Annotated in this window: 114 protein-coding genes and 7 tRNA genes (2 of these 121 cut by a window edge); 53 read left to right on the forward strand and 68 right to left on the reverse strand. The window is 66.4% G+C overall.

What is annotated here, in order from left to right:
• The 8 genes from urtD to hemN form a co-directional block, all read right to left on the reverse strand.
• A protein-coding gene (gene urtD, locus LGN19_RS22370) for an urea ABC transporter ATP-binding protein UrtD (protein ID WP_175222827.1) crosses the window boundary here: on the reverse strand, positions 1-736 show its 5' portion. The gene continues 122 nt to the left of window position 1, outside the view; the window shows 736 of its 858 coding nt (coding positions 1-736); the start codon lies at positions 734-736; the stop codon falls past the left edge of the window.
• Positions 733-1920, reverse strand: coding sequence for an urea ABC transporter permease subunit UrtC (urtC, locus tag LGN19_RS22375; RefSeq protein WP_226217156.1), 1188 nt, complete (start codon positions 1918-1920; stop codon positions 733-735). Before urtC ends, urtD begins: the two co-directional genes overlap by 4 nt.
• A gap of 1 nt (position 1921) precedes the next feature.
• A complete protein-coding gene (urtB, locus tag LGN19_RS22380; RefSeq protein ID WP_226217158.1) occupies positions 1922-3541 on the reverse strand; it encodes an urea ABC transporter permease subunit UrtB in 1620 nt (539 codons plus the stop codon).
• 149 nt (positions 3542-3690) lie between these two features.
• Complete coding sequence (gene urtA / locus LGN19_RS22385; RefSeq protein WP_226217160.1) at positions 3691-4998, reverse strand: urea ABC transporter substrate-binding protein; 1308 nt, start codon at positions 4996-4998, stop codon at positions 3691-3693.
• 455 nt (positions 4999-5453) lie between these two features.
• Positions 5454-5777: a rhodanese-like domain-containing protein gene (locus LGN19_RS22390; protein ID WP_011351193.1), complete on the reverse strand. Its 324-nt coding sequence runs from the start codon at positions 5775-5777 to the stop codon at positions 5454-5456.
• 14 nt (positions 5778-5791) lie between these two features.
• The gene (locus LGN19_RS22395) at positions 5792-6448 is read right to left on the reverse strand and encodes a protein-L-isoaspartate O-methyltransferase family protein (RefSeq protein ID WP_011351194.1); all 657 of its coding nucleotides are present in this window, start codon (positions 6446-6448) and stop codon (positions 5792-5794) included.
• 104 nt (positions 6449-6552) lie between these two features.
• Positions 6553-6810: a hypothetical protein gene (locus LGN19_RS22400; RefSeq protein WP_226217162.1), complete on the reverse strand. Its 258-nt coding sequence runs from the start codon at positions 6808-6810 to the stop codon at positions 6553-6555.
• Positions 6811-6889: 79 nt separating this feature from the next.
• Positions 6890-8281, reverse strand: a complete 1392-nt coding sequence (hemN, locus tag LGN19_RS22405) for an oxygen-independent coproporphyrinogen III oxidase (RefSeq protein WP_226217163.1) — start codon at positions 8279-8281, stop codon at positions 6890-6892.
• A gap of 160 nt (positions 8282-8441) precedes the next feature.
• On the opposite strand from hemN, the gene LGN19_RS22410 reads away from it, so the two are divergent.
• The 3 genes from LGN19_RS22410 to LGN19_RS22420 all read left to right on the forward strand — a co-directional run bounded on the left by LGN19_RS22410 (position 8442) and on the right by LGN19_RS22420 (position 10258).
• The gene (locus LGN19_RS22410; RefSeq protein WP_226217165.1) at positions 8442-8768 is read left to right on the forward strand and encodes a YkgJ family cysteine cluster protein; all 327 of its coding nucleotides are present in this window, start codon (positions 8442-8444) and stop codon (positions 8766-8768) included.
• The gene (locus tag LGN19_RS22415) at positions 8765-9346 is read left to right on the forward strand and encodes a DUF1439 domain-containing protein (RefSeq protein WP_122944662.1); all 582 of its coding nucleotides are present in this window, start codon (positions 8765-8767) and stop codon (positions 9344-9346) included. The genes LGN19_RS22410 and LGN19_RS22415 overlap by 4 nt, the downstream gene beginning before the upstream one ends.
• A gap of 81 nt (positions 9347-9427) precedes the next feature.
• A complete protein-coding gene (locus LGN19_RS22420; protein WP_175222824.1) occupies positions 9428-10258 on the forward strand; it encodes an undecaprenyl-diphosphate phosphatase in 831 nt (276 codons plus the stop codon).
• A gap of 129 nt (positions 10259-10387) precedes the next feature.
• On the opposite strand, the gene trmB is transcribed toward LGN19_RS22420, so the two are convergent.
• Entirely contained in the window at positions 10388-11155 is a 768-nt protein-coding gene (gene trmB, locus LGN19_RS22425) for a tRNA (guanosine(46)-N7)-methyltransferase TrmB (RefSeq protein WP_174957076.1), read from the reverse strand.
• Positions 11156-11503: 348 nt separating this feature from the next.
• Complete coding sequence (locus LGN19_RS22430; protein ID WP_226217167.1) at positions 11504-11977, reverse strand: 2-oxo-4-hydroxy-4-carboxy-5-ureidoimidazoline decarboxylase; 474 nt, start codon at positions 11975-11977, stop codon at positions 11504-11506.
• Positions 11978-12063: 86 nt separating this feature from the next.
• Between LGN19_RS22430 and LGN19_RS22435 the strand changes: the two genes are divergently transcribed.
• Positions 12064-12402 carry a hypothetical protein gene (locus tag LGN19_RS22435; protein ID WP_122944665.1) on the forward strand — a complete coding sequence of 113 codons (339 nt, stop codon included), beginning with the start codon at positions 12064-12066 and terminating at the stop codon, positions 12400-12402.
• A 232-nt stretch (positions 12403-12634) separates the two neighbouring features.
• Here LGN19_RS22435 and LGN19_RS22440 read toward each other — a convergent pair.
• Positions 12635-12709: transfer RNA gene (locus LGN19_RS22440), tRNA-Gly, on the reverse strand.
• A 333-nt stretch (positions 12710-13042) separates the two neighbouring features.
• Between LGN19_RS22440 and LGN19_RS22445 the strand changes: the two genes are divergently transcribed.
• The 3 genes from LGN19_RS22445 to LGN19_RS22455 all read left to right on the forward strand — a co-directional run bounded on the left by LGN19_RS22445 (position 13043) and on the right by LGN19_RS22455 (position 15566).
• Positions 13043-14011 (forward strand): Imm71 family immunity protein, encoded by a 969-nt coding sequence (locus LGN19_RS22445; protein ID WP_226217169.1) that lies wholly within the window; start codon positions 13043-13045, stop codon positions 14009-14011.
• Positions 14011-14913 (forward strand): Imm72 family immunity protein, encoded by a 903-nt coding sequence (locus tag LGN19_RS22450; protein ID WP_226217171.1) that lies wholly within the window; start codon positions 14011-14013, stop codon positions 14911-14913. The genes LGN19_RS22445 and LGN19_RS22450 overlap by 1 nt, the downstream gene beginning before the upstream one ends.
• Before the next feature lie 308 nt (positions 14914-15221).
• Complete coding sequence (locus LGN19_RS22455) at positions 15222-15566, forward strand: cupin domain-containing protein (RefSeq protein WP_089439410.1); 345 nt, start codon at positions 15222-15224, stop codon at positions 15564-15566.
• 121 nt (positions 15567-15687) lie between these two features.
• On the opposite strand, the gene LGN19_RS22460 is transcribed toward LGN19_RS22455, so the two are convergent.
• The gene (locus LGN19_RS22460; protein ID WP_226217173.1) at positions 15688-16785 is read right to left on the reverse strand and encodes a GlxA family transcriptional regulator; all 1098 of its coding nucleotides are present in this window, start codon (positions 16783-16785) and stop codon (positions 15688-15690) included.
• 295 nt (positions 16786-17080) lie between these two features.
• Positions 17081-18475: a GABA permease gene (gene gabP / locus LGN19_RS22465; protein WP_226217174.1), complete on the reverse strand. Its 1395-nt coding sequence runs from the start codon at positions 18473-18475 to the stop codon at positions 17081-17083.
• A gap of 509 nt (positions 18476-18984) precedes the next feature.
• Here gabP and LGN19_RS22470 point away from each other — a divergent pair.
• Positions 18985-20145 carry an enolase C-terminal domain-like protein gene (locus LGN19_RS22470; RefSeq protein WP_226217176.1) on the forward strand — a complete coding sequence of 387 codons (1161 nt, stop codon included), beginning with the start codon at positions 18985-18987 and terminating at the stop codon, positions 20143-20145.
• Here LGN19_RS22470 and LGN19_RS22475 read toward each other — a convergent pair.
• From LGN19_RS22475 to LGN19_RS22485, 3 genes are all read right to left on the reverse strand, one after another.
• Entirely contained in the window at positions 20131-20775 is a 645-nt protein-coding gene (locus LGN19_RS22475; RefSeq protein WP_174976991.1) for a LysE/ArgO family amino acid transporter, read from the reverse strand. The two genes, LGN19_RS22470 and LGN19_RS22475, sit on opposite strands and share 15 nt — an antisense overlap.
• A gap of 126 nt (positions 20776-20901) precedes the next feature.
• Complete coding sequence (locus tag LGN19_RS22480; protein ID WP_122944670.1) at positions 20902-21243, reverse strand: DMT family transporter; 342 nt, start codon at positions 21241-21243, stop codon at positions 20902-20904.
• A gap of 123 nt (positions 21244-21366) precedes the next feature.
• A complete protein-coding gene (locus LGN19_RS22485; protein ID WP_174957082.1) occupies positions 21367-22296 on the reverse strand; it encodes a LysR substrate-binding domain-containing protein in 930 nt (309 codons plus the stop codon).
• 170 nt (positions 22297-22466) lie between these two features.
• Here LGN19_RS22485 and LGN19_RS22490 point away from each other — a divergent pair, with 170 nt between their 5' ends.
• The 3 genes from LGN19_RS22490 to scpB all read left to right on the forward strand — a co-directional run bounded on the left by LGN19_RS22490 (position 22467) and on the right by scpB (position 25880).
• Complete coding sequence (locus tag LGN19_RS22490; protein ID WP_226217178.1) at positions 22467-23789, forward strand: MFS transporter; 1323 nt, start codon at positions 22467-22469, stop codon at positions 23787-23789.
• 61 nt (positions 23790-23850) lie between these two features.
• Positions 23851-25074, forward strand: a complete 1224-nt coding sequence (locus LGN19_RS22495) for a CaiB/BaiF CoA transferase family protein (protein ID WP_226217180.1) — start codon at positions 23851-23853, stop codon at positions 25072-25074.
• Entirely contained in the window at positions 25071-25880 is an 810-nt protein-coding gene (gene scpB, locus LGN19_RS22500; RefSeq protein WP_226217182.1) for a methylmalonyl-CoA decarboxylase, read from the forward strand. The genes LGN19_RS22495 and scpB overlap by 4 nt, the downstream gene beginning before the upstream one ends.
• 118 nt (positions 25881-25998) lie before the next feature.
• On the opposite strand, the gene LGN19_RS22505 is transcribed toward scpB, so the two are convergent.
• From LGN19_RS22505 to LGN19_RS22520, 4 genes are all read right to left on the reverse strand, one after another.
• Positions 25999-26538, reverse strand: coding sequence for a chromate transporter (locus LGN19_RS22505; RefSeq protein ID WP_226217184.1), 540 nt, complete (start codon positions 26536-26538; stop codon positions 25999-26001).
• Positions 26535-27146 (reverse strand): chromate transporter, encoded by a 612-nt coding sequence (locus LGN19_RS22510; RefSeq protein ID WP_226217186.1) that lies wholly within the window; start codon positions 27144-27146, stop codon positions 26535-26537. The genes LGN19_RS22505 and LGN19_RS22510 overlap by 4 nt, the downstream gene beginning before the upstream one ends.
• A 38-nt stretch (positions 27147-27184) precedes the next feature.
• Positions 27185-27523 (reverse strand): hypothetical protein, encoded by a 339-nt coding sequence (locus LGN19_RS22515; RefSeq protein WP_226217188.1) that lies wholly within the window; start codon positions 27521-27523, stop codon positions 27185-27187.
• Between the two features lie 176 nt (positions 27524-27699).
• The gene (locus LGN19_RS22520) at positions 27700-28455 is read right to left on the reverse strand and encodes a DeoR/GlpR family DNA-binding transcription regulator (protein ID WP_226217189.1); all 756 of its coding nucleotides are present in this window, start codon (positions 28453-28455) and stop codon (positions 27700-27702) included.
• A gap of 81 nt (positions 28456-28536) precedes the next feature.
• Here LGN19_RS22520 and LGN19_RS22525 point away from each other — a divergent pair, with 81 nt between their 5' ends.
• The 5 genes from LGN19_RS22525 to LGN19_RS22545 all read left to right on the forward strand — a co-directional run bounded on the left by LGN19_RS22525 (position 28537) and on the right by LGN19_RS22545 (position 31569).
• Positions 28537-29136 carry an NUDIX domain-containing protein gene (locus tag LGN19_RS22525; protein WP_089450075.1) on the forward strand — a complete coding sequence of 200 codons (600 nt, stop codon included), beginning with the start codon at positions 28537-28539 and terminating at the stop codon, positions 29134-29136.
• Entirely contained in the window at positions 29133-29513 is a 381-nt protein-coding gene (locus tag LGN19_RS22530) for a DUF4406 domain-containing protein (protein WP_174957088.1), read from the forward strand. Before LGN19_RS22525 ends, LGN19_RS22530 begins: the two co-directional genes overlap by 4 nt.
• A 175-nt stretch (positions 29514-29688) precedes the next feature.
• Positions 29689-30561 (forward strand): SIR2 family NAD-dependent protein deacylase, encoded by an 873-nt coding sequence (locus LGN19_RS22535; RefSeq protein WP_226217191.1) that lies wholly within the window; start codon positions 29689-29691, stop codon positions 30559-30561.
• Between the two features lie 247 nt (positions 30562-30808).
• Complete coding sequence (gene crcB, locus LGN19_RS22540; protein WP_011351225.1) at positions 30809-31195, forward strand: fluoride efflux transporter CrcB; 387 nt, start codon at positions 30809-30811, stop codon at positions 31193-31195.
• 23 nt (positions 31196-31218) lie between these two features.
• Positions 31219-31569 (forward strand): DUF190 domain-containing protein, encoded by a 351-nt coding sequence (locus LGN19_RS22545; protein WP_043183075.1) that lies wholly within the window; start codon positions 31219-31221, stop codon positions 31567-31569.
• Positions 31570-31581: 12 nt separating this feature from the next.
• Here the strand turns inward: LGN19_RS22545 and LGN19_RS22550 are convergent, their stop codons facing one another.
• Both LGN19_RS22550 and LGN19_RS22555 read right to left on the reverse strand, forming a co-directional pair.
• A complete protein-coding gene (locus LGN19_RS22550) occupies positions 31582-32145 on the reverse strand; it encodes a YggT family protein (RefSeq protein ID WP_226217193.1) in 564 nt (187 codons plus the stop codon).
• Positions 32146-32220: 75 nt separating this feature from the next.
• A complete protein-coding gene (locus LGN19_RS22555; RefSeq protein WP_226217195.1) occupies positions 32221-33150 on the reverse strand; it encodes a Rossmann-like and DUF2520 domain-containing protein in 930 nt (309 codons plus the stop codon).
• A 515-nt stretch (positions 33151-33665) separates the two neighbouring features.
• Here LGN19_RS22555 and LGN19_RS22560 point away from each other — a divergent pair.
• Complete coding sequence (locus LGN19_RS22560; RefSeq protein WP_122944684.1) at positions 33666-33968, forward strand: hypothetical protein; 303 nt, start codon at positions 33666-33668, stop codon at positions 33966-33968.
• Positions 33969-34092: 124 nt separating this feature from the next.
• Here the strand turns inward: LGN19_RS22560 and LGN19_RS22565 are convergent, their stop codons facing one another.
• On the reverse strand, positions 34093-34761 hold the full coding sequence (locus LGN19_RS22565; protein ID WP_089445105.1) for a LysE family translocator: 669 nt from the start codon (positions 34759-34761) through the stop codon (positions 34093-34095).
• Between the two features lie 58 nt (positions 34762-34819).
• The gene (locus LGN19_RS22570; RefSeq protein ID WP_011351231.1) at positions 34820-36376 is read right to left on the reverse strand and encodes a UbiD family decarboxylase; all 1557 of its coding nucleotides are present in this window, start codon (positions 36374-36376) and stop codon (positions 34820-34822) included.
• Between LGN19_RS22570 and LGN19_RS22575 the strand changes: the two genes are divergently transcribed.
• Complete coding sequence (locus tag LGN19_RS22575; RefSeq protein ID WP_174976944.1) at positions 36348-36542, forward strand: hypothetical protein; 195 nt, start codon at positions 36348-36350, stop codon at positions 36540-36542. The genes LGN19_RS22570 and LGN19_RS22575 overlap by 29 nt on opposite strands.
• A gap of 431 nt (positions 36543-36973) precedes the next feature.
• The gene (locus tag LGN19_RS22580; protein WP_122944685.1) at positions 36974-38080 is read left to right on the forward strand and encodes a transglycosylase SLT domain-containing protein; all 1107 of its coding nucleotides are present in this window, start codon (positions 36974-36976) and stop codon (positions 38078-38080) included.
• 113 nt (positions 38081-38193) lie between these two features.
• Here LGN19_RS22580 and LGN19_RS22585 read toward each other — a convergent pair whose 3' ends face one another.
• The 5 genes from LGN19_RS22585 to LGN19_RS22605 all read right to left on the reverse strand — a co-directional run bounded on the left by LGN19_RS22585 (position 38194) and on the right by LGN19_RS22605 (position 42319).
• Entirely contained in the window at positions 38194-39390 is a 1197-nt protein-coding gene (locus LGN19_RS22585) for a pyridoxal phosphate-dependent aminotransferase (RefSeq protein WP_174957092.1), read from the reverse strand.
• A gap of 73 nt (positions 39391-39463) precedes the next feature.
• A complete protein-coding gene (nusB, locus tag LGN19_RS22590) occupies positions 39464-39901 on the reverse strand; it encodes a transcription antitermination factor NusB (RefSeq protein WP_043181698.1) in 438 nt (145 codons plus the stop codon).
• Positions 39898-40413 carry a 6,7-dimethyl-8-ribityllumazine synthase gene (gene ribH, locus LGN19_RS22595; protein WP_089450082.1) on the reverse strand — a complete coding sequence of 172 codons (516 nt, stop codon included), beginning with the start codon at positions 40411-40413 and terminating at the stop codon, positions 39898-39900. The genes nusB and ribH overlap by 4 nt, the downstream gene beginning before the upstream one ends.
• Positions 40414-40466: 53 nt before the next feature.
• Positions 40467-41609 carry a bifunctional 3,4-dihydroxy-2-butanone-4-phosphate synthase/GTP cyclohydrolase II gene (gene ribBA / locus LGN19_RS22600; protein WP_122944687.1) on the reverse strand — a complete coding sequence of 381 codons (1143 nt, stop codon included), beginning with the start codon at positions 41607-41609 and terminating at the stop codon, positions 40467-40469.
• Between the two features lie 191 nt (positions 41610-41800).
• Complete coding sequence (locus LGN19_RS22605) at positions 41801-42319, reverse strand: DUF1993 family protein (RefSeq protein ID WP_122944688.1); 519 nt, start codon at positions 42317-42319, stop codon at positions 41801-41803.
• A gap of 271 nt (positions 42320-42590) precedes the next feature.
• On the opposite strand from LGN19_RS22605, the gene LGN19_RS22610 reads away from it, so the two are divergent.
• Positions 42591-43193, forward strand: coding sequence for an O-methyltransferase (locus tag LGN19_RS22610; RefSeq protein ID WP_226217197.1), 603 nt, complete (start codon positions 42591-42593; stop codon positions 43191-43193).
• Positions 43190-43873 (forward strand): GntR family transcriptional regulator, encoded by a 684-nt coding sequence (locus tag LGN19_RS22615; protein ID WP_226217199.1) that lies wholly within the window; start codon positions 43190-43192, stop codon positions 43871-43873. Before LGN19_RS22610 ends, LGN19_RS22615 begins: the two co-directional genes overlap by 4 nt.
• Positions 43874-43999: 126 nt before the next feature.
• On the opposite strand, the gene LGN19_RS22620 is transcribed toward LGN19_RS22615, so the two are convergent.
• From LGN19_RS22620 to LGN19_RS22650, 7 genes are all read right to left on the reverse strand, one after another.
• Complete coding sequence (locus tag LGN19_RS22620) at positions 44000-45139, reverse strand: hypothetical protein (RefSeq protein ID WP_226217200.1); 1140 nt, start codon at positions 45137-45139, stop codon at positions 44000-44002.
• Between the two features lie 9 nt (positions 45140-45148).
• On the reverse strand, positions 45149-46255 hold the full coding sequence (locus LGN19_RS22625; RefSeq protein WP_226217202.1) for a hypothetical protein: 1107 nt from the start codon (positions 46253-46255) through the stop codon (positions 45149-45151).
• A gap of 470 nt (positions 46256-46725) precedes the next feature.
• The gene (locus LGN19_RS22630) at positions 46726-47361 is read right to left on the reverse strand and encodes a riboflavin synthase (RefSeq protein ID WP_226217204.1); all 636 of its coding nucleotides are present in this window, start codon (positions 47359-47361) and stop codon (positions 46726-46728) included.
• Positions 47362-47375: 14 nt separating this feature from the next.
• Positions 47376-48497: a bifunctional diaminohydroxyphosphoribosylaminopyrimidine deaminase/5-amino-6-(5-phosphoribosylamino)uracil reductase RibD gene (gene ribD, locus LGN19_RS22635; protein ID WP_043181709.1), complete on the reverse strand. Its 1122-nt coding sequence runs from the start codon at positions 48495-48497 to the stop codon at positions 47376-47378.
• 15 nt (positions 48498-48512) lie between these two features.
• Complete coding sequence (gene hemL / locus LGN19_RS22640) at positions 48513-49796, reverse strand: glutamate-1-semialdehyde 2,1-aminomutase (protein ID WP_122944695.1); 1284 nt, start codon at positions 49794-49796, stop codon at positions 48513-48515.
• Between the two features lie 176 nt (positions 49797-49972).
• Positions 49973-50437 carry a hypothetical protein gene (locus tag LGN19_RS22645; RefSeq protein ID WP_011351244.1) on the reverse strand — a complete coding sequence of 155 codons (465 nt, stop codon included), beginning with the start codon at positions 50435-50437 and terminating at the stop codon, positions 49973-49975.
• 62 nt (positions 50438-50499) lie between these two features.
• The gene (locus LGN19_RS22650) at positions 50500-51021 is read right to left on the reverse strand and encodes a hypothetical protein (RefSeq protein WP_226217205.1); all 522 of its coding nucleotides are present in this window, start codon (positions 51019-51021) and stop codon (positions 50500-50502) included.
• A gap of 177 nt (positions 51022-51198) precedes the next feature.
• On the opposite strand from LGN19_RS22650, the gene LGN19_RS22655 reads away from it, so the two are divergent.
• Positions 51199-52416 carry a Bcr/CflA family multidrug efflux MFS transporter gene (locus tag LGN19_RS22655; RefSeq protein WP_226217207.1) on the forward strand — a complete coding sequence of 406 codons (1218 nt, stop codon included), beginning with the start codon at positions 51199-51201 and terminating at the stop codon, positions 52414-52416.
• Positions 52417-52512: 96 nt separating this feature from the next.
• Here LGN19_RS22655 and LGN19_RS22660 read toward each other — a convergent pair whose 3' ends face one another.
• The 3 genes from LGN19_RS22660 to zwf all read right to left on the reverse strand — a co-directional run bounded on the left by LGN19_RS22660 (position 52513) and on the right by zwf (position 56657).
• Positions 52513-54441 (reverse strand): bifunctional transcriptional regulator/glucokinase, encoded by a 1929-nt coding sequence (locus LGN19_RS22660; RefSeq protein WP_174976951.1) that lies wholly within the window; start codon positions 54439-54441, stop codon positions 52513-52515.
• A complete protein-coding gene (pgl, locus tag LGN19_RS22665) occupies positions 54419-55099 on the reverse strand; it encodes a 6-phosphogluconolactonase (protein ID WP_226217209.1) in 681 nt (226 codons plus the stop codon). The genes LGN19_RS22660 and pgl overlap by 23 nt, the downstream gene beginning before the upstream one ends.
• Positions 55100-55187: 88 nt before the next feature.
• Positions 55188-56657 (reverse strand): glucose-6-phosphate dehydrogenase, encoded by a 1470-nt coding sequence (gene zwf / locus LGN19_RS22670; protein WP_122944700.1) that lies wholly within the window; start codon positions 56655-56657, stop codon positions 55188-55190.
• A 430-nt stretch (positions 56658-57087) separates the two neighbouring features.
• Between zwf and LGN19_RS22675 the strand changes: the two genes are divergently transcribed.
• The 4 genes from LGN19_RS22675 (at position 57088) to LGN19_RS22690 (ending at position 61490) form a co-directional block, all read left to right on the forward strand.
• A complete protein-coding gene (locus LGN19_RS22675; RefSeq protein WP_226217211.1) occupies positions 57088-58335 on the forward strand; it encodes an ABC transporter substrate-binding protein in 1248 nt (415 codons plus the stop codon).
• Positions 58336-58473: 138 nt separating this feature from the next.
• Positions 58474-59412 carry a carbohydrate ABC transporter permease gene (locus LGN19_RS22680; RefSeq protein WP_174976953.1) on the forward strand — a complete coding sequence of 313 codons (939 nt, stop codon included), beginning with the start codon at positions 58474-58476 and terminating at the stop codon, positions 59410-59412.
• Positions 59402-60259 carry a carbohydrate ABC transporter permease gene (locus tag LGN19_RS22685; protein WP_226217212.1) on the forward strand — a complete coding sequence of 286 codons (858 nt, stop codon included), beginning with the start codon at positions 59402-59404 and terminating at the stop codon, positions 60257-60259. The genes LGN19_RS22680 and LGN19_RS22685 overlap by 11 nt, the downstream gene beginning before the upstream one ends.
• A 112-nt stretch (positions 60260-60371) precedes the next feature.
• Complete coding sequence (locus tag LGN19_RS22690; protein WP_174976954.1) at positions 60372-61490, forward strand: ABC transporter ATP-binding protein; 1119 nt, start codon at positions 60372-60374, stop codon at positions 61488-61490.
• Between the two features lie 84 nt (positions 61491-61574).
• On the opposite strand, the gene LGN19_RS22695 is transcribed toward LGN19_RS22690, so the two are convergent.
• The 3 genes from LGN19_RS22695 to trxB all read right to left on the reverse strand — a co-directional run bounded on the left by LGN19_RS22695 (position 61575) and on the right by trxB (position 64064).
• Complete coding sequence (locus LGN19_RS22695; RefSeq protein WP_043183085.1) at positions 61575-62198, reverse strand: trimeric intracellular cation channel family protein; 624 nt, start codon at positions 62196-62198, stop codon at positions 61575-61577.
• Positions 62185-62964 carry a Smr/MutS family protein gene (locus LGN19_RS22700; protein ID WP_226217214.1) on the reverse strand — a complete coding sequence of 260 codons (780 nt, stop codon included), beginning with the start codon at positions 62962-62964 and terminating at the stop codon, positions 62185-62187. Before LGN19_RS22700 ends, LGN19_RS22695 begins: the two co-directional genes overlap by 14 nt.
• 137 nt (positions 62965-63101) lie before the next feature.
• Positions 63102-64064 carry a thioredoxin-disulfide reductase gene (gene trxB, locus LGN19_RS22705; RefSeq protein WP_226217215.1) on the reverse strand — a complete coding sequence of 321 codons (963 nt, stop codon included), beginning with the start codon at positions 64062-64064 and terminating at the stop codon, positions 63102-63104.
• A gap of 439 nt (positions 64065-64503) precedes the next feature.
• On the opposite strand from trxB, the gene LGN19_RS22710 reads away from it, so the two are divergent.
• The 3 genes from LGN19_RS22710 (at position 64504) to LGN19_RS22720 (ending at position 69049) form a co-directional block, all read left to right on the forward strand.
• Positions 64504-66813, forward strand: coding sequence for a DNA translocase FtsK (locus LGN19_RS22710; protein WP_226217217.1), 2310 nt, complete (start codon positions 64504-64506; stop codon positions 66811-66813).
• Positions 66814-66859: 46 nt separating this feature from the next.
• On the forward strand, positions 66860-67549 hold the full coding sequence (gene lolA, locus LGN19_RS22715; RefSeq protein WP_011351257.1) for an outer membrane lipoprotein chaperone LolA: 690 nt from the start codon (positions 66860-66862) through the stop codon (positions 67547-67549).
• A gap of 189 nt (positions 67550-67738) precedes the next feature.
• Positions 67739-69049: a replication-associated recombination protein A gene (locus LGN19_RS22720; protein ID WP_175033527.1), complete on the forward strand. Its 1311-nt coding sequence runs from the start codon at positions 67739-67741 to the stop codon at positions 69047-69049.
• Between the two features lie 43 nt (positions 69050-69092).
• Here the strand turns inward: LGN19_RS22720 and LGN19_RS22725 are convergent, their stop codons facing one another.
• Positions 69093-69359, reverse strand: a complete 267-nt coding sequence (locus tag LGN19_RS22725) for a DUF2164 domain-containing protein (protein WP_011351259.1) — start codon at positions 69357-69359, stop codon at positions 69093-69095.
• Between the two features lie 263 nt (positions 69360-69622).
• Here LGN19_RS22725 and serS point away from each other — a divergent pair, with 263 nt between their 5' ends.
• From serS to LGN19_RS22740, 3 genes are all read left to right on the forward strand, one after another.
• Complete coding sequence (gene serS, locus LGN19_RS22730) at positions 69623-70924, forward strand: serine--tRNA ligase (protein WP_174941410.1); 1302 nt, start codon at positions 69623-69625, stop codon at positions 70922-70924.
• 136 nt (positions 70925-71060) lie between these two features.
• Positions 71061-71151, forward strand: a tRNA-Ser gene (locus LGN19_RS22735).
• A gap of 218 nt (positions 71152-71369) precedes the next feature.
• Positions 71370-71834, forward strand: coding sequence for a phosphatase PAP2 family protein (locus LGN19_RS22740; protein ID WP_226217218.1), 465 nt, complete (start codon positions 71370-71372; stop codon positions 71832-71834).
• A 314-nt stretch (positions 71835-72148) separates the two neighbouring features.
• On the opposite strand, the gene LGN19_RS22745 is transcribed toward LGN19_RS22740, so the two are convergent.
• A complete protein-coding gene (locus tag LGN19_RS22745; protein WP_122944713.1) occupies positions 72149-72487 on the reverse strand; it encodes a hypothetical protein in 339 nt (112 codons plus the stop codon).
• Between the two features lie 867 nt (positions 72488-73354).
• On the opposite strand from LGN19_RS22745, the gene LGN19_RS22750 reads away from it, so the two are divergent.
• On the forward strand, positions 73355-74890 hold the full coding sequence (locus LGN19_RS22750; RefSeq protein ID WP_226217220.1) for a methyl-accepting chemotaxis protein: 1536 nt from the start codon (positions 73355-73357) through the stop codon (positions 74888-74890).
• Between the two features lie 102 nt (positions 74891-74992).
• Here LGN19_RS22750 and LGN19_RS22755 read toward each other — a convergent pair whose 3' ends face one another.
• Complete coding sequence (locus LGN19_RS22755) at positions 74993-76153, reverse strand: alkane 1-monooxygenase (RefSeq protein WP_226217222.1); 1161 nt, start codon at positions 76151-76153, stop codon at positions 74993-74995.
• A 669-nt stretch (positions 76154-76822) separates the two neighbouring features.
• On the opposite strand from LGN19_RS22755, the gene LGN19_RS22760 reads away from it, so the two are divergent.
• The 5 genes from LGN19_RS22760 (at position 76823) to LGN19_RS22780 (ending at position 79982) form a co-directional block, all read left to right on the forward strand.
• A complete protein-coding gene (locus tag LGN19_RS22760) occupies positions 76823-77335 on the forward strand; it encodes a GNAT family N-acetyltransferase (protein ID WP_164462545.1) in 513 nt (170 codons plus the stop codon).
• A gap of 169 nt (positions 77336-77504) precedes the next feature.
• Entirely contained in the window at positions 77505-78278 is a 774-nt protein-coding gene (gene minC / locus LGN19_RS22765; protein WP_226217224.1) for a septum site-determining protein MinC, read from the forward strand.
• A gap of 59 nt (positions 78279-78337) precedes the next feature.
• On the forward strand, positions 78338-79153 hold the full coding sequence (minD, locus tag LGN19_RS22770; RefSeq protein ID WP_122944718.1) for a septum site-determining protein MinD: 816 nt from the start codon (positions 78338-78340) through the stop codon (positions 79151-79153).
• Between the two features lie 12 nt (positions 79154-79165).
• Positions 79166-79420, forward strand: a complete 255-nt coding sequence (gene minE / locus LGN19_RS22775; RefSeq protein ID WP_006486661.1) for a cell division topological specificity factor MinE — start codon at positions 79166-79168, stop codon at positions 79418-79420.
• A gap of 160 nt (positions 79421-79580) precedes the next feature.
• Complete coding sequence (locus LGN19_RS22780; RefSeq protein WP_122944719.1) at positions 79581-79982, forward strand: YXWGXW repeat-containing protein; 402 nt, start codon at positions 79581-79583, stop codon at positions 79980-79982.
• A 116-nt stretch (positions 79983-80098) separates the two neighbouring features.
• Here the strand turns inward: LGN19_RS22780 and LGN19_RS22785 are convergent, their stop codons facing one another.
• The gene (locus LGN19_RS22785) at positions 80099-81658 is read right to left on the reverse strand and encodes a chloride channel protein (RefSeq protein ID WP_226217226.1); all 1560 of its coding nucleotides are present in this window, start codon (positions 81656-81658) and stop codon (positions 80099-80101) included.
• A 178-nt stretch (positions 81659-81836) separates the two neighbouring features.
• Between LGN19_RS22785 and waaC the strand changes: the two genes are divergently transcribed.
• A complete protein-coding gene (gene waaC / locus LGN19_RS22790; protein ID WP_226217255.1) occupies positions 81837-82832 on the forward strand; it encodes a lipopolysaccharide heptosyltransferase I in 996 nt (331 codons plus the stop codon).
• A 15-nt stretch (positions 82833-82847) separates the two neighbouring features.
• On the opposite strand, the gene LGN19_RS22795 is transcribed toward waaC, so the two are convergent.
• The 5 genes from LGN19_RS22795 to LGN19_RS22815 all read right to left on the reverse strand — a co-directional run bounded on the left by LGN19_RS22795 (position 82848) and on the right by LGN19_RS22815 (position 86484).
• On the reverse strand, positions 82848-83027 hold the full coding sequence (locus tag LGN19_RS22795) for a hypothetical protein (protein WP_122944721.1): 180 nt from the start codon (positions 83025-83027) through the stop codon (positions 82848-82850).
• Between the two features lie 104 nt (positions 83028-83131).
• On the reverse strand, positions 83132-84442 hold the full coding sequence (locus LGN19_RS22800; protein ID WP_226217227.1) for an MFS transporter: 1311 nt from the start codon (positions 84440-84442) through the stop codon (positions 83132-83134).
• Between the two features lie 293 nt (positions 84443-84735).
• Positions 84736-85227 carry an energy transducer TonB gene (locus tag LGN19_RS22805; protein ID WP_174957108.1) on the reverse strand — a complete coding sequence of 164 codons (492 nt, stop codon included), beginning with the start codon at positions 85225-85227 and terminating at the stop codon, positions 84736-84738.
• A gap of 335 nt (positions 85228-85562) precedes the next feature.
• A complete protein-coding gene (locus LGN19_RS22810) occupies positions 85563-85856 on the reverse strand; it encodes a hypothetical protein (protein WP_089450101.1) in 294 nt (97 codons plus the stop codon).
• A 232-nt stretch (positions 85857-86088) separates the two neighbouring features.
• The gene (locus LGN19_RS22815) at positions 86089-86484 is read right to left on the reverse strand and encodes a hypothetical protein (protein ID WP_043181759.1); all 396 of its coding nucleotides are present in this window, start codon (positions 86482-86484) and stop codon (positions 86089-86091) included.
• A gap of 184 nt (positions 86485-86668) precedes the next feature.
• Between LGN19_RS22815 and LGN19_RS22820 the strand changes: the two genes are divergently transcribed.
• The 3 genes from LGN19_RS22820 (at position 86669) to LGN19_RS22830 (ending at position 88186) form a co-directional block, all read left to right on the forward strand.
• On the forward strand, positions 86669-86896 hold the full coding sequence (locus LGN19_RS22820) for a hypothetical protein (protein WP_413227238.1): 228 nt from the start codon (positions 86669-86671) through the stop codon (positions 86894-86896).
• Positions 86897-86972: 76 nt separating this feature from the next.
• Positions 86973-87857, forward strand: a complete 885-nt coding sequence (locus LGN19_RS22825) for a hypothetical protein (protein ID WP_226217257.1) — start codon at positions 86973-86975, stop codon at positions 87855-87857.
• Positions 87858-87883: 26 nt separating this feature from the next.
• The gene (locus LGN19_RS22830) at positions 87884-88186 is read left to right on the forward strand and encodes a PAAR domain-containing protein (protein ID WP_226217229.1); all 303 of its coding nucleotides are present in this window, start codon (positions 87884-87886) and stop codon (positions 88184-88186) included.
• 140 nt (positions 88187-88326) lie between these two features.
• Here LGN19_RS22830 and LGN19_RS22835 read toward each other — a convergent pair.
• From LGN19_RS22835 to rph, 4 genes are all read right to left on the reverse strand, one after another.
• Positions 88327-88414 (reverse strand) — tRNA-Ser (locus LGN19_RS22835).
• 44 nt (positions 88415-88458) lie between these two features.
• Positions 88459-89673 carry a radical SAM family heme chaperone HemW gene (gene hemW / locus LGN19_RS22840; RefSeq protein WP_226217231.1) on the reverse strand — a complete coding sequence of 405 codons (1215 nt, stop codon included), beginning with the start codon at positions 89671-89673 and terminating at the stop codon, positions 88459-88461.
• 34 nt (positions 89674-89707) lie between these two features.
• Complete coding sequence (gene rdgB, locus LGN19_RS22845) at positions 89708-90334, reverse strand: RdgB/HAM1 family non-canonical purine NTP pyrophosphatase (protein ID WP_021164128.1); 627 nt, start codon at positions 90332-90334, stop codon at positions 89708-89710.
• Position 90335: 1 nt separating this feature from the next.
• Complete coding sequence (gene rph, locus LGN19_RS22850; protein WP_122944747.1) at positions 90336-91067, reverse strand: ribonuclease PH; 732 nt, start codon at positions 91065-91067, stop codon at positions 90336-90338.
• 173 nt (positions 91068-91240) lie between these two features.
• On the opposite strand from rph, the gene LGN19_RS22855 reads away from it, so the two are divergent.
• The 4 genes from LGN19_RS22855 (at position 91241) to LGN19_RS22870 (ending at position 95546) form a co-directional block, all read left to right on the forward strand.
• Positions 91241-92164, forward strand: coding sequence for a YicC/YloC family endoribonuclease (locus LGN19_RS22855; RefSeq protein ID WP_122944748.1), 924 nt, complete (start codon positions 91241-91243; stop codon positions 92162-92164).
• 6 nt (positions 92165-92170) lie between these two features.
• Positions 92171-92854, forward strand: a complete 684-nt coding sequence (gene gmk, locus LGN19_RS22860; RefSeq protein WP_174968530.1) for a guanylate kinase — start codon at positions 92171-92173, stop codon at positions 92852-92854.
• A 58-nt stretch (positions 92855-92912) separates the two neighbouring features.
• The gene (rpoZ, locus tag LGN19_RS22865) at positions 92913-93116 is read left to right on the forward strand and encodes a DNA-directed RNA polymerase subunit omega (protein WP_006025620.1); all 204 of its coding nucleotides are present in this window, start codon (positions 92913-92915) and stop codon (positions 93114-93116) included.
• 63 nt (positions 93117-93179) lie between these two features.
• Positions 93180-95546, forward strand: a complete 2367-nt coding sequence (locus tag LGN19_RS22870) for a RelA/SpoT family protein (RefSeq protein WP_174918282.1) — start codon at positions 93180-93182, stop codon at positions 95544-95546.
• 191 nt (positions 95547-95737) lie between these two features.
• Here LGN19_RS22870 and LGN19_RS22875 read toward each other — a convergent pair.
• The 3 genes from LGN19_RS22875 to LGN19_RS22885 form a co-directional block, all read right to left on the reverse strand.
• Positions 95738-95814: transfer RNA gene (locus tag LGN19_RS22875), tRNA-Arg, on the reverse strand.
• Positions 95815-95875: 61 nt separating this feature from the next.
• Positions 95876-95952, reverse strand: a tRNA-Arg gene (locus LGN19_RS22880).
• Positions 95953-96019: 67 nt separating this feature from the next.
• A tRNA-Arg gene (locus LGN19_RS22885) sits at positions 96020-96096 on the reverse strand.
• Positions 96097-96225: 129 nt separating this feature from the next.
• Between LGN19_RS22885 and greB the strand changes: the two genes are divergently transcribed.
• On the forward strand, positions 96226-96789 hold the full coding sequence (greB, locus tag LGN19_RS22890; RefSeq protein WP_226217233.1) for a transcription elongation factor GreB: 564 nt from the start codon (positions 96226-96228) through the stop codon (positions 96787-96789).
• An 84-nt stretch (positions 96790-96873) separates the two neighbouring features.
• Here the strand turns inward: greB and LGN19_RS22895 are convergent, their stop codons facing one another.
• Both LGN19_RS22895 and LGN19_RS22900 read right to left on the reverse strand, forming a co-directional pair.
• The gene (locus LGN19_RS22895; protein ID WP_122944752.1) at positions 96874-98025 is read right to left on the reverse strand and encodes a porin; all 1152 of its coding nucleotides are present in this window, start codon (positions 98023-98025) and stop codon (positions 96874-96876) included.
• A gap of 501 nt (positions 98026-98526) precedes the next feature.
• On the reverse strand, positions 98527-98793 hold the full coding sequence (locus LGN19_RS22900) for a hypothetical protein (protein ID WP_122944753.1): 267 nt from the start codon (positions 98791-98793) through the stop codon (positions 98527-98529).
• 393 nt (positions 98794-99186) lie between these two features.
• Between LGN19_RS22900 and LGN19_RS22905 the strand changes: the two genes are divergently transcribed.
• Complete coding sequence (locus LGN19_RS22905; RefSeq protein WP_011351289.1) at positions 99187-99390, forward strand: cold-shock protein; 204 nt, start codon at positions 99187-99189, stop codon at positions 99388-99390.
• Positions 99391-99531: 141 nt separating this feature from the next.
• A complete protein-coding gene (locus tag LGN19_RS22910) occupies positions 99532-100671 on the forward strand; it encodes an exonuclease domain-containing protein (RefSeq protein ID WP_226217235.1) in 1140 nt (379 codons plus the stop codon).
• Between the two features lie 34 nt (positions 100672-100705).
• Here LGN19_RS22910 and LGN19_RS22915 read toward each other — a convergent pair whose 3' ends face one another.
• Entirely contained in the window at positions 100706-101299 is a 594-nt protein-coding gene (locus LGN19_RS22915) for a chorismate mutase (protein ID WP_175223464.1), read from the reverse strand.
• Between the two features lie 223 nt (positions 101300-101522).
• A complete protein-coding gene (locus LGN19_RS22920; protein ID WP_006756195.1) occupies positions 101523-101669 on the reverse strand; it encodes a hypothetical protein in 147 nt (48 codons plus the stop codon).
• Positions 101670-101867: 198 nt separating this feature from the next.
• On the opposite strand from LGN19_RS22920, the gene LGN19_RS22925 reads away from it, so the two are divergent.
• The 4 genes from LGN19_RS22925 (at position 101868) to LGN19_RS22940 (ending at position 106483) form a co-directional block, all read left to right on the forward strand.
• Positions 101868-102257: a DUF2946 domain-containing protein gene (locus LGN19_RS22925; protein WP_175223463.1), complete on the forward strand. Its 390-nt coding sequence runs from the start codon at positions 101868-101870 to the stop codon at positions 102255-102257.
• 127 nt (positions 102258-102384) lie between these two features.
• Positions 102385-104748: a TonB-dependent receptor gene (locus tag LGN19_RS22930; protein WP_226217237.1), complete on the forward strand. Its 2364-nt coding sequence runs from the start codon at positions 102385-102387 to the stop codon at positions 104746-104748.
• Entirely contained in the window at positions 104736-106004 is a 1269-nt protein-coding gene (locus LGN19_RS22935; RefSeq protein ID WP_226217239.1) for an exo-alpha-sialidase, read from the forward strand. Before LGN19_RS22930 ends, LGN19_RS22935 begins: the two co-directional genes overlap by 13 nt.
• Complete coding sequence (locus LGN19_RS22940) at positions 106001-106483, forward strand: TlpA family protein disulfide reductase (RefSeq protein WP_226217241.1); 483 nt, start codon at positions 106001-106003, stop codon at positions 106481-106483. Before LGN19_RS22935 ends, LGN19_RS22940 begins: the two co-directional genes overlap by 4 nt.
• 79 nt (positions 106484-106562) lie before the next feature.
• Here LGN19_RS22940 and LGN19_RS22945 read toward each other — a convergent pair whose 3' ends face one another.
• From LGN19_RS22945 to LGN19_RS22970, 6 genes are all read right to left on the reverse strand, one after another.
• Complete coding sequence (locus LGN19_RS22945; RefSeq protein WP_043181796.1) at positions 106563-106817, reverse strand: GlsB/YeaQ/YmgE family stress response membrane protein; 255 nt, start codon at positions 106815-106817, stop codon at positions 106563-106565.
• A gap of 262 nt (positions 106818-107079) precedes the next feature.
• The gene (locus LGN19_RS22950; protein ID WP_175223460.1) at positions 107080-107292 is read right to left on the reverse strand and encodes a hypothetical protein; all 213 of its coding nucleotides are present in this window, start codon (positions 107290-107292) and stop codon (positions 107080-107082) included.
• Positions 107289-109022, reverse strand: coding sequence for an FAD-dependent oxidoreductase (locus LGN19_RS22955; RefSeq protein ID WP_226217243.1), 1734 nt, complete (start codon positions 109020-109022; stop codon positions 107289-107291). Before LGN19_RS22955 ends, LGN19_RS22950 begins: the two co-directional genes overlap by 4 nt.
• 164 nt (positions 109023-109186) lie before the next feature.
• Positions 109187-109996 carry a helix-turn-helix transcriptional regulator gene (locus LGN19_RS22960; RefSeq protein WP_122944762.1) on the reverse strand — a complete coding sequence of 270 codons (810 nt, stop codon included), beginning with the start codon at positions 109994-109996 and terminating at the stop codon, positions 109187-109189.
• 171 nt (positions 109997-110167) lie between these two features.
• A tRNA-Thr gene (locus tag LGN19_RS22965) sits at positions 110168-110243 on the reverse strand.
• A gap of 207 nt (positions 110244-110450) precedes the next feature.
• Positions 110451-110640, reverse strand: partial view of a class 1 fructose-bisphosphatase gene (locus LGN19_RS22970; RefSeq protein ID WP_122944763.1) — the end only. The gene runs 824 nt beyond the window's last position; only the last 190 of its 1014 coding nucleotides appear in the window; its start codon lies beyond the right edge, outside the window; the stop codon is at positions 110451-110453.

Genomic DNA, 110640 nt, shown 5'->3' on the forward strand with positions numbered 1-110640 from the left:
CGACGAATTCCATGTCGTGTTCGACGACCATCATCGAGCAGGTACCGCGCAGCGTGTTCAGCAGTTCGGCGAGTTCCATCGTCTCGTGATCGGTCATCCCGGCCGCCGGCTCGTCGAGCAGCAGCAGCGCGGGGCGCTGCATCAGCAGCATGCCGATCTCGAGCCGCTGCTTCTGCCCGTGCGACAGCTCGCCGGCCGCGCGGAAGGCGTGGCTTTCGAGGCCGATCAGCGCGAGCGTCTCCTCGATCTTCGCCTGCGCGGCACGGTCGAGCCGCGTGCGCAGCGACGCGAGCCAGCCCTTGTCGGTCTGCATCGCGAGCTCGAGGTTCTCCCACACCGGATGCTGTTCGAACACGGTCGGCTTCTGGAACTTGCGGCCGATGCCCGCGCGTGCGATCTCGGGCTCGGTCATTCGCGCGAGGTCGAGCGTCTGGCCGAGAAACACCTTGCCCGCATCGGGGCGCGTCTTGCCGGTGATCACGTCCATCATCGTGGTCTTGCCCGCACCGTTCGGTCCGATCACGCAGCGCAGCTCGCCCGCGTCGATCGCGAGCGACAGTTTCTTCAGCGCGCGGAAGCCGTCGAAGCTCACTTCGATGTCTTCGAGATAGAGGATCGTGCCGTGCGACGTGTCGATGCCGGGCTGCACCACGCGCCCCATCGATGCGGTGCCGCTGACGGCCAGCCCTTCGTCCTCGGGCGGCGGCGTGAATTGGTAGAGGGCCGTTCCGTTCATGCGCGTTTCCCCTTCGCGAGCACGGTTTCGACGAGGCCCATGATCCCGCGCGGCAGCAGCAGCGGCACGAGCACGAAGATCAGGCCGAGGAAGAACAGCCAGTATTCGGCGAAGTACGCGGTAAAGAAGCTCTTCGCGCCGTTCACCGCGAACGCGCCGACGATCGGCCCGATCAGCGTGCCGCGCCCGCCCACCGCGACCCAGATCGCCATCTCGATCGAGTTGCCGGGCGACATCTCGCCGGGGTTGATGATGCCGACCTGCGGCACGTACAGCGCGCCCGCGATGCCGCACAGCACGGCCGACACGGTCCACACGAACAGCTTGCACGCGAGCGGGCTGTAGCCGAGGAACATCAGCCGCGTCTCGCCGTCGCGCACCGCGGTGACGACACGCCCGAGCTTGCTCGTGACGATCGCACGCGCGGCGATGAACGCGAGCACGAGCGTCGCGAACGTCAGCAGCAACAGCACCGTGCGCGTGCCGGGCGACGTGATCGCGAAGCCCGCGATGCGCTTGAAGTCGGTGAAGCCGTTGTTGCCGCCGAAGCCCGTCTCGTTGCGATAGAACAGCAGCATCGCGGCGAACGTCATGGCCTGCGTGATGATCGACAGGTACACGCCCTTCACGCGCGAGCGGAACGTGAAGAAGCCGAACACCCACGCGAGCACGGCCGGCACGAGCACGACGAGCGCGAGCGCCCACGCGAGATGCTGCGTGCCGCTCCAGTACCACGGCAACTGGTGCCAGTCGAGGAACACCATGAAGTCGGGCAGGTCGCTGCCGTACTTGCCGTCGCGGCCGATCTCGCGCATCAGGTACATGCCGATCGCATAGCCGCCGAGCGCGAAGAACAGCCCGTGGCCGAGGCTCAGGATCCCGCAGTAGCCCCACACGAGATCGAGCGCGAGCGCGGCGATTGCGTAGCACATCAGCTTGCCGGTGAGCGTCATCGCGTACGCGGACAGATGGAACGCGCTCGACTCGGGCGCGACGAGTGCGGCGAGCGGCACGCCGATGCCGATCGCGATACATAGCGCGATCAGCGCGAGCCACGCGCGCCGCGACAGCAGCGCCGGGCGGGGCGGCAGGCCGAGTGCGAAGCGCTCTTCCGCTCGGGCGGCGGCAGCCGGCTTCGGCGCATCGGCGGCCGGGTTCGACAGGGAATGGGTGAATGAAGTCACGTCAAGCCTCCGCACTGCGGCCCTTCGGGGCAAACATGCCCTGCGGACGTTTCTGGATGAACAGCACGATCATCACGAGCACCGCGATCTTCGCGAGCACCGCGCCCCAGAACGGCTCGATCGCCTTGCTCGCGAGGCCGAGCCCGAAGCCGCCGAGCACGGTGCCGGCGATTTGCCCGACTCCGCCGAGCACGACCGCCATGAACGAATCGATGATGTAGTTCTGGCCGAGGTCGGGGCCCACGTTGCCGATCTGCGACAGCGCGCAGCCGCCGAGGCCCGCGATGCCCGCGCCGAACGCGAACGCATACGCATCGACGCGCGCGGTCTTCACGCCGACGCACGCGGCCATCCTGCGGTTCTGCGTGACGGCGCGCACGAACAGGCCGAGCCGCGTCTTCGTCAGCACGGCCCACGCGATGAAGACCACCGCGAGCGCGAACGCGAGGATCGCGAGCCGGTTGTACGGCAGGATCAGGTTCTGCATCACGGTCACGCCGCCGCTCATCCACGACGGGTTCACGACCTGTACGTTCTGCGCGCCGAACAGCATCCGCGTCGCCTGGATCAGGATCAGGCTCACGCCGAACGTCGCCAGCAGCGTTTCGAGCGGGCGGCCGTACAGGTGCCGCAGCACGAGCCGTTCGAGCACGATGCCGACGAGCGCGGCGGTCATGAACGACACCGGCACGGCGACGAGCGGATACCAGTCGAACGCGCCGGGCGCATAGCGCTGGATCAGCGTTTGCACGACATAGGTTGCGTACGCACCGATCATCAGGAATTCGCCATGCGCCATGTTGATCACGCCGATCAGCCCGTACGTGATCGCGAGGCCGAGCGCGGCGAGCAGCAGCACGCTGCCCAGCGACAGGCCGGCGAACAGCGTGCCGGCAATCTCGCCGCGGCGCTGCAGCGAATGTAGTGCGTCGAGACCTTGCTGCGCGGCGTCGCGCACGCGCGCATCGGGCTCCGCATAGCTGCCGTCGGCGTTCTTCGCGACGAGCGGGCGTAACTGCTCGATCATGTCGAGGTCCTGGCGCGCGGCGACCACCTGCACGGCTTCGAGGCGCTTCGCCGGATCGGCATCGTGCAGCGCGGCGATCGCCCACAGTGCGTCGAGTCGGCGCTTCAGCGCGGGATCGGTTTCCTTTGCACGCGCGCGGTCGATCATCGGCTTGAGTGCCGGGTCGGGCGATTTCAGCAATGCATCGATCGCGTCGCGGCGCGCGGCGACGTCGGGCGACGCGAGCGCGAGGCCAGACAGCGCGCCCGCGATCTTCGTGCGCAGCAGGTTGTTCAGCATCACGGGCTGCGCGTCGCCGGCCGGTGTCGCGGCCTGCGTGAGCGCGTCGTGTGCGGTGTCGCCGGTCTGGATCAGCAGGCGGCCGTCGCCGGTCGCGAGCGCTTCGCCGGTCGACAGCGCGTTAAGCACCGCGACGGCGCGCGGATCGGAATCGGCGGCGAGCCGTTCGACCGCGGCCGTCTTCGCGTCGAAGTCGTCGCCGGCGAGCGCGGCGGTATCGGTCGCCGTCAACGCGAACGCGGCGCGTGGCAGCCCGCCCGCGAGGGCGGCGCACGCGACGATCGCGATGGCGGCTCGGCGAAAGCGTGTAGGCATCGGGAAATCCTGTCGGGCGTGGGGAAGCGGATGCGTGAGGCGATGCGCGCTCGCGTGCGGTTCATCTCGGCAAGCGCGGTCGGTGCATCGGGTTCGGCATCGGCGTGCGAGTGGCACGTCGCGCGTGAAGCGCGACGTGCCACACTGCGTCAGGCGAGCGCCGCGCGCTGCCGGCGCAGGAAGGCCGGGATCGACGTGACGATGTCCGGCTTGCCCTGGTTGCCCGCGATGAACGGGCTCCACGGTTGCGCACGCACCGCGGTCTTGGTCTTCCACACGACGTTGAATTGCCCGTCGCTGCGGATCTCGCCGATCATCACCGGCTTGTGCAGGTGATGGTTGCCGTCCATCGCGAGCGTGAAGCCCGACGGCGCGGCGACGGTCTGGCCGATCATCGCGACGCGCACCTTGTCGACGTCGGTGCTCTTCGCCTTCTCGACGGCCTGCTTCCACATGTGGATGCCGACGTAGGTCGCTTCCATCGGGTCGTTGGTCACGCGCTTCGCACCGCCCGGCAGGTTGTTTGCCTTCACCCACGCGGCGAACTGGTCCTTGAACTTCGTGTTGGTCGGGTTCTTCACCGACATGAAGTAATTCCACGCGGCGAGGTGGCCGACGAGCGGCTTCGTGTCGATCCCGCGCAGTTCTTCCTCGCCGACCGAGAACGCGACGACCGGCACGTCGGTCGCCTTGATCCCCTGGTTGCCGAGCTCCTTGTAGAACGGCACGTTCGAGTCGCCGTTGATCGTCGAGATCACGGTCGTCTTGCCGCCTTGCGAGAAGTTCTTGATGTTCGCGACGATGGTCTGGTAGTCGCTGTGGCCGAACGGCGTGTAGACCTCCTGAATGTCGGCGTCCTTCACGCCCTTCGATTTCAGGAACGCGCGCAGGATCTTGTTGGTCGTGCGCGGGTACACGTAGTCGGTGCCGAGCAGGAAGAAGCGCTTCGCGCCGCCGCCTTCCGCGCTCATCAGGTACTCGACGGCCGGGATCGCCTGCTGGTTCGGTGCGGCGCCCGTATAGAACACGTTGCGCGACATTTCCTCGCCTTCGTACTGCACCGGGTAGTAGAGGAGGCCGTTCAGTTCCTCGAACACCGGCAGCACGGATTTGCGCGACACCGACGTCCAGCAGCCGAATACGCAGGCGACCTTGTCCTGCGTGAGCAACTGGCGCGCCTTCTCGGCGAACAGCGGCCAGTTCGACGCGGGATCGACCACCACCGGCTCGAGCTTGCGGCCCATCACGCCGCCGCTCTTGTTGATGTCGGCGATCGTCATCAGCGCGGTGTCCTTCAGCGACGTCTCCGAGATCGCCATCGTGCCCGACAGCGAGTGCAGGATGCCGACCTTGATCGGGCCGGTGCCCGCATCGGCCGCGTGCGCGAACGGGCTCTTGCCCGCGAGCGCGAGTGCGCCGGCCATCGAACCGAACTTCAACAGACTGCGACGTTTCATCGGGATCCCCTTGTCGTGTTGGATATGCGTGCGCCGTGAAGGCGTCGGCCAAGGGGGTAACGCAAGGCATGTGCCAGTCGTGCGGATGCACGTCCGGCGTGCCTGCGCGGGGCAGGGCGGGGCGTCGGGACGGTGCGCATGACGCGTCGTGCAGCATGCGCGGTCCGTCGCGGTGCAGGGGCACGGGCGCAAATGGTGCACGGTCGGGGTTCCCCGTTCCGATGCCTGCACCTGCACGCGTTGCGGGAACTGTCGTACACCGTGACTTCGCGCCACGCGGGCAGGGCAGGTCACGGACGCAACGGTGCCGCTGTCGGTCATCGAGACGACGCTGAAGTGATTAACCGGAGCGGAAAAGAGAAACGGGCACGCGATGCGTGCCCGTTCGGGGGATCAGTGTGACCGGCGGCAAGGTGCCGGCCGGTGCAATGGCACGCGATGCGCCACCGGCAGGATCAGTAACGCGGTACGGACGGATCGACGTCGCGCGACCACGCGTCGATCCCGCCTTGCAGGTTGTACAGCTTCGTGAAGCCGCGCGATTCGAGGAACATCGCGACCTGCGCGCTGCGCATTCCGTGATGGCACACGCAGACGATTTCCGCTTCGTCGTCGAGTTCTTCGCTGCGCGCGGGAATCTGCTGCATCGGGATCGACACGCTGCCGGCGATGTGCGCGGTCGCGATTTCCCACGGTTCGCGCACGTCGAGCACGACCGGCGCGGGGCGCGCCTTGTCGCCCAGCCATTCCGCGAGCATCGCGGCCGTCAGGATCTGCATGGTGGCTCCGCCGTTCAGAACTTGAAGCGCGACGGCTCGATCGCGTTGACGAGGTGGTCGATGTAGGTTTCGAACACGTCGGCGACGCGGTACTGCTTGTCGTCGATGCGCGTGATGATCTGCGCCTTCATCACCGGACGGCCGCCGACGAATGCCGCGAGGCGGCCGCCGACCTTCAGCTGTTCGAGCATTTCCTGCGGCACGACGGGCAGGCCGCCCGCGACGCAGATCACGTCATACGGTGCCTTGCCGGCCCAGCCGCGCGAACCGTCGCCGAGCACGACTTCCGCGTTGGTCACGCCATCGTTGCGCAGGTTGTCTTCCGCGAACTTCGCGTTGGTCGGATCGATCTCGACGGCCGTCACGTGCTGCGCACGGTGCGCGAACAGCGCAGCCAGGTAGCCCGAGCCGGCGCCGATGATGAGCACGTTCTCGTGCTTCTTGACCGTCAGCTCCTGCAGCACGCGCGCTTCGACGCGCGGGAACAGCATCTTGCTGTTGCCGCCGGGCAGCGGCAGTTCGAGGTCGGCGAACGCGAGATCGCGGTATTCGGCCGGAACGTAGTTTTCACGCTTGACGATCGACAGCAGGCCCAGGACGTCGAGATCCAGCACGTCCCACGGCCGGATCTGTTGTTCGATCATGTTGAAACGCGCGTTTTCGATATTCATGGTGTGGTCACGCAGCCTGGTCGGCCATCAGCGGGGATAGAGAAACTTCGTGATTGTACCAAACGGGGCGGCCGCGAAGCCTTCAGGCGGCCTGCAACAGACCTTTACCCCTTGCTCTTCTTGATCTGCGCCTCGAACGCGAGATCGAGCTTGCTCGCCTTGCGCGGTTTTTTGGGGCCGAATTCGTCGACGAACTTGACGAACTCGTCGAGCGGCAGCGGCTCGCAGCGCTTTTCGGCGGTGCTGCCGGAGCGGTCGACGAGATAGAACAGGCCGCCCGCCATCGCGACGGCCGCGAATTGCGGGTTGCCGGAGCGGGTCTTCAGGCGTTCGACCGCGTGGGTCGCTTTGGTGGTGCGCATCGTGCGGATTCTGGCGGGGCGTAAGCCCCACACTGTATCAAACCGGCCGCCCGCGTGCGGCCGGCCGGGCCCGCCGGGCTCAGACGGTGCGCGAGTAGCGCTGCTGCTGCGTTTGGCCGAGATACGCGTCGAACGCCATCGCGATGTTGCGCACGACCATCCGGCCGGCCGGATGGATCGTCAGGCGGTCGGCCGCGATCGACAGCAGCCCGTCACGCTCGAACGGGCGCAGCCCGTCGAGTTCGCGCGCGAAATGATCGGCGAAGCGGATGCCGTGGGCGGCCTCGACATGCGAGAACGGCAGCTCGAGGTTGCACATCAGTTGCGTGATCACGTCGCGGCGCAGCCGGTCGTCGGGCGTGAGCCGTACGCCGCGTACGATCGGCAGCCGGCCCGCGTCGAGCGCGGCGCCGTAGGCGGGCAGGTCCTTCGCATTCTGCGCGTACACGTCGCCGACCTTGCCGATCGACGACACGCCGAACCCGACGAGGTCGGTATCCGCGCGCGTGCTGTAGCCCTGGAAATTGCGTTGCAGCGTGCCGTTCTTCTGCGCGCGCACGAGCTCGTCGGACGGCCGCGCGAAGTGGTCCATCCCGATGTACACGTAGCCGGCCGACGTCAGCATGTCGATCGCGAGGCCGAGCAGCGCGACACGCGTTTCCGGCGGCGGCAGCGTCGCGTCGTCGATCTGCCGCTGCATCTTGAACAGGTGCGGCATGTGCGCGTAGCCGAACACCGACAGCCGGTCGGGCGCGAGTTCGATGATCGTTTCCAGCGTGCGCGCGAAGACGGAGACGGTCTGGTGCGGCAGCCCGTAGATCAGGTCGACGCTCACCGAATGAAAGCCCGTCGTGCGCGCGGCGGAGAGCAGGTCGGCCGTCATCGCGAGCGGCTGGATGCGGTTGATCGCCTGCTGCACGACCGGGTCGAAATCCTGCACGCCGAGGCTCAGCCGGTTGAAACCGATGGTGCGCAGGTGGACGAGCGTCGCGGGCGTGACCGTGCGCGGGTCGATCTCGATCGAGAACTCGGCGTCGGCATCCGGCGCGAGCGCGAAGTGCTCGCGCGTGGCCGCCATCAGCTCGGCCGTTTCGTCGTTGGACAGGAAGGTGGGCGTGCCGCCGCCCCAGTGCAGCTGCGTGACCGGGCGCGCGGGATCGAACAGCGTGGCCTGCAGCGTCATCTCGCGCTTGAGCTGGTCGAGATACGGGCGCGCGCGGCGGTGGTTGTTGGTCGCGATCTTGTTGCAGCCGCAGTAGAAGCACGCGGTGTTGCAGAACGGGATGTGGAAGTACAGCGACAGCTCGCTCGACGACGCGCCAGGGTCGGTTGCCGCGCGCACATAGTCGGCCGGGTCGAAATCGTCGCGGAACTGCAGCGCGGTGGGGTACGACGTATAGCGCGGCCCGTTCGCGCCGTACTTCGCGAGCAAATCGGGACGGAACAATGAGTCGGCAGAACCGGAACGCATGATGGTCTCGCGCTTTTTAGATGCTTTCGAGTATATAAACGCGCGATTCGGCTGCATTGTGTAATAACGTCGCAGCCGGCGATGGCACAATGCGGGGTGGGGCTGCCGGCACCGCGTCCGGTTGCCGCACCGTTTTTTGTTGTTCGTTCGAGAGAGCCGAGTGTCCGTCGAATTGCCTGTCCGCCCGGCGTCAGCCGTCCCGCCGCCGCATGCGTGCCGCGAGGGCTGCGGCGCGTGCTGCATCGCGCCGTCGATTTCCAGCCCGATTCCGGGCATGCCCGACGGCAAGCCGGCCGGCGTGCGCTGCGTGCAGCTCGGCGACGACCTGCGCTGCCGGATCTTCGGCCGCCCCGAGCGGCCCGCGTGCTGTTCCGGGTTGCAGCCGGCCGCGGACATGTGCGGCGCGTCGCGCGACGACGCGCTCGCGTGGCTCACGCGTCTCGAGGCCGCGACGCGGCCGTCGCCACCAGGAGAGTGTTCAGCATGACCGCACCTTGCGCGCCCGGCCGGCGCCGTTTTCTTGCCGCAACCGTCGGCGCCATCGGCGTGACGCTCTCGCTCGCCGCGTGCGCGTCGACGTTCCCGTTCATCCCCGATCACTACACGTTCTCGCGCGGTGACGTGCAGAAAGCCGTCGCGCGCAAGTTTCCGTACCAGAAGACGGTCGCGCAGGTCGTCGACGTGTCGCTCGCGAACCCGGCCGTCAACCTGCTGCCCGACCAGAACCGCGTCGCCGTGCAGCTCGACGCGCATTTCACGAGCCCGTTCCTGCGCGCGCCCGTGAGCGGCAAGTTCACCGTGTCGGGCCAGCTGGCTTACGACGCGCCGAGCCGCTCGGTCGTGCTGAAGTCGCCGGCCGTCGACAGCCTCGCGCTCGACGGCGACGCGCAGATGTACGCGCAGCAGGTCGGCGCGGCCGCCGGCCTGCTTGCGACGCAGTTGCTGACCAACTATCCGATCTACACGTTCAAGCCCGAACAACTGCAATTTGCCGGGGTGAACTACGAACCCGGTACAATTACGATTCTTACAAACGGCATACGCGTGGCGATCGTCGAGAAATGACGACGAACCGCGCTCGGCCGGAGGGGGGCCGCGCGTGGAAGAGTGGCCCATTCATTCGACCATTTCGGAGTTGGGCCACGGATGGACTGGATCCTGATCTGCAAGGCTTTGATCCTCGGCGTCGTCGAGGGGCTGACGGAATTCCTGCCGGTGTCGAGTACCGGTCACCTGATCGTCGCGGGCAGCTTCCTCAATTTCAATGATGCGCACGCGAAGACATTCGACGTCGTGATCCAGTTCGGTGCGATCCTCGCGGTCTGCTGGGAATACCGGCAACGGATCGCGTCCATCGTGTCCGGGCTGCCGAGCCGGCCCGACGCGCGGCGCTTCACGCTGAACGTCGTGATCGCGACGATTCCCGCCATCGCGCTTGGCCTGCTGTTCGAGAAGAAGATCAAGGCCGTGCTGTTCTCGCCGGTGCCCGTCGCGTTCGCGCTCGTCGTAGGCGGCGCGATCATCCTGTGGGCCGAGGCGCGGCAGCGCGAGCGTCGCGAGCCGCCGCGCGTGGTGTCGGTCGATGCGCTGACGCCGCTCGATGCGCTCAAGGTCGGCATCGCGCAGTGTTTCGCGCTGATTCCCGGCATGTCGCGCTCGGGCTCGACGATCATCGGCGGGATGCTGTTCGGCCTCGACCGGCGCGTCGCTACCGAATTCTCGTTCTTCCTCGCGATTCCGATCATCTTCGGCGCGACGCTCTACGAAACCGTCAAGGACTGGCAGGCGTTCACCGTCGATTCGCTCGGCCTGTTCGCGCTCGGGCTCGTCGCGGCGTTCGTCAGCGCGTTCGTATGCGTGCGCTGGCTGCTGCGCTACGTCGCGACGCACGATTTCACGGTGTTCGCGTGGTACCGGATTGCGTTCGGGCTGTTCGTGCTGCTGGTCGGGTACAGCGGCTGGCTGAACTGGGCGTGACGCGATGAACTGGGCGTAACGCGAATGCGGAGGCGGGTGCGCCTCCGATGAAAAAAGCCCGATCGGCATCTGCCGGTCGGGCTTTTTTTATCTGGAGCGGGGCGGCGTGCGCCGCCGCAGCGGGAGGACTCAGCCTGCGCGCTTGCGGAACACCAGGTCCCACACGCCGTGGCCGAGCCGCAGCCCGCGACGTTCGAACTTCGTCACCGGGCGGTAGTCGGGACGCGGTGCGTAGTCGGCGGCCGTGTTTTCGAGCGTCGGCTCCGCGCCGAGTACTTCGAGCATCTGTTCCGCGTAGTTCTGCCAGTCGGTCGCGCAGTGAATGTACGCGCCGGGCTTCAGGCGCGACGCGAGATGCGCGACGAGCGGCGGCTGGATCAGCCGGCGCTTGTGGTGGCGCGCCTTGTGCCACGGGTCGGGGAAGAAGATGTGCACGCCGTCGAGGCTTGCCGGCGCGAGCATGTGCTCGAGCACCTCGACCGCGTCGTGCTGGATGATGCGGATGTTCGGCAGATCCTGCTCGCCGATCAGCTTCAGCAGCGCGCCGACGCCCGGCTCGTGCACCTCGACGCCGAGGAAGTCGTCGCCGGGGCGGTTTGCGGCGATTTCCGCGGTCGATGCGCCCATGCCGAAGCCGATTTCGAGGATGCGCGGCGCGCTGCGGCCGAATACGGCATCCCAGTCGGGCATCTCCGGCGAATACGGGACGACGAAGCGCGGGCCGAGGTCGTCAAGCGCGCGGCGCTGGCCGGTCGACACGCGGCCGGCGCGCGTCACGAAGCTGCGGATGCGGCGGTGGTGCAGCGGGTTGACTTCGTCGGCGCCTTCGGCGGCTTCGTCGGGAATGGCGTCGTCGTGCGGCGGCAGGCCGGCTTCGTTCGGTTCGTCGTGCATCATCGGTGACAGAGAAAGGCTCGGTTGCGGGCGAGGGCATCGGGCGCGCGGGACGCGCCAGCGCGGTACAAAAAAGCCGCCTTCGACGAGGCGGCTGGGCGCGCGGTTGCGGAACGTGGCGACGGGAGCGGCGATACGCCGTCAAGCCGTTGATCCTTAAGGATTTCCCGTTCAGCCAACCGGAAAGAGCCGGATTATGGACTGGTTTGATCCGACTGGCAAGGTTGCGGGGGCTGAGGCCGTGCTGCCGTCGGCCCGGCGGCGGCGTGCTCGGGGGTGAGGGGCATAGGGGGACGGGGCCGAAGCGCATGCCGCATCGGCCCTCGTTTCAGCGAACGGATGCGTTGCGCGTCACGCGACGCGCTGGTCGAGCCGGCGGCGCGTGATCGCCTTGAGCTGGTTCATCGCGGAGTCGAGTTCGAATGCGTTCTCGCGCGACACGCGGCTTTCCAGTTCGAAGAAGATGCCGGCCTTCGTGTAGTGACGCACGCAGATGATGAACGGGAAGCCATGCTGCTCGCGATACGCGCGGTTCATCCGCTGCAGGCGGATTTCCTCGTCGTCGGTCAGTGCGTCGAGGCCGGCGCTCGTCTGTTCGCTGACCGATTTTCCCGATGAGGGAGGGTGTGTCTTTTTTCTTTGGGGGGCGGGATGGTTCGGACGATGTGCTGTCGTCGGGCGATTGAGTAGAATCGCGTACGCAGCCGGCATGACCGGGTGCGTGAGACGCGTGCGCAACGTGATGAAAATGAACAGTGCGCGTTTCGTTTCGACGGCCTGCGGCCAGAACGACAAGAAGCGATGACGGCTGCCGCGACGATTCATGTTTCGCCGATGGTTGCGCTTGCAACAACCATGCGAGAGGGTGAGTCGGCATGATCCGCCATCACTGGCCTTTGGGGAGAAAAGCCATGAGTGAAACAACTTCCGTGCGTCGCAAGATCGGTAGCAGCCCGGCCATCCTTGCACTCGCCGAGTGTGCGATTGCCGGCATCGTCGGTATATCGATCCTGAATAATCCGGAGGCCTTTGCGGGGGCGTCGGGATTTGGTGCGATCGGTACGGCGCTGGTTGTCGTGGTTCTGTGCGGCATCGTTTCGCTGGGCGGTCTCGTCTGGGCGATCGGTGCGTTGCTGCATGCGAAAGATGATGCCGGAGTGGACTTGGTGCCGGCATATTGCGCGATCGTGCTTCATGGCCTGCTGTGCTTGCCCATCCTCATCGTGATGTTTGTCGGAGGCATGAGGTAGGCGCCGCGTGCTTCGACCGGCCTTCGCATGTCGTTGGGCGAGGGCGGCTGGAGATATGTGGCGGATGGGCCAGACGCCGGGCTCTATGTCACGGGTGAGCTATCGGGCGATCCTGAGCAGGCGCGCGACGGAAATGCACCGTGGCACACATTTGAGACGGATATCGCGGGAAGAGGGGCAGTGACTGCCGGAGAACCCTGCAAGCCTGGCGCGGCAGGGGTTTGAGATGTACTGGAGCGGGCGATGGGAATCGAACCCACGTCATCAGCTTGGGAAGCTGAGGTAATGGCCATTATACGACGCCCGCAGAACGCGTAATTCTACAGGGGGTTCGGTGGGGATGGCAAGCGGGAGGTTTTGGGCGGTGGCAGCGAAACCGGCATGGCTCGATGCTGGGGCGGTGGCGTCGCGGGCCGTGTCGGGCGAGCCCCTCGCTATTCACCGGTTCACCCATCCAGGCTGAAGGCACATCCCTTCTGCGCGCTGTAGCATCGGAGCCGAATTTCAACGGCCCAACGGATAGGTCGAATACAGTCGGCGATACCGTCTCGGCGCCGTCACGGGGGCGTTCTCGCAAAGGCCATGCGCGGCGAGCCCTCACCGATGTCGGAAAACAATCCACGGAAGAACAGAACCCACGATGCTGAATACCCTGACCATGACTCCCGAGCAGGAACTGGATGCGCGCGCCAAAGCGTTTTACCTGCTCAAGAAATGGACAAGCGTGACCTTCCTGGATCATGCAGTGAGTCTGTTCAGGGATTTCCTTCACGCGTACGCCAGGCAGTTGGACACGCCGAGCCCGAATCAGGCGGAACTGGCGGCAGCGTATGCCAGCGATTTCCTGAATGCGCTGGTGAGGATGGAGCAAGGCATCGAGACCTTGCGACAAGGTGTCGACAAGCGATCGGCTTACGGTGCGCTCATAGCGGGTAGCGAGAAGGGCGGCGAGCTGTTGTTCGGGCGGAGCGCGCACGAGGTCGGTCGAACCTATGACCCGTTTTTCCACGCGCTTGGCGTGAGGGATACGAGATTGTCGGATTTCGAATATGCAACGGGGTATGCGGAAGGGGCGTGGATTGAAGAGTTGAGCTGTCAGGCGCTCAAGTGCACGGTCGGGCTCGATTTTTCCGAATACCTTACCTATGGCAAGCGTGCCGACGGCGGCACGCGTGTGTTCAAGCACTGGACCTATGAATCGTTGTTCCAGGATCCGTTTTTTCCTGCATGGCGATATTGGCCGCCTGGTCGCAGCTATCCCGCAGAACTTCCTCCTTGTCCGCCCAGGAACGAATCCCCGGCCGGTGAGGTCGACAGCGATCAGGCGATTCCAGTCGAGGGTATCTGGGAGCCCTGGCTTCCGGCCGGCAAGGTCGGCTGTCCGAGTTACTTCCTCAAAGGCAGCATTGCCCACAAGTACCTGCTGGAAGGGACCAACGACGAACAGGTGGTGCGCTGGCGGCTGCTGTGGGAAGACACGCGTTACCGGGATGGCAGCATTCCGGCGGAGGAGGAAACTTACTCCTCCACGCCTGTCGCGTTGTCGCCGCTCGATCAGGCAGCGGTAGCCGATGCCGGCAAACAATCGACGGACGAACAGGTTCCGTGATGTTGAATACGTTGACCATGACCCCCGAGCAGGAACAGGGCGCGCGAGCACAGGCGTTTTATCTGCTCAAGAAATGGACGAGTTTCACGTTCCTGGAATACGCCGTTGGACTATATCGGGACTTTCTCGGCGCATACGCAAAACAACTGGACACACCGAGCCCGAATCAGGTGGAGCTTGAGGAAGCCTACAGACATGATTTCCTGGGGGCACTGGTGCGAATGGATCTGGGCATCGATGCATTGCGCCAAGGTCATGACAAACGAGCGGCATACGACGCGCTGATTATTGGAAGCCAGCAAGGTGGCGACCTGTTGTTTGGACGGAGCGCGCTTGAAATCGGTCGTAAATACGATCCGTTTTTTCATTCACTGGGACTGAAGGACACCAACTTTGCGGACCCGGTGTATGCCACCGGGTTCGCGGAGGGCGTGTGGATCGAGAGATTGATTGGCTACGCGCTCAAGTGCACGGTCGGATTCGGTTTTACCGGGATGCTGGCATACGGAACACGTGCGGATGGCGGGACCCGCGTTTTTGAGCACTGGACCTATGAATCCATGTTCGAAGATGCGCCCCTTCCGGCCTGGCGGTATTGGCCACCCGGTCGTACCTATCCCGCATCGCTTCCTCCCTGTCCGCCCAGGAACGAATCCGGCAGCGGCGAGATTGATAGCGATCAGGCGATTCCAGTCGAGGGTATCTGGGAGCCCTGGTTTCCGGCCGGCAAGGTGGGCTGTCCGAGTTACTTCCTCAAGGGCAGTGTTGCCCACAAGTACCTGCTGGAAGGGACCAACGACGAACAGGTGGTGCGCTGGCGGCTGCTTTGGGAGGACACGCGTTACCGGGATGGCAGCATTCCGGCGGAGGAGGGCGCTTACTTCCCGAAGCCTGTCGCGTAACCGAGGCTACGGATCCTGCCCGGAGAGCCTTTTCCGCGCACCGGTTGCTGGCATAGCCCGGCCGTGAAAGATCCGGTTTGTGTCGAGGCTGGAGCTTCCATGCCGGGGTCGCCCGGCACCGCGTGGGGGATGGTCATTCGGCATTGTGGCGATCCTCAACCGGACAATTGAATAGCGGCTGAGGCGGAGTGCCCGCACGCAGGCCCGTGTCGAAATTAGACGAGTCCGCGTCGGAAGCATACAAGTCCCCGCCACGCTTTCGAACTAACGTGACAGGCCTCTTATACGATCGTTAGTCTGGAGCCGACATGTCCGATTTCATCACCGTTTTGCGCGAAACCTGCCCGACCCCCGTCCTTGACGCGACCAAGTGGAAGCGCATCGGCGGCGATCCGCACACCGTGAACCTGAACGCTTACCTCTCGAAGGACGGCAGCAAGATCATGGGCACCTGGATCTGCACGCCGGGCAAGTTCGAGGTGAACTACGAGAAATGGGAGTACTGCCACTTCCTCGACGGCTACTGCATCATCACGCCGGAAGGCGAGAAGGCGGTGCACCTGAAAGCCGGCGACGTGTTCGTGATCGAACCCGGCATGAAAGGGACGTGGGAAGTGGTGGAAACGGTGCGCAAGTACTTCGTGTTCGCCTGAGCGAGTCGATCGGTTCGGCCTGCGCAAATAGCGCCGGTCGTTCCGACACGTTGAGCCGCACCCTTCAGCCGATACCATCGAACGGGGATAGCTGCCGGGATGACCCGCGAGGGATTCCGGCTCAATAAAACTCGTTCCGGTTCGGAAACAGTTCGCCGAGCGTGGTCGCGTGCCCGGCCGGTTCCGCTATCCCGCCGATCGCGCCGGGTGCCTGACGCTCGCGATACGCGCTCGGCGACATCCCGTACGCGCGCCGGAACTCGCGCCCGAGATGCGACGCATCGGCAAAACCGCAGGCGGCCGCGATTTCGGAAATGTTCTTGTCCAGATGCGTCAGCATCCATGCGGCCGTGCGAATCCGGATCGCCCGGTAGCAGGCGGCCGGCCCGCTGCCGGTCGCTTCCCTGAACAGCCGTTCCAGCTGTCTCGACGAGACGTCCAGCCGTCGCGCCAGCTCGTCGATCGTAATCGAGTGGCTGATGTGTTGCTCCATCAGCAGGATCGCGCGCTTCACCTTCGGATGCGCGTTGGGCGCAACGCCGGGCGGATGCGGTTGCGGCGCGCTGACCGTTTCGCGCCCGTCGACCAGCAGGATCCGGAGCGCCTTGTAGACGATCGACGGCTCGATGTGCCGCACCAGGATCGCGGCCGCGACGTCAATCGACGCGCGCCCGCCGGAGCAGGTCACGCGCCGGCCGTCCACCACGTAGAGGCGATCGGACACCACCAGCTTCGCATCGACCGACGGAAACCGCTCGATGAAGTCCCAGTAGTGAAACCAGCTGATGCAGATCCGGTGTCCGGCCATCACGCCCGCCCGTGTCAGCGCGAACGCACCCGTGCAGATGCCGACCAGCATCGCACCGGTCGATGCGGCCGCGCGAATGAATTCCAGCGTGGCCGTGTCGAGTTCCGGGCGGGCATGCAGGAGCCCGCCCACGACGACCACGTAGTCGTATGCCTGACGCGCATTCAACGACTCCCACGCCGGGATCTGGATTCCGCAGCTGGCGCGCACGGGGGCCGCCAAGTCGCCGAGGATCGTCCACGACAGTCTGACCGGCCGGCTGTTGTCGCCCTCGTCGGCCGCGAGCCGCAATACGTCGACCATGCCCGAGAACGCCGTCAGCGTGAAATTCGGCAACAGGATGAAGCCGAACCGGATACGTGCCGGCGTGTCGGGTTCCGGCGGGCTTGCGACAGGCGCTGCATGACTCATGATGATGCGCGGATAAGGCAGCTGCTCGCGCAGATGCGAAACAAGGAGGGCCGGCGCGATGCTCGGCGAATCGCACCGGCGGCCAGCGTGAGCCGCAGCCCCGGGTTGCCGTGCGGATGGACGTCGTGAACGACGCGGCCGGCCGGGAGATCGCCGGCCGGGCCGAGCCGGAAACATCGTTGTGGCATGACAGTCGTTGGCGAAGGGCACCAGGCAACCGAAACACGCGAAACCCGATGCGACCGACTCGCCGGCAGCGGCAACCGCGCGCCTGTCTGCGCGCGCCGAGTCGTCCTCAGGCCGACGACACGCCGCGGCGGCTGAGGCTCGACTGCGCATCGCGGCCGCGCTGGTTGAGCCACGCGGCGACCAGCACGAGCCCGGCGAGCACGCCGGTTGCCGCGACTTCCATCCGGTGGCCGTCGAGGAACAGCATCGTGACGAGCGTCCCGCAGATGAACACGATGACTGCCCACGTGAGCCACGGGAACAGCCACATCCGCAGCGTCAGCGCCGAACCGCTCACGTCGAGCATGCGGCGCATCCGCAGTTGCGACACCGCGATCACCAGATACACGAGCAGCGCGATCGCGCCGGACGTCGCGATCAGCACGTTGAACACCTGTTCCGGGACCACGTAGTTCGCGATCACGGTCAGGAAGCCGAACGCGGTCGACGCGAGCACTGCCGCGCGCGGCGTGCCGGTCGAATCGGTGCGGTGCAGGAATGCCGGTGCATCCTTGCGCTTCGACAACGAGAACAGCATCCGCGACGCGGTGTACAGCGCCGAGTTCAGGCAGCTCGCGACCGACACGAGCACGATCACGTCGATGATCGCTTTCGCATGCGGGACGCCGAGCAGTTCCATCACACGCTGGTACGAGCCGTGTACCGGCAGCAGCGGGTCGTTCCACGGCACGATCGCGGTGACGAACAGGATCGAGCCGAGATAGAACAGCGTGATGCGCCAGATCACCGAATTCGTCGCGCGCACGATCTGCTGCTCCGGATGCGCGGATTCGGCCGCGGCGATCGTCACGATCTCGGTGCCGACGAACGAGAACATCGTCATCAGCATGCCGGCGAACACCGCGCCGATCCCGTTCGGCATGAACCCGCCGTGCGTGACCAGGTTCGAGAAGCCCGATGCGTGACCGCCCGGCAGCAGCCCGAACACGGCCGCACCGCCGATCGCGATGAACACGACGATCGCGACGACCTTGATCAGCGCGAACCAGAATTCGAATTCGCCGTAGTTCTTGACGGAGAAGAGGTTGGTTACCGTCAGCAGCAGCGTGACGCCGAGCGCGAAAATCCAGGTCGCGATGCCGGGGAACCACGCGTTGAGGATGGTGGCTGCCGCCGTCGCCTCGATCGGGATCACGAGCACCCAGAACCACCAGTACAGCCAGCCGATCGTGAAGCCGGCCCAATGGCCGATCGCGCGATCGGCATAGGTGGAGAACGAGCCGCTGTCCGGATGGGCGACGGCCATTTCCCCGAGCATGCGCATCACGAGGACGACGAGCGCACCTGTCAACGCATACGCGATCAATGCCGCCGGTCCCGCCGCCGCGATCGCGTGGCCGGAGCCGACGAACAGGCCCGCGCCGATCACGCCCCCGATCGACAGCATCGTGACGTGGCGTGGCTTCAGGCCTGTTGCCAGGCCCGTATGACTACCATTCATGTCGTCCTCCAATCCCTGTTTCCAGTATCTGGTTTGTTGTTCAATGCGCTGCACGTTGCAGGGAGCCATCGTGGCGTTTCCGCATGCGTTGGCCTGCCTGACGACATGTATCTTCTCGGCACAAAACCACGCGATCTAGAAAATATCCGACCGCAACCCATAACAAATGCGACGCGCTGTTGACCGGCGGCGACACTTTTCGCGTGTGATGCCGACGGAAGCGGCGATGCCTCGGGGCAAACGCGGATTGCGGGATGCGACCGGATATCGGCAGGCGCCGCCGATATCGGGCGTGGATGACAGGGCGGTACACGTGTAACGCGTGACGGAGAACGCGTCCGTCCGCCGATGTGGCGCGGCGCGAATCGGACGCAGCCGTTCGGGTCGCATGACGGTCGCGAGCCTGCAAGGCATCGCGCAAGCACCTATGATGCAGCGATCCGCCCGTCGCGCCGGCCGCCACGCGAGCATGACCCTCGAACACCGAACGTTTTCCCGGAACCCCGACCATGCGCATCACCGCGATCCACGAACAAGCGATTCCCGTGTCCCGCTATGCCGATCCGGCGATCGCGTCCGGTGGCCTGACGACGAGTGTGGTCGCGGTCGTCACCGACGTCGTGCGTGACGGCCGCGCCGTGACGGGCTACGGCTACGCATCGGTCGGCCGTTTCGCGCAGGGCGGCCTGATTCGCGAACGGTTCGCGCCGCGCCTGCTGGCCGCGGCCGACACGCTTGCGGACGAAGCGGGTACGAACCTCGACCCGTTCCGCGCATGGCGCGCGATGATGGCCGGCGAAAAACCCGGTGGGCACGGCGAACGATGCGTCGCAATCGGCACGCTCGACATGGCGATCTGGGATGCCGCCGCGAAGATTGCCGGCCTGCCGCTTCATCGCTTTCTCGCTGACCGACTCGAACGCACGGCGGCACCACGCGTGCGCGTGTACGCAGGCGGCGGCTACCGCTATCCGCAGGACGATCTCGCGCGTCTGTCGGACGAGATGCGCCGCATCGCCGATCTCGGCTACACGCACGCGAAGATCAAGATCGGCGGCGCGGATCTCGACCAGGACCGCAGGCGCATCGAAGCAGCCGCCACGCAATTGGCGGACAGTTCGCATCTCGCGGTCGACGCGATGAACACGTACGACGCGACGACTGTCGGCGCGGCCGCCGCGATGCTCGCGCCGTTCGGCCTCTGGTGGTTCGAGGACATCTGCGATCCGCTCGACCTGCCGCTCCAGGCGGATCTCGCCACGCGCTACGCACCGCCGATCGCGGCCGGCGAAGCGCTGTTCTCGCTCGCGGAAGCGAAGCTGCTCGACCGCTACGGCGGTCTGCGCCCCGATCGCGACGTGCTGGTGTTCGATCCGGTGCATGGCTACGGGCTGCCGGGCTATCTGCAGATCGTCGAGCACTTCGCATCGCGCGGCTGGCGGCGCGACGCATTCTGGCCGCATGGCGGCCACCTGTTCTCGCTGCATGTCGTCGCGGCGCTCGGGCTCGGCGGGGCGGAAGTCAATCCGTTCGCGTTCCATCCGTTCAGCGGACTGGCCGATGGCGCGCGCGTCGACGCCGGATACGCACCCGTACCGCAGGCACCGGGCATCGGCTTCGAGCTCCATGCCGGCGCGCACGACGTGTTTCGCACGTTATCGAGCCGCTGACGCCTGAAGCGCGTCGATCGCGAAACGCACCGCGAAGCCGAGCATCATTGCCGCGACGAAGCAATCGAGCAGGCGCCATGCCAGCGCATGGGCGAACCACGCGCGGCACGCGCGTGCGCCATAGGCGAGCAGCAGGAACCAGGCGAGCGACGCCGTCATCGCGCCGATTGCAAACGGCGCACGTGCGGCGGGCGTGTGGCTCACGATCACGGTGCCGAGCAGCAGCACGGTGTCGATCCACGCATACGGATTGAGCAATGAGACGGCGGCGGTCGCGAGCACTGTGCGCGACAGCGTGGGTTCGCTGCCCGGGCGTGGTTCATCGACGTGCTCCGGCTGTCGCCGCCGGATCGCGGAGCGCAGCGCGAGCAGGCCATAGCCGGCGAGATACGCGATGCCGGCCCACAGCGCGGCCGACACCACGCCGGGATGCTGTGACAGCAACGACGACAATCCGTGCGCGCCGAGCACGATCAGCAGCGCGTCGCTGCCTGCGCAGACGAGGGCGATGGAGAGCAGATGGGGGCTCGAAATCGAGCGCTTGATGACGAACGCGTCCTTGGGGCCGACCGACGTGAACAGGGCGGCGCCAAGCAGCAGGCCTTCGGCGAAGGCAGAGGTGTCGAGCACGAGCGGGCCGACAACCTCTTAAGCTGAACCGGTGATGGTTACGATGAACGAAACGTTAAGGGGCGTCCGGGGGCGTTGTCAATGCCCCGCCAGGCGCCCATACGCCGATGACTGGCCCGACACCGGTCAGTGAGTGGCCGCTTCGCCCAGGTTGAGCGCGACGAGCGCACAGACGGTCAGCGCGATGCCGGCGAGCTTCAGCGACGACACCGATTCATCGAAGCAGACGATGCCGATCACGGCCGTGGCCGCGGTGCTGGCGGCGGCCCAGCTGGCATACGCGAGCCCCATTTCGAGGCGCCTCGTCGCGAGCGCCATCAGCCAGACTGCGCAGGCATAACAGACGACGGTGAGCGCGGAGGGGAGCGGGCGGGAAAAGCCGGCCGAAAATTTCAGGCCGACGGAGCCGAGCACTTCGGCAAGGACACTGACGCCCAGCAGAAGCCAGGCAGACTGGAGCGGGGACACGAACGGCCTCCTTCCCCCGACGCTTATACCGAGCGGCGAGGAGAAGTGGCGGGGTCAGCGGTACCCAGGATGAACGGAGCTTAGTACGCGCGGCGGCCCGGCACAAGGCACGCAGCGTGCCTGTCACGCGCCGTCGGCCTGGCCGGCCGCCCACTCGGGCCGCTGCCCGAGCGCGTCGAACAGCCGGACGATCTCGGTTTTCACTTTCTGCACCGCGTTGCTGACGAGCGCCGTATCGTGCCAGCACAGCGACAGGTCGCGTGAGAACAGCCGGTGCGCGACCGTCGACAGCTTGAGCTTGCGCTCCTCGATCTCGACGTGCGCGGCCGTCCACGGCAGGATCGTCACGCCGAGCTGCGCCATCACGGCCGCGAACAGCAGCCCGGTCGAACTCGCCTCGAAGCTGATCTCGTACGACAGCCCGGCCTCGCGCATCGCCCAGTCGACCCGGTTGCGGATCGTATTCGGCGCGCTCGGCAGCACGAGCGGCATTCGCGCGATCGCGTCCAGCGGCACGGGATCGTCCGGCACCGGGAACCCGGGCCACGTGATCAGGTACAGCGTCTCCGTCAGCAGCCGGTGGACTGCGATGCCGCGCGTGTCGACCGCATCGACGACGATCGCGAGATCGAGCCGCGCGCGTTCGAGCAGCGTGTCGAGATCGGCGCTCGGCGCCTCGATCAGCTCCAGCATGATGCCCGGGTAGCGGTCGCGCACCGCGCGGGCGAGCGGAATGGCCAGCACGCGCGCGGTGCTCGACGGCATCCCGACCGTCACACGGCCCTGCGGTGTGTCGGCGTCGCGGCGCAGCAGCTCGCGCGTGCCGTCGGCCTGACGCAGCAGTTCGAGGGCGTGCTGATACAGCGTGCGGCCGGCGGCAGTCGGTGCAACGCCACGCACGCTCCGTTCGAGCAACTGCATCCCGAGATCCTGTTCGAGATTGCGCATCTGCTGGCTGACCGCCGGCTGCGCGACATGCAGCGCCTCGCTCGCATGCGTGACGTTGCCGCATTCGACGACCTTCACGAAATAGCGCAACTGCCTCAAGTCCATCGCCGCCGCCTCCCGATTCGAGCCATAAGCCAATCCGATCGAGCGAGATGAATATCATATTTTTCCCCGATCGATGGGGTTTCTATACTCGTCTCACAAAAGAGCCAGCCTGCCGGCCATCCCGGACCGGACGCGGCAAAAGTGCCGGCCCCGCCGGCAAGGAGACGAAGATGTTCAAGGCGATCGACGCGCCGGCGGCCGGCGCGAAGGCGCGGCGCACGCCGCTCACGCGCGAGCAGGTCAAGGGCTTCTGGGCCGTGTATGCGGGCTGGGTGCTCGACGGCGTGGATTCGGTGATCTACGCGCTGGTGCTGATTCCCGCGCTGACCGAACTGCTGCCGGCGTCCGGTATCGCGGCGACGCCCGCGAATCTCGGGATGTACGGTTCGATCCTGTTCGCGCTGTTCCTGATCGGCTGGGGGCTGTCGTTCATCTGGGGGCCGCTCGCCGACCGCTTCGGCCGCGTGCGCACGCTCGCGGCGAGCATCCTGATCTACTCGGTATTCACCGGCGCGGCCGCGTTCGTGCACGACGTGTGGGCGCTGGCCGCGTGCCGGCTGATCGCCGGGATCGGTGTCGGCGGCGAATGGGCGCTCGCGGGCACCTACGTCGCCGAGAGCTGGCCGGAAGACCGCCGCAAGATGGGCGCCGGCTACCTGCAGACCGGCTACTACTTCGGCTTCTTCATCGCGGCGTGCCTGAACTACACGATCGGTGCGACCTACGGGTGGCGCGCGATGTTCCTGTGCGGCCTTGCGCCGGCACTGCTCGCGGTGTTCACCGTGATGCGCGTGAAGGAGCCCGGCCAGTGGCGTCGGCATGACGCACGCGACGGCGACGTGGCCGACGCGCGGCGCGCGCATCCGCTGCGCGAGATCTTCGCGCCGGCCTTCCTGCGCCGCACGCTGACGAGCGCAAGCCTCGTCGGCGTCGCGATCGTCGGGCTGTGGGCAGGCTCCGTCTACGAGGCGAGCGCGGTCAGCACGCTGGCGGCGCGCGCGGGCATCGACCACATCGGCGCGCTGCGGCTCGCATCGGTCGGCGCGGCGATCCTGTCGTGCGCGACGATCGCTGGCTGCCTGGTGGCGCCGTGGCTGTCCGAACGGCTCGGCCGGCGCACCGCACTCGGCGTGTATTTCGCGGGCATGGCCGCATCGATCGTGTTCGCGTTCGGCTGGGCGTTCTACCAGCCGAACGGGCTCGCGGCGTTCATGGTGTCGCTCGCGTTCCTCGGTTTCTTCGGCGGCAATTTCGCGATCTTCTCGCTGTGGCTGCCCGAGCAGTACCCGACGCGCGTGCGGGCCACCGCGTTCGCGTTCAACGCGTCGGTCGGCCGCTTTATCGGCGCAGGCGTGAACTTCCTGCTCGGCGCCGCGATTCACGGCTACGGATCGCTCGGCGTGCCGGTCGCATGGACTGCGGCCGCGTTCGGGCTCGGCATCCTGATCCTGCCGTTCGCGGTCGAAACGCGCCACCAGACGCTGCCCGAATGAGCGGCACGCCGCGATCGTTCGGAAACACGCTACACCCAGTCATCAATATCAGGAGTCCGGAATGCAGGCATTACAAGGAATCAGGGTCGTCGATCTGAGCCGCGCGCTGTCGGGGCCGTTCTGCTCGATGGTACTCGCCGATCTCGGCGCCGACGTGATCAAGGTCGAGTCGGGGCCGCACGGCGACATGAGCCGCGCGTGGGGGCCGTTCGATCGCGGCGTGAGCACGTACTACCTGTCCTGCAACCGCAACAAGCGCGGCATCTGCGTGGATTTCCGGCAGCCCGCCGGCCTCGACGTCGTGCGCCGGCTGATCGCGCAGGCCGACGTCGTGATCGAGAATTTCAAGGCCGGCACGATGGACGCGATGGGGCTCGGCTACGCCGCGCTGAGCGCGCGCGATCCGCGGCTCGTGATGGGCAGCGTCACCGCGTTCGGCCCGCGTGGCCCGTTGCGCGACTGGCCGGGTTTCGACCAGATCGCGCAGGGCTATGCGGGGCTGATGAGCCTCACCGGTTTTCCCGACGGCGAGCCGACCCGCACGGGCACCGCAATCGGCGATCTCAGCTCGGGGATGTGGGTCGCGACCGGCGTGATGGCCGCACTGTTCGAGCGTGAGCGCACGGGGCGCGGCCAGCATGTCGGCACGTCGCTGCTCGAAAGCCTCGTTTCGCTGTTGAGTGTGCACGGCCAACGCTACCTGAGCCTCGGCGACGTGCCGCGCCGCACCGGCAATGCGCATGCGGTGATCGCGCCGTACGGCGTGTTCGAGACGGCCGACGGGCCGCTCAACCTCGCACCGATCACGACCGACATGTGGCTGCGGCTGTGCCAGTTGCTGGACCTGCCCGAACTGCCGAACGATCCGCGCTTCGCGACCAACGACGCACGTGTCGCGCATCGCGACGAACTGAAGGTGCTGCTCGAAAGCCGCTTGCGCACGCGCGGCAAGCGCGAATGGACGCAGCGTTTCGTCGACGCCGGGCTGCCGGCCGGGCCGATCAACACGCTCGACGAAGTGTTCGACGATCCGCAGCTCGCGCATTGCGGGCTGGTCGAGCCGGTTGAGCACCCGACGCTCGGCACGCTGCACCAGGTCGTCACGCCGCTCGGCGGGATGGGCGACGACGTGCCGGCGCCGCGCACGCGCCATGCGCCGCCGCTGCTCGGCGAGCATACGGTCGACGTGCTGCGCGAAGCGGGTTACGGCGGCGACGAGATCGATGCGTTGCTGGCCGGGCGCGCGATCTTCCAGGCGGAAGCGGTGGCGGAGGCCGTGCAATGAGCGACACGACGAAACACGACGGCGCGTCGCGCGTGACGGTCGACATGGTCGGCGAGCGGATCGCGCGTGTGCGGTTTGCAAACCCGGCGCGACGCCATGCGCTCGATGCGCCATTGCTCGATGCGCTCGTCGCGCGCCTCGATGCGCTGGCCGAACACCGTCCGCCACCCGTCGTGATCCTGTCGAACGACGGCAGCGGCGACGTGTGGAGCGCGGGGCACGACCTGCGCGAACTGGCCGACGATCGCGATCCGCTCGCGTACGGCAAGCCGCTCGAACGGGCGCTGCGGCGCGTGCGGACCTATCCGGGCGCGGTGATTGCGGCGGTGGCAGGCTCGGCGTGGGGCGGGGCGGTCGATCTCGTGATGAGCTGCGACCTGGTGGTCGCGGCGCGCGACGCGCGTTTCGCGATGACGCCCGCGAACATCGGCCTGCCGTATTCGACGAGCGGCCTGCTGCGCTTCTACGACAACCTGCCGATCCACGTGCTGAAGGAGATGTTCTTCTGCGCGCAGCCGCTCGATGCGGAGCGCGCCGCGCACCACGGGCTCGTGAACCGGCTGGCCGATGCGGGCGGTGTCGACGATGCGGCGCTCGACGTCGCGCGCACGATCGCCGCGAAGGCGCCGCTCGCGGTGCACGCCGTGAAAGAGCAATTGCGCGTGCTGCAGGACGCGCGGCCGTTGCCGGTCGACGCGTTCGAACGGATTGCCGAGCTGCGCCGGCAAGCGTGCGAAGGCGCGGACTTCGACGAAGGGCTGCGCGCGTTTGCGGAGCGACGCGCGCCGGTGTTTCGCGGCGTCTAGGCGACGTGTTGCGCGAGCCGGGCGCGCCAGCGGCGATAGTGCACGGACGCGCTCGCGTCGCTGCGCGGTGATGGGTTGCGTCGTTCGCGGCTGCCCGCGCGTGCCGCGTCGCCGCGCGTCACATGCCGAGCGCGTGCATGCCGACGAACAGCAGCGCGCCGATCGCGATCAGCAGCAGTGCATGAACGCGCGTATACATCACGCACAGCGTCGACGCGACCGCGATCGCGCGTGCGGCCCAGCCGCCGTCGAGCGCCTGCAGCAGCACCCACACCGACGCGAGGATCATGCCGGCCGCGACCGGGCGCAGGCCGGCCTCGAGCGCGATCTGCCAGCGCGCGCCCTGGTGCCGCCGCCACAGATGCGCGACGCCGTAGATCAGGAACGCGGTCGGGCCGAACAGCGCGAGCGTCGCGATCACCGCACCCCAGAAGCCGGCCACCTGCCAGCCGATCAGCGTCGCCAGCAGCGAGCCGGGGCCCGGCGCCATCCGCGCGATCGCGAAGTCGTTCACGAATTGCGTGGCGGTCATCCAGTGGTGCACGTCGACCACTTGCCGCTGGATGTCGGCGATGATCGCCTGTCCGCCGCCGATCGTCGCGATCGACAGCGGCGCGAACACGCCGAACAGCGCGGCGTAGCGTTGCGATGCGGTCATGGCGTATCGCCTCCGGCCGGTGTTGCGCCCGCGCGGCGGTATTCGAGCGCGACGCTCAGCGTGCCGCCGACCAGCACGGTCCACACGAGTGGCCAGTGCAGCACCGCAACCGACACGAAGGTCAGCGCCATCACCGCGAACGGCAGCGCGCGGCGTGGCAGCCGCCGCACGGCGGTGATCGCCATCGAGATCGACAGCCCGATCGCCGCGGCCGCCGCGCCGGCGAGCGCGACATGCGTGAGCGGAAAGCGCGTGAGGGTCGAGAACGCGATGCCGAACAGCACGATCAGCACGGCCGGCGGCGCGATGATGCCGGTGAAGCCGGCCACGGCGCCGCGCCATCCGGCGAGCCGGTAGCCGATCCAGATCGCGAGGTTCTTCACGTTGACGCCCGGCAGCGCCTGCGACAGCGCGAGGCCGTTGAGGAACGCCTCCTCGTCGAGCCAGCGTCGCTCGTACACGAAGTCGCGCATCATCCGGCCGCTGAGCCCGCCGCCGAAGCTGGTCAGGCCGATCTGCGAGAACGCGATGAATAGCGCGAGGACGCTGGGCGATGATGCATCGCCGGCAGGCGGCGCAGGCGAGGTGGTGGCGGAGGGCGGGGGCATCGGGCTGACGGCGCGTGGCGATTGGGCGTGCGCCCATGTTAGCAAGCAGACCCTGTCAGCACGCTGACATGGGCTCGGCGGCGACGCGATGAAAGCCTGCGGAGGCGTTCCGGCGTATCAGGCGTATCCGGCGTATCCGACACATCCGACACATCCGACACATCCGACACATCCGACACATCCGACACATCCGACACATCCGACACATCCGGCACATCCGGCACATCCAGCACATCCGGCACATCCGGCACATCCGGCACATCCGGCACATCCGGCACATCCGGCACATCCGGCACATCCAGCACATCCAGCACATCCAGCACATCCAGCACATCCAGCACATCCAGCACATCCAGCACATCCAGCACATCCAGCACATCCGGTACATCGGCACATCCGGTACATCCGGTACATCGGCACATCCGGCACATCCGGCACATCGGCACATCGGCACATCGGCACATCGGCACATCGGTACATCGGTACATCGGTACATCGGTACATCGGTACATCGGTACATCGGCACATCCCGCGCGGCCGCAACTCCGGTCCGCTACGCGCGCACGACCGTCACGCCCGCCGCCTCGATCGGCTTCGTCAGCGCGTCGTCGGTTTCCTTTTCGACCACCACGGTATGGGCCAGCGTGAGCTCGCCGATCACGAACTGCGACGCCGCACGCAGCTTCGACTGCGACGCGAGCACGACTGTCTCGGCCGCACGTTCGGCCAGCGCGCGCTTGATTGCCGCTTCCTCGAAATCGCCGGTGCTGAGCCCGGCAACCGGATGCACGCCCGTGACGCCCATGAAATACAGATCCGCGTGGATGCGTGAAATGCCTTCCATCGCCGCCGCGCCGACGGCAACGATCGAATGCTTGTAGAGCCGCCCGCCGATCAGGATCACATCGATCGACGGATGCGCGGCCAGCGCCACCGCGACACTCGGGCTGTGCGTGACGATCGTCGCGCGGAGGTCGGCCGGCAGCTGGCTGACGAGCAGCGCCGAGGTCGTGCCGCCGTCGACGATCGCCACTTGCCCCGGCGCGATCATCTCCGCGGCCCGCCGCGCGATGCGCCGCTTTTCCGCCGTCTCGAGCGCCTCGCGCTGCGCGAACGGCGCGACGGCCGGCGACGCCGGCAGCGCGCCGCCATGCACGCGCTGCAGCAGGCCCTCGGCCGCGAGCTCGCGCAGGTCGCGGCGGACGGTGTCTTCGGACACGCCGAATTGCGCGCTCAGCTCGACCGCCAGCACCTGGCCGTCGCGCGCGAGTGCGTCGAGGATCGCTTTCTTGCGTTGGGTCGTCAGCATCGTGTTTGCACGAATTTTCTTGAAGTTGCACGAATATGCACGTTACCATGGGCGCCGTCTTTTGTCGAACTGGAGGCTGGGATGGCTGCAACGCGGGACCGTGTCCGCATCGTCGATACGACGGTGCTGTCCGATGACTGGTATGTGCTGAGGAAGGTGACGTTCGATTTCCTGCGCCGCGACGGTACGTGGCAGCGCCTGAGCCGCGAGACCTACGATCGCGGCAATGGTGCGACCATTCTGCTGCGCAATGCCGATACGGGCGACGTGCTGCTCACGCGGCAGTTCCGGATGCCGGCATTCGTCAGCGGGCACGACGGCATGCTGCTCGAGGCCGCGGCCGGCCTGCTCGATGACGCGACGCCCGAAGCACGCATCCGCGCGGAGGCCGAGGAGGAGACCGGCTATCGCGTGCGCGGTGTGCGCAAGGTGTTCGAGGCGTTCATGAGCCCGGGCTCGGTGACGGAGAAGCTGCATTTCTTCGTCGGCGAATACGATGCGTCGCTGCGCACCGGCGACGGTGGCGGCGTCGCGGAAGAGGGCGAGGATCTCGAGGTCGTCGAGATGCCGCTGCAGGCGGCGCTGGATGCGGTCGAGCGCGGCGAGATCGTCGATGCGAAGACGATCATGCTGCTCCAGTACGTCGCGCTGCGGGAAACCGCCGGCGCGCGCACGGCATGACGCCGCTGCTCGTGCTGGTCGCCGGCCCGTATCGCAGCGGCACGGACGGCGACCCCGCACGCATCGCCGCGAACCTGCACCGGCTGGAGGCGGCCGCGCTCGCCGTGTATCGCCGCGGGCACGTGCCGATGATCGGCGAGTGGGTGTCGCTGCCGCTCGCCGTCGCGGCCGGGTCGCGACAGGTCGGCGACGCGATCAGCGAGACGTTCCTGTATCCGGCCGCGCACCGATTGCTGCAGCGCTGCGATGCGGTGCTGCGTATCGACGGCGCGTCGCGCGGCGCGGACATGGACGTCGGTCTTGCGCGGCAGCTCGGCAAGCTGGTCTATTTCGCGGTCGACGAGATTCCGGTCGTGCGGGACGATTCGGATAGCTGAACAGGCGGGAAAACGCCCGGCCGCGGTGGCGCCCTGCATCGGCCGGCCGCCAGCATCGTCCGCGGCCGGTCGAGCATCGCGTCATGCCGTTACATCGCGCATGCCGCGCCGCGCGCGAACCGGCGTATGATCGCGACGCCACCCGCGCACCGCTCGACGCTACCGCCGCCCCATCATGCCGTTTTCCGATTCCGCTGACTCCACCGCGGCTGCCGCTGCCGCGCGACTGCCCGCCGATCTCGTCGCCTCCGCCGTTGCTGCGCTCGCGCGCGCCGACGCGTTGCTCGTGACGGCCGGCGCCGGTATCGGCGTCGATTCCGGGCTGCCCGATTTTCGCGGTACGGACGGATTCTGGCGCGCGTATCCGGCGCTGCGTCACGAGCGTTTCGAATTCCACGAGATTGCGTCGCCGCAGGCGTTCCGTGCGCGAGCGCAACTCGCGTGGGGCTTCTACGGGCACCGTCTCGCGCTCTACCGCGCGACGGTGCCGCATGCGGGCTTCGCGATCCTGCGCCGCTGGATCGACGCGATGCCGAACGGCGGTTTCGTGCTGACCAGCAACGTCGACGGCCAGTTCCAGAAAGCCGGCTGCGATCCGGCGCGGATCGTCGAGATCCACGGTTCGATCCACGCAATGCAGTGCCTGCGCCCCTGTTCGGACGACACGTGGGATGCGGCGCCGTTCGTGCCGGACGTCGACGAAGCGACCTGCCGCCTCGTCGGCGAGATGCCGCGCTGCCCGCACTGCGGCGGTCTCGCGCGGCCGAACATCCTGATGTTCGGCGACACCGGCTGGCTCGGTGCGCGCTACGACGCGCAGGAACGCGCGCTGGAAGACTGGATCGCGCGGGCCGGGCGCGTCGCGGTGGTCGAGATCGGCGCGGGCACCGCGATCCCGACCGTGCGCCTGCTGAGCGAACGGCTCGGTGCCGACGTGATTCGCATCAACGCGCGCGAAGCGCATGCGCGCCGTGCGGACGTGATCGGCTTGAAGGGCGGCGCGCTGGCGACGCTGAGCGTGCTCGACGCAGCCTGGCAACGCGCGTGAACCTGCGGGCGGACGAGACGGCCTGAACGGGCGGTATCCTGCCGGCCATCGCCATCGCCATCGCCATCGCCATCGCCATCGCCATCGCCATCGCCATCGCCGTCGCCGTTGCAGGTGCGCGGCGAATCCGCATACAGTTCAACCAGTGCCGCCCGCGCACGCGCCGCCCGCGTGCGGGCGCGGACCTCGCCCCGGGCGACCGGGAGCCGGCGGCTGACTCCAGCCGCATCATCGACCGGGAGCGCCCTTGTTCTATTCGATCGTCGCGATCTTCGTCGGCGCCGGGCTCGGCGCGTTGCTGCGCTGGTTCCTGAGTCTCGCGCTCAATGAATTCTTTCCCGCCGTGCCGCTCGGCACGCTTGCCGCGAACCTGATCGGCGGCTACGTGATCGGCATTGCCGCCGTGGTGTTCACGACCCGCGTCGGGCTGCCGCCCGAGTGGCGGTTGTTCGTGATCACGGGCTTTCTCGGCGGTCTCACGACGTTCTCGACCTATTCGGTCGAAGTGATGACGCATGCGGTGCAGGGCGAATTCGGATGGGCGTTTGCGGTGGCTGCCCTACACTTGACTGGATCGTTCGCGCTGACGGCGCTCGGCATGTGGACCGCGCGCGCGTGGCTCGCGGCGGCCTGAGCGTGCCGCCATCGGAGGGAGCGATGGACAAGATCTTCTTGCGCTTCTATGTGCACGAGAAGCACCGGCTGCACTGGAAGCCGCTGTGGGAATGGCTGCTGGAGGAGGCGAACCGGATGGGCGTCGCGGGCGGTTCCGCGTTTCGCGCGATGGCCGGTTTCGGCCAGCATCGCGTGCTGCACGAGGATCGCTTCTTCGAACTGCAGGGTTCGCTCGCGATCGAGATCGAATTCATCGTCACCGAGGACGAGGCGCAGCGCTTGCTCGAACGGTTGTCGCACGAGAAGGTGCGGGTGTGCTACGCGATGATGCCGGCGCGCTTCGGCGTGATCGACACGCTCGGCGCACCGCCGGCGCAAGCGCCGGCGGCGTAGGGGACGACGGCGTCAGATACCGAACATCGTCATTGACACGGCGGCGCGCGTGACGATCATCAGCAGCACCTGCACGATCACGAACAGCAGGATCGGCGACAGGTCGATCCCGCCGAGGTTCGGGATGACGCGGCGCAGCGGGTTCAGGAACGGCGCGGTGAGCTGGTAGAGGATCGGCATGGCCGGCGAGCGCGGGTTGAGCCACGACAGCAGCGCCATCAGGATCGTCATCCAGATCACGAGGTTGAGCGCCCACTTCACGACCGTGAGCAGCGCGACCACGACCAGCGTCGCGATCACCGAGGCCGGATCGAAGCCGGCCATCACGACCATCAGCACGACGTAGACGAGCGCGGTGAGCAGCGCGGCGACGACGCTGGCCCAGTCGATGCCGCGTACGCCCGCGATCACGCGGCGCAGCGGCAGCACGAGCCAGTTGGTCGCCTGCAGCACGGCCTGCGTGACCGGGTTGTACGGTGGCACGCGGACGGCCTGCATCCAGACGCGCAGGATCAGCGCGGCGCCGAACAGCGTGAAGACGGTATTGAGCAGAAAACGGGCGATCTCGCCGAACATCGTTGGCATCCTTTTTATACAGTCAGTAGCGTGCGGCCGCCAACGCCGGATGGCGGCGCATCGGCCGACACCTTATCACGCCTCGTCTCGCGACGGGGAGGGGTGCGCGGCGGTGCGCGCGAGCGACGTTTCGACCGCTTCGGCGAGCGCCGGCAGCGATGCCGGCGGCGTGGCGCGCTGCGCCGCGAGCGCGACCGCGCGACGCGTCAGCAGCGCGTACAGCGTCGCGTGATCGCCGCCGCGCGTTTCAAGCAGTGCCAACTGGCGTTCGACGATGCCCGTGTCGCCGCGCGACACCGGGCCGGAGAGCGCGTTCGCGAGCCCCTTGTCGCGCGCGGTCTCGATCGTGCCGGCCAGCATCGGCAGCAGCGCGCGCAGCGCGGCTTCCTCGTCGAAACCGAGGCCGCGCCACAGCTCGACCGCTTCCGCCAGCCCGCACAGCGCAAAGCTCGCCGCGTAGTGCGCGGCCGCGTGATAGAGCATCCGGCCGCCGGCCGGAATCGACAGCGGATGGCAGCCGAGTGCGGCAGCAAGCCGCATCAGCGTGGCATGCAACGCGCCGTCGGCTTCGATCGTGACCGAGCAGCCGTCGATGCGGGCGAGGTCGGCGTCGGTGCCGCCGAACAGGTAGAGCGGATGGAAGCCGCCGGTGGCCGCGCCTTGCCGTTTTGCCGGGTCGAGCAGCGCGACCGCCGACGCGCCGCTGCAGTGAACGACGGCCTGCTGCGCCGCGCGCGACGTGTCGAAGTGCAGCGCCGCGGCGGTCGACGCGAGATGGTCGTCGGGCACGGTCAGGAAGATCAGGTCGGCGGCGTCGACGACCTGCTGCGGCGTGTCGACCGCCTTGCAGCCGTCGATGCGCGCGGCGAGGGCGGTGGCCGAGGCCGGCGTGCGGCTCGCGATCGCGACGACCGGAAAGCCGGCCTGCGCGAAGCGCTGCGCGACGCAGCGCGCGAGACGGCCGGCGCCGATGAAGCCGAGGCGGGGTGTGTCGGGGAGGGACATGGCAGCGGGCGTAAGGGAAAACGAAGCAACCGCCAGTATCGCAGGAATGACGGCGGGGTCGCGCAAGGGCCATTTCCGCGTGGATGCGGGTGTGGATGACCGGGATGCGGCGCGATCGACATGTGTATCGGCGCCCGGCGTCACGGTCGATTCACGATCGTCGAATCCGACCCCGAAACATATCGCGCCCGTATCCCGCTTGAAATGTCGGCATCTTGTCTCAAATTTGTAATCGTTCATTACGGTCGCGTGCACGCTGCGCGCGCCGTGTCCGGTAAGACTGACCGGTCATGAAGTTGCGACCCGACTCGTCGGACGGAATCGCGCGGCTCGCAAGGGTCGCCACAGGCGCTGCAAGCCACGCCGCACGGCGGCTCCGGCCGCGTGCAATTGCAATTTGCAACAAATGCACGATACGCGAGGGGCGGGTTTTCGCTACATTGCTTCCATGCGACGTGCATGTCCGCCGTTGCCGACAGGGGCGCATAAAATACCGCTCCAGCAGGAGAATCGAAGTGAAAAAGCTCATTCCGTTCATCGCCGCCGCCGCGCTGGGCTTGGGTGCCGCAAGCGTCGCGCAGGCTCACGTGTCGATCGGGGTCGGCATTGGTATCCCGGTCGCACCCGCGTATCCCGTCTATGCACCGCCGCCGCCCGTGTACTACGCGCCGCCGCCGCCCGTCTATTACGCACCGGCACCGGCGTACTACGCGCCGCCGCCCGCCGTGGTCGTCGGCGGCTATGGTGGCTACTACGGCCGTCCGTACTGGCGTCACGGTTACGGCGGCTGGGGCCATCACGGCTACTGGCGTCGCTGATTCGTGCCGCGCGGCCTAGCCGCGCGTGGCAAAACGGCGCAACGTCCCGCGAGGGGCGCTGCGCCGTTTTTTCTTTGGAGTCGCTGCCTGACCTCGGTGAACTACCCGGGCAAGCCGGCTGCGATTACACCGCGTGCACGATCAGGTCGCGGTAGCCGCCGACGATCACGCTGTACGAGAAATACGCGAACAGCAGCGCCGACGCGATGTGACACGCGCGCATCAGCCCGGCGCCCGCGCGCTTGCGGCCCTGGCTCGCGAGCGTGCACATGAAGAGCGTCCACGCGAGGCCGCCGAGGAAAAAGCCCGACAGGAACACCGACGCGGTGGCCGGCGTGGTCGCGCCGGCTTTCGCGATCAGCGCGCCGCCGACCGCCGCGAACCACAGGATCGCGCTCGGCGACGACATCGCGAGCAGCATCCCGCGCAGGAAACTGCGCCGCGCGCTGGCGCGCGGCTGCGGGGTGTCTTCCGCATCGTCGCCGGCCGCCTTGGCTGGCGTGAGCGCTTCGCGCGCCATCTTCCACGTGAGGAACAGCAGCACGGCGCCGCCGCCGATCCACACGATCCAGCGTACCGGCTCGAACTGCAGCAGCACGGCCATCCCCGCGAGCGCGAGCGCCGCATAGACGAGATCGCCGACGCACGAGCCGATGCCGAGCCAGAAGCCCGGCCGGAAGCCGTGCGACAGCGTCAGCGACAGCATCGCGACATTGACGAGGCCGATGTCGAGACACAGCGACAGCGACAGAAAGAAGCCGTCGGACAGCATGGAGGCGGGCGGAAAGGTCATCTTCGTTGTTCTTGTAGCGATGGCAGTCCACGGGCCGGCAGGTGCCGGCCGCATGGCATCAGAGGCCGATCTCCTGCCAGAGCCGGTCGACGCGCGCCTTCACGGCCGCATCCATCTCGATCGGACGGCCCCATTCGCGGTTGGTCTCGCCGGGCCACTTGTTGGTCGCGTCGAGCCCCATCTTTGAACCGAGGCCGGCCACCGGCGACGCGAAGTCGAGATAGTCGATCGGCGTGCTGTCGACCATCACGGTGTCGCGCACCGGGTCGACGCGTGTCGTGATCGCCCAGATCACTTCCTTCCAGTCGCGGATGTTCACGTCTTCGTCGACGACCACGATGAACTTCGTATACATGAACTGCCGCAGGAAGCTCCACACGCCGAACATCACGCGCTTCGCGTGGCCCGCGTAGCTCTTCTTCATCTGGACGATGGCCATCCGGTAGCTGCAGCCTTCGGGCGGCAGGTAGAAGTCGGTGATCTCGGTGAACTGCTTCTGCAGCAGCGGCACGAACACCTCGTTCAGCGCGACGCCGAGCACCGCGGGCTCGTCGGGCGGCTTGCCTGTGTAGGTCGAGTGGTAGATCGCGTCGCGGCGCATCGTGATGCGCTCGACGGTGAACACCGGGAACCACTCCTGCTCGTTGTAATAGCCGGTGTGGTCGCCGTAAGGGCCTTCGAGCGCGTGCTCGTACTTGGCCGACGCGTTGCCGGCCGGACGCGGCGGTGCGCCGGCCGGAGCGGGGGCGGGCGCGCCTTCCTGCGGATAAATGAAGCCTTCGAGCACGATCTCCGCGCGCGCGGGCACCTGCAGCGTGTCGACGCCGGGCGTCAGGCACTTCGCGAGCTCCGTGCGGCTGCCGCGCAGCAGGCCGGCGAACTGGTACTCGGACAGCGAATCGGGCACGGGCGTCACCGCGCCGAGCGTCGTGGCCGGATCGGCGCCGAGCACGACCGCGACCGGATACGGCTTGCCAGGGTTCTGCAGCGCGAATTCGCGGAAGTCGAGCGCGCCGCCGCGATGCGCGAGCCAGCGCATGATCAGCTTGTTGCGGCCGATCAGCTGCTGGCGGTAGATCCCGAGGTTCTGCCGCGACTTGTTTGGCCCGCGCGTGACCGTCAGGCCCCACGTGACGAGCGGCCCCGCGTCGCCGGGCCAGCAGGTCTGGATCGGCAGCCGGTTCAGGTCGACGTCGGCGCCTTCCCAGACGATCTCCTGGCACGGCGGCGACGACACCGACTTCGGCGCCATGTCCCACACGGCCTTCGCGAGCGACAGCAGCTTGCCGGCGTCCTTCAGGCTCTTCGGCGGATCGGGTTCCTTCAGCGCGGATAGCAGGCGCCCGAGATCGCGCAGCGAGTCGAGCGCGGCGTCGTCGCCCGCATCGACGCCCATCCCGAGCGCGACGCGCCGCGGCGTGCCGAACAGGTTGCCGAGCACCGGGAAGTCGTAGCCGGTCGGCGCGTTGAACAGCAGCGCAGGGCCGCCGGCGCGCAGCACGCGGTCGCACAGCTCGGTCATTTCGAGCACGGGCGACACGGGCTGCGTGACGCGCCGCAGTTCGCCGAGCGCCTCGAGGCGCTGGATGAAATCGCGTAAGTCTTTGTATTTCATGAAGATGGTCCGGGCCACCCGCAAGGCGGGCAGCGATGGGCGGGCGCAGCGGCCGGCTGCGGCCCCGAATCGACCGACGATTTTACCCGTGCAGCCGCATGCCCGCCCGGCGGAGAAAAAAGTCGACCGCGCGCAAACCCCCTACGGCATGGGGCTGGCGATCTGAAGAGCGCCTGTAAATTACTTTTTGTTATGATTTCAAGGTTTTATAGTGTTGACGATCTATAAAACCCTGCTAGAATCCGCTCACATTGGCTGCAGGGTAAAAGGCTTCGAGCCGCCAATCACCGATCTTTGACGCAGCGCGTCACCGTCCGCCGAAACCTGCACGGCGTATCCGACGGCCTTTAGTTGTAGTCACAGCCAGCGCCCCCAGGACGCTGGTTTTTGCGTGGGTGCCACCGCGTATGCCCGCCTCGCCCAGTGTGCGAAGGTGCCGGCCCTCTTACACCGTGGCCTCGAACGGTACTTATACCGTTTCCCCGATGCTTGCGCGCCCCAACCAAAGCGTGCGGCGTCGTGATTCCGCGGCGCGTTACCTGTCTCGCCATCGAGCTGAGCGAGCCGCACGAGTCATGTTCATGGGAGATGATCTGAATGAACGCTTGGTTATCGTGGCGTCCTAGTGAGCAGCATGCGCAGTTCGTGCGCAGCATGCTGCGTCGCGGGACGCGTGTCAGTCACCATCTATTCAGCGTTGTCGGCTGTCTCGCTGTCGCAGTTGCGCTTGCACTGTGGCTGCTGCCAACCGTCCGCGGCTCGCTCGCCGCGAAGCTGATGCCGGTCGTATCCGCGGCCGTGCAAGCCGGCCCGGCCCGTCTGCTGACCGGCCATCCGCTGCCGAACTTCGCGCCCGCCGGCGCGCAGCCGAAGCAGGAAGACAACGGCCCTGAAACGGACGCGCTTGCGGTCGGCCTCGACGTCGCACCGGAAGCCGCCGCCACGCAGGGTGATGCGTCCAACGGCCCGTCGCCCGTCGCGCTTGCGAAGCTGATCCCGACCCAGCGCGTGGCGGCCGATGCGCGTGACGACCGTGCGCTCGCATCGAATCGCGAACAGGCGCTCGTCGCGACCTACCTGTCGCGCCGTTACCGCGTCGCGCAGGAGCCGCTCGGCCAGCTCGTCAAGGCTGCGTTCCAGACCGGTCGTGACGTCGGCCTCGATCCGCTGCTGCTGCTGTCCGTGATGGCAATCGAGTCAGGCTTCAACCCGTACGCCGAAAGCGGCGTCGGCGCGAAGGGGCTGATGCAGGTCATGTCGAAGGTCCATTCCGACAAGTTCGAGTATTTCGGCGGGACCGATACCGCACTGCAGCCGCTCGCGAACCTCCAGGTCGGTGCGCTCGTGCTGAAGGACTGCATCGCACGTGGCGGCTCGCTCGCGAACGGCCTGCGCATGTACAACGGCTCGACGAACCCCGAAGACAATGGCTACAGTTCGAAGGTGATGGCCGAGCGCGGCCGCCTGCGCGACGTGTCGCACGGGCGTAGCGTGCCGGTCAATGCGCCGCAGGCGCCGGCGAAGCCGATCGTCACGGCCGCCGCCATGACGGCAGCAGCAGGCGGTGCGAAGCGCGTACATGCGACGCTCGAAACCACGACGTCGGCGAAGTCGACGGCAGCGAAGGAAGCCGCATCGCAGGACGACGCGAGCGTCGATACCGCGAAGCAGTCGCACGCGGATCATTCGGAGCTTGGCGCGTAACGTGCGGCGGTAACATACCGCACGGCTGCGGCCGGCAGGAAATGAAAAAGGCACCCGATCCGGGTGCCTTTTCTTTTTGCGGTGTGCGGAGAAGCCGCCGCACCGGCCGCGTGTCAGTGCTGCCCGAACAGCGTCGCGAGCCGTTCGACCGCTTCTTCGAGCCGAGAGTAGGCCGTCGCGTAGGACAGGCGGATATAGTCACGCGGCGCATGGACACCGAAGTCCAGGCCGGGCACCAGCACGACTCCCGCGTCGTGCAGCATCGCCGTCGTGAGCGCGGCGCTGTCGCCGGCCGCCGGGTGGGCGACGCCGCCGCAGTGCGCATACACGTAGAACGCGCCGTCCGGCATCACGGGCACCGTGAAGCCGAGCCGTTCGAGCGCCGGGGCGATGAAGTCGCGGCGGCGCTTGAATTCGAGCCGGCGCGCTTCGTAGATGTCGAGTGCGGCCGGCTCAAAGCACGCGAGCGCCGCGTGCTGCGCAAGCGCGGACGGGCAGATGAACAGGTTCTGCGCCAGCTTCTCGAACGTGCCGACCAGCGTAGGCGGCACGACCAGCCAGCCGAGCCGCCAACCCGTCATGCTGAAATACTTGGAGAAGCTGTTCACGGTGACGACGTCGTCGCCGAACGACAGCGCCGACACGGGCGCCGCGTCGTAGCTGAGCCCCTGGTAGATCTCGTCGACGATCGTGAAACCGCCGCGTGCGCGCACGGCTTCGACGATGCGTTTCAGTTCATCCGGCTCGAGCGACGTGCCGGTCGGGTTCGACGGCGAGGCGAGCAGCACGCCGCGCGTGCGGTCGCCCCAGCGCGTGCGAACGTCGTCCTCGGTGAGCTGGAAACGGGCGTCCGGGCCGCTCGGCACGAGCACCGCGCGGCCTTCGGCCGCCGCAACGAAGTGCCGGTTGCACGGATACGACGGGTCGGGCATCAGCACCTCGTCGTCGCGCCCGACGAGCGCGAGGCACGCGAGCAGCAGCGCGGCCGACGCGCCGGCCGTCACGACGATCCGTTCCGGGCTGATCGTGAGGCCGTAGGCGCGCGCGTAGTGCGCGGCGATCGCCTCGCGCAGCGGCGCAATGCCGAGTGCGCTCGTATATTGCGTGACGCCGCGGCGCAGTGCGGCCGCAGCTGCTTCGACGACCGGCTCCGGCGCAGTGAAATCCGGCTCGCCGATGCCCATGTGGATAACATCGCGCCCGGAAGACTCGAGACGCTGTGCCTCCTTCATCAGTTCCATCACGTAGAAGGGCTGGATCGCGTCGACGCGTGCGGCGAGTTTGACGAGCGAATCGGTGGCGGTATTCATCGGGCGGGCAGGGCGAGGGAGGCGAGACAAAAGAAAAAACGGGCGCATGCGCGCCCGTTCAGGACCAACGGAATCAGCCGTTGCGGCGCGCCTGCGTTTCGGCGGGGCGCAGCTTCGCGGCGAGCTTGTCGAGCACGCCGTTCACGTACTTGTAGCCGTCGGAGCCGCCGAACGTCTTCGCGAGTTCGACAGCTTCATTGATGATCACGCGGTACGGCGTTTCGACGTGGTGCGTGAGCTCGAACGTCGCGATCAGCAGCACCGCGCGTTCGACCGGCGACAGCTGCTCGATCGGGCGGTCGAGCGACGGCGTCAGCGCTTCGACGAGCGTGGCGTGCTCGCGGATCACGCCGTGCAGGATGGCTTCGAGCAGATCCTTGTCGGCCTTGTCGTAACCGAGCGCGCCGCGCAGTTGCGCGTCGATCTCACCGGAGGACGCGTTCGACAGCAGCCACTGGTACAGCCCCTGCGTCGCCAGCTCGCGCGATTGTCGGCGGGCGCTCTTCTTCATGCGCGCTCCTCTTCGTCGTCTTCGTCTTCTTCTTCCTCGTCGTCGTCGCCGAGCTGGTCGAGCGCCATCGTCAGGTTGGCCATCTCGACAGCGACACGTGCGGCGTCACGACCCTTTTCGGTCATGCGCGCGACGGCCTGCTCGTCGTTTTCGGTCGTCAGGACCGCGTTCGCGATCGGCAGGTTGAAGTCGAGGCCGATGCGGGTGATGCCCGCGCCGCTCTCGTTCGACACGAGTTCGAAGTGGTAGGTCTCGCCGCGGATCACCGCGCCGAGTGCGATCAGCGCGTCGAACTGGCCGCTTTCCGCGAGCTTTTGCAGCGCGAGCGGGATTTCCAGCGCGCCGGGCACCGACACGAGCAGCACGTCTTCACCGGTGACGCCGAGGCGTTCCAGTTCCTCGACGCACGCGTCGGCGAGGCCGTTGCATACGGGCTCGTTGAAGCGCGATTGCACGATGCCGATACGCAGGCCGTCGCCTTCGAGATTCGGTTGGTATTGTCCGATTTCCATGATCTTGTCCGTGGTGTGGATGAACGGTTATAGGGCGAAAGCGTCGTGGCGGGTTACGCGTTGGACGCCGGGCAGGACTTGGCTTCGCCGCCGGGCATCGGAATGAAGCCCGTGACTTCCAGGCCGTAGCCGGACATGCTGCCCAGCTTGCGCGGATTCGACAGCACCTGCATCTTGCCGACGCCGACATCGCGCAGGATCTGCGCGCCGATGCCGAACGTCTTGAAATCAACCGGCCGGCGCTTGAGCACAGCGGCCTTTTCTTCCTCGTCGAACGCCTTGAAGACGTCGATCAGGTGTTCCTTCGTGTCGCCGCAATTGAGCAGCACGATCACGCCGAGGTCGCGCTCCGCGATCTCGCGCATCGCGGCGTCGAGCGTCCACGAGTGCGTCGACACGCCCGTTTCGAGCAGGTCGAGCACCGACAGCGGCTCGTGCACACGCACCGGCGTATCGGCACCGGGCGACGGTTCGCCGCGCACCAGCGCGATGTGCGGCGAGCCGCTCGGCTGGTCGCGGTACAGCACTGCGCGGAACGTGCCGTGCGCGGTCTGCATCGTGCGCTCGGCGATGCGCTCGATGATCGATTCGGTGCGGCTGCGGTACTGGATCAGGTCGGCGATCGTGCCGATCTTCAGGTTGTGTTCCTGCGCGAATTCGATCAGGTCGGGCAGGCGCGCCATCGTGCCGTCGTCCTTGATGATCTCGCAGATCACCGCGGCCGGCGTGAGGCCCGCGAGCGCGGTGAAGTCGCAACCGGCCTCGGTGTGGCCCGCACGCACGAGCACGCCGCCCGGCTGCGCCATGATCGGGAACACGTGACCCGGCTGCACGATGTGCTCGGGGCGCACGTCGTGCGCGACCGCCGTGGCGATCGTGTGCGCACGGTCGGCGGCCGAGATGCCGGTCGTCACGCCTTCGGCCGCTTCGATGCTGACCGTGAAGGCGGTGCCGTACTGCGTACCGTTGCGGTAGGTCATCAGCGGCAGGTGCAGCTGCTTGCAGCGTTCCTGCGTCAATGTCAGACAAACCAGGCCGCGGCCGTACTTGGCCATGAAGTTGATCGCTTCCGGCGTGACGAATTCGGCGGCGATCACGAGGTCGCCCTCGTTTTCGCGGTCTTCTTCGTCGACCAGGATCACCATCCGGCCGGCTTTCAGCTCGGCGATGATGTCGAGCGTGGAGGCGAGCGTCATAAGGGGGCGAGAAAGAGGAAAGTGCGTATTTTACGCCAGCCGGACGGCGTTTCGGCTGGCATGCGCCGCGTGCCACCGGCGAGCGCTCCGGAAAGCGCTCCGACCGGCCTGCGCGGCAGGCCTGGCGGGGCCGCCGCGTGGTACCTGCACGCGGGTGCGGGGCGGTGGGCCGGGCTTCGCCCGGCCGCGCGTCAGGCTTGCTGGTCGCGCCCGCCCAGGTAGTCGAGCTTGCCGAGTTCGACACCGCTGTGGCGCAGGATGTCGTACGCGGTCGTCACGTGGAAGAAGAAATTGGGCAGCACGAAATTCAGCAGGTACGACTGGCCGGTGAACTCGATCGGGCCGACGCGCATCTTCAGCACGATCTGGCGCGCCTCGCTGCCGTCGATCTGCGCGGCGTCGAAGCTTTTCAGGTAGTCGATCGTCTTCTGGATGCGTGCGTGCAGTTCGTCGAAGGTCTGCTCGACGTCCGGGTAGCTCGGGATTTCGACATCGGCGAGGCGCGCGGCGCAGCCCTTGGCCGTATCGGTCGCGATGTAGACCTGGCGGACGAGCGGCAGCATGTCCGGGTACAGGCGGGCGCCGACGAACACCGACGGATCGATCTGTTTTTCGGCTGCATGCGCCTGCGCCTTGCCGAGGATGTGCTGCAGGTTGGTCAGGCCACGGATCAGCACGGGCAGCGAAGCCTGGTACATCGAGATGGACATGGGGACGACTCCTTGAAGAAGAGGGGCGGCCGGTATGCGGCACGTCGTGCGTTGCGGCGTTGAAACCGCTGTCGACGCATCTTAGCGCGGCGGCATGACCCGTGCGCGTCGTTGGCCATTCGGCCAGGTATCTGCTGAGCGACTGACCGGTGGATCCGACACGGTCGTCCCGATTGCACCGAAATACCGCGCCTCGCCGGCATCACGCGTCGATCCGCAAAAAGTCGTATCATGAAACACGAAACATGAAATATGACGTAACGGAGACCCCATGATCGAACTCGACAGCGCCGCGTCGGCCGTCCTTGCCCGGCTGGCGTCCTTCGGCCAGGAAAACGATGCGCAGGCGGACGACCGCAGCCGCAAGATGCTCAACCTCGAGCCGGCCACGGCCGAACTGCTGTACCTGCTCGTCACCGGCGCGCGGCGCAGGCGCGTGCTCGAGATCGGCACCTCCAACGGCTACAGCGCGATCTGGCTCGCCCATGCGCTGCGCGAAACGGACGGGCAGCCGCTCGTCACCGTCGAGTGCTCGCCCGACAAGGCCGAGCAGGCGAGGGCCAACCTGCGCGCGGCGTCGCTGCAGGACTGGGCGCAGGTGATCGAAGGCGATGCGACGCAGGTCTGCGCGGCCGTGACGGGCCCGTTCGACTGCGTGTTCTTCGACGCCGACCGCGTGAGCGCACCGCAGCAGCTCGCGCACCTGTTGCCGAAGCTGACGGCCGACGCACTGCTCGTCGCGGACAACGCGCTGTCCCATCCGGACGAAATCGCCGGCTATCTCGCCGCGGTCGACGCATCGCGGCAGTTCGACACGACGATCGTGCCGGTCGGCAAGGGGCTCCACATCGCATGTCGCCGGCGGTTCGCATGACGCGGGCCACACTCGAGCGCACGACACTGGGGCGCGACGCGTACGGGGCGATCCGCGAGATGCTGGTCGACGAAGCGCGCTTCGCGGCGGGCGAGAAGATCAGCATCGAAGCGCTGTCGCGCGATCTCGGCATCAGCCGCTCGCCCGTGTGGGCGGCGGTCTCGCGCCTGGAAGCCGAGGGGCTGCTGCAGGTCGTGCCGCGGCAGGGCGTGTTCGTCATCGCGTTCGACCGCGCGCGGATCGTGGCCATCTTCGAGGCGCGGGAGGCGCTTGAAGGGATGGCCGCGCGTCTGGCGGCGCAGCGCATGACGCCCGACGATCGCGCGGCGCTGGACGAAGCGCTGACGCGACAGGCGAATGCGGTCGACACGCGCGACGGCGACGCGTACCGCATCGCCAACCTCGATTTCCACCACGGGCTGCTCGCGATCGCGCGCAACGCGACGATCGAGACGTCGCTCAGGGCGCTGTATGCGCAGGTGCAGACGATGTGTTCGGGCGGCGCGAGTCCGATGGACGACTGGGCACGACTGGGCGGGAATGTCGCCGAACACCGGCAGGTGTTCGACCTGATCGCGAAGCGCGATGAGGAAGGTGCGGAGCGCGCGGCGCGCGAGCATGTGCGGCAGTTGCTCGGGACGATTCTGGCGCGCGCGGGTGGCGGCGACACGAAGGGCTGAGCGCGGGCGGGAATCGTCGCCGCTGGCCGTGCGATTCACACGTCGACCTTGCCGCCGACGGCGCGGCCTCTTGCCGGTTTGCGCAGGCGCGCAGCGGGGAGGGCGTACCGGGTTTCGGCTTGTCGCTCAACGCAAGACCGATCGGCCTTTCACGACCCGTTTGACCGAGTCGGCGGCATGCTGCCACCATGACATGCCGACGCGCCGCCGTTCGAGCCACGCATGGTCATGCAGCGCCACCGCCGTCCACTGCTCGGCGTGCGTGCGAAAGCGCGGCACGCCGAAGCGCTCGGGCGCGTCGAACAGGTCGAGATACGCACGTCTGTAGTGCTCGACGAGCGTGCGATCGTCATAGTGCGTTTCCATCCAGTGGCGCGACGCCTGCCCGACCTCGTCGCGCAGGTGCTTGTCGGCGAGTAGCGCGCGCAGCACCGGCTCTGCCTCCTCGAGCCGCACGTCCACCCACGGCAGCTCCGTCGCCCCGGTCATCGCGCGTAACTGTGCCTGCACGCGCGCATCGAGATGCCCGAGGGTGGGCTTGCCCTGCGACAGCGATTCGAGTCCGCTCAGGTGATAGTTGCCGGTCACGCATTCGTCGACCGCGAGCGCGGCGCACTGTTTCAGACGCAAGCACGCGTCGTGCGGCGTGTCGACGATCGTCCGCACGCGGCACAGGCCCTTGCGCTCGAGCCGGCGCAGCAAGGTCAGCGTTTGTGGCGCGCCCTTGGTTTCCCAGCGCGTCTTCCACGCGCTGCGGCTGCCGCTCGGCGAGTAGACGACCACGGGCGGCCCGTCCTCGGATTCGGGCCCCGGCAGGTAGCGTGCGTCGTGAATGGGCACGAGATTCGGCACCACGCGCGCGAACGGATAGTAGCGCTCCGGCCCCTGCGCGATCACGAGTTGCGGGATCGGCTCGGTGACGATGCGCGCGAGCCGGTCGGCATCCTGCCCTGCCCACAGCGACGGCGCGGAGTGGTACTGGCGAATGAGCTTGCGTGCACCGAAGCGCTGGGGCAAATCGGCGCCGAAGGTCTCGTCGAACGAGAAGTGCTGGTGCAGATGGATGACGTCGGCGGCGTCGATGGCTGCCAGCGCGACGTCGCGCTGCGTGTGCCAGTCGATATCGACCGCGAACGTGCGCGCGCCATAGGCCGACGCGTTGAACACCACGTGGCGCGCTTCGATGTCGGTGTGCCGGTTCAACGCGGCGACGATGTTGCCGGGGCTGCCTGCCACGGGCGTATTCGAGATATGGACGACACGCATGCTCGTTCGTCAGCGCGTGCGTGACGCCGGGGCGCACGCGGATTCGGGGGGCGGTGCAGGGGTGAAAGTCGGCATCGCTGCGGGCATCGCGTCGCCCATGCCCGCTTGCGCGAGCGTTTGCCAGCGCAGCTTTGGGAAGATGTCCTCGCCGAGCGCGCTTTCCATCGACAGATTGCGTACGTCGACGCCGCGGCGTGTCAGCAGCGCCGATGCATGACGGAACGACGGCTCGATGAAGCCGGGGAAATTTTCGTCGAGATAGCTGGGCTGCATGGTCGACGCCGATTCCTCGTAAAAGCGGGGCGTGCGCTTCGCGTCAGTGAGGTCGACACCGTGCAGATAGAGGCGTGTGAAACCGAGCGCGGCGAGCACTTGCAGGCCGGTATAGGCGACCGTTCGGCCGTCGAAGACACCGCGCTGCAGGTCGAGGCTGAAGCCGAGCGGCTTCGGCGTGTCGAACAGTGCGAGCGCATGTGCGTCGTAGGTCGTGCGCAGCTCGCGCGCACGCGGCGCGCGGCGGCCGGCGGGAAAGAGCATGTCGTCGAGGAGAAACACGCGGCAGCGGATGCGTTCGACGCCGATGCGCTCGGCGATGTGCCAGAGCACGTGGGGCGTGGCAAACAGCGTGAGCGGCTCGCCGATCACGCGCTCGACGAGATCGGGCCGATTGCGTACGAACCCGGTATCGACGATGCAGTAGTAGTCGAAACTGACACCCTGACGCTCGGTGAGTGCGATGGCACCGTTTACGCCCAGCACGTGCGTCATGCGCAGCGCGCGGTAATCGATGGTGTTGACGGACGGGCCGGTGGCGATGAGATGGCATGCCTGCCCCGCGTGGCGCAGCTTGGGCGCGGATGCCATCTGGGTGTTGGCGCACGCGATGCGGCGTCCGCGGATGCACATGCCGACGAGTCGCCCGGCTTCGTCGCGTTCGAGCGAGACCCCGTGCGCGAGGCGCTCGTTGTGTCGCCACGCACGCGAATGCGTGTAGCGGTAAAGCAGCTTGAAAAAAGTATTGACGGCCCGCCGGACCGACGAGGCGGATGTACACGCACCGTGTTCCGCTTTGATGCCGGTGCGCAACGAGCGGATCGCATTGCCTTCGGAGATCATCGCTGAGCCTTGCAACGAAACGAAGCCTGAGGCCTCGCGACATGGTAAAGCGTCAGCTTACGATTTGATCTCGTTACACAGGTTACATATCCCGCAAGACAGTATTACTGTTTATTGCGAACGCAGCGCTCATGACAGGCGCGAATAATCGGTGCCGTTAATGACATGAACACGGCGCCGGCGTCTCGAAGTTGGCGGCCGTCCGGCGTGCGAGCCGCTGGCCGTGACGGCAAGCCGCAGGTCCCGGGGTGAGGGCCGGCGATTAACAGGCTGGCCGCTCAAAATACTTAAACGATTTACAACTATTCGGAAACGTTCCGGGTATTTGTTTCACATGCCGTGATTCATGTCAGGACAGGCAGAAAATGCCTGACTCACGAAAGACCCTTCGGAAAACGCCAATTGGCGAGAGGTGGGCGCGAAGGCAGGCGGTCGATTCGCCCGATTCGCCCGATTCGAGCCAAACCGAATTACTTCGATGCTTGATGCTCGTCCCGGGCCTTGCCGAGCATCCGCTCCACATACCGCGCGATCATGTCGACTTCGAGATTGACCTTGTCACCGGCCTTCACGTGGCGCAGCGTCGTGACCTCGACCGTGTGCGGAATCAGGTTGATCGAGAACTCGCAGCCGTCCGCGCGATCGTCGACGGTGTTGACGGTCAGGCTCACGCCGTTGACCGTGATCGATCCCTTGTACGCGAGATAGCGGCCGAGCTCGCGCGGCGCGACGATGCGCAGTTCGTGCGACTCGCCGACCGGCGCGAAGCGCGACACGGTGCCGAGGCCGTCCACATGACCCGACACGATGTGTCCGCCGAGGCGGTCGTGCGCGCGCAACGCCTTCTCGAGATTCACCTCGCCGGGCTCCGCGAGGCCGACCGTGCGGTTCAGGCTTTCGCGCGACACGTCGACGTCGAACGATGCGTCGGTCTTTTCGATCACCGTCATGCACGCGCCCTGGATCGCGATGCTGTCGCCCAGCGCGACATCGGCGAGGTCCAGCCCGCCGGCCAGCACGGTCAGGCGCACGCCGGCATCGGCCGACGCGCCGAGCGGCCGGATCGATTCGATGCGGCCGACCGCCGCGACAATTCCGGTGAACATGGTGACGATTCCGTTCAGTGAGAGGCGTCGGATGGCGTGAAGCGCGCGAGGATCCGCAGATCGTCGCCGACCCGCTCGAACCCGTGGAACGACAGCCGCGTGCGCGCCTCGAGGCTCGCCGGTGCCGCGAGATCGAACATGCCGGCCGCGTCGGCGCCCAGCAGGCTCGGCGCGAGGTAGACGAGCAGTTCGTCGACGCATTGCTCGCGCAGCAGCGAGCCGTTCAGCTTGTGGCCCGCCTCGACGTGCAGTTCGTTGACGCCGCGCGCGCCGAGCGCCGCCAGCATCGCGGGCAGGTCGACCTTGCCGTGCGCATTCGCGAGCGGCACGATTTCCGCGCCGCGCGCCTTCAGCACGTTCGCGCGTACTTCGCCGGCGGCGTCGAGCCGGCCGCAGAAGATCAGCAGCGGCGCGCCTTCGAGCAGCCGAGCGTCGAGCGGCAGGTCGAGGCGGCTGTCCACCAGGATGCGCTGCGGCTGGCGCGGCGTGTCGATGCCGCGCACGGTCAGCAGCGGGTTGTCTTCGCGCACGGTGCCGATGCCGGTGAGGATCGCGCAGGCGCGCGCACGCCATGCGTGGCCATCGAGGCGCGCGGCCTCGCCGGTGATCCACTGGCTTTCGCCGGACGGCAGCGCGGTACGGCCGTCGAGCGACGCGGCGGTCTTCATCCGCACCCACGGGCGGCCGCGTGTCATCCGCGACACGAAGCCGATGTTCAGCTCGCCGGCTTCATGCGCGAGCAGCCCGCAGCGCACATCGATACCCGCGTCGCGCAGCATCCCGAGGCCGCGCCCCGATACCTGCGGGTTCGGGTCTTCCATCGCGGCGACGACCTTCGCGACGCGCGCGTCGATCAGCGCGTTCGCGCACGGCGGCGTGCGGCCGAAATGGCTGCAGGGTTCGAGCGTGACATAGACGGTCGAGCCCGCGACGTCGTAGCCGCGCGCACGTGCGTCCTTCAGCGCCTGCACCTCCGCGTGATCCTGGCCGGCCGGCTGCGTGAAGCCTTCGCCGATTACGTCGCCGTCCTTGACGATCACGCAGCCGACACGCGGGTTCGGCGCCGTCGTATACATGCCGCGCGCGGCGAGCGCGAGCGCACGCTGCATGTGGGCGAAATCGATATCCGAGAACATGCGCGCGGACCCGGGTCAGGCAGCGAGTGCCGCGAATGCGCGGCGTGCGGCCGCGAGCGTCGCGTCGATCACCGCGTCGTCGTGCGTGCTCGACACGAAGCCGGCCTCGTACGCGGACGGCGCGAAGTACACGCCTTCGTCGAGCATCAGGTGGAAGAAGCGGTTGAAGCGCTCGGTGTCGCTCTTTGTCACTTCCGCGAAGCTGGTCGGCACGCGTTCGGCGAAGTAGAGGCCGAACATCGCGCCGATCGAGTCGGCCGCGAACGGCACGCCGGCCGCGCGCGCCTCGGCCGCGAGGCCGTCCGCGAGACGCTTCGTCTGCGCGGTGAGCGCATCGTAGAAGCCGGGCGCCTGGATCAGCTGCAGCGTCTTCAGGCCCGCGGCGACCGCGATCGGGTTGCCCGACAGCGTGCCGGCCTGGTAGACGCCGCCGAGCGGCGCGAGGTGGGCCATGATGTCGCGGCGGCCGCCGAATGCGGCAGCCGGCATCCCGCCGCCGATCACCTTGCCGAGGCAGGTGAGGTCGGCCGTGATCCCGTAGTACGCCTGCGCGCCGCCGAGCGCGACGCGGAATCCGCACATCACTTCGTCGAAGATCAGCACGGCGCCGTGCTTCGTGCACAGCGCGCGCAGCGCGTTCAGGAATTCCGGCGTGCCGCGCACGAGGTTCATGTTGCCCGCGACCGGCTCGACGATCACGGCGGCGATCTCGTCGCCGAACGCGCCGAATGCTTCTTCGAGCGCGGCGACGTTGTTGTATTCGAGGACGGTCGTGTGCTTCGCGATGTCGGCAGGCACGCCGGCCGACGTCGGGTTGCCGAACGTCAGCAGGCCCGAGCCGGCCTTCACGAGCAGGCTGTCCGCGTGGCCGTGGTAGCAGCCCTCGAACTTGACGATGCGGCTGCGGCCCGTGAAGCCGCGCGCGAGACGCAGCGCGCTCATCGTGGCCTCGGTGCCGCTCGAAACCATCCGCACCTGCTCGATCGACGGCACGAGCTTGCAGATTTCCTCGGCGATCACGATCTCGGCTTCGGTCGGCGCGCCGAACGAGAAGCCGTCGGCGAGCACGTTCTGCACGGCCGACAGCACTTCCGGATGGACGTGGCCGACGATCATCGGGCCCCACGAGCCGATGTAGTCGATGTACTGCTTGCCGTCGGCATCCCAGAAATACGGGCCTTGTGCGCGCGCGACGAAGCGCGGCGTGCCGCCGACCGAGCGGAATGCGCGCACCGGCGAGTTGACGCCGCCGGGAATGGTCTTCTGGGCGCGTTCGAAGAGGATCTGATTGTTGGACATGGGCGAAACCTGCGAGAGAAGGGCGCGGGGGCCTGTGCACGGGCCGCGGCGCCTGGGCGGAACGATCGTCCGATTGTACCGGAGACGCGCGCGGCGGGCCCGCGGCGCGGTCTGCGGCCTTTCGGCGCGTGAGCGATCGCGCGGGCCGGGAAGGAACAGAGGGTGATTCGGCCCCGTTAACGATCCGGCAAGGGTGGCGGCTTGCGCTTGCCGGTCAGCTCGGCCCAGCGCTTCTCGAGCGGGCCTTCGACCATCGGCTTGATCACCGTGCCGGAACTTTGCGCATCCCAGGTCTGCACCGAATACGGATGGACGCGCAGCGCGTCCCGCGCGATCACGACATCCTGGTGCGCATCGACCAGCCAGTCGTACACGAAGTCGATGCACAGCCGGTAGCCGCGCTTCGTCGACGGATCGGGCACCTCGTACGGCGCGCGCGTTACGTAGCCGGAGCCGAACACGCCCTTGGGCTCCTTCGCGACGCGATGCAGGAACACGCGGTCTCCCGGCAGGATGCCGCGCGCGAAGCCGCAGCCCCACACGTCATGCACGGCCTCGCCGGCCTTCACGCGCGCGGCGACGTCGGGCAGTTCGGGCCACGGCCATTTCTTGGGGCTCCAGATCAACAGGAAGGCGGTCATGTACGCGATTCGATGAGGAGTCGTTCAAGGGGGGAGCAAGCTTAACCGAATCGTCATTTCGCTCATTTGACGAGCGAGATGCCAAGCGGCAACCCGATTAGGATCCCCATCGCGACGGAGTGCATTTTCGACTGCTGCGTCGTTTCCAGAAGCGGGTTGGCGGCGGCCTCCGCTGCCGAGATGAAATAGAGGAACGCGGAAATCAGCATGGCTACGGCAGAGTAGGCGCCCGAGCAGGCTGCAACGATCGCGGTGCCGACCATGACCATTGCGGCGGCCACTGCGGCTGCCGTGACTCGTCGCGTAATGCGGGCAATCAGACGGTCGAGCCACGGAAGCGGGTGATTGCGCTTCAGCTTCATCCATTCCGAGGGTACCCGGAGTCCCCATACCAGCAACAGACCAGTTACGACTCCGTTGAACACGATTTGCTCCATCATCAGTTCGGTTCCCCAGTTATGTCTGCCGAACCGGAATCCAACGAGCTGAACGATGCCGAAAACGGCACCGATCACGACGAAATCCACGGCGTTATCTCTGATCTCGTCGCTCACAAGCATCCAGCGCTTTGTTTGCGGTCGCATCTTATTCCTCCGACGAAATGAGTTCGCAAGATGGATCATAGGCCCGCCGGTCGAGGTGCGATAGCCTAGGAAAAGTTGCGCGTACAATCATGGGCCTGAGCGCACCGTTCGCGGCGCGGCCTCCCGTCTTCATCGCCACGCGCGCCCCGATGCGCGCGGGCTCCATTCCGGATACCCATGTCTCACGTCATCCGACGCCGGCCCGATGCCCGGCTGATCCTGTTGCTCGGCGCGCTGGCCGCCTGCGGGCCGATCGCTACCGACATGTACCTGCCGAGCCTGCCGTCGATCGCCGACGGCTTCTCCGTCAGCCCCGGCGCCGCGCAGCGCACGCTCACGAGCTTCATGGCCGGGTTCTCGGTCGGCATGCTGCTGTACGGCCCGCTGTCCGACACGTGGGGCCGACGCCCCGTGCTGCTCGGCGGCATCGCGCTGTTCACGCTCGCGAGCATCGGCTGTTTCGTGTCGACCTCGATCGACATGCTGATCCTCGTGCGCTTCCTGCAGGCGCTCGGCGCCGGCGCCGCATCGGTGCTGTCGCGCGCGATCGCGCGCGACGCGCACGAGCCGACCGACGCGGCGAAGGTGCTGTCGATGGTCGCGATCGTCACCGCGGTCGGGCCATTGCTCGCGCCGCTGATCGGCGGGCAGATCCTGCGTTTTTCGGGCTGGCGCGGCGTGTTCGTCGTGCTGGCCGTGTTCGGCGCGGTGTGCGCGGCGACCGCGTACCTGCGCGTGCCCGAAACCTGGCCGAAGGAGCGGCGCAAGAGCGCGGCCGTGCTTGCGTCGTTCGCGTCGTACGGGCGCATCCTGTCCGATCCGGTCGCCTGGGGGCACATGCTGTGCGGCGGGATGGCATTCGCGTCGATGTTCTCGTACATCACCGCGACACCATTCGTGTACATCGAATATTTCCACGTGTCGCCGCAGCACTACGGGCTGCTGTTCGGCCTGAACGTGGTCGGCATCATGATCGGCAACTTCGCGAACACGCGGCTCGTCGGCCGCCTCGGTTCGCTGCGCATCATCGCGGCCGCTTCGCTCGTGAGCTGCATCGCGTCGCTCGCGGTCGCGCTCGTCGCGCTGACGGGGTGGGGCGGGCTGTGGTCGATCGTCGTGTGCCTGTTCTTCGTCGTCGGCGTGGTCGGGATCCTGTCCGCGAACTGCACGACCGACCTCATGCATCGCTATCCGCACAACGCGGGCGCGTCGGCGGCCGTGTTCGGCGCGATGCAGCTGGCACTCGGCGCGCTCGCGAGCGTCGCGATCGGCGCACTCGCAGACGGCACGCCGTTCGCAATGGGCGTGACGATCGGCATCTCGGGCGTGCTGTGTTTCGTCGGCCGCTACCTCGTGCTGCGCTGGCACGGGCGGCCCGTCAAGGCGGGCGCCTGAACCGCGGCCTGACGGCAGAATGAAAAACGCCACCGCGCGCGCTGCGCCGGTGGCGTTTTTGTTTGGAACTCGGGAGGCGGCTGCCGCCGCACCGCGTCAGTCCCGCGCGACGTCCTTCGCCGCCGGCGACGCGCCGTGGCTCAGCCAGTCGAGCACGTCGGCCGTTTCGTCGTCGCTCGCGCGGGCTTTCGCCTGCGCGACGGCCTCGGGCAGTTCGCCGTTCGTCGACGCACGGCGGATCGCGACGCCGACCGCGAGGATGTCGATCATCAGCAGATGCAGGATCCGCGAGATCATCGACAGCTGCGATTCACGCATCTCGATGTGGTCGGTTTCGAGCGCGACGGTCGCACGCTTCGCGAGCGGCGTGTTGCTCGACGTGATCGCGATCACCTTCGCGCCGGCCTGCATCGCGACGTCGAGCACGCGCAGCAGCTCGGGCGCGCGTCCCGACTTCGACACCGCGACGATCACGTCGCCCTTGCCGAGCAGCGCGGCCGACGCGGCCTGCATGTACAGGTCGCCGTACGCGATCGTCGGGATCCCGAAGCGGAAGAACTTGTAATGCGCGTCCTGCGCGACGATGTTCGAGTTGCCGAGCCCGTAGAACTCGATGCGCCGCGCGCCGTTCAGGATCTCGATCGCGTTCTCGACGTGCTCGAAATTCAGGTGCTCGCGCAACTGCAGGATCGCCGATACCGTGTTGTCGAGCACCTTCGCGCCGAAGTCGGTGGCCGTGTCGCCGAGATGCACCTGGCTGTGGCTCATCGGGATCGTACCGGTGAGGCCGGTCGCGAGCTTCAGCTTGAAGTCGGACAGCCCCTGGCAGCCGAGCGAGCGGCAGAAGCGGATCACCGTCGGCTGGCTCACGTCGGCCTTGCGCGCGATGTCGACGATCGGGTCGTTGATGATCGAGCGCGGATGATTCAGCGCGAGATCGGCGACGCGGCGCTCGGCCGGCGTCAGTGCGTCGCGCATCTGGCGGATCCGTTCGAACACCGCCGACGACGCGCCGCCCGAGCGGTTCGACAGTTGCTCCGCGAGGATCGCCGACACGCCGAGGAACGCCGGGTATTCGGCGGTGATCAGGTAGGTCGGGATGTTCTCGAGGTAGTGCGTGAAGCGGCCCTTCGCCTCGAAGCGCGCGCGGAACGACGAGCGCGTGAACAGTTCGCCGAGCTTCAGCGCGACCCCGCCGCCGATGTACACGCCACCGAGCGCGCCGAGCGTCAGCGCGACGCTGCCCGCGAACGCGCCGAGAATCCCGCAGAAGCATTCGACCGTCTCGAGCGCGAGTGCGTCGCCCGCATGCGCGCGTTCGACGATCTCGACCGTGTCGACGGTCGCGGCCACGCGCTTCTTGTCGCGCGCGGCGAGCGCGCGATAGATGATCTCCATGCCGGGGCCCGCGCACACGCGTTCGAACGACACGTGCGGAAACTTCTTGCGCGCGTACTGCAGCACCAGGTCCTCGCGCTCGTCCTGCGGCGCGAACGACGCATGGCCGCCTTCGCTGCCGAGCGCGATCCAGCGGTCGTCGGCCGGAATCAGCCCCGACACGCCGAGCCCGGTGCCGGGCCCGAGCAGACCGATCACGCTGTTCTGGCGGCGCGCGCCGCCGCCGACCTGCACGCGCTGCGCGTCGGTCAGGCCCGGCAGCGCCATCGCGAGCGCGGTGAAATCGTTGACGACGAGCAGCGTATCGAAGCCGAGCGCGCGGCGCGTCGCCTCGATCGAGAAGGTCCAGTCGTGGTTGGTCATCGTGACCTGATCGCCGTCGACCGGATTGGCGATCGCGATCGCCGCGTGGTTCACGCGGCTGATCTTCACGTCCTTCAGGTACTTGCGGATCGCGTCGGTGAGCGTCGGATAGTCGGCGCCGGGATACACGCGGATCTGCGTGATGTCGCCCGGGCCGGTTTCCAGCGCGAAGCGCGCGTTGGTGCCGCCGACGTCCGCGAGCAGGCGCGGGCCGTCGGCATGCTGGCCTGCGACGGCCGCCTTACTTTGCGCACCAGTAGACATCGAGCTGGGTCCCCTTGTCGTTGGCCAGTTGGGAAATCGCGTTCTTCTGCAGCGATGCGGCCGCGGCATCGAGCACCGCACGCTTGCGTTCGCCCGCGATCAGCAGGAACAGCCGGTCGACGCGCTTGAGCGCATCGAGCGAGAAGCTCACGCGCGCATGCGGCGCGGCGCCGGGATGCACGGCGACGAAACGCTCGTGCGTCGTGATCGCGTGATCCCATTCGGGCGCATCGGCGAAGATCGACGCGGTATGGCCGTCCTCGCCCATGCCGAGCACGGCGACGGTCGGCACGCGGTAGTCGGCGTTCGCGTTCAGTGCGGCGACGTGCGCGTCGAGCGCGGCGCGCGTGTCGACGAGCGGCAGGAAGCGGGCAGGGGCGGCTGCGTGCTGCAGCAGCGTGTCGCGCACGAGGTGCGCGTTGCTGGCTGCGTCGTCCTCCGGCACCCAGCGGTCGTCGACCAGCGTCACGTCGACGCCGGCCCAGTCGAGCGCCGCGTGCGACAGCGTTTGCAGGAACGGGCGCGGGCTCGTGCCGCCGGACACCGCGAGCGTCGGGCGCTCGGGGCCGGCGAGCGCGGCGCGCAGCGCATCGCCGACGGCGCGCGCGAGCGCTTCGCTTTGCGCTTCCTGGGTGTCGAAAGCGTGGATCTCGATCACATCTCCTCCGGACTGCTTTGTCTGTTCAAATCGTACGAATCGTGGGGCACGTTGCCGCGCACGGTGGCGTGTGCGGCAACGGTTTGCATCAGTTCTCTTCTTCGAGCCAGCAGGTGTCGTGCTGCGCGAGCATCGCGCTCGCCGCGGCCGGCCCCCACGTGCCCGCCGCATACGGCTTCGGCGGCTTCAGCGTGCGTGCCCATTCGTTCAGGATAGGCTCGACCCAGCGCCATGCTGCTTCCTGTTCGTCGCGACGCACGAACAGGGCGAGGCGGCCGTTGATCACGTCGAGCAGCAGGCGCTGGTACGCCTCCATCTGCCCTTCCTTGAAGAACTGGTCGAACGCGAGGTCGAGGTGCACGCTCGCGAGGTTCATCCCTTCGCCCGGCTGCTTCGCGAGGCAGTACAGGCGGATCGTCTCGTTCGGCTGCAGCCGGATCACGAGGCGGTTCGAGCCGGGACGCAGCGCGGTGGGCCCGAGCGCCGAATGCGGCACCGGGCGGAAATTGACGACGATCTCGGCGACGCGATCGGCAAGCCGCTTGCCGGTGCGCAGGAAGAACGGTACACCGGCCCAGCGCCAGTTCTCGATCTCGACCTTCAATGCGACGAAGGTTTCGGTCTGGCTGTCGGGCTTCACGCCCGGCTCGGTCGCGTAGGCCGGCACCTGCGCGCCCTTGATCACGCCCGCATGATACTGGCCGCGCACGGCAACCTTGCCGATGTCGCGCGGATCGACCGGCTTCAGCGCGCGCAGCACGCGCAGCTTCTCGTCGCGTACCGAATCCGAATCCATCGAGTGCGGCGGTTCCATCGCGACGATCGACAGCAGCTGCAGCAGGTGGTTCTGCACCATGTCGCGCAGCGCGCCCGTATTGTCGTAGAAATCGCCGCGTGCCTCGACGCCGAGCTCTTCGGCGATCGTGATCTGGATGCTCTCGACCCATTCGCGGCGCCACAGCGGCTCGAACAGCGCATTGCCGAAGCGCAGCGCGAGCAGGTTCTGCACGGGTTCCTTGCCGAGGTAGTGGTCGATCCGGTAGATCTGGCCTTCCGCGAAGATTTCGCCGACCGCGTCGTTGATCGCATTCGACGACTTCAGGTCGTAGCCGAGCGGCTTCTCGAGCACGATGCGCGAGCCTTCGCTCAGGCCGACCGACGCGAGTGCCTTGCAGATCGGCACGAACAGCGACGGGCCAGTCGCCAGATAGAACACGCGGATGCCGGGCAGCGATGCCACCGCGTCGCGCAGCACGACGTAGTCTTCCGCGCGGCCGAGATCGAGGTGCACGTACTCGATGCGATCGAGGAAGGACTTCCACGCAGCTTCGTCGAACGCCTTGCCGGCGGCCTTGGCCGCGTGCGGCTTCACGTGTGTGTCGACCCAGTCGAGATAGGACGCCCGATCCGATTCATGACGCGCCACGGCAACGATCCGGCCGCTCTCCGCCAGCATGTTCGCACGGTGCGCCTCGAACAGCGCGGGCAGGATCTTGCGCATCGACAGATCGCCGGTGCCGCCGAAAAGTACGAAGGTAAAGCTGGAATCGGTATGCATGTGTCTCCGCCGGGTTGGGGTGCTGGGAAGCGATCCGTAGTGCGATAAAAATATTTTTGACACTGAATTGTAGTTTAACTACAATCCGCCGCAAGGGGTAGCACCTGGGTGAAGAAAAAAAGAAGTGCGGTCGATGAACTGCGCGAGCTTCGCCTTCGGGAACGCCTTGTGCCGAATGTTATCGGACATTGACGGCGCGCATCGTCAGCGCGACGTCTGCCCCGGGCTCGCGCCGCATCATCGCGGCGGGCCAGAAACACAAAGAGGAGACACGCCGTTGAATCTCGATTCACGCTTTCTGTAAGAGCCCGGCCGGTCATCGGCCCCGTACGCTGCATGCGTCCCGCGGCTCGATTTCCCCGTCGTTATCAAGAAGCCGGTTCCTGGTCAGGGAACCTCACGAGTTGATTCAGTCTGGAGGAGATAAGTAATGAAAGTTCGCTCGATCATGGGTGCGCTCTGCGCGGCAGGTCTGATGGCTGGCGCCGTGGCGGCGCAGGCAGCCGAGAACGTAACGGTGCTGCACTGGTGGACCTCGGGCGGCGAGTCGAAGGCCGTCGGCGTGCTGAAGGACGACGTGCAGAAGCAGGGCTACGTGTGGAAGGACTTCGCGGTCGCGGGCGGCGCCGGTGCCGCGGCGATGACCGCGCTGAAGACCAAGGTGATCAGCGGCGACGCACCGTCGGCCGCGCAGATCAAGGGCCCGCTGATCCAGGACTGGGCCGACCAGGGCGTGCTCGTCAACATCGATTCCGCTGCCGGCGACTGGAAGCAGAACCTGCCGCCGGAAATCGACAAGATCATCAAGTACAAGGGCCACACCGTCGCGGCGCCGTTCTCGGTGCACCGCGTGAACTGGCTGTACATCAACAAGGCCGCGCTCGACAAGGTCGGCGCGAAGGTGCCGACCACCTGGCCCGAATTCTTCGCGGTGGCCGACAAGCTGAAGGCCGCGGGCATCCAGCCGGTCGCGATGGGCGGCCAGCCGTGGCAGGACCTGACGCTGTGGGAAGACGTCGTGCTGTCGCAGGGCCCGGCGTTCTACAAGAGGGCGCTCGTCGACCTCGACCAGGCAACGCTGACGTCGCCGCAGATGCTCGACGTGTTCAACACCGTGCGCAAGATCCAGGGCTACTTCGATACCGGCCGTAACGGCCGCGACTGGAACCTCGCGACCGCGATGGTGATCAACGGCAAGGCCGGCATGCAGTTCATGGGCGACTGGGCGAAGGGCGAGTTCGAGAACGCCGGCAAGAAGTCGGGCAAGGACTACATCTGCGCGGCGGTGCCGGGCACGGCGAATTCGTACACGTTCAACGTCGATTCGTTCGTGTTCTTCCAGCAGAAGGGCGAGAAGGCCGCGACGCCGGGCCAGCTCGCGCTCGCGAAGACGATCATGACGCCGGACTTCCAGGAACAGTTCAGCCTGCTGAAGGGTTCGGTGCCGGTACGCCTTGGCGTGAAGATGGACAAGTTCGACGACTGCGCGAAGAAGTCGTATGCCGACGAGCAGACCGCGATCAAGTCGGGCGGCTTCGTGCCGTCGCTCGCGCACGGGATGGCGCAGAGCGATGCGACCGCCGGCGCGATCACGGACGTCGTGACGAAGTTCATGAACTCGCAGCAGGATTCGAAGAGCGCGGTCGCCGCGCTCGCGAAGGCCGCGAAGGTCAAGTAACGCGCGACAGGCGCCCGGCCGGAAACGCTTCATCGGCCGGGCGTTTTTGCATGTGCAGCAAACGGGCTCGCCCGCGGGCTCGTGCCGTACCTGGCGCCGGCCCGGCCTGCGTCGCCCTCGTTCCAGGAGTCGAATCAAGTGGCTGCCCCTCTTAGTGGAAACGGATCCGGCGCTGCCGCCGCACGGCGTACGTCGCCGATGTCGGCCTTCGCCGATCGCTGGATTCCGAAGCTCGTGCTTGCGCCGAGCGTCGCGATCGCCGTGGTGTTCATCTACGGCTTCATCCTGATTACCGGCTATCTGTCGCTGACCAACTCGCGACTGTTGCCGAACTACGAATTCGACGGCTTCGGCCGTTACTCGGACCTGTTCCAGAACGACGTGTGGTGGACCTCCGCCGCGAACCTCGGCTGGTTCGGGATTCCGTTCATCGCGATCTGCGTCGCGCTCGGGCTGTTCCTCGCGATCCTGCTCGACCAGCGGATCCGCAACGAAGGCGCGCTGCGCGCGGTTTTCCTGTACCCGATGGCGCTGTCGTTCATCGTCACCGGCACCGCGTGGCAGTGGATCCTGAACCCGGGCCTCGGCCTCGAGAAGGTGATGCACGACTGGGGCTGGGCGAGCTTCTCGTTCGACTGGCTCGGCGATCCTGACAAGGCGATCTTCTGCGTGGTGATCGCGGCCGTGTGGCAGTCGACCGGCTTCGTGATGGCGCTGTTCCTCGCGGGGCTGCGCGGTGTCGACGCGGAGATCTTCAAGGCCGCGCAGGTGGACGGCGCGACGCTGCCGACCATCTACCGCAAGATTGTGATCCCGAGCATGCGCCCGGTGTTCTTCTCGGTGCTGCTGATCCTCTGCCACATCACGATCAAGACCTTCGACCTGGTCGTCGCGCTGACCGCGGGCGGCCCGGGCACGTCGTCGTCGCTGCCGGCCATGTTCATGTACACGTTTTCGTTCAACCGCGGCCAGCTCGGGCTCGGCGCGGCGTCCTCGGTGATGATGCTCGCGACCGTGGTCGCGGTGCTGGTGCCGCTGATGTATATGGAATCGAGGAGCACCCGCAATGCAGCCTAAGATGACGGTCAGCCGGGCAGTGATCTATGCGGCACTGATCCTGTTCGCGCTGTATTTCCTGTTCCCGATCTACGTGATGCTGTCGACGTCGTTCAAGGATCTCGACCAGCTGCGCACCGGCAACCTGCTGACGCCGCCCACCACGTGGACCATCGACCCGTGGGTGAAGGCGTGGAGCGGGGCGTGCACCGGCGTGCGCTGCGACGGCATGAAGCCATTCTTCCTGAATTCGCTGCAGATGGTGATCCCGGCCGTGCTGATCTCGTCGCTGATCGGCGCGTTCAACGGCTACGTGCTCACGCACTGGCGCTTTCGCGGTGCGGACGCGCTGTTCACGATGATGCTGGTCGGCTGCTTCATCCCGTTCCAGGTGATCCTGCTGCCGATGGCGCGCCTGCAAGGCATGCTCGGCCTCGCCAACACGATTCCGGGCCTCGTGTTCGTGCACGTCGTGTACGGCATCGCGTTCACGACGATGTTCTTCCGCAACTTCTACGTGAGCGTGCCGGCCGAGCTCGTGAAGGCCGCGCGCATCGACGGCGCGGGCTTCTTCACGATCTTCACGAAGATCCTGCTGCCGGTGTCGCTGCCGATCTTCATGGTGTGCCTGATCTGGCAGTTCACGCAGATCTGGAACGACTTCCTGTTCGGGATCGTGTTCTCCGGCGTCGATTCGATGCCGATCACGGTTGCGCTGAACAACCTCGTCAACACGTCGACGGGCGTGAAGGAATACAACGTCGACATGGCCGGCGCGATCATCGCCGCGCTGCCGACGCTGCTCGTCTACATCGTCGCCGGCCGCTACTTCGTGCGCGGGCTGACGGCGGGCGCGGTGAAGGGGTAAGCGCGGCTTCATCCGATACGACGAACCGGCCGCGCCTCGCGCGCGGCGCATCGAAACGAACCCGACGCGGCGCCCGAGTGCGCCGCGCGAGACGAGACAGAGGATTCACAGCATGGCAAGCCTTTCCATCCGTGACGTGTACAAGACCTACCCGAACGGGGTGCCGGTCCTGAAGGGTGTCGACATCGAGATCGAGGACGGACAGTTCCTGATCCTGGTCGGCGGGTCGGGCTGCGGGAAGTCGACGCTGCTCAACATGATTGCCGGGCTCGAGACCGTGACGAGCGGCGAGATCTGCATCGACGGCAAGGTCGTCAACGACCTGTCGCCGAAGGATCGTGACATCGCGATGGTGTTCCAGTCGTACGCGCTGTATCCGTCGATGACGGTGCGCGAGAACATCTCGTTCGGCCTGAACATCCGCAAGGTGCCGAAGAGCGAACAGCAGCAGATCGTCGACCGCGTGTCGCAGATGCTGCAGATCCAGCACCTGCTCGACCGCAAGCCGGGCCAGTTGTCGGGCGGCCAGCGCCAGCGTGTCGCGATGGGCCGTGCGCTCGCGCGCGATCCGTCGCTGTTCCTGTTCGACGAGCCGCTGTCGAACCTCGACGCGAAGCTGCGCATCGAGATGCGCGCGGAAATCAAGCTGCTGCACCAGCGCCTCGGCACGACGATCGTCTACGTGACGCACGACCAGATCGAGGCGATGACGCTCGGCGACCGGATTGCGGTGATGAAGGACGGCGTGGTCCAGCAGTTCGGCGCGCCGCAGGAGATCTACGATTCGCCGTCGAACCTGTTCGTCGCGGGCTTCATCGGCGCGCCGCCGATGAACTTCATCAACGGCAAGCTGGTCGAGCAGGGCAGCGGGATCGCGCTCGAGATCGATACGGGCGTCAAGCGCGGTGCGCTGAACCTGCCGTTCGACGCGGCGAAGCTGAAGTCGCACGTCGGCCGCGAGGTGATCCTCGGCCTGCGTCCGGAGCGCATCACCGACGTGCGCCACGCGCACAACGGCGACGCGTCGCACCTGCAGCCGTTCGACGTGCGCGTCGACGTGACCGAGCCGACCGGCCCCGATACGCACGTGTTCGCGCAAGTGAACGGCAAGCGGATCGTGAGCCGCGTGCATCCGGCCGCGAACCCGCAACCCGAACAGACGCTGTCGCTGCTGTTCGACGTGTCGAAGGCCGTGCTGTTCGATCCGGCGTCGGAGGAGCGGATCGCGTAACGCGGCGCTCGCGCTGAACGAAAGAAGGGGCCGTCTCGAACGGCCCCTTCTGTTTTGGCGATGTGGTTGACGCTACAGTGTCAGTCAGTGCGGCAGCCTGACGTCGAACTTGAACGTCGCGAGCCGCGCGACGAGGATGAAGCCGGTCGCGAGCAGCACGCTGTAGACGGAATCGAACTGCAGCCACACGAGCAGCAGGTAGAACCAGCAGCCGACGAACGCGCAGGTCGCGTACGGCCGCGAATCGCGCAGGATCAGCGGGATGTCGTTGCACAGCACGTCGCGGATGATCCCGCCCACCACGCCCGTGATCACGCCCATCATCACCGCGATGAAGCGCGGCATCTCGGCATCGAGCGCGATTGCCGTACCTGAAATGCTGAAGATCCCGAGCCCGATCGCATCGGCGACGAGCAGCAGCCGCTCGGCCGACAGCCGCGACAACATCCGCAGCACGAACGGCGCGAACAGCGCGAGCACGAAGATCACGATCACGTAGTCGTCGTGCACGACCCAGTAGAACGGCCGGCGCTCGAGCAGGATGTCGCGCAGCGTGCCGCCGCCGAATGCGGTGGCGAGTGCCACCACGAACGTGCCGACCGAGTCGAGGCGGTTCTTGCGCGCCTCGATGAAGCCCGAGATCGCAAAGGCCAGCGTGGCGATCGCCTCCAGTATCGCGATCGCGAGCGTCAGCCTAGGATGCGGCACGCGGCCCCCGGTCGGCCGGCGCCGCGTGCGGCTGCAGCAGCACCAGCACCGCGCCCGCGCCGCCGTCGTTGCCGCGCGCCTCGCAGAACGCGATCACTTCTTCCTTCTGCACGAGCCACGCGCGCACCTTGCCCTTCAGCACCGGCTCCTTGCCGATCGATCCGAGCCCCTTGCCGTGGATCACGCGCAGGCAGCGCAGCCCCTTCTTGCCGGCTTCGCGGATGAATTCGGCGAGCGCGTCGCGCGCCTCGTCGCGCCGCATCCCGTGCAGGTCGATCTGCGCCTGCACGATCCATGCGCCGCTGCGCAGCTTGCGCACGACGTCGCGGCTGATGCCGGGGCGGTGGTAGTACAGCGAGTCGTCGGTGTCGAGCAGCGTCTCGGGATCGAATTCGTCGGACAGCGTCGCGTTCAGCACGGCTTCCTCGTCGCGCTGCGTCTGCTTCGGCACCGGGTCGGGCGGCGTGCGGCCGGCCGCCGCGCGCGGCGGCGCCTTGAGCGGCTGGATTGTGCCGACCTCGTTGCGGAACACGTTCGCGTCGGCTTCCGCCTTGCGCTCGGCCTTCGCGGTTTCGACGCGGTTGCGCTCGCGGCGCTCGGCTTCGCCCTTCAGGTTCGCGCGCAGCGCGCCGAGGCCGGCGAGCCCCTGGCCGCGCAACGCGGCGGGATCGGGCGCGGGCGCCGGCGCGACGGGCGCGGGTTTCGCGGGACGGGCGGCGATCTGCCGCTTCGCGGGATCGCTCGGATGGGGCTGGTTCTTCGCCATGATTCGGTACGCAGGGCAGGCGCGTTTGGGCGCGCGGGCAAAAAAAAGCCGCTGCACGGCGGCAGCGGCTTGTCCGGCCAGACCCGCTTCGCGGCAGCGGACGCCATTGTAGCGCCCGGCGCGACAGGTCTCGCGGCTTACTTCTTGTCGTGCAGGCTTTCGAGGTAGCGCTGCGCGTCGAGCGCGGCCATGCAGCCCGTGCCGGCGCTGGTGATCGCCTGGCGGTACACGTTGTCCTGCACGTCGCCCGCGGCGAACACGCCCGCGACGCTCGTCGAGGTTGCGTTGCCGTGCAGGCCGCTCTTCGTCAGGATATAGCCGTCCTTCATTTCCAGTTGGCCCTGGAACAGGTCGGTGTTCGGCTTGTGGCCGATCGCGACGAATACGCCCTGCACGTTGAGGTCTTCCGTTGCGCCGGTCTTCACGTTCTTGATGCGCAGGCCCGTGACGCCCGAATCCTCGCCGGTCACTTCGTCGAGCACGTGATCCCACTTGATCACGACGGCGCCTTCCTTTTCCTTCTCCAGCAGGCGGTCGATCAGGATCGGCTCCGCGCGGAACTTGTCGCGGCGGTGGATCACCGTGACCTTCTTCGCGATGCCCGTCAGGTAGAGCGCTTCCTCGACGGCCGTGTTGCCGCCGCCGATCACCGCGACTTCCTGGCCGCGATAGAAGAAGCCGTCGCAGGTCGCGCAGGCCGACACGCCCTTGCCCATGAACGCTTCTTCGGACGGCAGGCCGAGATACTGCGCGGACGCGCCGGTCGAGATGATCAGCGAATCGCACGTGTATTCGCCCGAGTCGCCGATCAGTCGGATCGGCTGCTCGTGCAGCTTCGCGGTATGGATGTGATCGAAGATGATTTCGGTGTTGAAGCGCTCGGCGTGCTCGAGGAAGCGCGTCATCAGCTCCGGACCCTGCACGCCTTTCGCGTCTGCCGGCCAGTTTTCGACGTCGGTCGTGGTCATCAGCTGGCCGCCCTGCGCGATGCCGGTGATCAGCACCGGGGACAGGTTGGCGCGTGCTGCGTAGACGGCAGCCGTGTAGCCGGCGGGGCCGGAACCGAGAATCAGGACTTTGGCGTGTTTGGGCGTGGACATGTGCGAATCCGTAAAAGGCGGCCGCGGCGGGCAGGGTGGGGCTCGCCGTACGATCCGGGTTGACCGGGATGCCGTCATAGATGGGTATCAGACGCGCATTATAAAGGCCCCGTTGCTGCGGTGCCGAACGAGAGTTTCAATCGAGGCGATAGTGTCGGGCGGCGCAACGGCCGCGCACGCGGGCCGGGCGAGGCACGTGGCGACGCGTTGCCGCACGGGTGCGGCGGGGCGTGGTGCTGGCTCGGGGCTGCGCTGCAGCAGCGCCCGACGGCCGGCCGGACCTGGGCAAAAGGGCCGCTGCGTGGCGCGTCGGCCGGGCCGGCCGTACCCCGGCCCCGTTATGTAACCGTCATTTACACTTGGCGGCCCGGTGCAGCGTTTACAATAAGCGGGATCGAACGACAGGCGGGCGCACGGCCCGTCCTCTTTATACGGATTCATGGCAAAAGCTCCTTATTCCGCCCAGGCACAGGCGTTGCCGCACCGGATGTCGAAGCTCCTCACGGAGATCCGCTGGATTCTCCAGGTCGCGCTCTGCGCATTTCTGGTGATGGCCCTGCTGAGCTACAGCCGGCGCGATCCGAGCTGGACGCACGCGGCCCAGGTGGACCACATCTCGAACTGGGCCGGCCGCGTCGGCGCCTGGACGGCCGACATCATCCTGCTGCTGTTCGGCCTGTCGGCCTACTGGCTGATCGTGCCGCTCGCGCGGCGCATCGCCGTCAACTATCGCCGCATCACGCGCCACGAGGCGGTCGCGGACGAACCCGAGCGGCCGATCGGCTGGCTCACCGAAATTCTCGCGTTCGTGCTCGTCGTGCTGGCGTGCGACGGCATCGAGGCGCTGCGCATGTGGTCGCTGAAGGTGCAACTGCCGCGTGCGCCGGGCGGTGTCGTCGGCGAGGCCGTCGCGGGTGCGATGTCGCACGCGTTCGGCTTCACGGGCGGCACGCTGCTGCTGCTGATCGCGCTGGCGATCGGCCTGTCGCTGTATTTCCGCTTCTCGTGGCTGTCGGTCGCCGAGCGCGTCGGCGGCGCGATCCTGTCCGCCGTCAACGTCGCGAAGCTGCGCCGCGAGGCCGAGCGCGACCGCAAGCTCGGCGAGGCCGCGGCCGTGCGCCGCGAGGGCAAGGTCGAGGAGGAGCGCGTGCGCATCGAGGATCACGAGCCCGTGACGATCGTGCCGCCGGTCGTCACGCCGGCGAAGTCCGAGCGCGTCGAGCGCGAGCGCCAGGTGCCGCTCTTCACCGACCTGCCGGGCGATTCGACGCTGCCGGCGGTGTCGCTGCTCGATCCCGCGCCGAAGGCGCAGGAGGCGATCTCCGCCGACACGCTCGAATTCACGTCGCGCCTGATCGAGAAGAAGCTGAAGGACTTCGGCGTCGAGGCGAGCGTCGTCGCCGCGTATCCGGGCCCGGTCGTCACGCGCTACGAGATCGAGCCGGCCACCGGCGTGAAGGGCAGCCAGATCGTCAACCTCGCGAAGGATCTCGCGCGTTCGCTGTCGCTCGTGTCGATCCGCGTCGTCGAGACGATCCCCGGCAAGAACTACATGGCGCTCGAGCTGCCGAACCAGCGCCGCCAGACGGTGCACCTGTCCGAGATCATCGGTTCCGAAGTCTATGCGGCCGCGTCGTCGGCGCTGACGCTGAGCCTCGGCAAGGACATCGGCGGCAAGCCGGTGTGCGCCGATCTCGCGAAGATGCCGCACCTGCTGGTGGCCGGCACGACCGGCTCGGGCAAGTCTGTCGGGATCAACGCGATGATCCTGTCGCTGCTGTACAAGGCGACCGCCGAGCAGGTACGCCTGATCCTGATCGATCCGAAGATGCTCGAAATGAGCGTCTACGAAGGCATTCCGCACCTGCTGTGCCCGGTCGTCACCGACATGCGCCAGGCCGGCAACGCGCTGAACTGGACGGTCGCGGAGATGGAGCGCCGCTACAAGCTGATGAGCAAGCTCGGCGTGCGCAACCTTGCGGGCTACAACAACAAGATCGACGAGGCCGCGAAGCGCGAAGAGAAGCTGCCGAATCCGTTCAGCCTCACGCCGGAAGATCCGGAGCCGCTCGGCCGCCTGCCGAACATCGTCGTCGTGATCGACGAGCTGGCCGACCTGATGATGGTCGTCGGCAAGAAGGTCGAGGAACTGATCGCGCGGATCGCACAGAAGGCGCGTGCGGCCGGCATCCACCTGATCCTTGCCACGCAGCGCCCGTCGGTCGACGTGATCACCGGCCTCATCAAGGCCAACGTGCCGACCCGGATCGCGTTCCAGGTGTCGTCGAAGATCGACTCGCGCACGATTCTCGATCAGATGGGCGCCGAATCGCTGCTCGGGATGGGCGACATGCTGTACCTCGCGCCGGGCACCGGGCTACCGGTGCGCGTGCACGGCGCGTTCGTCGCGGATGACGAAGTGCATCGCGTCGTCGACAAGCTCAAGGAGCAGGGCGAGCCGAACTACATCGAGGGTCTGCTCGAAGGCGGCACGGCCGACGGCGACGAGGGCTCGGCCGGCGCGGGAACCGGCGAAGGCGGCGATGAGTCTGATCCGCTGTATGACCAGGCGGTCGAGATCGTCATCAAGAATCGCCGTGCGTCGATCTCGCTCGTGCAGCGTCATCTGCGGATCGGTTACAACCGCGCGGCGCGGCTGCTCGAGCAGATGGAGCAGTCAGGGCTCGTGTCGGCGATGTCGTCGAGCGGCAACCGCGAAATTCTTGTGCCGGCGCGCGACGCGGAATGAGTCCGCGGCGCTCGCAGCGCTGGCCACCCAGGGAGAAAACCGCAATATGCAGCAACATTCGTTCGCAATGTCCCTTCGTTCGACGCGGCGCTGGCTCGGCGCGGCGCTTGCCGGCGCATCGCTGATGCTCGCGGCGACGCACGCGTTCGCGGGCGGCACCGAGCAATTGAAGGCGTTCGTGTCGCAGGTGCGTTCGGCGAAGGGCGATTTCACGCAGCAGATCGTCAAGGCGCCGGCGAAGGGCGCGAGCGCCGTGCAGGCCGTGCCGAAGCCCACCGACAATTCGAGCGGCACGTTCGTGTTCGCGCGCCCGGGCAAGTTCATCTGGACGTACCAGAAGCCTTACCAGCAGGTGCTGCAGGCCGACGGCGAGAAGCTCTACGTGTACGACCGCGACCTGAACCAGGTCACCGAGCGCAAGCTGAACGGCGCGCTGGGCGCGAGCCCGGCCGCGATCCTGTTCGGCAGCAACGATCTCGACAAGAACTACACGCTGCGCGACGCCGGCGAGAAGGGCGGCATCGAGTGGCTCGAGATGCTGCCGAAGGCGCAGGACACGCAGTTCCAGCGGATCGGCATCGGCTTCAAGAACGGCACGCTTGCGGCGATGGAGCTGCACGACGTGTTCGGCAACGTCACGTTGCTGACGTTTACGAACATCCAGACCAATCCGCCGCTGAAGGGCGATACGTTCAAGTTCGTCGTGCCGAAGGGCGCGGACGTGATTACCGGCTGACCGGCGCCGCGCGCCGCTCTCCCGCAACGGGCCTGCCGGCGACGGCAGGCCCGTGTTGTTTTCAGGCGCGGGCACCAGGCGCGGGCACTGGGCGCAGGCTCCAGGCGCGGCGGTGCTTTCGCGCGGCTGTCATAATGTCGGGTCCGGCGGCCGGTTCGGCCGCTACCGTTTGATGTGGAGCGAGGGTTCATGTCCGACCTGTTTCAAGTCGAGCCGCGCCGGCCGCTCGCCGAGGCGCTGCGGCCGAAGACGCTCGCCGAGGTGATCGGCCAGACGCATTTGCTGGGTGAAGGCAAGCCGCTGCGGCTCGCGTTCGAATCGGGCAAGCCGCATTCGATGATCCTGTGGGGGCCGCCCGGCGTCGGCAAGACGACGCTCGCGCGGCTCACCGCGCTCGCGTTCGACTGCGAGTTCATTGCGCTGTCGGCGGTGCTCGGCGGCGTGAAGGACATCCGCGAGTCGATGGAGCAGGCGAAGGACACGCTGAACCGCACCGGCCGCCACACGATCCTGTTCGTCGACGAGATCCATCGCTTCAACAAGGGGCAGCAGGACGCGCTGCTGCCGTTCGTCGAGTCGGGGCTCGTGACCTTCATCGGCGCGACGACCGAAAACCCGAGCTTCGAGGTCAACTCGGCGTTGCTGTCGCGTGCGCAGGTGTACGTGCTGAAGTCGCTGGACGACGACGAGATGCGCCAGTTGCTGAAGCGCGCACAGGAAATCGCGCTCGACAGCCTGTCGTTCGACGACAAGGCGATCGATACGCTGGTCGGCTATGCGGACGGCGACGCGCGGCGCTTCCTGAACCTGCTCGAGCAGGCACAGACGGCCGCGACGTCGGCCGGCGTCGCGACGATCGATGCCGAATTCGTCAGCAGCGCGATGACGCTGAACGCACGGCGCTTCGACAAGGGCGGCGACAACTTCTACGACCAGATCTCGGCGCTGCACAAGTCGGTGCGCGGTTCGAGCCCGGACGGCGCGCTGTACTGGTTCTGCCGGATGATCGACGGCGGTGCGGATCCGAAGTACCTCGCGCGGCGGATCGTGCGGATGGCGTGGGAAGACATCGGCCTCGCCGATCCGCGCGCGTTGCAGATGGCGAACGACGCGGCCGAAACCTACGAGCGGCTCGGCTCGCCGGAAGGCGAACTCGCGCTCGGCCAGGCGGTGATCTATCTCGCGTGCGCGGCGAAGAGCAACGCGGGCTACAACGCGTTCAACCAGGCGATGGCGTTCGTGAAGCAGGACAAGTCGCGCGAGGTGCCCGTGCATCTGCGCAACGCGCCGACCAAGCTGATGAAGGAACTCGGCTACGGTCACGCCTACCGTTACGCGCACGACGAGCCGAATGCGTATGCGGCCGGCGAGACGTACCTGCCGGACGGGATGCGCGAACCGCGCTGGTACAAGCCGGTGCCGCGCGGGCTCGAATCGAAGATCGCCGACAAGCTCGCGTGGCTGCGCGAACTCGACCGCGAGGCGGGCAAGAAGGACTGACGGGCAGGCGCGGCCCGCTGAGGCCGGCGCCGCCGCGAACGTGTCAGCGCTTGCGGGCCGGTTGCTTCTTCCAGTAGCCGAACGGCTCCTGATGGCACTCGATGTCGAGTTCGGTGACGCGGGCGTGCAGGCTCTGCTGCGCATCGGCGATCGCGAGGTTGTAGATCGCGGGCGCGATTTCCTCGACGAAGAAGTGCAGCAATGCGCCGGCCTGGATATTGCCGATCGGCTCGTCCATGTTTTCTGTGAAATAGCGTTGCAGCGATGCGATCGCTCGGTCGCGTACGTCCTTGTCCAGTTCGATGGCCATCGGGTTCCTTGGGTAGCTGTGACGGGTGGCGGGTGCCTCGTTCGATGCGCTGCGGCGGGCACGCACGGGTGTTTCGCGATCCACGGTGCGTCGATGCCGCGCGATTTCGCGGGTGCCGGCGGGCGGACCGGCAATGCGATACTGCCATGGCCGTCGCACCACGGTCATCGCCCGTTTGCAGCATTGTCCGTCCGGCCAGTGCCGTGGCGGCCCCGCGGTGCGTTAGAATTCCCGTCTTACACAACGATTCTCCAAGTCCTCCCATGCTCGACATCCAGTTGCTGCGCAAAGACCTCGACGGCGTCGCCCAGCGCCTCGCCGATCGCGGCTACACCCTCGACATCGCCGCGTTCTCCGCTCTCGAAGCGGAACGCCGCGCGATCCAGACCCGCACCGAAGAGCTCCAGGCGCGCCGCAACAGCCTGTCGAAGCAGATCGGCGCGATGAAGGGGAAGGGCGAGGACACGTCGGCCGTGATGGCCGAGGTCGGCGGGATCGGCGACGAAATGAAGGCGGGAGAAGCCAAGCTCGGCGAGATCCAGGCGCGCCTGTCCGACCTGATGCTGGGCATGCCGAACGTCGCGCATGAAAGCGTGCCGGTCGGCAAGGACGAAGCCGACAACGTCGAAGTGCGCCGCTGGGGCACGCCGCGTCAGTTCGATTTCGAAGTGAAGGATCACGTCGACGTCGGCACGCCGCTCGGCCTCGATTTCGAGACTGGCGCGAAGCTCGCCGGCGCGCGCTTCACGATGCTGCGCGGCTCGATCGCGCGCCTGCACCGTGCGCTTGCGCAGTTCATGATCGACACGCACACGCAGCAGCACGGCTATACCGAGACGTATACGCCGTACATCGTGAACCCCGAGATCCTGTACGGCACCGGCCAGCTGCCGAAGTTCGCGGACGACATGTTCCGCGTCGAGAAGGGCGGCGAGGAGAACAAGGTCACGCAATACCTGATCTCCACGTCGGAAATCTCGCTGACGAACACCGTGCGCGAGTCGATCGTCGACGCGTCCGCACTGCCGATCAAGCTGACCGCGCATTCCCCGTGCTTCCGCTCGGAAGCCGGTTCGTACGGCCGCGACACGCGCGGGATGATCCGCCAGCACCAGTTCGACAAGGTCGAGATGGTGCAGGTCGTCGCACCGGAAGCGTCGTACGCGGCGCTCGACGAGATGGTCGGCCATGCGGAAGCGATCCTGCAGAAGCTCGGCCTGCCGTACCGCGTGATCACGCTGTGCACGGGCGACATGGGTTTCTCGGCCGCGAAGACGTTCGACCTCGAGGTGTGGCTGCCTGCGCAGAACACCTATCGCGAGATCTCGAGCTGCTCGAACACCGAGGCGTTCCAGGCGCGCCGGATGCAGGCGCGTTTCCGCAACGCGCAGGGCAAGCCGGAACTCGTGCATACGCTGAACGGTTCGGGTCTTGCAGTTGGCCGCACGCTCGTCGCGGTGCTGGAGAACTACCAGAACGCGGACGGCTCGGTCACGGTGCCGGAAGTGCTGCGTCCGTACATGGGCGGCATCGAGCGCATCGACGCGCCGGCACGGGCGTCGTAAGATCGCGCGCCTGCAAGCCCTTGGCGTTCTCGTAAAAATATTTGCAAAAAGGGGTTGTGGGTTTCGAAGAGATCGTTCTATAATCTTTTCTTTCGCGGAAACGACCAGCCGCGAAATGCAGTAAAGCAGCAAGGAAGGAGAGGTGGCAGAGTGGTCGAATGTACCTGACTCGAAATCAGGCGTACGGTTTCCCCGTACCGTGGGTTCGAATCCCACCCTCTCCGCCAAAATACGAAGCCCCTTGATCCGGAAGGATCAAGGGGTTTTTCGTTTTGGGCTCGCGGTGCGTGTGTCGTGTCGCAAGCCGTTGCCGTTGCCGTTGCCGTTGCCGTTGCCGTTGCCGTTGCCGTGGCAGCAGCTCGACCGTCGACTATACGGATCGTGCTGATGCAGTGGCGCCCACCGCGTGCATGATCGTGCCGCGTCCTCGATACAGCCGCGCTGAATGGCAAACTCCGCGTCGATCGTGTCTCACCACGACCTGCTGTGCAACGGGCAGCTTCGGCAGTTCAGCCGGCCCGAATCGCAGGGGCTCGTGTCGCTGCCGTCGTTCCATGTGATGCTGGCGCTGCTGCGCGCGTATGCGATGCGACACGTCCGCTACGTGTTTCCCGCGTCGGTCGTGCTGAATGCCGTGATGATCATGTCGACACCGACCACGGGTGGCCACTGCCTGTCCGACGTGATCGGGAGGATCGTAGCGTGCTGCCGATCGTCGTCGTGCGCCGCTGGATGGCGGGGCCGCGCAGGGTCGCGAATCGCCCGCAGGCTCGCTTTGAGAACCTCCCTCACACATCGCGCCACCTTGCCGGTTGGGCTGGGTGATGATCAAGTTGCCACGCGTGTTCGCCGAGTTCGAGCGGGCACTGGTCCGCCGGCGGGCGACGATGCAGTCTTTGAAGACGCGTAGTGTCCTTTATACAGGCCACGAAGCCCCGAATACGCCGACGAGCACCACGCGCTATCGCGTCGATCAACACACCTGACCGGTGCGCTCTGCGTAAAGGCGATTTGCAGAGGGGGAGGGGGCAGGCCACACAGCCTGCGCTCCCCGTCCCCGGAGATTCGCGCTGCCAGCAAGCCGCGCTGAACCGCGCGACAAGCGTCACGACTTTATATCAAAGCCGTCGTTCCAAGTTGCTCCGGGAGCAATCGGACTCACCTGACGCTAATCGCTTGGTCCTTCACACTGAATACGATGATTGGCGCGGCGTTTCCACTGGATTATTTCTCGACCGGATTGACTTCCGGGCGCTCCTCGGTCAGCGACGGAAGCGGCGCCGTGATGGGATGAATGCGCTGGCCATTGTCAACGACACTGTCCATTGAGACGAAGGTAATGGTGCTGCCCGGAACGACATAGAACGGTGCCTCGCTACCGCCTTGTTTCAGGTACATCACGTATCCGCGCTCATCGGTGCGGGACCAGGTGGCGGAGTCCCCCGTTGCACCGGGGAGAACGGCGAAGGTGCCCGGATCTCCGCCATTGCTGCTCCAGATGTTGATTGCCACGGACAGCGTATTGGGGGATCTGTTTACGATAATAATCTTGCCAGCAGCCATAGTTTCACCTTTTTGTCTGTTTGGATTGATTGAGTTCCAATTAAAAGATGCGTTTGGCATTTCATGATAATTGGATTGCCCGTTGGTTTGCGGTACATCGATTGGGCAGTTGGATTTTATGTTGAATAAATTAAGATTGATTTACTTTTTATCTATCAATTATTTATTCAGGTTGATTTTGATTGGGGCTGGGGAATCCGGTGCGATGTAATGATTTACATTTTTGGTGTAATAATTTCGATTGAATAATCGGTGGCGTCGATTGTGAAGAGGCATGCTTTGCCGATTAAACGGGAAATCGGATTTTCGTGATCCGCAGGACGGGCACGATGTCCGGCCTCGAACTCGACATACTGCGCTCGTCGATGAACGACAGCAGTCGGCCTATGCGACTGGATGCGTTCGAATCGTTGCGCTGGCCGACCCGACCATTGCCACTACTTCACCGTCGTGGATCGTCACGCCGGCTTCCGATTTCCGCATCTCCTTTGTCACGGAATTATTCGCGCTCGCACTGCTTTTTCGGAAGTCTCGAATCCCGGCCGACATATCCGTGTCGATCACGTCGTGCCTGGCGGTTGCTCGGCATCGAACGTGACGTTGGCATCCTCGTGCGTCACCGACTGCCCGGCGCCGAGTGGTTCAAGCTTGGCGGCGCCACGCGCCGGTTGGTGAAGTAGCCATCTGGAAGTGGCTGCATGCGTTATGCGTTGCGACCGCCCCTGGATGGTGCTGACCGGCTCGACCGCTCGCATTCGCTTTTCGCCGCTTTCTTCAGCTTTAAGCCCGCGCTTTCGGCGCCGTTAACACGAGGCGGCGGCCGGCGCCCGTGCCGGACCGCATCGTTCCCCGTCGATTCAAGGTTCCATGAAGCTGAGCTACAAGATTCCCCTCGCATTCGCCATCGCGCTGCTGCTGATGTTCGGTGGCGCGCTGTACGGTATCCACATTCTCAATCGGTCGATCGATACGTTTGCCGAAGACGTGCAGACGAACGTCGGCGACGAACGGCTCGTGTCGGCCACGCTCGTGCAATTCAAGCTGCAGGTGCAGGAATGGAAGGACACGCTGCTGCGCGGCAAGCAGCCCGACAAGCTCGACCAGTACTGGCAGGCGTTCCAGACGCGTGAGCGGACGGTCGACACGCTTGCCACGCAACTCGTTCACCAGTTGCCGCCCGGCGAGAGCCGCTCGCTCGTCGAGCAGTTCTTGCGCGCGCACACGGCGATGGGCGAGGGTTACCGGCGCGGGTTCGACGCGTTCAAGGCTGCCGGATTCGAACCGTCGGCCGGCGATGCGGCCGTGGCGGGCGTCGACCGCGAACCCGCGGCGCTGCTGGAGCGGGCAGCGAAGTCGATCGCCGACGAGAGTGCCGCCGTGTCGGCGCAGGCGAGCCGCGACGCGCAGCACGCCACCGCCGCGAGCCTCGTGCTGATGCTGGTCGTGCTCGGCGTCGCGATGGTCGGCGCGTTTCTGTTCAGCCGCGCGATCCTGCGTCCGCTCGATCGTGCGGTGGCGTGCGCGCAGGCCGTCGCCGGAGGCGACCTGACGCGCAACGTCGACGCGGCCGGCCGCGACGAGATCGCCGACCTGCTGCGCGCGTTGCAGACGATGCAGGCGAGCCTGTCGGGCGTCGTGCTCGAAGTGCGCACGCATGCCGAAGCCGTCGCGACGGCGAGCGCACAGATCGCGTCGGGCAATCACGACCTGTCGGCGCGTACCGAGGCGCAGGCCGCGTCGCTCGAGGAGACGGCCGCCAGCATGACCGAACTCACGGGCATCGTCCGGCAGTCGGCCGAGCACGCGCAGCATGCGGCGCAACTGGCACGGGACGCGTCGAACATCGCGGCGGCAGGCGGCGGGGTGATGACGGATGCCGTCGGCACGATGAACGGCATCGCCGACAGCTCGGCGAAGGTCGGCGAGATCATCGCGGTGATCGACGGTATCGCGTTTCAGACCAACATCCTCGCGCTGAACGCAGCGGTCGAGGCGGCGCGCGCGGGCGAACAGGGGCGCGGCTTCGCGGTCGTCGCGGCGGAAGTGCGTACGCTTGCGCAGCGCAGCGCCGCCGCCGCGAAGGAGATCAAGGGGCTCATCGAGCAGTCGACGAAGCGGGTCGACGAGGGCGCCGTGCTGATCGGCCGAGCGGGCGAATCGATTCACGAGATCGTCGGCGCGGTGCAGCGCGTCACGACGATCGTCGGCGAGATCTCGTCCGCGTCGCAGGAGCAGAGCGGCGGCATCCAGCAGGTGAACATCGCGGTGACGCAGATGGACGAAGCGACGCAGCGCAACGCGGCGCTCGTCGAGCAGGCCTCGGCCGCGACGCAGGCGCTGGCCGAGCAGGCGAGCGCGCTGCGGCACGCGGTGGCCGTGTTCAGGCTGCCGGAGATGGCGTGACGGCGGCGCCGTCGCGCCGGGCTTCGACGATACCGCGGGCCGGCGTGGCGTCGGTTGTCGGCGGCGTGCCGGCGTCGGCTACCTCCGGCCCGTCCCCCGCAATCAGGTCGCGGCCGGATATTGCGCGAGCACCCGGGCGCGGATCGACGGCTTGATGTTCGATTGCGCCATGTCGCCGCCGTAGTGCGCGATGACGCGCGGATTCATCACGCGATACCAGAGCGGCGGCAGGTACGCGAACAGGATCATCGTCGCGTAGCCGGCCGGCAGTTGCGGCGAATCGTCGAAGTGGCGCAGCGCCTGGTACGAGCGCGTCGGATTCGCGTGATGGTCGGCGTGCCGCTGCAACTGGTACAGGAACAGGTTGGTGACGACGTGATTGCTGTTCCACGAATGCTGCGGCGTGCAGCGTTCGTAGCGGCCGCTCGGCAGCTTGCGGCGGCCCAGCCCGTAGTGCTCGACGTAGTTCACGACTTCGAGCAGCGACGCCCCGTAGACGGCCTGGATCACGAGAAACGGGATCACGACCTTGCCGGCCATCGCGATCGCGATGCCCCACACGACGACGGTCATCGCCCACGCGTGCAGCACCTCGTTGCGCCAGGTCCACGGCGAATGCCCGAGCCGTTCGAGACGGGCCTTCTCGAGCCGCCATGCCGAGCGGATGCTGCCGGTCACGGTGCGCGGCAGGAACGCCCAGAACGATTCGCCGTAGCGCGCGCTAGCCGGATCCTCGGCCGTCGCGACACGCACGTGGTGGCCGCGGTTGTGCTCGACGTAGAAGTGGCCGTAGGCGACCGGCGCGAGCGTGATCTTCGCGAGCCAGCGCTCGAAGCGGTCGGTCTTGTGCCCGAGCTCGTGCGCGGTATTGATCGAGATGCCCGTCGCGGCGCCGAGCGACAGCGCGAAGCCGACGTAGTCGTACCAGGCGAGCGCGTGCGTAGCGACGATCCATACGCACACGAAGAACGCGACGTATTCGACGAAGGTCGCGAGATAGACGATCAGCCGGTAGTAGCGCTCCCGCTCGAGGTGCGGCACGACGGCATCGGGCGGGTTGTCGCGATCGTCGCCGATCAGTGTGTCGAGGATCGGGATCACGCCGAACGCGAACAGCGGGCCGAACCACCAGAACACATGCAGGCCCGTCGACAGCGCGAGCTGGGCGGCGAGGATCGGCAGCGTGATCGTCAGCGCGCCGAGCAGCCACAGGTAACGCTTGCCATCCGACCAGCCCGAAGCCGATCCGTCGGTCATTGCCATTGTCTCCCTCCTGCCGGCCGGCCCGAGGGCGGCCGCCTGTACGGTTGTTCGAATGTTTGTTGGTCCGCGACGCACGCGCGGTTGTACCGGATCGTCACCCGGTTCTGCCTGTTATACGACCCATGCGCACGCTTGCCAAACTCCGGCGCTAGGCGCGTCGCTCCAAACGGAGGGGGGCGTCCGGCGCGGGCAGGGAAGGGGCCGCGCACGCTGATTGAAACATGCGGGGAACGCCCGATCGGCCCGCATGGGTGGCCGGTTCGTCAGACGGATGGCCTGCCGTGACGCGTTCGAGCGTCGACGCTGCGGGTTCGCAACAAATGTTGCGTTGCAATATGCGGAGCGCAGCGAGCACCCGCGACGCGTGCTTTCGGGGTTACAAGTATTACGGACCATTACGGCTTCCGCGATGAAATGCGCAGGCTCCGGCAAGCGACTGCCTCATGCCGCAAGGCGACTGGCGACATGCGTCGAACGAAGCCGTCATGGTTGTCGTCCTGACGCACGCATCGACGTGGCGATGCTGCACCTGCACACCGGCTGGCCGCGAGACCGGCGGCGGCCCCTGCCGCCTTTCAATTCGCGCTGCCATTTGAAAATAACGATTTGACTCATGCCCCGCTTTCGGTTGAAGCTAATAGCTTGCTGTCCGAAGGGGGCTGTGCCTGCATGAGTTCGACCTTGACCGTTCGTCGTATCGTTGCCGACCAGGGCGGCGTGTATCGCGAACTCCGCGCCGCATCGCTGCGCGAGCCCTACGCGCCCGGCGAAGCGCCGGAGGCCGAATTGCTGAACGTCGAAGCGGACGCAGCGTCGGCGATTGCCGCGCAGCGTGCGTTGTCCGACGAATCGACGACTTTCCTGCTGTATACCGAAGGCCATCCGGCCGGCATGATCGGCGCGTATTTCGACAATACGCCCGATCGGCGCGCGTTCGTCAGCGAGCTGTGGGTCGCGCATGCGGTGCGTCATCTGCGCGGCGGCGTGCTGCTGCTGGAGACGGCCACCGCCTGGCTCGCCGAACGTGGCGCCCAGGATGTCTACGCCTGGATTGCCGATGCGAACCGCAACGCGATCCGCTTCTACGAGCGTGCGGGATTCGGCAACACCGGCGAACACGCGCCGATCGCGCGGATGCCGGGCGCGATGAAATCGCTGTACGTGTCGCAGGTGAAGCACTGACGCGACGTCAGGACGCGGGCCGCACGGCGCGATGAAGGTCCGGTCGCCCGCTGCCAGCCCGCCTGCCGGTTGCGCGCCCGCCCCGGGCCGCCGCAACCCGGCTCCCCAAAAATAATGGCCGCGCGCGTGGACGCCTGTAAAATACGCAAAAAATTTTTGCAGAGTGTCCATGTCGCTTAAAAAATCGCCATTCTTCGAGCTGCGCAGCGGATCGGTCGATACGTTGCTGTTCACCGTGAAGACGACCGATCTCGACGCGTTGCGTACCGAACTGGTCAAGCGCTTCGAAGCGACTCCCGAGTTTTTCGCCGACGATGTCGTCGCGATCGACGTCCGCCGCCTGGCGGATGGCGAACGCGTCGCGCTGGCGGACATCCGCCAGATGCTGAACGACGTGCGGATGCGCCCGGTGGGCGTCGTCGCGCTGGCGACGCAGGGCTGGGCGGGGGAAGCCGGCCTGCCGTTGCTCGAGGCGCGCGATCGCCGCGTGCCGACCGCGAAGCACGCCGACGAAGCGGAACCGGCACCGGCGCCCGTCGTCGAAGCCGCAGCCGCTCGGGCAGCCGAACCGGCGCAGGAGCCCGCGCCGACGTTGTTGCAGGCGGGCGGCCAGACGCTCGTGATCGACCGGCCGTTGCGTTCGGGGCAGCAGATTTACGCGAAAGGAGACCTCGTGGTGCTCGCGCCGGTCAGTCACGGTGCGGAGATCATCGCGGAAGGCAACATCCACATCTACGCGCCGTTGCGTGGCCGCGCACTCGCGGGCGTGCACGGCAATCACGATGCGCGCATTTTCTGCACGTGTCTGGAGCCGGAACTGATTTCGATCGCGGGTATCTATCGAACAACCGAGAACCCGTTGCCCGCCGAAGTACTGGGCAAATCGGTGCAGATCCGGCTCGAAGAGGAAAAACTGATGATCGAACCGCTGCGCCTGACGTAATCCACGCGGTGCGCTCCGGATCGATCGGCTCTCATTGACGAACACAGGGTATTGGGTAAATGGCAAAAATCATCGTGGTGACCTCGGGCAAGGGCGGCGTGGGCAAGACGACGACGAGCGCGAGCTTTGCGTCCGGTCTCGCGCTGCGCGGCCACAAGACGGCCGTGATCGACTTCGACGTCGGCCTGCGCAACCTCGATCTCATCATGGGCTGCGAGCGTCGCGTCGTGTATGACCTCGTGAACGTGATCCAGGGCGAAGCGAACCTGAACCAGGCGCTGATCAAGGACAAGAAGTGCGAGAACCTGTTCATCCTGCCGGCGTCGCAGACCCGCGACAAGGATGCGCTGACGCGTGACGGCGTCGAGAAGGTGCTGAACGACCTCGTCGCGATGGACTTCGACTACATCGTCTGCGATTCGCCGGCCGGTATCGAGGCGGGCGCGCTGCACGCGATGTACTTCGCGGACGAAGCGCTGATCGTCACGAACCCGGAAGTGTCGTCGGTGCGCGATTCGGACCGCATTCTCGGCATCCTGTCGTCGAAGACGAAGCGCGGAACCGAAGGCAAGGACCCGATCAAGGAGCACCTGCTGATCACGCGTTACAGCCCGAAGCGCGTCAGCGAAGGCGAGATGCTGTCGCTCGAGGACATCAGCGAGATCCTGCGCATCAAGCTGATCGGCGTGGTGCCCGAGTCGGAAGCGGTGCTGCACGCATCGAACCAGGGCCTGCCGGCCGTGCATATCGATGGCACCGACGTGGCGGAAGCGTACAAGGACGTCGTCGCGCGCTTCCTCGGCGAAGACAAGCCGCTGCGCTTCACCGACTACCAGAAGCCGGGCCTGCTGCAGCGCCTCTTCGGCAGCAAGTAACGGAGGCCGACCATGTCCATCCTTTCGTTTCTCCTCGGCGAGAAGAAGAAGTCCGCATCGGTCGCGAAAGAGCGCCTGCAGCTCATCATCGCGCACGAGCGCGTTGGCGGCCGCCCGCCGGCCGATTACCTGCCGGCGCTGCAGAAGGAGCTGGTCGCGGTCATCTCGAAGTACGTCCATATTTCGAACGATGACATCCGCGTGAGCCTCGAGCGCCAGGACGATCTCGAAGTCCTCGAAGTGAAGATCGAGATCCCGCAAGCCTGACCGTTGCCGGTATCCCTCCGCACGGCGGCACTCGCCGCCGTGCGCGTCTTACGCCCTGTTGCACTTTCGGGCACGCCGTAACACGGCGTCTGTCGGCCGTTATCGTCCCTCCCGCATTGAACGAATACGCTCGCGTAACTTGTTCAACCAGGAGGTTGTGATGGCTGTCTCTATCGTTCAACGTCGTATCGTTTCGCTCGCACTGCTTGCCGCGAGCCTGTCAGCCGTCGTCGCGCCGCTTGCCGCGCATGCGGACGAGATTCTCGTCGGCACGCCCGTGATCGCGCCGCAGGGCCGCGTGGTCGTCGCCGAGCCGGTCGCCGTGCGCACCGAGGAAATCGTCGTCGTCGCGCCGAATGCGCCGCCGCCGGTGCGCTACGAGGTCGTGCCGGCCACGCGCGTGGGCTACGTCTGGGATCGCGGGCACTGGCACTGGGATCACGGCCGCTACGTGTGGATCGGCGGCCACTGGGAAGCCGAGCGCGTCGGCATGCAATGGGTGCCGGGCCATTGGGACCAGCGCGGTCCGAACTGGTTCTGGACCCGTGGCCACTGGGCATGATGGAGGCGAGCGATGAAACGAACCGCAATCGCCATCGCGCTCGTCGCGATCACGCTGGCCGGGTGCATCGTCGTGCCGGCCCGGCCCGTGTACTACCGGCCGGCACCCGTCGTGATCTACTGAGCGTCGCGCGGGCCGGGCTGCGCCGGGCCGTTCGTCCCGGCCGCGGCCGGCTCGTCTTCGTGCGGCGCCGGCGCAGGCACGGCGTTCTCGGCCGGCGCGGCGGTGGACGGCTCGTGGCTGCCTTCGTCACGCAGCGTGTCGAGCGGATCGGCGGGCGCGGCGGTCGCGTCCTGCGGCTCGGTGACGCCGGTTCCCACCGTCGTGCTCGCCGCGGCTGCAGCGGTTGCCGTAGCCGGTTCCGCGGCCGCGACGGGCGGCGCGAGATAGCGCTGGGCGAGCGTTTCGTAGAGCGGCGGCGCGAAAAAGCGCGAAACGCGGCTCGACACCAGGGCGGTGGCCATCAGCGAAATCACGAGCGCGTGGCCGTTGATCATCTCCATCACGATCACGAACGACGTGATCGGCGATTGCGTGACGGCCGCCATGTAGCCGACCATCGCGAGCGCGATCAGCATCGGCAGGCTCATGTTGCTGAACACGATGTGCAGCAGGTTACCGAACCCGGCGCCGATCGACAGCGACGGCGCGAAGATCCCGCCCGGGATGCCCGGCAGGTACGACGCGACCATCGAGATCATCTTCAGGAACGGGTAGAACACCGACAGATGCTGGCTGCCGTCGAGCAGGCCGCGCGCTTCGGCATAGCCGCTGCCGAAGGTCGTGCCGCCCGATACGAGGCCGACGACGGCGATCGCGAAGCCGCACAGCGCGGCAAACGCGATCGGCCGCTCGCGATACAGGCCCAGCAGCTGCGCGGGCAGCCAGCGTCCCGTGTTGAGCAGCAGCCAGCAGAACAGGCCGCCTGCGATCCCCGTCACGATCGCGGTGACCAGCACGGCGAGCGCCAGCAGTTTCGGGAAATGGGGGCCGGCATCGATCGTGCCGAAATACGTGTAGTTGCCGTTCAGGCCGAGCGCGACGACGCCGGCGAGGATGATCGCGGTGATCAGCACGCCGCTGGCACGCGCGGAGAAACTGCGGGTCAGCTCCTCGATCGCGAACACGATCCCGGCGAGCGGCGTATTGAACGCGGCCGACAGCCCGGCCGCCGCGCCGGCCAGTACCAGCTGGCGTTCGATCTGCGCGTTCGAGCGCGGATAGAAGCGCCGCAGGTTGAACATCAGCGCCGCGCCGACCTGCACGGTCGGCCCTTCGCGGCCGATCGTGAAGCCGCCCAGGATGCCGAGGAACGAGACCAGCACCTTGCCGAACAGGATGCGCAGTGTCAGCAGCCGGGAGCCGAACGCGCTCGGGCGCGCGTGCAGCGTCGCGATCACCTGCGGGATGCCGCTGCCCTCGGCGCCGCGGAAGAAGCGGCGCGTGATCCATACCGACACCGCGGCGATGGCCGGCGTCAGCAGCAGCGGCAGCCACACGGCGTGATCGCGCATCGTGCGGAAGGTCTCGTAGCCCCAGTCGATCAGTCGCGCGTAGAGTACGGCGGCGAGACCGACGACGATCGCGCCGAGCCAGAAAACGCCGTACTGGCGCCAGATTCTCACCGAGCGTCGGGTGAGTGCGGGAAACAGGGCGGGAAGGGCAGGGCGTCGCATTGGCACGGGCCGGAAGGCAAAGACATGATTATAAAAAAAGAACCCGGGCGACAATAAGCTCTACAATTCTCGACATATCCAAACGCTTTGTTACAAATGTAATTTAGCCGTAATTCTCAAGCGTCCCCGATCTTATTAGCATGCCGAAATGCACCGCTCCATGTACTTCCCCGCAAACGTGAAACGCATTCTGATCGTGAAAGTGACGTCGCTCGGCGACGTCATCCAGACGCTACCCGTCGTTGCGGATCTCCACCGTGCCTTTCCGGGCGTCGAGGTCGACTGGGCAGTGGACGAGTCGTGTGCCGATATCGTGCGCTGGCACCCGGGCGTCAGCGCCGTGCTGTGCGCGCCGCTGCGCCGCTTCAAGAAGATGAGAAATACCGGTGACCTGAAGGCGATATCGGCGTCGATCGGCGCGTTGCGCCGGCATCGCTACGATGCGGTGATCGACCTGCACGGCGTCTACAAGAGCGCGATCATTGCGGCGCTGGCACGTGCCCGGCGTCGTGTCGGATACCGCACGCCGGATCTCGGCGAAACAGGGGCACGCTTTGCGTATTCGCATCGCTTCGGCCCGAAGCCGGCCTGCGACGCGTGGCACGGCATGCGTGTCAGCGCGGGCGAGGCGCTGGGCTACGCGCCCGAAGGCATTGCGTCGTACGGGATCGTTGCGCCAGACGTATCGTTGCCGCAGATCGTTACCGAAGGCGCACCGTTCATGCTGTTGTTCCACGCCACGTCGAATGCCGACAAGAAATGGCCGGCCGATCATTGGGCCGAACTCGCGACCCGAATGATGGCGCGCGGCTTGCGCGTGCTGTTGCCGTGGGGCTCGCCTGCCGAGCATGGCGACGCGCAGGACATCGCCGCGCGCGCGCCTGGCGCGGTCGTGCTGCCGGCCATGTCACTGGGCGAACTCGCCGCGACGATCAGCCGGGCGGCGCTGGTCGTCGGTGTCGACACGGGGCTGGTGCACCTGGCGCACGCGCTGCGGCGCCCGACGGTGATGATGTTCGTGGCCACTTCGCGTGCCCACTTCGGTATCGGCGGCGCGCCGCATTCGCTGTCGATCGGCGCCGCAGGTGCGCCGCCGAGCATGGCCGACGCACTCGATGCAATCGATGCCGTGGCGCCGGTCTGCGACGTGTTGCCGGTGCAGGCCGTCGCCTGACGGTTGCCGGCGGGCTTACGCCAGTATCGCTTCGATGGTGACGACGGCGGCGATGGCCGCCAGATTCGCGAGCAGCGCCTCGAACACGAGGCCGCGCCACGTCTTCGGCCGGAAGCGCAGCGCGAGCAGCAGCGCGCCACCCAGCGCGAGCGCGAGGATCAGGACCAGATCGGCATTGCCGAGGCGGATGTTCATGGCGGCGGCTCCTTCGGGGCGGGATCCCGGGGGCGCGCAGCGGCGCACCCAGGATCGAGTATAGGCAGCGCCGACTACCGCACAACCCGGGCCGCCCCGGAGTCTCAGACGAGCGATGCGTCGCGCGTTTCGCGCATCAGCAGCACGCCGATCAGGCTGATGGCCGCCGCAACCGACACATAACCGCCGACCCACGACAGCCCGCCGCGCGCCGCCAGCAGTTGCGCGATATACGGCGCGATCGACGCGCCGAGAATCCCGCCGAGGTTGTACGCGACGCCCGCGCCCGTATAGCGGACGTTGGTCGGGAACAGTTCCGGCAGCAGCGCACCCATCGGCGCGAACGTCACGCCCATCAGGAACAGCTCGATCGTCAGGAACAGCGCGACGAGCGGCATCGAGCCGCTGCCGAGCAGCGGCTCCATCGCGAAACCCGACAGCAGCGCGGCGATCGCGCCCACGACGAGCACCGGCTTGCGGCCGAAGCGGTCGGATGCCCACGCGGACAGCGGCGTCGCGAGCCCCATGAACACGACCGCGAAGCACAGCAGGCCGAGGAAGCTCTGGCGCGGAATATGCAGCGCCGACACGCCGTACGACAGCGAAAACACCGTCGAGATGTAGAACAGCGTGTAGCAGACGACCATCGCGAGCGCGCCGAGCAGCGTCGGCTGCCAGTGTTGCGTGATCAGGGTCGCGACCGGCACGCGCACGCGCTCGTTGCGATCGATCGCAGCCTGGAACGCGGGCGTTTCGGTGATCTTGAGCCGCACGTACAGGCCGAGCGCGACCAGCACCGCGCTGACCAGGAACGGGATGCGCCAGCCCCAGCTGCGGAACTGCTCGTCCGACAGCGACAGCGCGAGCGCGAAGAACAGGCCGTTCGACATCAGGAAGCCGACCGACGGCCCGAGCTGCGGGAACATCCCGAACCAGCCGCGCTTGCCCTGCGGCGCGTGTTCGGTCGCGAGCAGCGCGGCACCGCCCCATTCGCCGCCGAGGCCGATCCCCTGGCCGAAGCGCAGTACGCACAGCAGCACCGGTGCGAGCGTGCCGATCGCGTCGTAGCCGGGCACGAAGCCGATTGCGGTGGTGGACACGCCCATCACGAGCAGCGACGCGACGAGCGTCGACTTGCGGCCGATGCGGTCGCCGAAGTGCCCGAACAGGAACGAGCCGATCGGGCGTGCGATGAACGCGATGCCGAACGTGACGAACGCGGACAGCGCCTGTGCGGTCGCGGAGCCGTGCGGGAAGAAGACGGGGCCGATGACGAGCGCGGCGGCCGTTGCGTACACGTAGAAATCGTAGAACTCGATCGCGGTGCCGATGAAGCTCGCGAACACGATGCGCCGGTGGCTGACGGCGCCGGCCGAACCGGTTGCGTGTGCAACCGTCGGGGGGGATGCGGACATGGATGTCTCCGTTTTGTCGTTGGGGCGGTCGGCTGGGCGTGCGGTCGGGCAGGCGGGCGCCTGCCGCGGGCAGCCGAGCGGATGATGCGGTGGCGGCGCGGACGCGCGCCGTGGCGCGGACGTCACTCGCCGGTCGACGATGGAGACGGGTACGTCGCCGCCGCCCGGTGCCGGCGTGGTCGGCTCGCATGCCGGGTGGGGCGCGCGAACGCGCGCGCGGCGTGATGGCCGCGCGATTGCGGAAAATTATAGCCAGCGCCGCCGCGCACCGGCAATCGCGGGGCGGCGGCCGATCAGTCGATCGATTGCGCCTGTGCCGACGCGGTGCTTTGCAACTGGAAGTGGCCGTCGTCGTTGAAGAGCCAGCCTTCCATCAATTCGAGCCGGCCGTTGCCGTCAAGCAGCCGCGACGGTGGCGGCGGCAGCGGCGCCGAGCGGCGCAGCGACGCGAGCGCGAGCGCTTCCGCTTCGCTGTCGCCGTTGCTGCGATAGACGGATGCGTTGACGAGCCGGCCGCTGCCATCGACGGTGAAGGCCACGACGACGAGCGAGCGGAGCATCGCCTGCGGCGTGCCGTGCAGCATGCCGGACGGATTGCGTTCGGCGACACGCTGCGCGACTTCGACGCGGTACTGGTCGAGGCTGCCACTGCGGGTGATCGACGGAATCGTCAGGATCGAGTGTAGCGACGGAGGCGGCGTGATCGTGCATGCCGCGAGCATGGCGACGACGGCCAGCGCAACTGCACGCAGCCGGTCGACGCGCGGACGGGGAAGGGGGCGCATGGGAGGCTAGCCAGAAGTGACTATAAAAAAATGATAGGCGCACGGACGCGAGCCGATATCGGGAGAAACGCATAACGGGCGATGCCGGGTGTTGCGATCGCTGATGACGAAAGGGGCATGCGCTCGCGCGTCGCGATGTGACGTGCCATGTGACAGCGCGCTCGCGCGGCTGCCGCACGTGCGCATCCCGGCGTGCGTGTTGCAAGGTTGAAAGAAAGGCACGACGTGCAAGTGGCACGCACGCATCGGGCGATGATTCCGCCGGGCGCAGCGATCGCGGCAAGCAGCACCGCTGCCGACGCTCGCGCAATCTTCAGCGACCCGTGCCGCCCGCTTCAGAAGCCGTGCGTGACGAGTGACAGGATCGACAGGTCGGGGTGCGTGCCGTCGATGATGCTCTTGCCGATGTGCACGGCTTCGTGGACGGCTTCGTCGAGGCTCGCGAAGCTTTCCTCGCCGTCCGCGTGGAATGGCACCGCGTGGCCGGGCAACGCAGGATTCGCGCCCGGATGGCAGACGTAGCCGGTGTAGGTGTAGCGCGTGTCGCTGCCGGGCACGGCGGCCGGCACGACATGGATCTCGAAGCCTTCGTAATCGACGGGTTCCGTCGGTATCGACAGTTCGGTCATGACGATCTCCGTGTACCGCCCGCAGGGGTGGCGCGCGCGGTATCGAGTACGCGGCGGCGGTCGTGTCGCCGTGTTGATCGAATTCTAGGTGATCGGGCGGCCGGCCGGGAGGCTGCCGGCGCGGTGCGATGCGACGACGGGCGGCTGCCCGTGCCCGCGGCTCAGTTGGCGCGCGAGGCCCGGCGCGAACGCACGTGCCGTTTCGACGGGCGGCGTTGCGCGCGGCGCTGCATCATTGTTTGCAGCGCGCGTCCTTGCGCTGTACGACGATGATCACCGGGTATTTCTGGCCGTGGTCGAGTTCCACGCGTGCCACGACGGTCAGCGTCGCCGGATCGGAATCGTCGTACACGCTGACCTGCTCGTTCCGGAGGTAAGTCACGCCGGTGCAGTTCGACGTGCGTCCGTCGTCGCCCACCTTGCACTGGAGGTCGTTGTCCTTCAGGTAGTTGTAGGGCGACGGGCTCGCGAGGTACTCGCTCAGGCCGCGCGGCGAGCCGCCGACGCCGGTCACGTAGGCGATCGCGCACGACGCTTGCGCGTCGCTGCCGGAGGCGGTGTCGGCCGTCGCCTGCGTGCTGACGGCAACCAGCAGCGCGGCGAGCGACGAGACGATGAAGGGCTTCATGACGTGGGTTTCCCATTTCGCGAATCGGAGCGCCGGATTGTAACGGCATCCGGCGAGGCGCGTCCGGAAGTGAGGGCACGGCTACGAGAGTGGTCGACTATTGGACTGTAGAATCGTGGCGCTGAGAGCGCCAGCCACCATCTGGTGAAAAAACGACGGCAAAAGAAGCAATAAAGGGATTGGAATGAGTGCGCAGGATATCGTGCGGGCGCATCAAGGGGGGCTGATCCAGCAGGACCGCCTGCTGAAACTCGACACTCCGCTTGGGCCCGACGTGTTGTTGCCGCAGCGTTCGGCGGGGCTTTCGCGGATCGGCCGGCATTACGACTTCACGCTCGATGTGCTGTCGACGCGCAGCGACCAAGCTGAAGAGCCTGATTCCAGAAGGCAGCAACGAAGTACGACGGGTTGATGCAGGGGCCCGGGAAGCAAGTCATGCTCGATTATCTCGGAACGATCAAAAGCTGGGGCGACAGACCCGATACCTGATGAAAAAGACTCATTTCCTTGTACTGATCCTCGGGGCGCTCCTGCTTGGCGTCGTACTCGCATCGCACGACGGGAATGCCCGCTCAACCCTCGACAACCGCAACGGCACGACTTCATCACTTACAGTTATCCGGCTCGGCGATCCCAAGGACTCCGATCTCAACGGTCCGGGCGCGTCCGTCGACAATCATCCGTCAGGTACGCGCTTTTATCAGCATGACTGGGTGCGCGGCAATCTCGGCACGGTGAAGTTCATGCAGGGGACGCATGGCTTCGTGCTGGACAACGTGCTGTCCGCGGCGGGTTCAGCGGACAAGGATGTGCCGGGCGGCATCTACACGTGGAATATCAATTTTGGCGTCAGCCCCGAGCAGGCCGACACGCACGAGGCCGCATTGGCGCGCATGACGAAACTGTTTCAGGATCTGCGCGCGAACGGCTGGGTCCGGTACATCGACGTCAGCAATCCGCGCCTGACCGGCAAGCAGGCGTGGGACTACATGAAGACGTATTCGATTTATTCCCTCGATTCCGGTTACACACCGACGATCGAGGAGTGGAAGGCGGCCGTGAAGGAAATGCCGAGATGGGTGTTTTATGCAGATGGCGCCTATCTGGAGATTTCGCTGTCGGAGAAGAACATGGGCGGCTTTGTCGGGAAGACGACCTATCTTCTGACGGCTCGCATCAGGAACGAGTATGCGTTCTACGGGCTGGGGTATTTCCCCGGGAACGCCGAAAGAATCCGCAACTGGAAGACGCTGTTGCCCGCGGAACTGCAGAAGTACCACGCGAAGCGCATCGCTACCGAGGCTGCCCTGAAGGGGCAGGGCTATACGATCGACACGGCCTACCAGGATCCGCCCATCCAGGCGTTGAAGTGACGTGTCCGTCCCTTCGTGACGAGGTGATGCAGGTGATGCAGGTGATGCGAGCAACAGCAGGCGGGAAGGCGCAGATCGTGGTGGGCGACACGACCAGTCATGGCGGGCGGGTGATTTCCGGCAGCCCTTCTTTGACATGGGGGCGCGAGGCGATTCCGATCGCGCGCAAAGGCGACAAGGTGACCTGTCCGATTTGCGCACCTCATGTCTTCGAGATCGCGGAGGGTTGTGCGAACAGTCTGGATTTCGGTGCGTTGGTTGCGCTGGAAGGGCACACGACGACGTGCGGCGCCGTGCTGCTGGCCCAGCCCGGCGGTGCCGAGTCGTGAACGGCACCGTCGATTGCGCGTGACCACGCACACGAACCGTGCCGACGATGTACCGTGAGCAGCGCAGGCGGATGTCCGCGAGCGCCTGATCGCTGTCGGAAATGAAAAACGGGCCGAGCGGCCCGTTTTCTTTGAAGCTCTGGCGGAAGCGGTGAGATTCGAACTCACGGACAGTTTCCCGTCGCCGGTTTTCAAGACCGGTGCCTTAAACCGCTCGGCCACGCTTCCACACGAGGCGGCATTGTAACCGAAATGCCGCGTCGTTCATCCCTTCAATCGTCGCGCAGGAACAATTCCTGCAGGTCGTTGAGGAAACGCTGGCCGAGCGGCGTCGGCGAGATCTGCGCGAAATCGCGCGCGATCAGCCCGCGCCGTTCCGCTTCCTGCAGCGCCGGCTCGATCGTGCTCATCGGCAGCCCGGTGCGTTCGGCGAAGCTGGGCACGGGGAAGCCCTCGACGAGCCGCAGCGTGTTCAGCATGAACTCGAACGGCAGGTCGCGCGCACCGACTTCGCGCTCTTCCTGTACGGCCGTGCCGGCCATCGCCTGCTCGATGAAGGTCGCCGGATGCTTGTAGCGTGCCTGCCGCAGGATCCGGTTCGGGAACGACAGCTTCGTGTGTGCGCCCGCACCGATCCCGAGATAGTCGCCGAAGCGCCAGTAGTTCAGGTTGTGCTTGCACTGATGATTCGGCTTCGCATACGCGGACACTTCGTAGCGCCCGTAACCGGCCTCGGCCGTGCGCGCGTGGATCCATTCCTGCATGTCGGCCGATGCGTCGTCGTCGGGCACGACCGGCGGGAACTTCGCGAACAGCGTATTCGGCTCGAGCGTCAGGTGATACAGCGACAGATGCGGCGGTGCGTACGACAGCGCGGTCTCGATGTCGGTACGGCATTCGTCGAGCGTCTGGTTCGGCAGCGCGAACATCAGGTCGAGGTTGAAGTTGTCGAAATTCTTCGCGGCGATCTCGACGGCCGCGCGTGCCTGCGTGGTGTCGTGAATCCGGCCGAGCGCCTTCAGGTGCGTTTCGTTGAAGCTCTGGATGCCGACCGACAGGCGATTCACGCCGCTCGCGCGGAACTGCGCGAACTTCGCGGCCTCGAACGTGCCCGGATTCGCCTCGAGCGTGATCTCGGCATCGGCGTCGAGCGGCAGCAGCGCACGCACGTCGGACAGCATCCGGTCGAGGCCGGCCGCCGACAGCAGGCTCGGCGTGCCGCCGCCGATGAATACCGTATGCACCTGCCGGCCCCACACGAGCGGCAGCGCCTGCTCGAGATCGGCGCGCAGCGCGTCGAGATACTCGGTTTCCGGAAACCGTTCGCCCTTCCACTCGTGCGAATTGAAATCGCAGTACGGGCACTTGCGCACGCACCACGGGAAATGCACGTACAGCGCGAGCGGCGGCAGCGACGTGAGCCGCACCTGGCCGGGCGACGTGAAGGTCGCGACGACGCGCGCGCCGGTTTCCGCGGCCTGGCTCATGCGGCCTCCGTTGGCGAACGGGTATCGGGCGTGCTCATGCTTCCTCCGCGAGCCGCGCCAGCAGCGCCTTCAGCGCCAGCGCGCGATGGCTGTGCGTGTTCTTCACGGCCGGCTCGAGTTCGGCGGCCGTCGCGCCGAGCGATGGCAGGTAGAAATACGGGTCGTAGCCGAATCCGTGCTCGCCGCGCGGCGTGTCGACGATCTCGCCCGCCCAGCGCCCTTCGGCGAACAGCGGCTCGGGGTCGTCCGCATGGCGCACGAGCGCGAGTACGCAGCAGTAGTATGCGCGCCGGTCGTCGACGCCGCGCAGCTGCTCGACGAGATACGCGTTGTTCGCCGCGTCGCCCTTGTCGCGGCCCGCGCGCTGCGCGTAGCGCGCCGAATAGACGCCCGGCGCGCCGCGCAGCACGCGCACGCACAGGCCCGAATCGTCGGCGATCGCCGGCAGCCCGGTGAGCCGCGACGCGTGGCGCGCTTTCGTCAGCGCATTCTCGATGAAGGTGCCGAACGGCTCGTCCGCCTCGGGCACCGCGAGGTCGCCCTGCGGGACGATCTCGATGCCGACCGTCGAGAACAGCGCGGTGAATTCGCGCAGCTTGCCGGCGTTGTTCGACGCGAGAACGATGCGCGACAGCGGCGCGATGGTGTGGTCGTCCGGCATGTCAGGCGCCCAGCACGTCTTTCTGCAGCTGCACGAGCTCGGCGATCCCGCCTTGCGCGAGGTCGAGCAGCGCGTTCATCTCGGCGCGCGAGAACGGCACGCCTTCGGCCGTGCCCTGGACTTCGACGAAGCCGCCGGCGCCCGTCATCACGACGTTCATGTCGGTGTCGCACTGCGAATCTTCCGCGTAATCGAGGTCGAGCACGGGCGCGCCTTCGTACACGCCGACCGAGATCGCGGCGACGTGGTCGGTGATCGGCGAGCGCGTGAGCTTGCCGGCCGCGATCAGTTTCGACACGGCGTCGTGTGCGGCGACGAACGCGCCGGTGATGCTTGCCGTGCGCGTGCCGCCGTCGGCCTGGATCACGTCGCAGTCGATATGGATCGTGCGCGGGCCGAGCGCCTCGAGGTCGAACACCGCGCGCAGTGCGCGGCCGATCAGGCGCTGAATTTCCTGCGTGCGGCCGGTCTGCTTGCCGCGCGCGGCTTCGCGGTCGCTGCGCGTGTGCGTCGCGCGGGGCAGCATCCCGTATTCGGCGGTCAGCCAGCCTTGCCCGCGGTCGCGCAGGAAATCGGGCACGCGTTCGGAGACGCTGGCGGTGCAGAGCACCTTGGTGTCACCGAATTCGACCAGTACCGAACCTTCGGCATGTTTCGTGTAGTGGCGGGTGAGGGCGACCTTGCGCAGTTCGTCGGCGCGGCGGCCGCTTGGGCGGGAAACGGAGGACGTCATGTGGGAATCGCGGAACGGGAGGAAACCCCGATTTTAGCGCTGAACGGCGGGCTTGCCCGGCGGGGTGGTCCGCAAAAATGGGATAATGCGCGCTTCCCGCCCCGCGCTTGACGATGCGCCGGGCGCCTCGACATATCCCCGCCCGCGAGGGCACCCAGACGGCGAGACGAACCATGATCTACAGCATGACGGGCTACGCGAGCGCAACGCGCGAACTCGCGACGGCCACCGGCAACGGCGGCACCAGCGTGTCGGTCGAACTGCGCACCGTGAACTCACGCTTCCTCGACCTGAATTTCCGGATGCCGGACGACGTGCGCGCGTGCGAACCCGCGCTGCGCGAAATGCTGATGAACAAGCTGTCGCGCGGCAAGGTCGACATCCGCATCAACCTGCAGCGCGGCGAGCAGAGCATCGGCGCGGGCGCGCTGAACCAGTCGGCGCTCGGCCAGCTCGCCGAGCTCGAGCGTTCGGTGCTCGACACGTTCCCGGGCGTCGGCCGCCTGCGCGCCGGCGAGATCCTGCGCTGGCCCGGCGTGATCGCCGAGAGCGGCGTGTCGGCGGACGCGATCCGCGAGGCGGTGCTCGCGTGCGGCAAGGAAGCGATCGGCGAGCTCGTCGTCGTGCGTTCGCGCGAAGGCGCGCAGCTGGCGACGATGCTGCTGTCGAACGTCACCGAGATGGAAGCGATCGTCGCGCGCATCACGCCGCTCGTGCCGGAGCTGATCGCGAAACATCAGCAGAAGATCGTCGAACGGCTGCAGGAAGCGCTCGGCATCGCGGCGCCCGAAGGCAGCTCGACGATCGTCACGCGCGAGGAAGCCGCGGAGCGCATTCGTCAGGAAGTGACGATGTACGGGATCCGGATCGACATCGCGGAAGAGCTGTCGCGGCTCACCGCGCACCTGAACGAAACGCGTCACGTGATCGAGAAGGGCGGCCGCGTCGGCAAGCGTCTCGACTTCATGATGCAGGAGCTGAATCGAGAAGCAAACACGCTCGGCTCGAAGGCGGCGGCGAAGGAACTCGCCGACTCGTCGATGGCGCTCAAGCTGTTGATCGAGCAGATGCGCGAGCAAGTGCAAAACCTGGAGTAAAGCAACATGACCCAACCCACTCACGACGGCCACGCCGCGCATTCGCTGCATGGCGGCGTCTACCCGGGCAACCTGTTCATGGTCATCGCGCCGTCGGGCGCCGGCAAGTCGACGCTCGTGAATGCGCTGCTGTCGAAGGACCACGACATCTGCCTGTCGATCTCGTACACGACGCGCAAGCCGCGCCCGGGCGAACAGGACGGCCGGCACTATCACTTCACGACGGTCGAGGATTTCCGCACGCGTCACACGGCGCACGAATTCCTCGAGAGCGCGGAAGTGCACGGCAACTACTACGGCACGTCGCGCGTCTGGATCGAAGAGCAGATGAAGAACGGCCACGACGTGCTGCTCGAGATCGACTGGCAGGGCGCGCTGCAGGTGAAGAAGCAGTTCCGCAACGCGGTCGGCATCTTCATCCTGCCGCCGTCGCTCGACGCGCTCGAGGAGCGCCTGAAGAAGCGCGGCCAGGACGAACCGAACGTGATCACGCGCCGCCTGCTTGCCGCCGGCAGCGAGATCGCGCACGCGTCGGAAGCGGAGTACGTGGTGATCAACGAGAATTTCGAGCGTGCGCTTGCCGAGCTCGAATGCATCGTCGCGGCCACGCGCCTGCGCTTTGCTTCGCAGTACGCGCGACACACGGAGCTGTTCATCGAGCTCGGCATCCATCTGCCCCACGCGGAATGACGCGGGGGACGAGGGACATAAGGTAGAATAAGGACTATATTCAGAAGGAATTACCAACATGGCTCGCATTACCGTCGAAGACTGCCTGAAGCAAATCCCGAACCGCTTCGAACTGGCGCTCGCCGCCACCTATCGCGCGCGGCAGCTCGCGCAAGGCCATACGCCGAAGATCGAAAGCCGCGACAAGCCGACCGTCGTTGCGCTGCGCGAAATCGCTGCCGGCCAGGTCGGCGTCGAGATGCTGAAGAAGGTGCCGGTGTAACGCGCATCCGGCCCGTTCCAGCCATGTAATCCACGCGCGCAACGACTCGACCTGGAGGCGAATATGAGCACCACCCCATCGTCCGCCTCCGCGGATTCGACCACCGAAGCCACGGCCCAGTCGCCTGCGCGCCAGTACATCGACGCGGTCCTCGAACAGTCCTTCCGGCATCTGTTCGGGCCGACCGCCACACCGGAGCAGCCTCGCAAGCACGGCGTCGTTTCGATCGCGAAACTGACGGCCGCGCTTGCCGAGTATCTCGCTCCGGAAGAAATCAAAGAGGTCAAGGCGGCGTTCCACTTCAGTGACGAAGCCCACCTCGGTCAATACCGCCAGAGCGGCGAACCCTATATCACCCATCCCGTCGCCGTCGCGGAAATCTGCGCCGGCTGGAAGCTCGACGCGCAGGCCGTGATGGCCGCGCTCCTGCACGACGTGATGGAAGATCAGGGCGTGACCAAGAGCGAGCTGGCCGAACGGTTCGGCCCGAAGGTCGCCGAACTGGTCGACGGCCTGTCGAAGCTCGACAAGATGGAGTTCCGCAGCCGCGAGGAAGCGCAGGCGGAGAACTTCCGCAAGATGCTGCTCGCGATGGCACGCGACGTGCGCGTCATTCTCGTCAAGCTCGCCGACCGCCTGCACAACATGCGCACGCTCGGCGCGGTGCCGATGGAAAAGCGCCGCCGCGTCGCGCGGGAAACGCTCGACATCTACGCGCCGATCGCGCACCGCCTCGGGTTGAACAACACGTATCGCGAGCTGCAGGACATGAGCTTCGCGAACTTCAACCCGCATCGCTACGCGACGCTCGAGAAGGCCGTGAAGGCCGCGCGCGGCAACCGCCGCGAAGTGATCAGCAAGATCCTCGAGGCCGCGCAGCGCGCGATGGCCGACGCGAAGATCGACGCCGAGATCACCGGCCGCGAAAAGACCATCTACAGCGTCTACCGCAAGATGCGCGACAAGCAGCTGTCGTTCTCGCAGGTGCTCGACGTGTACGGTTTCCGCGTCGTCGTCGACAGCCCGCTCGACTGCTATACGTGCATCGGCGCGCTGCACGCGCTGTACAAGCCTGTCCCCGGCAAGTTCAAGGACTACATCGCGATCCCGAAGATCAACGGCTATCAGTCGCTGCATACCACGCTCGTCGGCCCGTTCGGCGCGCCGATCGAGTTCCAGGTGCGCACGCGCAAGATGCACGAGATCGCCGAGGCAGGCGTGGCCGCGCACTGGCTGTACAAGAACGGTAGCGCGGATCTCAGCGACGTGCAGAAGCGCGCGCACCAGTGGCTGAAGTCGCTGCTCGACATCCAGAGCGAAGCCGGCGATTCGAGCGAATTCCTCGAGCACGTGAAGATCGACCTGTTCCCGGATGCGGTCTACGTGTTCACGCCGAAGTCGAAGATCATGGCGCTGCCGCGCGGCGCGACGGCACTCGATTTCGCGTATTCGATCCACAGCGATCTCGGCAACCAGTGCGTGGCCGTGAAGATCAACAACGAGCTGCTGCCGCTGCGCACCGAGCTGAAGAGCGGCGACATCGTCGAGGTGATCACCGCGCCGTACTCGAAACCGAACCCCGCGTGGCTCGGGTTCGTGCGCACGGGCAAGGCACGTTCGGCGATCCGTCACTACCTGAAGACGATGCGTCTGAACGAGTCGGTGCAGCTCGGCGAGCGCCTCGTCGACCAGAGTTTGAAGGGCTACGGTCTCGCGCTGGCCGATGTCGAGCCGGAAGTGTGGGAGAAGCTCGTGCAGTGGACGGGCAACAAGAGCCGCCAGGAAATCTTCGCGGACATCGGCCTCGGCCGTCGCGTGGCCGCGGTGATGGCCAAGCGCATCGAGGTGCTGATGAGCGGCCGCGATGCGGACGACGATCTGCCGAAGTCCGAGCGGCATCCCGCACACCATGCGCCGCCGGTCGTGATTACCGGCACCGAAGGGATGTCGGTGCAGTTGTCCGCGTGCTGCCGCCCGATTCCGGGCGACGCGATCATGGGCTACATCGGCATCGGCCTCGGGATGGCGATTCATACGACCGATTGCCGCGTGGCGCAGCGTATTCATCGCCGCGATCCGGGCCGCTGGATCGACGTCGAATGGGCGCCGCAGCCGGGCCGCCTGTTCGACGTTGCGGTGAAGGCGCTCGTGAAGAACACGAAGGGTATCTTTGCGCGGGTTGCGGCTGACATCACGTCGGCTGACGCGAACATCGTTCATATCGCGATGGACGAGGATCTGACACACGAATCGACGGTGCTGCGCTTCGTGATCCAGGTCAGCGATCGCGTGCATCTCGCGAACGTGATGCGGCGCGTGCGCACCAATCCGGACGTGATGCGGATCATGCGCGAGCGTTCGACCGACGACGGCGCCCATGCGCGTCACGACGGCGGGATGCGCATCGAGCGCGAGCGGCAGGATTACTGACGCGTTCTGCGTGACGAGCAATGCGACGGCGGCCATGGGCCGCCGTTTTCATTGGTGCCTGCGGTGCGACAGCGCGAGCTTGGCGGCGTCTTTCCGAGGCCGATCGGGTGCGGCGGTGTCGTGCCGCTTATGGAGGGGGAAGGGGGGGCAGAAAAGAAAAAGGGCTTTCCCGGAGGAAAGCCCTTTTAAGGTGGTGCGGCTGGCAGGATTCGAACCCACGACCCCTTGGTTCGTAGCCAAGTACTCTATCCAACTGAGCTACAGCCGCACGCAAAGCGGTACTACTTCAACTGTCGGAACCTTCTACGATGGGAAGGCCCCCAAAAAGGTGGCGCGGCTGGCAGGATTCGAACCCACGACCCCTTGGTTCGTAGCCAAGTACTCTATCCAACTGAGCTACAGCCGCACGCAAAACAAAACTTCTACTGCTTCGAACTGAAAGGGCCTTCGGATCAGAAGGCCCTCGAAAAAAGTGGCGCGGCTGGCAGGATTCGAACCCACGACCCCTTGGTTCGTAGCCAAGTACTCTATCCAACTGAGCTACAGCCGCACGCAGAAGCGAAATTATAGCAGGGTTGTATAAAAAGGGAAGCCTTATTCGCGAATTGTTCTGCAGGACCTTGCCGGGGCGCCCTTCGTGTACCCTTGGAGCATCAGTCATCCATGTTGAACCCGCATCATGAACAAGGCGTTTGTCAAAGAGTCGGACGGCGACGACGACGATCTCGACCAGGCCCAGCCCGCGATTCCGGCGGGTGCGAAGAACTACATCACGCCGGCCGGCCACAAGCGGCTGAGGGACGAATTGCTGAACCTGATCGACGTCGAGCGTCCCGAGGTCGTGCGGCTCGTGTCCTGGGCCGCGTCGAACGGCGACCGGTCGGAGAACGGCGACTACATCTACGGCAAGCGGCGGCTCCGCGAGATCGATCGCCGCATCCGCTTCCTGACGAAGCGGCTCGATCTTGCCGAAGTCGTCGATGCGAGCCGGCAGGAGAATGTCGACCAGGTGTTTTTCGGCGCAACGGTCGATTACGAGACGCCGGACGGCGAGGGTCACACGATCACGATCGTCGGGATCGACGAGGTCGATCTCGATCACGGCTGCGTCAGCTGGATCTCGCCGGTCGCGCGTGCGCTGATCAAGGCGAAGATCGGCGATACCGTCATGCTGATGACGCCGGCCGGCGCGCAGCCGATCGACGTGCTCGACGTCCGCTATCCGGCGCCGGGCAACGCCTGAGCGACGCTCGCGCGCAGCCCGGCAAAGAAAAAGCGCCCCGATGGGGCGCTTCGTCATCCGGCGTGCGGCGGATGTGCGGGGCGCTCAGAAGCGATGGCGCAAACCGGCCGTGACTGCGATCTGCTTGTTGGTCGATGACGCACCACCGAGGCCATTGACATAGGCGCCGATGCCCAGGCCGTCCGCGCTGACGCGCTGATACACGCCTTGCACGTACACGTCGGTCCGCTTGGACAGTGCATAGTCGGTCTGCAGGTTGAACTGATTCCAGCCTGGATGACGGCCGTCCAGGAAGCCGGCGGTGTATGTGTACGACCCGGCCAGCGACAAGGCCGGCGTGAGCGCGTAGCGCGCGTTCACTTCGTAGTTGTTGAAGCGGGCAAACGTGCCGTCGAGACCCAGGCCGTTCGACACGCCCGAGGCACCCGCGGAGATGCCGAGCGCCCGGTTCACACGCGATTGCGTGAACACGAAGCCGGCCGTTGCCGGGCCGAATGTGTAGTTCAGGCCGCCGCCGAACACGCGCTGACGCTTGCCGACGAACGTGTTGTCGCCTGCTACCGCGCCGCCGCTGTTGGTGACCTCAGCCGACGTGAGGCCCGTGATGTCATTGTTCAACTGCAGGTAGCCAGCACCGATATTGAAGCCGGCGTAGGTGTACGACACGCCCGCGCTGTACGCGCGATTGTTCGAGAACTGGTTGCTGTTCGAGAAGCCGTACAACGCGCCGAACTTCAGGCCGCCGTAGTTGATGCTCGTATACTTGACGGCGTTATTGATCCGGAACGAATTGTTCAGGTTGTCGTTATCGAACGGGTGGGCAAACTGGGTGCCGCCGAATTGCGTACCGGTCAGCGACAGCGGCCCGATGTAGTCGACGACGCTGTCGTATTGGCGACCGAGAGTGACGGCGCCAAACTGATCATGAGACAAGCCGACGAACGCCTGGCGGCCGAATTCGCGGCCATTCTGGCCGAGCGTGCCGTTGGCGATGTTGAAGCCGTTTTCCAACACGAAGATTGCTTTCAGGCCGCCACCGAGATCTTCCGTGCCGCGCAGGCCCCAGCGGCTGCCGTTGATCTGGCCGCTGCGTTCCGACCATGAGCTGTGGCCACCCTGGTTGTTGGTATAGGTGATGCCTGCGTCGATCAGGCCGTATAGCGTCACACTGCTTTGGGCGTGGGCTGCTGTAACGAAGACACCCGACAACGCGGTGACGATCAGGGTTTTTTTCATGGATCTGTCTCCAAACAGGATGATGTCGATCGAACCTGCTGCGGACTGGCATGTTTTGCTTGATGTTACGGCCGGTCCTGCAGAGCGGCGGTGCGCTTATCAAAAAGCCATCTGCAGTGTACGGAGTGCGTGAAGCGGGGGGCGATCACGCATTAAGCAATAATATATTTTGGAATCCGCAAAGATCTCAGAGGCAGCGCAAACGATTGCCCATCAAGGGTTTGCGGCACTGCAGCGAAGAAAAATGTCGATTAGGACTACGGAACGGGCGTTGCGCGATCGCGACAGGTGGTCAGCAGCAGGCGAGGGTGCTCATAGCGCGATTATTGACGCATCGGCAATAGAGGTTTGTGTGGAGCATGAATAATGAAAGGTTGTTCTCTCGCTATACTGCGATCTCTGCTTTCCGAAGCAGACTTTTTCGTTGACGGAAAAGATCTCCAAACCTTTGTCGGCGCGACTTCCCAGTCGCGCTTTTTTTTTGCCCCGCCTCGCCGCGCGCTATTGCGCGTACGTGCGCCGCTTGCGCTTGGCCGCAGGTGCGGCCTCCTTGGCTTCGTTGGGGGGCGGCGTGTAGGTCCAGTCTTCCATCACGTAGTGACGGGCATCGAGAGGCGATGCGAGCAGGTTCTGCCAGTGGTCACCGTGCCAGGTCGTATCGAATTCGGTGTCACACGGCGCTTCGCGCGCAGACTCGGCCAGGGCGCGGGACTTGCGGCGTACGCGTCCGAGCCGGCTCGCGAAGCGCTTGATTCCGTCCAGCCACATGACCTTCTCCTTCCATCCGGCGTTGAGTGAGCATCGCAATGTCCCCGCATTTCCGCAACCCGGAAAAAACCCGAGGATTTTACCGAGCCGATTTGTCCCCGGTAGAAATTTCATGGTCGAGATTATCGATACGCTGATCCCGGTAATGTTGACAGGTTTTTGATGCGAATCAATTAATCAAAGGCGATGGTGTACCGATTCCAATGGTATTAGCGTTTTTTTGATAAAACGTTCGTCAAAAATTTTCTTGACGCACCCGGATTGTCCAATTTATAAAGTCAGCACTCCGTCCTCGGGCGGCGTGCTGGTGCGGGTGCTGGCGCAATGTTTCGGGATTTCGGGAAACGGCTATAAAAATAGCTTTTTTGATCTAATCGAGTGGGGAACGAAGACATGGATACCGGTATCGTGAAATGGTTTAACGATGCTAAAGGTTTCGGCTTTATTACGTCGGACAATGGCGGTGAAGATTTGTTTGCACACTTTTCCGAAATCAAGATGGACGGCTTCAAGACGCTGAAGGAAAACCAGCGTGTTTCGTTCGACGTGAAAGTCGGGCCGAAAGGCAAGCAGGCAGCGAATATCCAGGCGGTCTGACGCGCCACGCATTGCCGATCACGTCCGGCCCCCGCATTGCGGGGGCTTTTTGTTTTCCGGGGACGGAACATTTCGGTTCGGGCTGGCCGCGAACAGGGATGCCGGTGCATACTCACGGAAGCATCGTTTCCCAGTCTTTTCATGTCTGATTCCCCCCGACCGTCCGATCCCGCCAGCGAACAGCCGCTTGTTTTCGTCGACCTTGAAACCACGGGCGGCTCACCCGCCGAACACCGCATCACCGAAATCGGTGTGGTCGAAATCGGCCCGCTCGGCGTGTCGACGTGGACGACGCTCGTCAATCCGGGCCAGTCGATTCCACCGTTCATCCAGCAACTGACGGGCATTTCGGACGAAATGGTGCGCGACGCGCCGTCGTTTGCGTCGCTGGCGCCGGCATTGTTCGAGCGGCTCGACGGCAAGCTGTTCGTCGCGCACAACGCGAGTTTCGACCGCGGCTTCCTGCGGGCCGAATTCGAGCGCGCCGGCTTCGCGTTCAATCCTGATGTGCTGTGTACGGTGCGGCTGTCGCGTGCGCTGTTCCCGCGCGAAGCGCGGCACGGGCTCGACGCGTTGATCGAGCGCCATGGCCTCGTGCCGGCTGCGCGCCACCGGGCGCTGGCGGATGCCGATCTCCTGTGGCAGTTCTGGCGCCAGTTGCACGATATCGTGCCGCTCGAGCGGTTGCGCGACCAGATCGCGCGCACGACGCGTCATTTCCGTCTGGGCGGCGACCTGACCGAAGCCTGGCTCGATACGGCGCCGGCCGGGTGCGGCGCGTACGCGCTGTTCGGGGAGGGCGATGCGCCGCTGTATGTCGGCCGCAGCGTCCGCGTGCGGCAGCGGCTGCGTGCGCTACTGACCGGCGAGCGCCGTTCGTCGAAGGAAATGCGGCTTGCGCAGCAGGTGCGCCGGGTTGAATGGCGCGAGACCGGCAACGAGCTGGGGGCGATGCTCGCCGAAGCGCAATGGATCGCCCGGCTGCGCCCATCGTACAACCGTCGCCCCGCGGCTGACACCGCCCGTGCCGGCGGTGCGCCCTGGCCGTTCGACGGCGCCGTTGCATTCGAGGCGAGCGGCGAGCGCCGCCTGTTTCATGTGATCGATGGCTGGCGGTATCTCGGCGTGGCGGAATCGCTCGACGCGGCCGCACGGCTCGCGGCCGACGGGACGGATGGTGCGTTCGAACCCTTCACCCACCGCCTGCTGCAGACGCATCTCGCACGCGGCCTGCAACTGATTCCGCTCGTCGCGCTCGCGCCTGCGGGGCAGGCAGGTTAAATCAAGCGCGGCCGCGCGATCCGCGCCTGCTGCGTCAACCGATCGCGCTTGCGCCGCCGGCCGAGCAGACGTGCGACAGCGCGGTGTCGAGTGCCTGCGTCTGCGTAGAGTCGTAGCGCGTGAGTGTCTTCCAGTTCGCGATGCTGCGCGCAAGCCGCGCCTGACAATCAGGCGCATCGCGCAGCGGTGCAACCTGCGCGAGTCCCGCGAGCATTTTCTGCGTCAACCGGTCGAGCGCCGGGCGCGTGCTGGTCGCGAGATCGGGCGGTGTGCCTTCTGGCGGCCGCGTCGCACGCCAGGTGGCGAACAGCGCGTTCTGCACATCCTTGCTTGCGGTGATCTGATCCTCGAAGAACGCTCGCGCGAACGCGGGGTCGACGCCGGCTTGTGCCGCGCGCTTCTCGACCGAGGCGAGCAGCGCCGCTTCGCGCGGCCGGTCCTCGATTGCCTTGTGATTGGCCCATTTCCATCGAGCGACCGGTTCGGCGAGCGCGAGGCGCTGCGACGCGAGCGCGACGAGGTTGGTGAGGGCGGTGTCGTCGCCGTCTGCATGGACGATACGCGGAGACGAAAAGAGGGCGACGCCGAGCGCGGCGACAGCGAGGCTGGCACGAAGGGCTTGCTTCATCGGAACGAACGGGAGAGCCGGGCGGGCCGGACGTGGAAAACCAGAAGGATAGACGAAGACAGTCGCGCGGCGTAGCGCAGCGACCAGAGAATCAGCAGGCGAGCTGATCCGGCACCGTCAGGCTGTTGCGGCCCGGGTGCGAGGCGAATTGCGCGCGATGCGCAGTGATGAACCGCACGATAGCGATGATCGACACGTGGCGGTTACAGAACCGAACAGGCGTTCACTTCGGCGAGTACAGCTTGTGCTGCTCGTCGAAGAATGCCCGCACGTGGTCAGGCAATTCGGCGAGGAATTCCACGCCGACGGGTTCCGGATCCGGGCTCATCACTTGCTCGGGCGGTGGCATGCGAGTTGGTCTTTCGTCCATGGTCATTTCTCCAGCAGGTTCGATGATTATCAACCTCGCGCTTGGATTTATGCCAGTAGCGAATCGTTAGATTTTGTCTCTGTTGTATTAACGGCACATGCGCTCCGGCGCGCGCTGCGATGCCGACTATTGCATCGTACGGAATCGGCAACAATCGGGCCGCTTGTTATACTTGCGCGCACTTTTTCCTGGACCGCGATGAAACGAACGACGCGTTGGATCGGCCTCGTATGGCTGGCGCTGGTACTGAATGTACTGTCGCCCGTCATCGGCTATGCGCGTCTCGCATCGAGCGGCTCCGGCGAGCTCACGCTCGAGTTGTGCAGTGCAGCGGGCGCCCGCCAGGTCGTGCTCGCGCAGGCGGGCGGCGATCACGATACGTCGTCGTTCGACCATGCCGGCGTGCCGCACTGCGTGTACTGCCCCGGCTTCGCGGCGAACGTGGCGCTCGGGTCGAGCCCGCCCGCGCTGCCGGGCTTCGTACGGACGTTCGCCTATCGCGCGGCCGCTCCCGTCGTCCCCGATTGTCCCCGCAAGGGCATCCGTCTCGCGCAGCCTCGCGCCCCGCCTGAAAACGCTCCGATCTGATTGATGTCGTCCGCGCGCCCCCGGTGGCGCGCGTGCCGCCCGCGGCCGGGCCGCGTGCCGCGTCGTCCGTGCGCGGCGCGCGCGCTCGTGTCCGGCGGCGTCCGATCACGTTTTCAGGAATTCGCACATGTCCTCTTCCTTCGCCGCGCGGCCGTCGCGCGGCCGGCTCGCGCTCGCGTGCGCGGCCGCTTTTGCCTGGCCTGCCGCCCATGCGGCGTCAACCGACGATCCACGCGACGCGACCGCGCGCGGTGGCGTCGAGCGTCCCGCCGATGCCGCCGTACCAGCGTCGGCTGTCGCTACCGTGCCGCCGGCGCCGGCCGGCGATACGCTGACCGCCGTCAGCGTGACCGCGCAGCGGCAACCGGTCGACCCGGATACGCCGGCCGTCGTCACATCGATCACGCGCGAGCAGATCGAATCGCACACCAACGTCACCACCGAGGACGCGCTGAAATACGCGCCGAACCTGATGGTCCGCAAGCGCTATATCGGCGACCGCAACAGCGTATTCGCCGGCCGCGACTTCAACGAGCTGCAGAGCGCACGCGGGCTCGTGTATGCGGACGGCGTGCTGCTGTCGAACCTGCTCGGCTCGAGCTACGCGTACCCGCCGCGCTGGTCGCTGATTCCGCCGGACGACATCGCGCGCGTCGATGTGCTCTATGGCCCCTTTTCCGCGCTGTATCCGGGCAACTCGATCGGCTCGACCGTGCTGCTGACGACGCGTCGCCCGGAAAAGCTCGAGGCGTCGCTGTCGACCCAGTTCTTCACGCAGCGCTACCACGACGGCTACGGGGTTGCAGACAGCTTCGGCGGCAATCACCAGACCGCACGGATCGCGAATCGCGTCGGCCGGTTCTGGTTCGCGCTGTCGCTCGACCGGCTCGAGAACAACGGTCAGCCGATGCAGTATGCGAGCCCCAATTCGGCGTACAACCCGAAGCTCGGCGCCGCCGTGCCCGTGACGGGCGCCGCGACCGACATCGGGCCCAACGGCCGGCCGCGGACGATCGTCGGTGCGCAGTCGATCGAGCGAACCGAGCAGCTCAACGAGACGGTCCGGATGGGCTATGCGTTCACCGACCACGTCGATGCGACGCTCACGCTCGGGCATTGGGAGAACCATTACCGGCAGCACGGCGAAACCTTCCTGCGCGATGTGGCCGGCAATCCGGTCTACGGCGGCAACGTGTCGATCGGCGGCCAGAACATGACCGTCGCGCCGAACGCATTCGCGCCGCAGCGCGGCGACCAGGAGAACTGGCTGTACGCGCTCGGCCTGAACGGCCGGCTCGATTCCGGCTGGCGCCTGTCGGGCGTCGTGTCCGCGTACGACGTGTCGCGCGACGTGCAGCGCTCGGCGTCGACCGTGCAGGGCGGCGCAGGCACGCAGTTCCAGGGCGACGGCACCGGCTGGCGCACGCTCGACCTGAAGGCCGAGGCGCCGGAAGTGAAGGGCCATACGTTCACGTTCGGCTATCACTACGACAACTACTTCCTGCGCAACGTCACGTACAACACGGCCGACTGGCTGGCCGGGCCGACCACGTCGCTGTCGAGCCTCTATCGCGGCGACACGCGCACGCAGGCGCTGTTCGGCCAGGACGCGTGGCGCTTCGCGCCGGGCTGGCTCGCGACGCTGGGGCTGCGCTACGAGCGCTGGGATGCGTACGGCGGCGCGCTCGGCAATGCGACGGGCACGCTCGGCTATGCGGACCGCAGCGCGAATGCGCTGTCGCCGAAAGTCGCGTTGCAATGGGATGCGACCGACGTCTGGCGTTTCCGGCTGTCGTTCGCGACCGGCACGCGGTTCCCGACGGTCGGCGAACTGTTCCAGGGCACGATCTCGAACAACGCGATCGTCAACAACAACCCGAACCTGCGGCCTGAAAAGGCGATCGACTGGGACTTCACGGCCGAACGCGACGTGGGCGTCGGCGTCGTGCGTGCCAGCGTGTTCCAGAGCGATCTGCGCGATTCGATCTACAGCCAGACGACGGTGTCGGGCGCGACGACGGTGACCAACATCTCGAACGTCGATCGCGTGCGCGTGCGCGGCGTCGAACTCGCGTTCAGCGGCGAGAACGTCGGTTTGAAGGGACTCGCGATCGACGCGAACGTGTCGGCGAGCAACGCGCAGATCCTCGCCGATGCCGCGAATCCCGCGTATGTCGGCTCGCGCTTTCCGCGGATTCCGCGCATGCGTGCGAACCTGCTCGCGTCGTATCGCTTCGACGAGCACTGGCTTGCGAGCGTCGGCGTGCGCTATTCGGGCCGCCAGTTCAACACGCTCGACAACAGCGACGTGAACCCGGATGTCTACGGTGGCACGAGCTCGTTCACGGTCGTCGACCTGAAGGCGCGCTATCGCTTCGACCGACACTGGGCCGCGTCGGTCGGCATCGACAACCTGACGGACCGTCGTTACTACGTGTTCCACCCGTATCCGGGCCGTACTTTCTATGGAGAACTGAAATGGTCGCTGTGAGATCGCTCGCGGCAGGTGGCGCGCTGTGGTTCGCGTGGTTGTCGTCCGCCGGTGCGCACGATGCGCATGACGTGCCGAAGGCGGCCGATTCGCACGCCGCGCACATGAGCATGCAGGCTGCACCCGCGCAGCAGAAGCAGCCGCTCGCGACCGGCGCTGCGTTCGACGCGCGTCACCGGCTGTGGGTCGCGTGGGTCGAAGGTGCGCACGTCGTCGTCGCGCATTCCGACGATGCGGGCCGCACGCTGTCCGCGCCCGTGACCGTCAACGCGATGCCGGAGCCGATCTACACGAGCGCCGAGAATCGCCCGAAGATCGCGACGAGTCCGGACGGGCGCGCGGTGTACGTGTCGTGGTCGATGCCGCTCGATGCGCCGTACACGGGCATGGTGCGCTTCGCGCGATCGCTCGACAGCGGTGCGACGTGGAGCGTGCCCGTGACCGTGCATCGCGACCGGCAGGCGATCACGCACCGCTTCGACATGATGGCCGTCGATCCGGCCGGCAACATCGCGATCGCATGGATCGACAAGCGCGATCTCGGTGCGGCGAAGGCGGCGGGGCAGGCGTACGAAGGCGCGGCTGTCTACTACGCGGTATCGCGCGACGGCGGTGCATCGTTCGAAGCCGAGCGCAAGGTGACCGACCACACGTGCGAATGCTGCCGCATCGCAATGGCGATCGATCCGGCCGGACGTATCGAGGCCGCGTGGCGCAACGTGTTTCCAGGGCAGATCCGCGATCACGCGCTCGCCGTGTTGCCCGTCGCGGCGTCGGAGCCGGTCGTGCCGGTGCGCGCGACGTTCTCGAACTGGCACGTCGAGGCGTGCCCCGAGCACGGCCCGGCGCTGGCAATCACGCCGGACGGCACGCGCCATCTCGCCTGGTTCGGCGTCGTCGATGGCCGGGCCGACGTGTTCTATTCGCGCATCGGCGCCGACGGCGAGCCGCGCGGCACGCCGTGGGCATTCGGCGCGAATCCCGCCGTGCCCGGCGAGCAGGCGTCGCATGCGGCGCTCGTCGCGCGCGGCGACGTCGTCTGGCTCGCATGGAAGGCGTTCGACGGCGACACGATGCAGATCAAGCTGCGCCGGTCGGACGATCGCGGCGCGCACTGGTCGGCGCCGCGCGTGATCGCGTCGACGTCGGGCGCGAGCGACAACCCGCAGTTGCTCGACGATGCGGGCCGCCTCTATTTGTCGTGGCGCACGCGTAACGACGGTTATCGGCTGATCGCGGTGGAGGGTGTGAAATGAAGCGGCTGATTGCGTTGCTGGGCATCGTGCTCGCGAGCACGCCGGCGTGGGCCGGCGGCGAACTGCAGCCGCTGCGCGCGGCCGACGTCGCGCGCCTGTATGCGACCGCGCACGAGCGGCCGCTGGCGGTCGAGATCTGGTCGCTCGATTGCGGATACTGTCGCGAGAACGCCGCGCACCTGGTCGCGTGGCAGCGCGGTCACCCGGACGTGCAGCTCGCGATGGTTGCAATGGATGCGTACGACGACAACGGTGCGGCGATCTCGCAGGCGCTCGCGCAGATGAGCTTGCCGCCGCAGGTTGTGCAGTATGCAAATGCGGAGCCGATGCCCGAGCGTCTGCGGGCGGCGCTCGATGCGGGATGGAGAGGGGAGATGCCGCGCACCGTGTGGATCGGGCGCGATGGCACACGCGAAGCGCGCAGCGGATTGCTGACGGCCGACGTGCTCGACGGCTGGTTGCAGCGCGCCAGGCGCTGAACGGGCCAGCGGCGCGCGGCGGACGGGCCGCGCGCCGGCCTGATACGAAAACGCGCCCGAAGGCGCGTGGAGAGAATCGTCAGGCCGCTCGCTTGAATAGCCGGATCACGAACAGCAGGATCACCGCGCCGACGACCGCGACGATCACCGAACCGATGAAGCCGCTGCCGACGCTGATACCGAGCAGCCCGGCGAGCCAGCCGCCGATCACCGCGCCGACGATCCCGACGATGATGTCGACGATCAGCCCGAAGCCGCCGCCCTTGACGAGCAAGCCGGCAAGCCAGCCGGCGATCGCACCGATGATGAGCCACATAATCAAGCCATGAGCCATGGTTGTCCTCTCCTTGAGTTGTGTCGAATGACCGGACGTCGGCAGCGTTGCCGCAAGCTGAATGAAGGCGGCATCGCGACCTGCCGCGCCGCCCACGCAATGTAACGCGATAGACGGGTCGGAATCGTTAAGTAATGTTATGCACCCTCAACCGGATTTTCCAGGGAATTTGTCTGCGTACGGCGACGCGCGTGCGCGGGCGATGCATGGCGAAATGAATTTGTAATAAATGGCCGGCGGTGAAGCCGGTCGGCCAGGAGTGTCATCGTTCGCGCGTCGATGCCTGCGTGCCCATGTCGGGCAATCCGTCGCTTGCGTCGGCGAGCAGCCGTGCGACGGTCGAGGGATCGCCGATCGCCTCGATCGACAGCAGTGCGAAGCGGGCGAGAAAGAGCGGCGCGTCGGTTTCACCGATTCGTGTCATCGTGCGGCACAGGTCGGTGTAGAGGGTGTCGCGTTCGGTATCCGTCATCATGCGGTCTCCTGAGGATCGGTTGACGCGCACGGATGGAGTGCGCGATCGAGCGCGGCGGCCACGTCGCCGGCGCGAGCGTCGTGCCAGCGGCCGAGTACGTGACCGTCCGGACGCACGAGATAGACGGTGCCGTCGCGCGCGCCATACATGTCGAACAGCCGGCCGTCGTCGTCATGGCCGCCGCAGGCCGGTTGCCGCGGCGCCGCATGCCGTGCGAGCGTGACGAGCGCGAACGGTATCCGCGCAGCGTGCAGGCGCCGTTCGAGATCGGCGAGCGCCGGATCGGGCACGCCGTCGGACGTGAAGCAGAACGCGGTGAAGCGTGGGGCGACGAGATCGGTCAGGTGGCCGCGACGCATGTCGCTGCCGTGCGCCGAGTACAGCATCAGCGGGCATTCGGCGAGCACCGTGCCGGGCGCGGGGCCGGCGGCAAACGTATCGCGTTCGGCTGCGTTGAGCGGTGACGTCGCGTAGGCGATGGCCGTCGTCTGGCGTGGATTGATCAGCGAACGCAGTGCCGGATGCCGGACCGCGAGCGACAGCACGGCCTTGCGCATCAGTTCGAACGCAAACGACGGCGGCGCCATGAACTCGGTGCTCTTCGTGCCGTAGCGGAGATTCTCGTGCGTCGCGAACACGCGTTCGTCCGAGTAGCTGTCGAGCAACGTGTCCGATGCGAGCCCGCGAGTCACGTACGCGAGTTTCCAGGCAAGGTTGTCGGCATCGTCGATGCCCGAATTCGCGCCGCGCACGCCGAAGATCGGCACGAGATGCGCGGCGTCGCCGCAGAACAGTACGCGGCCGTGCCGGTAGCGTTCGAGCGTCAGCGCGTTCGCCTTGTAGATCGTGATCCAGATCGGCGACCAGTCGCCGCGCTCGCCCATCATGTCGAGCAGGTTCTGCACACGCGGGATCACGTTCTCCGGCTTCACGGCCGCTTCGGGATCCTCATCGTCGCGCAACTGGTAGTCGATCCGCCACACGTTGTCGGGCTGCTTGTGGACGAGCACCGTCGAACCCGGGTTCGACGACGGATCGAAGTACGCGAGCCGTTCGGTCGGCCGGTCGCTGTCGAGCGCGATGTCGACGATCACGTAGCGGCCCTCGTAGCTCGTACCCTGGAGCGACAGGCCGAGCGCGTCGCGCATCGTGCTGCGTCCGCCGTCGCATGCGACGACCCAGTCGGCGCCGAGTGCGTAGCCGCCGAGCGGTGTGTCGACGTCGAGGCGCACACCGTCCGGTTGCCGGGTCACGCCGGTGACTTTCGCCTGCCAGCGGATCTCGATGAGTTCGGAGCGGCGCAGCGCGGCGTCGAGCAGGAACTGCTCGATGTGATACTGCGCGAGATTGATCATCGGCGGCAGCTTCTGGTTGTCGTCCTGCGGCATCGTGAAATGTAGCACTTCGTCGCGACGGTAGAAGCTGCGCCCGCCGGTCCACGGCAGTCCGGTGTGCAGGAAGTCGTCGAGCGCGCCGAGCCGCTCGATGATCTCGAGGCTGCGCCGCGAAATGCAGATGGCGCGGCTGCCGTGGCAGACCGCGTCGTCGGCCTCGATCAGCACGCTGCGGATGCCGTGGTTCGCGAGGCCGAGCGCGACGGCCAGGCCGACGGGGCCGCCGCCGACGATCGCCACGCGATGCCGGTGCGTATCGATACCGTCGTCGCAGGCCGGCAGATGCGCGGGGTGGCGCTTGGCGACGAACGGGTAGGGCTTGAAGTCGAGATCCATCGTTGGCTTCCAGGGGAGGGCGGTTCGACGTGCACGCGCGCCGGGGCAACGCGTGCAGGCAGTCGAAGCAGTATGGAAGCCGGGCGGAAATCCGCTGTCCCCATTCCGGGTACAGCAAGCCGACCGGGATTTACCCCGATCCGGTCATCGCCGGCCGGTTCGGTTCAGGGCTGCAGGCAGAGTGCGAACAGCTGGCGCTGGCTCGAGATGCCCAGGCGCCGGTATGCGCGTTTCTGGTACGTGACGACGCTCGATGCCTTCACGCCGATCGTCTCGCCGATCTCGTGCGCGGTCTGGCCTTCGAGTACGCCGCGCAGCACGTCGAGTTCGCGCTTGGACAGTGCCGGGCATGCGCTGCGCAGCCGCGCGAGCATCAGTTGCGGGATACCGATCTGCGCGGCACCGGCGAGTGCGTAGTGATGCTTCGCGGCCTGCGCAATCAGCGGCGCGAGCGCTTCGATCTCCGCGATCTCACGCGGCTGGAACGCACCGCTGCGATGCGCGCGGTACAGGTTGATCGACAGCCAGCTCGCATCGTTGGGCTGCATCAGCAGTGACAGCCGGTCGGACACGTCGGGGCCGCGGTAGCAGGCCGCGCGATACGCTTCATGATCGATCTCGTCGCCGGCCTGCTGGTGCAGCAGCAGGTCGTGGCGGCGCGTGCCGCGATGCGCGCTCGACACGATCTTCTGGTTGCCGTCGAGCGCGTAGAAGTGTCGCGCGTAGGTGTCGGCGACGTCGCGCAGGTAACGGCCGCCACGATGGTCGGCGACGGATAGCGTGCGCGGGCGATTGCCGAACTCGTACGCGAAGATCGTGCATTGCGTGACCGACAGCGCGTCGTCGAACAGCTTCAGCACTTCGGCCGCGAATGCGTTCGGTTCGCTGCCGCCGATCGCGGCGACGAGGCGCGTCGCACGCGATACATCCAGTTGCCCGGTGAGGTTCGGTCGCTCGAGACGCCAGGTGCGCATGATGCTCGGAAAGGGCGGAGTGGTCCGTCGATTGTAGTCGGCGGGATGAGGCACGGGAGTCGGGTGATGCCCGCAAGCGGAGCGGACGCGGGCAGAAGGAGGGCAGCGCACGATTCGGCGCCCGGAATGAGAAAAGGGCTGACAAGCATTGCTTGTCAGCCCTTTATAATTTGGTGCCGGAGATAGGAGTCGAACCTACGACCTTCGCATTACGAATGCGCTGCTCTACCAACTGAGCTACACCGGCATCAGAGAAACGAAATTATAAGGTGAAATCTGAGACCTTGGCAATAGGTTTTGCGAATTTTTTTCAGCTTGCTGCTGCTGTTTCGCGAAACTCATCGACTCGGCAAACTTCCCGCTTCGTTTCACTGCGATGTGACCCGCTGGGGTCACATCAAGAGGCGCGATTGTACTGACGCCGCGCGACACTGTCTAGTGCTGCAGTGCAAATTTATTGCTTTTCTTGATGGTAGCCCGTCACGCGCTCGACTTCGTTCTTCGAACCGAGGAACACCGGGACGCGCTGATGCAGGCCCGTCGGCTGAACTTCCATGATGCGCTGCGTGCCGGTCGTCGCGGCGCCGCCCGCCTGTTCGACGATGAACGACATCGGGTTCGCTTCGTACATCAGGCGCAGCTTG

The sequence above is a fragment of the Burkholderia sp. AU30198 genome, assembly GCF_020419825.1.
In the GTDB taxonomy this organism is placed as follows: Bacteria; Pseudomonadota; Gammaproteobacteria; order Burkholderiales; family Burkholderiaceae; genus Burkholderia.

Coding starts and splice junctions, on each gene's coding strand:
- urtB (WP_226217158.1), bottom strand. CDS start 3,541: ATGCCTACACGCTTTCGCCGAGCCGCCATCGCGATCGTCGCGTGCGCC.
- urtA (WP_226217160.1), bottom strand. CDS start 4,998: ATGAAACGTCGCAGTCTGTTGAAGTTCGGTTCGATGGCCGGCGCACTC.
- LGN19_RS22390 (WP_011351193.1), bottom strand. CDS start 5,777: ATGCAGATCCTGACGGCCGCGATGCTCGCGGAATGGCTGGGCGACAAG.
- LGN19_RS22395 (WP_011351194.1), bottom strand. CDS start 6,448: ATGAATATCGAAAACGCGCGTTTCAACATGATCGAACAACAGATCCGG.
- LGN19_RS22400 (WP_226217162.1), bottom strand. CDS start 6,810: ATGCGCACCACCAAAGCGACCCACGCGGTCGAACGCCTGAAGACCCGC.
- hemN (WP_226217163.1), bottom strand. CDS start 8,281: ATGCGTTCCGGTTCTGCCGACTCATTGTTCCGTCCCGATTTGCTCGCG.
- LGN19_RS22415 (WP_122944662.1), top strand. CDS start 8,765: ATGACCGCACCTTGCGCGCCCGGCCGGCGCCGTTTTCTTGCCGCAACC.
- LGN19_RS22420 (WP_175222824.1), top strand. CDS start 9,428: ATGGACTGGATCCTGATCTGCAAGGCTTTGATCCTCGGCGTCGTCGAG.
- trmB (WP_174957076.1), bottom strand. CDS start 11,155: ATGATGCACGACGAACCGAACGAAGCCGGCCTGCCGCCGCACGACGAC.
- LGN19_RS22430 (WP_226217167.1), bottom strand. CDS start 11,977: ATGAATCGTCGCGGCAGCCGTCATCGCTTCTTGTCGTTCTGGCCGCAG.
- LGN19_RS22435 (WP_122944665.1), top strand. CDS start 12,064: ATGAGTGAAACAACTTCCGTGCGTCGCAAGATCGGTAGCAGCCCGGCC.
- LGN19_RS22445 (WP_226217169.1), top strand. CDS start 13,043: ATGCTGAATACCCTGACCATGACTCCCGAGCAGGAACTGGATGCGCGC.
- LGN19_RS22450 (WP_226217171.1), top strand. CDS start 14,011: ATGTTGAATACGTTGACCATGACCCCCGAGCAGGAACAGGGCGCGCGA.
- LGN19_RS22455 (WP_089439410.1), top strand. CDS start 15,222: ATGTCCGATTTCATCACCGTTTTGCGCGAAACCTGCCCGACCCCCGTC.
- LGN19_RS22460 (WP_226217173.1), bottom strand. CDS start 16,785: ATGAGTCATGCAGCGCCTGTCGCAAGCCCGCCGGAACCCGACACGCCG.
- gabP (WP_226217174.1), bottom strand. CDS start 18,475: ATGAATGGTAGTCATACGGGCCTGGCAACAGGCCTGAAGCCACGCCAC.
- LGN19_RS22470 (WP_226217176.1), top strand. CDS start 18,985: ATGCGCATCACCGCGATCCACGAACAAGCGATTCCCGTGTCCCGCTAT.
- LGN19_RS22485 (WP_174957082.1), bottom strand. CDS start 22,296: ATGGACTTGAGGCAGTTGCGCTATTTCGTGAAGGTCGTCGAATGCGGC.
- LGN19_RS22490 (WP_226217178.1), top strand. CDS start 22,467: ATGTTCAAGGCGATCGACGCGCCGGCGGCCGGCGCGAAGGCGCGGCGC.
- LGN19_RS22495 (WP_226217180.1), top strand. CDS start 23,851: ATGCAGGCATTACAAGGAATCAGGGTCGTCGATCTGAGCCGCGCGCTG.
- scpB (WP_226217182.1), top strand. CDS start 25,071: ATGAGCGACACGACGAAACACGACGGCGCGTCGCGCGTGACGGTCGAC.
- LGN19_RS22505 (WP_226217184.1), bottom strand. CDS start 26,538: ATGACCGCATCGCAACGCTACGCCGCGCTGTTCGGCGTGTTCGCGCCG.
- LGN19_RS22510 (WP_226217186.1), bottom strand. CDS start 27,146: ATGCCCCCGCCCTCCGCCACCACCTCGCCTGCGCCGCCTGCCGGCGAT.
- LGN19_RS22520 (WP_226217189.1), bottom strand. CDS start 28,455: ATGCTGACGACCCAACGCAAGAAAGCGATCCTCGACGCACTCGCGCGC.
- LGN19_RS22525 (WP_089450075.1), top strand. CDS start 28,537: ATGGCTGCAACGCGGGACCGTGTCCGCATCGTCGATACGACGGTGCTG.
- LGN19_RS22530 (WP_174957088.1), top strand. CDS start 29,133: ATGACGCCGCTGCTCGTGCTGGTCGCCGGCCCGTATCGCAGCGGCACG.
- LGN19_RS22535 (WP_226217191.1), top strand. CDS start 29,689: ATGCCGTTTTCCGATTCCGCTGACTCCACCGCGGCTGCCGCTGCCGCG.
- LGN19_RS22545 (WP_043183075.1), top strand. CDS start 31,219: ATGGACAAGATCTTCTTGCGCTTCTATGTGCACGAGAAGCACCGGCTG.
- LGN19_RS22550 (WP_226217193.1), bottom strand. CDS start 32,145: ATGTTCGGCGAGATCGCCCGTTTTCTGCTCAATACCGTCTTCACGCTG.
- LGN19_RS22555 (WP_226217195.1), bottom strand. CDS start 33,150: ATGTCCCTCCCCGACACACCCCGCCTCGGCTTCATCGGCGCCGGCCGT.
- LGN19_RS22565 (WP_089445105.1), bottom strand. CDS start 34,761: ATGACCTTTCCGCCCGCCTCCATGCTGTCCGACGGCTTCTTTCTGTCG.
- LGN19_RS22575 (WP_174976944.1), top strand. CDS start 36,348: ATGAAATCGCGTAAGTCTTTGTATTTCATGAAGATGGTCCGGGCCACC.
- LGN19_RS22570 (WP_011351231.1), bottom strand. CDS start 36,376: ATGAAATACAAAGACTTACGCGATTTCATCCAGCGCCTCGAGGCGCTC.
- LGN19_RS22580 (WP_122944685.1), top strand. CDS start 36,974: ATGAACGCTTGGTTATCGTGGCGTCCTAGTGAGCAGCATGCGCAGTTC.
- LGN19_RS22585 (WP_174957092.1), bottom strand. CDS start 39,390: ATGAATACCGCCACCGATTCGCTCGTCAAACTCGCCGCACGCGTCGAC.
- nusB (WP_043181698.1), bottom strand. CDS start 39,901: ATGAAGAAGAGCGCCCGCCGACAATCGCGCGAGCTGGCGACGCAGGGG.
- ribH (WP_089450082.1), bottom strand. CDS start 40,413: ATGGAAATCGGACAATACCAACCGAATCTCGAAGGCGACGGCCTGCGT.
- ribBA (WP_122944687.1), bottom strand. CDS start 41,609: ATGACGCTCGCCTCCACGCTCGACATCATCGCCGAGCTGAAAGCCGGC.
- LGN19_RS22605 (WP_122944688.1), bottom strand. CDS start 42,319: ATGTCCATCTCGATGTACCAGGCTTCGCTGCCCGTGCTGATCCGTGGC.
- LGN19_RS22610 (WP_226217197.1), top strand. CDS start 42,591: ATGATCGAACTCGACAGCGCCGCGTCGGCCGTCCTTGCCCGGCTGGCG.
- LGN19_RS22615 (WP_226217199.1), top strand. CDS start 43,190: ATGACGCGGGCCACACTCGAGCGCACGACACTGGGGCGCGACGCGTAC.
- LGN19_RS22620 (WP_226217200.1), bottom strand. CDS start 45,139: ATGCGTGTCGTCCATATCTCGAATACGCCCGTGGCAGGCAGCCCCGGC.
- LGN19_RS22625 (WP_226217202.1), bottom strand. CDS start 46,255: ATGATCTCCGAAGGCAATGCGATCCGCTCGTTGCGCACCGGCATCAAA.
- LGN19_RS22630 (WP_226217204.1), bottom strand. CDS start 47,361: ATGTTCACCGGAATTGTCGCGGCGGTCGGCCGCATCGAATCGATCCGG.
- ribD (WP_043181709.1), bottom strand. CDS start 48,497: ATGTTCTCGGATATCGATTTCGCCCACATGCAGCGTGCGCTCGCGCTC.
- hemL (WP_122944695.1), bottom strand. CDS start 49,796: ATGTCCAACAATCAGATCCTCTTCGAACGCGCCCAGAAGACCATTCCC.
- LGN19_RS22645 (WP_011351244.1), bottom strand. CDS start 50,437: ATGACCGCCTTCCTGTTGATCTGGAGCCCCAAGAAATGGCCGTGGCCC.
- LGN19_RS22650 (WP_226217205.1), bottom strand. CDS start 51,021: ATGCGACCGCAAACAAAGCGCTGGATGCTTGTGAGCGACGAGATCAGA.
- LGN19_RS22655 (WP_226217207.1), top strand. CDS start 51,199: ATGTCTCACGTCATCCGACGCCGGCCCGATGCCCGGCTGATCCTGTTG.
- LGN19_RS22660 (WP_174976951.1), bottom strand. CDS start 54,441: ATGTCTACTGGTGCGCAAAGTAAGGCGGCCGTCGCAGGCCAGCATGCC.
- zwf (WP_122944700.1), bottom strand. CDS start 56,657: ATGCATACCGATTCCAGCTTTACCTTCGTACTTTTCGGCGGCACCGGC.
- LGN19_RS22675 (WP_226217211.1), top strand. CDS start 57,088: ATGAAAGTTCGCTCGATCATGGGTGCGCTCTGCGCGGCAGGTCTGATG.
- LGN19_RS22685 (WP_226217212.1), top strand. CDS start 59,402: ATGCAGCCTAAGATGACGGTCAGCCGGGCAGTGATCTATGCGGCACTG.
- LGN19_RS22690 (WP_174976954.1), top strand. CDS start 60,372: ATGGCAAGCCTTTCCATCCGTGACGTGTACAAGACCTACCCGAACGGG.
- LGN19_RS22700 (WP_226217214.1), bottom strand. CDS start 62,964: ATGGCGAAGAACCAGCCCCATCCGAGCGATCCCGCGAAGCGGCAGATC.
- trxB (WP_226217215.1), bottom strand. CDS start 64,064: ATGTCCACGCCCAAACACGCCAAAGTCCTGATTCTCGGTTCCGGCCCC.
- LGN19_RS22710 (WP_226217217.1), top strand. CDS start 64,504: ATGGCAAAAGCTCCTTATTCCGCCCAGGCACAGGCGTTGCCGCACCGG.
- lolA (WP_011351257.1), top strand. CDS start 66,860: ATGCAGCAACATTCGTTCGCAATGTCCCTTCGTTCGACGCGGCGCTGG.
- LGN19_RS22720 (WP_175033527.1), top strand. CDS start 67,739: ATGTCCGACCTGTTTCAAGTCGAGCCGCGCCGGCCGCTCGCCGAGGCG.
- LGN19_RS22725 (WP_011351259.1), bottom strand. CDS start 69,359: ATGGCCATCGAACTGGACAAGGACGTACGCGACCGAGCGATCGCATCG.
- serS (WP_174941410.1), top strand. CDS start 69,623: ATGCTCGACATCCAGTTGCTGCGCAAAGACCTCGACGGCGTCGCCCAG.
- LGN19_RS22740 (WP_226217218.1), top strand. CDS start 71,370: ATGGCAAACTCCGCGTCGATCGTGTCTCACCACGACCTGCTGTGCAAC.
- LGN19_RS22745 (WP_122944713.1), bottom strand. CDS start 72,487: ATGGCTGCTGGCAAGATTATTATCGTAAACAGATCCCCCAATACGCTG.
- LGN19_RS22750 (WP_226217220.1), top strand. CDS start 73,355: ATGAAGCTGAGCTACAAGATTCCCCTCGCATTCGCCATCGCGCTGCTG.
- LGN19_RS22755 (WP_226217222.1), bottom strand. CDS start 76,153: ATGGCAATGACCGACGGATCGGCTTCGGGCTGGTCGGATGGCAAGCGT.
- LGN19_RS22760 (WP_164462545.1), top strand. CDS start 76,823: ATGAGTTCGACCTTGACCGTTCGTCGTATCGTTGCCGACCAGGGCGGC.
- minC (WP_226217224.1), top strand. CDS start 77,505: ATGTCGCTTAAAAAATCGCCATTCTTCGAGCTGCGCAGCGGATCGGTC.
- minD (WP_122944718.1), top strand. CDS start 78,338: ATGGCAAAAATCATCGTGGTGACCTCGGGCAAGGGCGGCGTGGGCAAG.
- minE (WP_006486661.1), top strand. CDS start 79,166: ATGTCCATCCTTTCGTTTCTCCTCGGCGAGAAGAAGAAGTCCGCATCG.
- LGN19_RS22780 (WP_122944719.1), top strand. CDS start 79,581: ATGGCTGTCTCTATCGTTCAACGTCGTATCGTTTCGCTCGCACTGCTT.
- LGN19_RS22785 (WP_226217226.1), bottom strand. CDS start 81,658: ATGCGACGCCCTGCCCTTCCCGCCCTGTTTCCCGCACTCACCCGACGC.
- LGN19_RS22795 (WP_122944721.1), bottom strand. CDS start 83,027: ATGAACATCCGCCTCGGCAATGCCGATCTGGTCCTGATCCTCGCGCTC.
- LGN19_RS22800 (WP_226217227.1), bottom strand. CDS start 84,442: ATGTCCGCATCCCCCCCGACGGTTGCACACGCAACCGGTTCGGCCGGC.
- LGN19_RS22805 (WP_174957108.1), bottom strand. CDS start 85,227: ATGCGCCCCCTTCCCCGTCCGCGCGTCGACCGGCTGCGTGCAGTTGCG.
- LGN19_RS22810 (WP_089450101.1), bottom strand. CDS start 85,856: ATGACCGAACTGTCGATACCGACGGAACCCGTCGATTACGAAGGCTTC.
- LGN19_RS22815 (WP_043181759.1), bottom strand. CDS start 86,484: ATGAAGCCCTTCATCGTCTCGTCGCTCGCCGCGCTGCTGGTTGCCGTC.
- LGN19_RS22820 (WP_413227238.1), top strand. CDS start 86,669: ATGAGTGCGCAGGATATCGTGCGGGCGCATCAAGGGGGGCTGATCCAG.
- LGN19_RS22825 (WP_226217257.1), top strand. CDS start 86,973: ATGAAAAAGACTCATTTCCTTGTACTGATCCTCGGGGCGCTCCTGCTT.
- LGN19_RS22830 (WP_226217229.1), top strand. CDS start 87,884: ATGCAGGTGATGCAGGTGATGCGAGCAACAGCAGGCGGGAAGGCGCAG.
- hemW (WP_226217231.1), bottom strand. CDS start 89,673: ATGAGCCAGGCCGCGGAAACCGGCGCGCGCGTCGTCGCGACCTTCACG.
- rdgB (WP_021164128.1), bottom strand. CDS start 90,334: ATGCCGGACGACCACACCATCGCGCCGCTGTCGCGCATCGTTCTCGCG.
- rph (WP_122944747.1), bottom strand. CDS start 91,067: ATGACGTCCTCCGTTTCCCGCCCAAGCGGCCGCCGCGCCGACGAACTG.
- LGN19_RS22855 (WP_122944748.1), top strand. CDS start 91,241: ATGATCTACAGCATGACGGGCTACGCGAGCGCAACGCGCGAACTCGCG.
- gmk (WP_174968530.1), top strand. CDS start 92,171: ATGACCCAACCCACTCACGACGGCCACGCCGCGCATTCGCTGCATGGC.
- rpoZ (WP_006025620.1), top strand. CDS start 92,913: ATGGCTCGCATTACCGTCGAAGACTGCCTGAAGCAAATCCCGAACCGC.
- LGN19_RS22870 (WP_174918282.1), top strand. CDS start 93,180: ATGAGCACCACCCCATCGTCCGCCTCCGCGGATTCGACCACCGAAGCC.
- greB (WP_226217233.1), top strand. CDS start 96,226: ATGAACAAGGCGTTTGTCAAAGAGTCGGACGGCGACGACGACGATCTC.
- LGN19_RS22895 (WP_122944752.1), bottom strand. CDS start 98,025: ATGAAAAAAACCCTGATCGTCACCGCGTTGTCGGGTGTCTTCGTTACA.
- LGN19_RS22900 (WP_122944753.1), bottom strand. CDS start 98,793: ATGTGGCTGGACGGAATCAAGCGCTTCGCGAGCCGGCTCGGACGCGTA.
- LGN19_RS22905 (WP_011351289.1), top strand. CDS start 99,187: ATGGATACCGGTATCGTGAAATGGTTTAACGATGCTAAAGGTTTCGGC.
- LGN19_RS22910 (WP_226217235.1), top strand. CDS start 99,532: ATGTCTGATTCCCCCCGACCGTCCGATCCCGCCAGCGAACAGCCGCTT.
- LGN19_RS22915 (WP_175223464.1), bottom strand. CDS start 101,299: ATGAAGCAAGCCCTTCGTGCCAGCCTCGCTGTCGCCGCGCTCGGCGTC.
- LGN19_RS22920 (WP_006756195.1), bottom strand. CDS start 101,669: ATGGACGAAAGACCAACTCGCATGCCACCGCCCGAGCAAGTGATGAGC.
- LGN19_RS22925 (WP_175223463.1), top strand. CDS start 101,868: ATGAAACGAACGACGCGTTGGATCGGCCTCGTATGGCTGGCGCTGGTA.
- LGN19_RS22930 (WP_226217237.1), top strand. CDS start 102,385: ATGTCCTCTTCCTTCGCCGCGCGGCCGTCGCGCGGCCGGCTCGCGCTC.
- LGN19_RS22935 (WP_226217239.1), top strand. CDS start 104,736: ATGGTCGCTGTGAGATCGCTCGCGGCAGGTGGCGCGCTGTGGTTCGCG.
- LGN19_RS22940 (WP_226217241.1), top strand. CDS start 106,001: ATGAAGCGGCTGATTGCGTTGCTGGGCATCGTGCTCGCGAGCACGCCG.
- LGN19_RS22945 (WP_043181796.1), bottom strand. CDS start 106,817: ATGGCTCATGGCTTGATTATGTGGCTCATCATCGGTGCGATCGCCGGC.
- LGN19_RS22950 (WP_175223460.1), bottom strand. CDS start 107,292: ATGATGACGGATACCGAACGCGACACCCTCTACACCGACCTGTGCCGC.
- LGN19_RS22955 (WP_226217243.1), bottom strand. CDS start 109,022: ATGGATCTCGACTTCAAGCCCTACCCGTTCGTCGCCAAGCGCCACCCC.
- LGN19_RS22960 (WP_122944762.1), bottom strand. CDS start 109,996: ATGCGCACCTGGCGTCTCGAGCGACCGAACCTCACCGGGCAACTGGAT.